This window comes from Jeotgalibacillus campisalis (assembly GCF_000829515.1).
Lineage (GTDB): Bacteria > Bacillota > Bacilli > Bacillales > Jeotgalibacillaceae > Jeotgalibacillus > Jeotgalibacillus campisalis.
In genome coordinates, this window is sequence record NZ_JXRR01000001.1 from 403,354 (window position 1) to 518,696 (window position 115,343).

The following is a 115,343-nucleotide window of genomic DNA, read 5'->3' on the forward strand; positions in this document are numbered from 1 at the left end:
TTAAATATAAAAGAATATAGATAAGGAAGTGCAAGGCAGACCGAGAGTAAGAGAATGTAATTTATTAACGCTATTTTAATGTGAACTAAATTGGTTTCGATCACCCAGAGCAGCAATATATAAAATCCGTTCTCAAGTCTTCAATTCTGTGAGACTGATCTAGTGCCGAGCAGTTAACGCTCATGCGCAGGTGTGAAGAATCTAGTAAAAGGGAAACAGTACCATAAGACACTAAACTACTTCATGGAATAAAAACATATCCTGGTATTCGTTCAGCAGTGTATCAAGTTCCTGGCTGCACTGTACAACATGGTCATTAGTAAAACCAAATTTGGCCGCTTTATTATACATATCAACTCTCTTTTGGTTTATTTGTTTTAGCAGTATATATTGTTGATATACATTTCGTGTCCTAGTCATTTCTACCACCTCCACTTAACTATTAAGTAATTCTATCGTCAAATAATTTTTTTAGATCAACATAAAAATGATTATAGGTTATTTATTTTACTAAACTTGTCGAACTGCGGCTTATTTTAAAAATTTCACAAATTTGTAACATTCACATGAGCATATATCATAAAAAAGAAGACTATACGCATATTTTAATAGAATTTCTATTACTTTTTTTCTTTTAAAAAATAATCTACTTACAGAATGGAGAGAAAGAGATGAAGAAAACGTGGATGATTTATGGAGCAAGCGGATATACAGGTGAATTAATTGCACGATTGGCTGTTGAAAATGGATATACACCCATCCTAGCGGGAAGGAGCAAGGAAAAATTCAATTCTCTAGCTCAAGAATTGAATCTCGAAACCAGCGTCTATTCACTTGATGACCCAAAAATGATTAAAGAGCATCTTGCCGGGATCGATCTTGTTCTACATTGTGCAGGTCCTTTTCGTTCCACCAGTTCGCCAATGATCGAAGGCTGCCTGCTGTCCAACACTCATTATCTAGACATTACGGGAGAAGTGGACGTTTTTGAACACACTCATGCTAAGAAACAAGCTGGACGCGCAGAAAAAGCTGGCGTGATTCTTTGCTCAGGGGTCGGTTTTGATGTGATTCCTACCGATTGTACTGCTTTGAAATTAAAGGAGTTAGTACCAGACGCGACACATCTTTCGCTTGGCTTTGATTCAGATTCGGGGATCTCTCCAGGTACGTTTAAAACCATGGTCCACGGCCTATCATCTGGAAGTCTGGAAAGGAAAAATACTGAAATCAATGCGTTTCCAATTGGAAAAAAGAAGCGCACGATTGATTTCGGGAGAGGCAAACGAACGGCCACAGCGATTCCTTGGGGTGACGTATCAACCGCTTTTCACACGACAGGAATTCCTAACATCTCCACATGGATTCCTATGCCTGCTTCAACGATACGTGCTGCCCGTTTTATGAGCTTCTTTGGTCCGGTTCTTGGCACCGCACCCATACAAAAAGCACTCCTGCACTTGGTGGACATAAAGGTAAGCGGACCGGATGAATCGTCTCGTGACACCTCTCCTGCCTATATTTGGGGTGAAGCAAGAAACGATGCCGGAGAGCAGTATACTGTCCGAATTCAAACCCCGAATGTCTACAGCCTGACAGCTGCGGGTGCATTAGAAGTCACCGTTCGGATCCTTGATCAAGCCAATCCATCGGGAGGCAGTTTCACACCCGCAGGCATGTTTGGTTCCAAGTTGATTGAAGAACTGCCGGGATGTGGCAGGTTTGAGGTGGAGCATGAGAAACTTTACTAAAATTCTTGCAGTTGATTAACTAATACGGAGAAAAAGCAAAAGAGAATCGCATCATTCGCGATTCTCCTTTATGCCCGTTAGTTTACTTCCACCGTCCAGTTAAAGACGTCTTCTACTTTTCCGGTCTGAATGCCTGTGATGGTATCATATAATTTCTGTGAAAGCTCACCAATTTGATGATTATTAATGACCATTTTTTTGCCGAGCCAGTTTAATTCACCTACTGGGGAAATAACGGCAGCTGTACCGGTGCCAAAAACTTCTTCTACTAACCCGTCCTCATAAGCCTGATACAGCTCGTCGATTGAAATTCTTCTTTCGACAAAGGGGATCTCCCACTCATTCAGCAACTCAATAATAGACATTCTTGTAATTCCTTTCAGAATGCTTCCATTTAATTCAGGCGTAACTACTTCTCCTTTTATCTTAAAAAAGATATTCATGCTGCCTACTTCTTCGATGTATTTTTTATGCACACCATCAAGCCACAGTACGTCAGCATTGCCTTTCTTCTTTGCACTTGCCTGAGCCTGGTAGCCTGAAGAATAATTTCCTGCTGTTTTTGCCATTCCCGTTCCGCCCTTGACCGCTCTTGTAAACTGATCTTCAACATTAATAACAACTGGTTCAATCCCGCCAGGAAAATACGACCCTACAGGAGAAAGAATAATCATCAGCGTATACGATTTGGATGGTCCTACCGCCAGATTTGGTTCAGTAGCAATAATAAATGGACGAATATAAAGCGACGTACCTGTCGTAGAAGGCACCCAGTCCTGTTCCAGTTGAATGAGAATTTGTAAATAGTCCAGTAACACATCTTCTTCAACCGGAGGGATACTGAGACGTTCACTCGATAAATTTAACCGCTGAACATTCTTTTCCGGGCGAAAAAGCAAGATTCGGTTATCCTCTGTTCGATACGCTTTCAGCCCTTCAAATACGGTTTGGCCGTAATGAAAAATCATAGCTGCCGGATCAAGAGTTAACGGTTCATAAGGACCAATTTTCGGCTCATGCCAACCTTTTTGTTCTTCCCAATGCATCGTAAACATATGATCAGTAAAAGTCGTCCCAAATGGTATCTGGTCCTTAGATGGCTTATTTTTTAATGCAGTACTTTTCACAATTTCCAGTTCTTTTGTTTTCATCTTCAGGACTCCTTCTCTTCAATCAAATTGGGTTTGCGTTATTTGAATCATTCTACACACTACCTCTTCTTTTTTAAAGGATTATTTTGAAAAAAACAGAAAATTTAAAATGACGTTGCCAGCAAATAAGTAAATTTTGTTAGAGAATCTTATGAAATCCTTTGTAGAATTTTCTTGGTCACTGCATTTTTCCGATGAAAAGAGGGTAATAAAAGGTAGATCAGATTGTGAAAGGAGAGTAATTATGGGATTTATACTTTATTTAATTGTTGGTGGACTTATCGGATGGCTGGCAGGACTGATCCTGGGTAAAGACGTACCAATGGGCTGTGTTGGAAATATCATCGCAGGTATTATCGGTTCGTGGATAGCAGGAGAGCTTCTGCCTGCATTTGGTCCTACTATCGCCGGAATCAATATTCTATCTGCACTGCTTGGTGCCATTATTTTTGTATTTCTATTAAGTATCATTTTAAAAGCAGCACGAAAAAAATAACAGCAGACGTTCGGGCCTTGTCCCGGACGTTTTTTTATGCGTTGGTTCAGCATTTTCCAAGATCTCTTTGGCTCTCTCATCAATCACTCCGGCCTGCCTGTACATGCGCCTCAATAAAAGGATCCCCAAGTCCATGCTTATTATAGAAGCAATACAAAATAAAACCCGTCACACAAGTATCCTGTGTAACGGGCTTTTGCTACTGATCTTTTTTTAACACTTCTATAAACTCTTTCAGTATCCTCGCAGTCAGACCCCAAATCACTTTTCCATCCACATGATAAAAATATTCATGGTACTGCCGTGTCTGCCATTTATATTCACGTCCATTAGCGATTAAATCGTAGGGAAAGCCTTCCTCCGGCTTGACTTCTACGTTTATGGGGTGATAGGAAGGAGAATTCGTTAAAAAGTATGACAGTGGCACAGTAAACACTTCCTCCACCTCAGCAGGATTCACTTTAACATCCGCCCCCTTTTTTAAAAAGCCGATAAAGGAGTGAACGGTCATGCCAAAGGGTGAAACCAGTGTTCCAAATGGTGAAACATCCGTTATTTCGGTATGGATCACCCCAAGCTCTTCTTCCGCCTCGCGAACAGCTGCTTCAAGCGCCCCGCTGTCTTCTTCATCCACACGTCCTCCAGGGAACATACTTCTCCCGGCTGCCGCCTCATGGATTGAGCACGAACTTCAAAGAGCAGATGGAGCTCCCCATCCTTCTCGGTAAACGGCAGCAGAATGGCATATTTGCGCATACTCTCTTCTCCAATTATTGTTGGTCGATGAGAATCCATTTTCTTCATTATTTTCTTTTGATCCATCCAATCCCCCCGCAGTGTTTTCTTTCACTATACCAAAAGCAGCGTATCTATTTTTGTTTGAACACTTCACCTTTCGCTTATGTGAATACCCGATTTCTGCCGGATTGTTTTGCCTTATATAAATTTTTGTCTGCTTCAACAGTGATCTGTTCTGGATGAATGACGGTGTCAGGATACGTAGCGATTCCGATTGAAACCGTGATTGATATAGGATCCCCTAAGGACAATTCAAAGAGATGACTTTCAACAGCAGACCTGATTGCTTCTGCCATTTCAACTGCACGCTGATTCGAGCAATCAAGTAGAATAACAGAAAATTCTTCCCCTCCATTTCTAGAAACAATATCAAAAGATCTTACGGTTTTCTTTAAGAGCCGGCCAAGCTCTTTTAAGACCTGATCCCCTGCTGGATGACCATAAGTATCATTAACGAACTTAAAAAAATCGATATCGATCATCAAGAGCGATAATTTTTCATTTTTCCGCTCTGCATTTACAACGAGCTTTGACCAACGATTCCAAAATTGGCGGGTGTTGTGAAGCCCCGTCAAAAAATCTGTCCCTGACTCCAATTCATATTTAGTCAATAAATAGTGAGATTTTATTATATATTTAACGAAAAACATGGTTGCAAAACCGCCTATACCTGATAATACCCAATAAAGAGGAATGATCAAATAAATAGATTGCAAATCTTGAATAATAATCATTAACACAACGGAAAACATGATGTTTGCATGGATCACCATCGCTGCTGTTCGCTTGTGAACGGATGAAGTAGACCTTACAATAAGGTAAAATCCTGCAAATATAAATAGAATAAAAAATAATGCGGCAAGAGAAGATAGGTTTATCCCGAAGATAAAACGGCCAAGTATGATTATGATACTGCTGATTACAGAAGGATAGACCCCTAAAAATAAGAAGGATAGCATAATGGGAATATAACGAAGGTCGATCAGCGTTTCGGTGTTCACTGGAATAGAGAAATACATGAGCACATTTCCCATCGCACCTGCGGCGATCCCGTCAAGCCATTTCCACTTTATTGAATATGTATTTTCTGCTTTACACTTCCATCTAATCTGTAAATAAGTGAAAAGCATCGTCATCAATATACAAAGGTTTACAAATAAATCTTCTATCAACTAAAACACCCCATACAAGATAGTTAAAGGCAAAATTGTCCTATTATTGACCGTTTTTAAATCCTCTCTTTATGTATCGTCATAGATAACTATAAATGAAAGAATCTTTATGATCTAAGAGAAAAAATACTCGACAGCCTCAACTATTGATGCCGTGTTAGAATGTAAAGACGTTGGCAAATGCCGGGTAAGCACATAGAAAACACATGAGGGTTGCTTCTATAAAAAAATTTATAAGAATAAACTTTTATAAAAAGCCAGAAATATTATGGTTACCTGCTATAATTTTGATGCTCTATTCGTACACTGATTTCATTTTCTGTTATATGATGATATAGGCAGAAGCATGCCGCAGTTCTCTCCCCGGTTCAGTTTAAAGAAAGGGTGCTCCAAATGGACCTCTACAAGCAATATGCAGATAGCATTGAGTTCACACAGCAATATGGCAAGACCGTCATAACAGCTCATCACACCGATTTGCTAATTAGTGGTGTTGGGAGAAGTGCAGCAGCTTTTCGTATTCGCGGCACCAATCTTGTGATAAAGGTATATTTTCCCGACTTTACATTCATCGCTGCTGAAGAAGCAGCAATCTACAGACTTTTAGCAGGAAGCCGCTATTATCCTTCGCTGCACGACTCCGGAGATCACTACCTAGTGATTGATTTTGTGGATGGGCGTACACTTTTCCAATGTTTAACTGAAGGAAAAAGAATTCAAGAAAAGAATATCGAGGAAGTCGACGCTGCCCTATCAGAAGCAAAAAAAGCAGGGCTTACCCCTTCAGATGTCCATTTACGAAACATTATTGTGACTCCAGATGGCTCCATTAAACTGATTGACCTTGCGAGATTTCGCCAGGTCAAGGAGCAGGACACACAATGGGAAAACTTAAAGGGTGCTTTCCCTCTATATAATCACCTTTTATTCCCCAAGCGTGTGCCTGAAACGATTTTAAATGGAGTAGCCTATTTATATAAAAAAAAGCCAGGTCTTTTTCATTTTTTTATACGCGGCTGAAACTGTTCCACGTGAAACAAAAAACTGCAGAAATGACTAAACCGGTGAAATCTCACTTTTCAAGAGAGATTTCATCGGTTTATTTAGTTCAATAGTAGTGAAAGGGAATTGCTCGTGTTAGATACATTTCCTTTATTCTTGTCCTACCCCATGATCAGGCCAAACCTTTCTACACACATCATCGCCTGATCAAATTCATCTTTTTCCCATATATACATGCGAAAGATATCAGCCACTGCGAGTTCACGCTCTCGTTCAGCCCTCTCATAGGCGTGTACGACCATCAGCAAATCTGTCATGCGCCGGGCAATTTTTCTGGCATGATACGTCTGATAATCCTCACTCAAAGGAGCAAGTGAATCAAGCATAAACTTTAATGCATTCATTTTTTTGCTTATTTCATCTAAAGCACGGGAGTCAGAAATAAAGGCAAGACGGCTATTCAGATCATCAAAAAACAACTGATCTGCACTGAATTTTTTTATCAGCCTCACCACTTCAAGTGCTAATATATTTTCCGTTCCCTCCCAAACTGTCAGAACCTGCGCATCCCGAAGCAGCCGCGGTGTTACAAAGTCCTCAATGTAGCCATTTCCTCCGTGAAGCTCGATGGCTTCATGGGAAAAGCTGATAGCTTCTTGCGCTGTTCTAGCTTTAATCAATGCAATGTATAAACGATTCAAGGCAATTTCATCTAAGGAGATTTCGACATCTCCTCCTGCTACACGATCAAACAGTTCAATCGATTCGAACATCATAGAAAGCTGCACCTCAAACCGGGTCTGGAGCTGAACAATCGTTTCCTGAACCATAGGAAAATCAATTAAGGGCTTGCCAAAGGATTCGCGATGACAAACGTAGTCATACCCTTCCTTTAAAGCCCGTTTCATCATGCCGACTGAGGCGGTTGTGTTGCATACCCGAGACAAATTTAAAGCTTCCATCATGTAATAAAAACCCCGGGAAGGCTCCCCTACTAAATAAGCCTCTGTTCCTTCAAATTCAATTTCACCAGATGGCACTGCGCGGACTCCCAGTTTATCTTTTAACCGGCGAACTGTAATGCCGTTAATTTTCCCGTCTTCTCTCCGCCAGGGTATGATAAATAAACTGAGTCCCTTTGTTCCTTCAGGGGCCCCTTCTATTCTTGCAAGCACTGCCGCAGCTCCTGCCTGACCAACATTCGAAGCAAAATACTTTTCGCCGTATAGACGATAGCCCCCTTCTTCCTTTACGGCCTTTACTAAATTGGCCCCTACATCTGAACCTCCCTGCCGCTCAGTTAAAAAGGTTGCTCCTTCGTATAGTTCAATTTCTCCTGTTGAAAGAACATGAGGTAAAAAGCGCGCCTTGAGGTCCTCATCTCCGAAGTGATCAAGTAAGTACGCAACGGCCATTGTCAATGTAACAGGACAATAAAAGCCTGTTTCAACCTGGGACAACAGATAGCCCTGCGCAAAACTGTAAAGATAATTCCCCTTTTCTCCAATAGCCGGTATTTCTTTATGTATGTAGCCCACTATACCTGTATTGTAGGTGGATTCAACGGTTTTCTTATAGCCCTCATTCACCCATACCATAGAGACTTCTTCTCCATATTTATTGTATCGTGTGAGCCTTGGCTGTCCTTCGCGGTCTGTGTATGCGGCTCTCTCGTCAAATTCGTTATAACATTGTTCATAAAACGTTTCCAGCTCTTTTTTTCCCCATTCATAAAGCGCCGGAGACAGCTTTTTTTGTAAAATAGCCAGCAATACTTTTTCCTGTTGTTCCAATTGAGACATGGTTACGCACCCCTTTTTGTTGTAAAACAGGTTTTCAATCAGCAGTCATTATTTTCCTCTTTCTATTTTATCATGCAGGAGGAATCACGAAAAGAAACTGTCACACTTAGCCACAATGCGGAATCGGCAATCATGGAGGGGGGAATTCCTGGAGTATCTTCTGGAAAGTATTTTCCCTTTGCTGTCTCCTATCAATGCGACAGTCGCCATCTTAACCGCTCTATACGCATGGAATGACTTTTTACTGCCGCTTGTGATTCTGACAGATCCGAGTGATGCAACGCTGCCATTGACGAAGTACATTTTCCAATCTGAGTTCAGTACAAATTACAATCTGGCCTTTGCTTCTTATTTGCTTGCTACGCTGCCGATGATCCTTGTTTTGATTATCGCCCAGCGCTGGATTATTGGAAATGTAACACGCAGAGCCGTTAAATAATTTTAAAAAGAGACTTTGCAGTGTGTCACAGTAAAAACTGACTGCTGTAGAGTCTCTTTTTTCTGTATGCAGAAAAAGATAGCTTATTGCAGTATTTCGTATCTCCTACTAATGAAATGCATAAAAAAGCGCACTCCCATCCTCCCCTGCCCACAAGCAGAGAAATAGGCGTTAGCGCTTGTTCTAATTGAGCTTATGCTCTTCTTTCAAAAGAGAGAACATATAAAGATCATCGAATTTCCCTTGAGTGTATTCATAATGTCTAAGCAAGCCCTCTCGCTTGAAGCCATGTTTTTCTACCAGCTTTTGTGAGGCTATATTTTCAGGTTCGATTAACGCCTGTATCCGCTCAAAACCTAATTGGTCAAAACCATATCCAAGAACGGCCTGCAATGCTTCACCCGCTACCCCTTTTCCCCAGTATTCTTTATGTACTTCAAATCCAATCTCTGCCCGTGAATGGGAATGTGCGATATTCAAAAAACCACAGCTGCCGATTACACGTCCCTCATTTTTTCTTGTAATTCCCCATCTGATCCCTGTGCCATCTTGAAAAATAGATTTATACCAATTAATTTCGTCCAGCGTATCCTCTACTTGTTTAGCTGGAGCCAATCCCATATGGTTAACTACATCTTCGTCAGAAAGGTACACAAACAAATCTTTTGCATCGTTCTTCGTAACTTCTCTTAACCGAAAATTATCTGTTTCAATATCAGGAAATTTTTTTGCTGCATCAGCCATATTTTTTCCTTTCCTCCCGCTTACGAGAGCGCAAAATCTTCAAGTCCCACTGCGCTATTCTCTTACTTCAATCGTGAACGTATTCTTCTTTCTTTTACTGCCTTCTATATGAAGCTTGACCTTTCCTGTCTCTTCAAATAAATAGGGAGATGAGCGATAGATTTCTTTAATACCGCGGTTTCTTTTGGCGGCAGCATAAGAATCGCTTTTAATTTCTTTAAACGCCGGCTCCCACACGACCTCTTTTCCAGATGGATAGGCAATTAAAACCTCGGACTGAGCTAACTGCATGGACTCCCAGGAGACGAGATGCACCTCAGTCTCTTCGTTCTTTCTAATTAATTCATTCGCATAATAGCCTTTATTTCCGATATCGCCAAATACTGTGTAGCTCTTTCCCTCCACCATAATATCGAGAAAAGGCGGCTGGTAGGTAACTTCGAAGTAAATGCCATATGAGAGGAAAGCAATCGCTGCAGCGGAAAGACCCAGCAGTAATTTCTTTAACCCACCTGGCTCAAAGCTGTTCATCATTTCAGAATAAGGAGCAAATTTCGCTGCCGCAGCAAGCGTTGTGATCATGCCAACTAACAATAGTCCTAAAAAGATATACAAAAAGTCTCCCCCTTTTCTATATCCCTTATTTTAACATATATGTTTATTCAAAATTGGATTTAATGGCCAATTTAATACCATTTATTGGTTTTTATTATCCTGAACCACCATTTTAAATGAGATTATTGGAAAGTTTCTAAAAAAAGTGGATCGGTTAGAACGTTGCTTCTGCCCATTTTTTAGTTAAGTACAGCTTTTCGAACTTTGCTGGGTGAACCGGCCTGGAGAACAAATAGCCCTGTCCTATTTTACAGTTATAGTCCACCAGGAGCTGTCGCTGGCTTTCCGTTTCAATTCCTTCTGCAACTACCATCAGGTTTAAATGCTGTCCTAAATCGATGATGGTTTTGACCATAGGGCGCTCATCAGCATATTCCATTTCATCGATAAAGGACTTGTCGATTTTAATCGTATCGACCGGCAGCTTCTGGAGAATATTCAGAGATGAGTAGCCTGTTCCAAAGTCATCAATAGATGTTTGAATACCAAGATTTTTTAGTGATTGAAGGATCTTTAGGCTTTGCTCAATATTTTGCATAATGCTTTCTGTAATTTCAAGCTCTATCAAAGACGGTTCCAGCTTCGTTTCCATTAAGATACTTTGAACTACGAGAAGAAAGTTCTCGTGTTGAAATTGAAGGACAGATACATTTACAGACAATTTTAGAGGCGAAAAACCTGCAACCTGCCACTTTTTATTTTGTATACAGGCCTCTCTTAGCACCCACTCTCCAATAGAGACTATTTGTCCGGTTTCTTCTGCTACAGGAATAAATTCTGCAGGCGAAATCCAGCCAAGATCCGGGTGATTCCATCTTAGTAACGCTTCAACCCCAGTGACTTCTCCCGTAATAAGATGAACCTTAGGCTGATAAACAAGTGATAGCTGATTCTCTGAAATGGCTCGTCTCAATTCATTTTCAATAGCCAGTTTTCTTGCGAGTGACTGATCGAGCTCGCAGTTATAAAACCGAAAGCCGTTTTTACCGTTTTCCTTTGCTACATACATCGCTGCATCAGCGGCCTTCAGAAGATCTTCAGCGTTACAGCCATTTTCGGGATAAAGGCTGATTCCGATGCTTGGTGTTAAATTAATCGTATAATCTTTAACGATAAAGGATTGCTGAAAAGTATCCAGTACTGCTTGAGCCAGGGCAGCACTGGTTTCCTCTGTTGCGTCCGGATAAATGATGACGAATTCATCCCCTCCAAGACGATAAACCTCTCCCGGCTGTTCAATCGTGTACTGAATACGCTTAGCGGTTTGCAGCAATATTTGATCTCCTGTATGGTGCCCCAGCGTATCATTCACCACTTTAAAACGATCAAGATCGATTAACAATATCGCAGGTGACTGCTCGCTGTTTCGAGTGAGCAGATCCTTCAGATTTTCCTGAAAGCTTACACGGTTTCTTAGGCCTGTTAAAGGATCGTGATAAGCCAAATACCGATACTCTATCATTAACTGGTTATTTTTGTTAATTATAATTAACTGCCGTCCGATTGTCATAACAAAGGTGATCCATAACCCTATAGTCAGGGCATTAAAATTCCAATCGTAGCTGTGCATGACAAGAGGGGCAAGAATGAGCATACTTGAATAAGGAAAGATAAACTCCTTTTCTTCAAAAGGATTTTTTATGTTGATCGCAGAGGCTGAAGCAGCGCCGTTTTTATAATAGCCTGCAATCCCAATAAATAGAGTGGCCACCACCCATAGAATATCAATCGGATGCCCTTCGTAATAGGCTCCTGAAGCTGCTAAATAAGCATACAGGGAATCTGCCGAAATTTGCAGAAAAAACCCGATAACAAGCAACAGCAGCAAATCCTTTTCCTCACTTTTTTTCATCAGATAATACAATGTGGTGATAAGAAAAATGATTCCTAAATTTAAAATAGGATAAACGATCATTATGATGGTGATTGACATGGAGTAATCTGCAAGTTGAAGAACAGGCGTAACTAAAAAATGGATACTAATAACTGAGGACGTAATCATGTAGACGATAATATTGAACATATAAGCTTGGGCTGAATAGGATGTGCTCATTTGCTTTGTTTTAATAAGTAATGCCGCCAAAAAGAAAGCATAGGAAACAATCCAAAGATAATCTGATACATTAATAATCAGTGTCTCTTTTCCGGTAATTTGATAGATAAACCAGATCGCATTTGAAACTGCATAAAAAAGCATTCCTGCATTCAACAGGAACCAAAAAGTTCTTGAGGCTTTCTGCGCCAGCCGATAAGCATGATTAAGCCAAATAAAGCTGACCAGTGAGGCGGATAGCTGAAGAAAGCTAGAAGCAGGAAACTTTTCTAACGCAAAGCTTCCCCCAACAAAAATCCCTATATGTATCACAAATATAAGTAAAGGCAGACGCCCAATCTTTAGCATTTAAATCCTCCTGCCTAATTAAAAACTGAACTGTTTTCAAAATTTTTAACAAACGATCTCATTTACGTGAGTTTATTTTCCTATATATTTTAATTAATTAGTTCTATTATACTCTTTTTATGAAATATGAGTAGAGATTATTTCCAACCCAACTTACTAAACGGAACCTTAATACAGACCTATTCACTCCCTTTTTACGTTTGACATACAGTAAGTAAGTATATAAATGATAAGTTAAAAGGAAATCGAGGAGATACTATGGTGAATTTTCAATCATTTCAAGGAATGATCACGATGGTGAGCGAATTTTATACGGGGCAAAATGAGGAAGAAGAGGGCTGCTATACGCTGCTGGAGGTCGTTGACAACACTGGGACAACTGTGAATTTTATTGTGTTGCCAACTACGTATTTTCTTAATCAGGCAGTGGTTTCTACAGGTGATTTTGTCACAGGTTTTTACGACGCCAATGCACCAGTACCACTGATCTACCCCCCGCGATACAGGGCATTAATCGTGGTAAAACACACCTCCTATCAGAAAGTAAAAGCAGATTACTTTGATAATCAGCTGGTGAGCCGTGACGGACAGTTAAAACTTAATTTATCACCCTTTACACCAATTCAGCTTGCAAACGGTCAGCCCTTTTTACGATCACCGGCCAATCGGAACTTATTAGTCGTTTACAACTTCTCAACGAAAAGCATTCCAGCACAGACTACTCCTGAAAAAATTATTGTATGGTGCTCATGAAAAAGCATTATCACTGAAACTAATCTTAAAGATTTCCCTATTGCTTAGTTATCAGCAAGCAGAAGCAGAATCGGGAAGATGCTGGTACCGACAGTAAGACCCCTTCCCGAGTGGAAGCTTGTATAGAAGGTTTTGCTTGCATGGCTAATCCACCTCCTGTTACACTAAACGGAACGTTTTAGGAAGAAGGTGAGAGAATGCTTAGTGCCCTCATCATTTTCGTTGCCCAGCTTATTTTTGTTCCGGTGTTAACTCTCCGAACGATTATGATGGTCAAGGGAATGAAAGAAAAAGCCGCTGCCCTTGGGACCCTCGAAGGCATCATATACGTCATGGCTCTTGGTCTGGTATTCAGCGACTTGGCCAATTATCTTAATATGGCTGCTTATGCATTAGGATTCGGGATCGGTGTCTATATAGGCCAGATTCTTGAACAGAAGCTTGCGATTGGATTTGTTTCAATCGAAGTTAATATAACGAGTAAAAATGAAGAACTGATCACAAACCTCCGTAGTGATGGATTCAGTGTATCTACTTCCGAAGTGGAAGGCATGAATGAAGCCCGCAGATATCGGCTGGATTGTACAGCCAGACGCGATCGGGAGCAGGAATTTATAAGGGTTGTCAGCAAGTATGAACCAAGCGCCTTTATCGTTTCCTATGAACCTCGTAATTTTAAAGGTGGATATATTACAAAAGCAATGAGAAAAAATAAAAAGAATACAGCCGTTTAATCATTCAGAATGTCTGCTCCCTGCTCTGCTGGTGGATCAGGCATTTTTCATTTTTGTAAGAGTTTAAACAATGACGAAATGGGGGTTTAGAAAGATAGTACAAATTTTATCGAAAGGATGAGATGCATGTTTTTCTGGCTCAGCTTGCTATTTGCACTTGGTTTTTCACTGATTCATTATTCCTCAAAATACCTGGATTTTATAAAGGACAAGCCTCAAAGCCGTTTTCTTTCCTTCGCAGGCGGAATTGCTGTTTCTTATGTTTTTATTCACTTACTGCCGGAACTAAACCATTATCAGCACCAACTAGAAGAAACACTGCAAGAAGGGGCATTTAGATTTGTGGAGCACCACATCTATGTGATTGCTATGCTTGGCCTTGCCGCTTTTTATGGTCTTGAGCGTACCGTTAAGACTTCTAAAAAGAAACAATTCCATTCAAATCAATCATCAGCTGGTGTATTTTGGGTACATATTTCATCTTTTTTCATTTATAACGCGGTAATAGGCTATCTTCTTATACGGGAAGAATATTCGGGACCATGGGAAATGTTTTTTTACTTTATTGCCCTCAGTATTCACTTTATTACAAATGACCGTGCTCTGCGGCGGGATCATCAGCAGATTTACGATCAATACGGGCGTATACTGTTATCTTTTGCCACACTGCTTGGCTGGGTAATTGGAGCGCTAGTTGAGGTGCACGAATTCTACATTTCGATTTTAGTAGCTTTTTTAGCAGGAGGAATTGTGCTGAACGTGTTAAAAGAGGAACTGCCTGAAGAAAAAGAAAGCAGCTTTACCGCTTTTAGTCTTGGGCTGGTATTCTATAGTGTACTGCTGTTAATTATTTAAGAGTCAATAAAAAAAGCACCCTGGCTTAAAAGACAGAGTGCTTCCCGAAATTTGCGGCGTCCAAGTCACGCTCCACAACGTGTTCCTATAAGGAGTACTTGTGCGTCTTATGCAAACAAGCTCATCGCGTAGTTAACAATAGTCTATTTTTAAGAAAATGTCAATGCGCTAATTAAATTCGGCCCTCTTCTTTTAAAATTTCTTCAAAAGCTGCTACAACATCCGGATCGTAATAGTCAGGAGTCATTTTTCTTATTTCATCTATTGAAAATTCAGCTGAAAATGCTTTACGGTACGCACGGTCTTCTGTCATGGCATCAAATGTATCACAAACAGCGATAATACGGGCTGCAAGCAGAATTTCATCCCCTTTTAGACCATGAGGATAACCGCTTCCATTTAGCCGTTCGTGATGCTGCTCAATAATGGGAGATAGATGCTGATACTGCGTTTTCTCTACCATTTCCGCACCGTCTCCTGGGTGTTTTTTAATAATATCAAACTCTTCATTCGTTAGTTTCCCTGGCTTATTTAAAATTTCTTCCGGTATATTAATCTTGCCAATATCATGAAGTTCTGCTGCTAAATGGAGATGATAAAGGTCATCTTTTGATAGATTAAGCTTCCTTCCCACCCTTATGGAAAAAAGGGTCACTCTCTCGCTATGCAAAGACGTATAGCGGTCTTTTTTTTCAACTTGTTTAATTATATCGCGCAAGGAATTGGTTTCCTGACTGACCTGATGAAAGACAGGTTCAGTGATGACCCATAAATATGTGACATCGGTTAGCGCTTTAAACAGCACAGGCTCCTTTAACGCTTTTGCAGAAAAATAATCTTCTGCATATAGCGTTTGTTTTTCTATGCCTTCTTCCACACTAATTTCACCAGATAATATATATATAAATTCTAAGACATCTTTATTATCACTTGGATACAAGTAAAATAGCCTATCTTTAAAGATCGTTTCAGTCATGACTTCTATACCACCACCTTGAAGCAAAAGGCTTATGGAAGAGGCATTCATATCTACTTTTTCTATACTTGTACCTTTTTTATAGATCTTAAGACCCTCCATATGTACCACCTCTAATGAATTAGATATAAAAAAAAGAGTTCATACTGAACTCTTCTTTATTCTAACGTATAATAATCATTTTATACAAGAGGAAATTAGTGACCAACGATCCGAATTGGGTCAATCCAAACCATTCGATCGGCAAAACGAACCAGTTTCCAGCTGCATTCTGCTTCAACGCCCATCTTTTTTACTAGTTCAATCGTCTCTGTTGACATTTGAAGTGTTTCATTGAAAACAGCTTCAATCACTTCATCTAGTTCTTGGTTATATTTCTCCTCCAGTGTAATGTAGAGGGCATTAAATTTTTCCTGCTCACGCTGGATTTTTTTATCAAACTTAGCGTTTTCATGTGCCACTTTTTTCTCGTCGGTAAATTTTCCGGCTTTTTCTGCTTTCTCAGCTTCTAGCTCTGCTAGCTTACGCTGTTCTTCTTCTTTCTTACTTTCCAATTCAGAAAGATAACCAGCTTGAAGTGCGTCTGCTTTTTCTACTCCTGCATCAATTTTCTCATCAATTTCGATATTTGTTTTTTCAATCAGTTCAAGGGCTTTTTCATAGTCCTCATTTTCTGCTGCGGAAGCGTCTGTTGCACCAAAGGCAAAAAATACGATTAGAGCTGAGAAAAACATCGCAAATACAAGTTTACAGTTGTTCATTTCGCCATTCCTCCTTCAATTTTAAACGGTCCTTCAAATAAATTTCGGGTCTTTTGAACGTTTTAGCAGTTGGAAGAATAAACCTTTAGACCCCTTCCCTCTCCCTTTAATATGTATATTGCTAGTATACAAGGCTGATTGGAATTTATCTACTTTTATTCTGTAATTATGTGCATTATTTTGTTTAATTTTGTATTATTAGGATACATTAAGGGGGTTTTTGTAACCATTCATAAGTGTATGCTATCTAGATAAATACCATTTGAAGAAGGTTGAAAATGGTATTGAAGTTAGGCTGAACCGTATAATAGAGATACTAACTTCTAGGAGTGTCTTATATGAATGGTAATCAGCTTGGACATCATTTTACGGCTTATCCATCGCTGCAGCTCGTTCCGGCCGGTCGAAAACATCCGGTAATCCGCTCAATTGGCCATAAAGAGGAGCGGGCCGTTTTGTCGCGTCTTCAGCAAATTGTCTCTGCAGCACTCGATCAACTTTTATCAAACGAGCAGCAGCTTCTGAGAGAGTTTCTTAAGCTTTCTTCTCTTCAGCTGCCTGTACCCATATGTAAGCAGCAAACCCTCTGCCCTTACCTGATGAAACCTGAGCTTTTTCTTTGGAAAACCCATTCACCCAATCGCGGACTGCCTATAGAAGAGACCTATTTTTACAAGACACAGTATCATACCCTCTCAACCCGGCAACTAACTGCTCACATCCATCACGTTGTGCGTGACTATGTATTTTGCGCAAGACTTCAACAGCTCGATCGAAACATGTGGCTAGAGCGCATAAATAAGGCTTACACAGAGCATCCTTTTATCCTTCTTTCGCGCTCAAAGCAAACCATTGTTAACGCAGTGGAAAGCATGAATCGTTCCTCTCTCCTTAGTGTACTTAATTATCCTGAGGACATTGCCTACTGGCGTCATCGTGTAGAAATTGTCCTGAGGCCGTATCGCAGCATTCCTCCTGCATGGCAAGATGAGATATGTGTGCATGCTAAGAACATCTCCCTGCAGCCTTCCTCCGAATCGATTCTTGTCACTTGTCCGGAATGCTCTTTTAGCATCACGTATTGGCCGATTACAGATCAGCTAAAGCTTCCATTTGAGGTTAAGATTAAGCAGGCAGTTAAGCGCATTGCGACGATCGAGCGGCAGTTTAATCAAATAGCTTTGCAAAGCTCAAAAATCGTTGCTTCCTTAAACCAGCTGAGAAGGTTAAAAAGCAAGTTCACTCCTTATTATTCACTGGGAGAAGAGCTAATCCAGCTGAGTGAAAGGCTTGGTGAAGAAACGGAACCTCATAGCGCACTGGACTGTTTTAGCACGCTGAAAGAAATTTCACTTCCAGACAAAGAGATTACGCCTGACCTAATCAGTCTTGCGAAGGTGAATATTCCTGATATTGCTGTACTGAGGAGCGTAGAAAAGTGGCAGTCGATTGATTTCCATTCTTTAAAGGATGATTTTAACCGGCTTTACCAGGAGTTACTTGTGAAAGAAGCATTACGGCAGCCAAAGCCAGAGGATATTTTGTTTCAAGTAAAAAATCTAAGCCTTACAAGGGCACAATTAGAGAAAATTAAAACTTTTATTGAAGAAACAGAGCTCACACTCTCTCTGCATTTGCTCGTCCAGACAGTAAAGGGCGAAGCAACGAACAAGATTCGCCGCCTGGGACTTCATGACACTGAAATTTTCGGCATGATGCAGCAGTGGCCTGAAAAACATATTACCCAGGCAATGAAGAAACACGTTAAATAGGCAGATGAAGACCAAAGCAGGCTGCGTGAGATGAAAATGCTTTGACTTCTTTCTAAAAATACTGTAAATTAACACATGTACGAACAATTTTAATTTAAAATACTAATAATATTCGCTTTTAGGAGTGTTGAACTTGGATAATGTATTTGATTATGAAGATATTCAGTTAATTCCCGCTAAATGTGTTGTAGAGAGCCGGTCGGAATGTGATACATCTGTCAAATTCGGTAAACATACATTTAAATTGCCTGTGGTACCTGCGAATATGCAAACCATCATAGATGAAAAGATCGCCACCTACCTTGCTGAAAACCACTATTTCTACATTATGCACCGTTTTGAGCCTGAGACGCGCATAACATTTATAAAGGACATGCAAGCACGAAATCTAATTTCGTCCATCAGTGTAGGGGTTAAAAAAGAAGAATACAGCTTTATTGAGCAGCTGGCTCAGCAAAACCTGACACCTGACTACATTACGATTGATATTGCTCATGGTCATTCCAATGCCGTTATAAATATGATTGGACATATTAAAACGCACCTGCCTGACAGTTTCGTGATCGCTGGAAACGTCGGCACACCTGAAGCAGTCAGAGAATTAGAGCACGCCGGTGCAGACGCAACAAAAGTCGGAATCGGTCCCGGCAAGGTCTGCATTACTAAAATTAAAACCGGCTTCGGCACAGGCGGCTGGCAGCTGGCAGCGCTTCGCTGGTGCGGGAAAGCCGCAAGTAAACCCATAATAGCAGACGGTGGAATCCGGACTCACGGAGACATTGCAAAATCTGTCCGTTTCGGTGCATCTATGGTGATGATAGGCTCTCTTTTTGCCGGACACGAAGAATCACCAGGTGTTACATTCGAGCAAGACGGCAAGCTTTTTAAAGAATACTTTGGCTCTGCCTCTGAGTTTCAAAAAGGAGAAAAGAAAAACGTTGAGGGCAAAAAAATGTTCGTCGAGCATAAAGGTGCACTGCAGGATACCTTAACGGAAATGGAGCAGGATCTTCAATCCTCCATCTCATATGCTGGAGGAGACAAGCTTGAAGCGATCCGCACTGTTGATTATGTAATTGTGAAGAATTCTATTTTTAATGGTGATAAAGTGTATTAAGAATAACGAACTTCTAAGCTGTCCGAGCTAATTATGCTGCGGACAGCTTTTTGTTTACATCAACATGGGTCCATTAATAAAGATTAAACTGTAAAGAAGCTTGCTCTATTGTGATATCGAGTAAAAAAAGCTGCCTGCTCCAAAATGGAGAGTCAGGCAGCCTAATAAATCAAGCTATTTGAGCAGCAAACCTGCGATACTTGTGATCGATTAGACAGAGCTTTGAGCGATTTCACCCTCAAGTTTGAGTGAACGGGCGGTTGCATGCTGAATTTCCCGAATCAGTTCAGGATTTTCAAGCAGCGTTACCCCATAAGATGGAATCATTTCTTTAATTTTAGGCTCCCATTCTTTCATTTGATCCGGGAAGCACCGTTTCAGTACCTCAAGCATAACCGTTACCGAAGTTGATGCACCCGGTGAAGCCCCGAGTAAGGCAGCAATCGAGCCGTCTGCTGAACTGATGACCTCTGTACCGAATTGAAGCGTACCTTTTCCTGTATCTGTATCCTTTATGACCTGTACACGCTGACCAGCTGTAACCAGCTCCCAGTCTTCGCTCTTCGCATTCGGGACAAACTCCCGTAATGCTTCCATTCGTTGTTCTTTCGAAAGCATCACTTCATTGATCAGATACTTGGTCAGGGACATATTTTTCACTCCGGCCGCTGCCATTGTAAACAGGTTATTCGGTTTGACAGACGTAACTAAATCCATGTTCGATCCTGTTTTCAGAAATTTAGGTGAGAATCCGGCATATGGGCCAAAAAATAAAGATGCCTGATTGTCTATGAAACGTGTATCAAGATGCGGAACCGACATTGGCGGTGCGCCTACTGGTGCTTTGCCGTAAACTTTCGCGTGATGCTGTTCCACTATTTCCGGTTTTGTACATACAAGAAATAATCCGCTTACCGGGAATCCCCCGATCGACTTTCCTTCAGGAATGCCTGATTTTTGCAGCAGATGCAGACTTCCTCCGCCTGCTCCAATGAAAACAAATTGGGCTGTATGATATTCTAACCGGTCATTTTCTAAATCTTGGATCTTTAACTCCCATAACCCATTCTCGGTCCGTTTCACTTCATCGACCTGATGCTGATAATGTACGTCCACACCTTCATTTTCCAAATGATTAAATAACTTTCGCGTTAACGCACCGAAGTTCACATCTGTTCCGGAATCGATTTTGGTTGCGGCTATCGGCTCACTCACCGTGCGGCCTTCCATAATTAAAGGAATCCATTCCTTAAGCTTTTGGGGATCATCAGAAAATTCCATTCCTTCAAATAAAGGATTACCTGAAAGCGCTTTATATCGATTGTTTAAAAAAGTGACATTCTTTTTCCCCTGGACCAGACTCATATGAGGCAGTGACCGGATAAACTCGTGGGGATTCTGCAGTCTTTCACGATCAACTAGATAAGACCAGAATTGCTTTGAAACCTGATAGTCTTCATTCACTTTAATCGCTTTGCTAATATCAATAGAGCCATCCGGCTGTTCATTTGTATAATTCAATTCGCACAGAGAAGAATGGCCTGTACCCGCATTGTTCCATTCATTAGAGCTTTCTTCACCAGCCCCTCCGAGCCTTTCAAACACCTTGATATTCCAATCAGGTGCTACCTCTTTCAGCAAAGATGCAAGCGTTGCGCTCATGATGCCCGCGCCAATTAAAATAACGTCTGTTTGATTCTGTCTGTTACTCATATTAACCGTCCTTCTCGTATAAGATATGAAAAAAAATGCGGCAGTTTGTTTTCTCTCACTCGCAGGCCGCTCTGTCTTTATAATCAAAATATTCTATACACTAGTGTATCACTATGATTAAATTTTTTCCAAATTAAATTCAGGGTGTATGGGGTCTCCACTATTATACCTTATCCTTCAAATAGAGTGACTTAGCAGGGATCCTTCAATAATTCATAAAGGGACGGTATTATTAATTTACGTTTTAATCGGTTAACTACGCTATTCTATCCCATAACGAAAAACTGCCCTCTTTTTTGAGGACAGCTTATATCCATACGTTTTAGAACTTGGATCAGACGCTTTTTTCGATAAAAAACATCGAGATCGCACCGAGTCCAACATGAGTACCGACGGAAGTGCCCATCTGCATCAAATGAATGTCCCCTGTAAATTCCGTTTCTTCCTGCACTTTTTCTTTAAGTGTTTCGGCTACTGTCCGATCAGAGGTGTAACCGATAATAATAAACTCTGTTAATTCTTTATCATTTCTCTTGATAAATTCCTGAACATAATGCTTAAGCACCCTTTTTCTTCCTCTTTCTTTTGCAACGATGGCTATTTTTCCATCCTTCATCGTCATAACGGGTTTTAGCATGAGAAATTTCCCTATAACAGCGCTTGCATTTGAGATGCGGCCGCTCTTAATTAAGTGGTTTAAGTCATCAACTGAAAGAAAGTGCTTCACTCTGGTCTTATGGCCTTCAATAAATTTTACAATTTCTTCAAATGTTGCTCCCTGTTCTCTCATTAAGGCACTTTTAATCAGCAGCCAGCCGCTTCCATGACTCATGCATTTTGAATCAACCACATGAATTTTAACTGGTGAATCAGGCGTTTCTTCATAGAAATAATTTTTCCCAAGGACAGCAGACTGATAGGAGCCGCTTGTTCCGCTCGACATACTAATGCACAAAACATGTGTACAACCTTCAGCAACGGCTTCCTTGATGATCTCTACATATTCCGAAGGGCTTGGTGTACCTGTTGTGGGGAATTCTGATAGGTGCTCTAATCGCTCATAGAATTCATTTGGATTAATTTCTACCCGGTCTTTATAGATCTTTCCTTCAATGTTTATGGTTAATGGAGCTAGACTTATGTTGTATTTCTCTAGCACTTCGTTTGATAAATCACATGTTGAATCTGCCATTATTTTTATCATTTTACCCTCCAGGTTGGTTCTGAGTAACATAAGTATATCCTATTTAGTATCCATAAAGATTTCATTATTCGCACTTTTTAATGAATCCTTTTACTGACAAGAAATGCATGTTTCACGTGGAACACTGCTGCTCTCAAGCATTTTTTAAAAAAAGCACTGCAGCGTAACGCAAATCACGTTTTCTGCAGTGCCCTGATTGTTCCGCTTGTTTCAAACTGTGAACGTTTATTTTAATTGACTGATAAACGGTCCGTAATCACGCGGAGTATGCTGAACAGACAGCCATTTTAATGTAGTGAATTCTTCGAGTACCCACTCTCCGTTGAAGCGTCCGAGACCGGAGTCTTTTTCTCCGCCAAACGGCATATGGGCTTCATCATTAACAGATTGATCATTCACATGAATCATTCCTGTATGAATTTTATGGGCAAATGATGTCCCGCGTTCAATATTAGATGAATGAACGGATCCACTTAAACCGTATGGACTCTCATTGACCATTTGAACCGCTTCTTCTTCGCTGTCGAATGGAATCAGTACAGCTACGGGACCAAATATTTCGTTTTCGGCGATTGGCATCTTGTTTGTTACGCCTGTTAAAACCGTTGGCTCCATTACATTTCCATCTGCTTGTCCGCCAAGCTGTATTTTTGCTCCCTGCTCCACACTTGTTTTAACATCTTTCATTATCCGGTCCACCTGGTCTTTATTAATTAATGGCCCGACATTCGTGGTTTTGTCAGCAGGATCACCGTACTTAAGATTTTTAGCAAGCTCTGTGAATCGCTCAGCAAATTTTTCATAAATATCTTTATGAACAAAGATCCGGTTTAAGGACATGCAAATTTGACCCTGGTGATAGAATTTTCCAAAGAGAGCAGATTCAACAGCCTGTTCAATGTCCGCATCATCAAGTACAACAAGTGCATTGTTGCCGCCTAATTCCAGTGCTGTTTTCTTCAGATTCCGGCCGGCAAGTTCTCCGATATGTCTTCCCACTTCTGTAGAACCAGTGAAAGAAATTAAACGAGGGACAGGATGCGTAACAATTTCATCCCCGATTTCAGATCCTCTTCCCACCACTACATTCAACAGTCCTTTGGGCAGACCCGCTGCTTCAAAGATGCTTGCGAAAATAAGTCCGCCTGTAACCGGTGTATCAGTGGCCGGTTTTAAAACGACTGCGTTGCCTGTTGCAATGGCTGGTGCAATAGAACGAATCGCTAAGTGGAACGGGAAATTCCATGGACTGATAATACCAATCACGCCAAGCGGATTACGGTACACACGATTTTCTTTACCCGGCGTTTGGGAAGGCATGATTTTTCCTTCCATATGGTAAGGATAGCCCGTTGCTTCTTTCACAATATTAAGAGAAGCCTGGAATTCAACACTTGCTTTCATTACGGTGCTGCCAGCCTCTTTCACCAGCCAGTCGATAATTAGTTCTTTGTTTTCCTCCATCACCGTAACGAGTTTTTCCAATACTGCCCGTTTGTTCTGAGGAAGCTCCGTTGCCCATTTTTCCTGTGCACGTGCTGCTGCCTCATAAGCCTCATTTAAATCCCCTTTTGCAGCCGATTGAATGGTGACTAGTTCTTCGCCATTAAATGGGTTCTTATTCGTCATTGATTTATCGCTGCTGCCTTTTCTCCATTCTCCATCTATATACATTCTTGAAAAATCTGTTTTTAACATACTTAAAACGCTCCTTTTTATTGAAGTACCGTTCTTGCAGGACTGTTTATTCATCTGCATTAAATATCTTGTATATGATATTGCTCTTTAATCAACCTATTTAACTAAAATACCCTCCTCAAAAAGCCTCAAACGTTTAAGAGAACATTAGAAAATCTATACGTGTCCTGTTTCACACACGTATACGCTTAGACGGTTGTTTGATATAATTTACAGAATATTAATTCATTTCAAAGGAGCTGCCCTCGCCTATGAGGAAATATGCTGTACTCACTGTGATCATAATTGGGGGATTATATTTGATGTTATGACAAGAAGACAGAGAGCGTAGGGATTACAGAATAAAACCAATAGAATATGAATCAACTTAAGGCTGGGACAACAATGTCACAGCCTTCTAAATTTGGTTTACTCAAAATTGTTCAGAATTGAACCCCGTATCTCGAATAGCTCATCGTGAAAGGATTCTGCCATTTTAATATATTTTGCATCGAGTTCTTTTGGGGTTATATTCCAATAAAAATAGCACCCTTATCTACACACAATATCACGTATAAATTAAGGTGCTATCCAGATTTAAATGTCAATATTATAAATTCTTTAATACCATTCTCTCAACCCAACGGACAGTTCCCGCAATAGGGCTGCTCCTGTCCTTCTTTTAATTGATAAAGACGGCAGCAGGTTTCTCTAACCGGTTTCCGCTACTCTTTCTGTAAAAGCAACAGCTAACGGGTCAATTGATACCATCAATATCGACACAAGTGCACTTACCGCAAGAAAGAATAACTTCTGCATGAGTAAGACTTAGCCATTTATTTTCCTCCTTTCGATTAAATTAATTTCAAAACAATACCATCTATTACACGCACTTTAATTAACCCATAAAAACGCTAAACTTAAGACCTGGAAGTAAAGAGAACACCACAGAATAAAAATCTCCCCGTCTCTTCTTATTATCGCTTTTAATCCGCTGCTCCACCAAACTCTTTTCCCGAAACCTTTCTCATGGCTTCACAAAATTCTTCCCATTCAGCAGGAAAAAGATTATGACCGGATTTGGTTATATTTCTTCCTGTTCTAACCACTTCCACAAACCAGCTTGTCCCATCGAGTACATCCATATTATATTTAGCCCGCCAATTCAGTAAATTTATCGGTTTAAGCATTTCCAGCACCTTGCGGCTATCTGTTTCACGAAACGTTTTCTCGAATTCCTCTACCTCACCACACGCCGTACTGCTCCACGTCACTTTATTCGTATCAAAACAAATTTCTATGTTATAGAAACCTTGACGGAATCCTCCTACAGAAGTTTTAATCCCTCTAATCTTTTCATAGGCAGAATCGATTGCTTGTTCTTTGGTCCACTCATGCCCACAGCTTTTGCAATAAAAATGGTAAGCTGTTTGGGGAGCAGTAGATCCTCCGTGTTTGATTAACCCCTCTTTGACCCGCTGAAAAGCGCTCGGCGTGAGGTCACCGTATAAAATAGGAATCGTCGTTTTTGCCTCGCATGAAGGGCATTGTCTTACATTAATCGCGATTATAATCATTCCCTTGATTTTATTTGTGCTAATCCAAATCCTTCAAGTAAGGCATTCCTTCCTGAGCTCCCAGCGTCTTAATCGACATACTCGCAGCTTTTACAGATTTTTCAACCTTGCCAACCATTCTTACGTTACCAACGAGTCTGGCGGCTGCTACAGCTTGATTTGCTCCTTTCCCGCCAAAAACCGTAAACCTGTACCTGAAATGGTTTCTCCCGGAATAGGAAATCTCTTAGCTTCGGTTACCATGTCTATATTTAAACTGCCTGCTACTGTTATCATTTGACCACTCCTGTGCAATAATCGTCCAGCGTTAATTTATATTAAATAGAAGACAATGTGTGTAAGTATATAGTGTGAACACGGGCGCTTGTATACATTGATCAAACGGAGTAATTCACCCAATAATTGTCACTCATTCATTAAATAAATTCTTTCTACGTATCCTCTTATACGTTTCCATAACAAATAGGATCACAAAAATAACCCGGTGGGTTGGTCCTCTTTAGAACTTATACTATTTTTACGCAGATTAATAAAAAAAGAGCCACTGAACCTATGTATTCTTAATATTGCCATAAAACTAATTGGTATGGAGGCTGTATCTTCTTCTGACCATCGATTTACAAGATCTTATTTTTTGTAAGAAGAAGTGTTTGACATCCCCTTCTTACATCCCTTTTCGTCTTTACTGAAGATTACTCGTACTTTTTCTTCAAACCATATTTATATTCGGGTTTTTCATTTCTCTTCCCCTTCTTTTTCTTACAGGTGCACTTACGGGGTTGCGTTTTCTCTTTACAATTACCGTGCACATTCTGGTGACTTTTTTTCTTGTTGTCTACAGAGTCCATATGATGATGGTCCTCTAACTTCTTTAACTCTCTGTAGTCCACAGATATCTCTTCTACAAACTCCTTTTCCTCTTCCTTCCACTCTCTTTTCAGGTTGTCGTGCACTTCTATTTTTTTACAATGATCTTCGTGGTCAGTTATTTTGCAGCATTCGCAAATCCATTTCCCCTCGCATTTCCAGGAATGTTTTTCCTGATAACACTTGCACAATAAGCGAATTTCAATGTTTCTTCTGCTCACCACTATTCACCTCATTCCTCTTAAAAGTGTTTAGGATGTACAGTCGATCTGTAACATTGCTATGCTATTTCCTCTATTCATTCCATACACTATTGCCTGCTAATAGCAGAAATGAGGGCCCTAGATAATGTTTGATAAACCAACTCCTTATATTAGGATATTAAATAAATTGAGAATAGTATGGATAGATGAACTGGATCACCTATCCATTTTTTTAGAATTCAGATTAAATGAATACTCAGCCTAGACGAACTTGCTGAGACTGCAACAAGTTTAGCGTGATATCTATAATCATTTTTTCTGATAAATCGCTGATTACCAAGGGATGTGGTTTTTTATGTTTTTTTTCCTTATCACATTTTTTTTCATATTCCATAATCTCTTCCGTAAGAATCTCTGATAATTCACTAAATGATTTTTCGCTTAAATTATGCAGTTCTATGTCTCTTGCCGATTTCCCGCCATGTCCCTTATCTTGGTCTTCACATTCCAGGCTTTCCTGAAGTACGACTTCCACAGTAAATTCTTTTTTTTCATCGCTTGAACGTTCTTCTTTTAAAACATTCCTTGTTATCAGCTCATCTATTTCAAGAATTTCAGCTTTAACAAGCTCACAATAAGGCAACTCATTAAAATATTCTGTACTGACTTGTTGAATATGCGAGCGATCATTTCCAAGTAGCTGATCTTTCTCAGAAAAACCCTTCTTCTGTTGCTCCAAAGAATAACTAAACTCTTCCTTCGAATTAGTTGAAGGGCCAATAGGAGACACAATAAATCCATCTATTTGTGCGACACATTCAAAAGGTACCTCAGCAGTCAGTGATCTTATTGCAGATCGTACTTCCTTGCACTTTTCCGTTGGGTTTGCAGCATACTGAATATTCTTCCTCACAAAGCCTGCAATAAAGAGATGACCTTCTGAAGCCCCATCCCGGTAAACGAGGCGGCACTGAGTTAAGTAAAGATGTTTATTAATTTCATTAATTTCAAGTACTTCTTCCCCCTTTGGAAATGAAATCTTTGAATGTACCGGAATTTCCACTTTCACCTTCTGCAGAAGCACTGGAATTTTAACAATGACTCCTTTTGATTCAGATGCAGATGGCTGAAGGATTTCTGCCTTGCATTTATGTGCGGATGCTGTTCTTGGATATGGTTCAACAGACATGAAGTTACCCCCCTGCTTTAAATTGTACATTTCATACTATGCAGCATTCGGTTAACTGGCTAGGTTTCTTTTCTGAATAAAAGCAAAAAAAGAGAAGAGCTCCATGCTCTTCTCCTGATGAATAAAGATTATTCACCTTCTTGGTCGTATACACCTAATGAATTAACGCGAACTTGCTGCAATTGAAGTACTTTAAGTCTAAGATCCAATACCATTTTTTCAGACAATCTTGTAAATGTGCCTTCACCTACAACAAATTCATTGTCATTTGCAAAAGGATTTCGGTTCAAGGACTCATCAAATTCAATAATATCCGCACGGACGAGCTCACAATATGGAAGTTCATTAAAGTACTCTGTGCTTGTTTGGTGGAATTGAGAAAGATCTGTTCCATCTAATCGATCTTTACGGGCAAAATCTCTGCCATTTGGAAGCTGCTGAGAAATTAAATAACCAAACTCATCCCGAAAATCTGTGTAAGGTCCTACAGGCAAGTTCATGAACCCATCTATTTCTGCTACGCAATCGAAAGGCACCTCGACTGTTAGAGATCTAAGTTGAGAAAGAATTTCTCCAGCAGCGTCCACTACAGGATTTGCAGCGTACTGAATGTTTTTTCGAACGAATCCACTAATAAATAACTTTGCTTTGTAGTCACTTGGACATTGTCCTTTATGAACAGCTCTGTTAAGAAGACGGCATTGAGTAAGGTATGTGCGTTTTTTGATAGTCTTAATTTCAAGAACTGCTTCACCTTCTGGAAATTCAATTTCAGCGTGCATCGGAATTTGAATAGACACTTCTTGCAGTAACACCGGGACTTTAATAATTGGATCCGCATACTTTGAGATGGAATGCGGTGTAACGTTTTCTGCATCACAATGGTTTGCAGACGTTGTTCTTCTGAATGGGTTTACAGACATTAATTTATTCCTCCTAATAATATTTGAGCTTTAATAATTGGATGGACTGGAAACGTACCACGTTTGTTAAGGTTTTCAACAAAATAGAGTGATCAATGCTGTGGAGTTATTATATTTTAATAACGCTCTTTTTCAGACTCTATCTGAATGAAAACTATGAAATCTCTTTTTCTATTGACTACCCATCCTTTTTTATACACTCTCTATATATAATGAAAAAGCGTTCTAATAGGAGAAGGCTTTTTGTTCATCTTGTGAGCCCTTTTTATAAAAACCTTTCCTTCTTGACTTGCATAGGCTATGTAAGAATTCTTTTCAAATGGGGGGTTAATATGGCTTCAGATCATAGATCCTGTTCACAAGAAAATCATGTATGCAAGTGCCATGACATGTACCAACTGCTGCATCAGGCCCGTGATCTACATCATTATTTATCTCAAGCCATTCCAGAAGAGCTGGCTGTCATAAATAAATTGACTCCTTATATGTCACAGGAATTTTTAATTGATTTAAAAAAAGATTTAAATAACTCATTAAAACTGGCCATGAGCAAAGAAATGTTGAGTAAAATGCTTCGTGAAAAAATAAACGAAACTTGCCCCCTGTATGCTAAGCAAATAGAGAGTGAAGATGAGAATTTTTTGCCAATCAGCCCGGCACCAGAAGAGCAGGAAGAACATAGTACAGAAATTTTCCAGGGTAGTTTTATAGAAGAATTAAAGGATGAGGGTACTCAAAAGGTTGAGACTGTGGTGTCAGAGGACATGAAGGAACCCCGAAAATTAATACAAAAAACATTTAAAAGAAAAAATACCCGAAAACCGAATAAAAAAAAGTCACAGCAGGTCCTTACAGATACCCATATTACCGATCATGAAAAACTTGACAATCATACCTTCTTCAATCAACACAAACCAAGCTCTGAAAAATCAAAGCCAAAAACAGGTAGACGAACATGCAAAAAGAAAATCCCAAAGAATTATCATAAAATGAAAGAACCGAAAGCATGCGACCATTTTTTACAAACACATAGCAACACCAACGATTGTTCTGAAAAATATGTTTACAAAAGCAGTGCTATACAGAATTCAAAACCGTGGGTCGCCCCTTTTTGTTTTAACCCAAAGTAGGGGTAGACTGGTTTGCTGCTCTTTTAAAGGCAGCAGAAACGATAGTAATCAGGACATGATTTCAAGACTCGAAACAAAGCTGTGTTAAAAAGTCCTTACTTAGAAAAACGTTTGAACGACCACCCTTTTCCGGAGTAAGAACTTTCATTTTTTAGACACACTAGTTTGCGCAATCAATGAGATTACATCAAATTTTTATCCCCATTGATGACGCGCTGACAAACATTCTAACTGCAAAAAGATCTGTAAAGTGCTTACAAAAATACACCTCCTATTTAGCACCTAAAATACGTGTACCAAATAAGAAGATGATAGCTAAGTAATGTTGACTTGCAGATCCCTCAATCTAAATCTCGTACCCTTTTTCATCTTACAATAAAAATTAATCATTCCGCTGCTCATCGACCATCCGCAACGATATGAATATCAATATTTGAGGTTTCGCGCATGATCATATTGACGATCGATCCTTTTCTGATTTCTTCCCATCTGGTACGGGCAGACTGACCCAACAGGATCTGTGTTACCTTGAATTTTTTTGCAACATCAACGATCACTTTAGCCGGCTTTCTGCCCTCCCTTTCTTCAACGATCATGGTCGCGTTAAACTGCTGGGCAAGCATGCGCCATTCTTTATTTTTCTTCTCGTTTATAGCGCTCTCTTCCCCGTTATCTGAGGTAACATTCAAAATAAATAATTCCGCCTTCAATCGATGAGCCATTCTCCATCCTCTTCTTATTAACTTTTCTGCAGTTGGCCCATACTGTACACACACAAGTATTTTTTCTTTCACACCAAAAGGGCCGTTTATCATATCCCCGCTGATTTGCTCAATTCGCTCGTCTACATCATTGGCAATTTCTCGTAAAGCAAGTTCTCGAAGAGCAGATAAATTTGCGGCAGTGAAAAAATGCGATAAGCTTTGTTCAATCTTTTCGGGGGCATAAATTTTGCCATCACGTAGTCTTTTTCTCAACGTTTCAGGAGGGATATCAATCAGCTGGATCTCATGCGCTTTCTGAACAAACGTATCTGGAATCCGTTCTCTTACTTTCACTCCTGTGATTTGCCGCACGATGTCATTTACGCTTTCAATGTGCTGAATGTTGACTGCCGACAACACATTTATGCCGGCATCTAGAATACTTGAGATATCCATATATCTCTTTTCATTTTCTGAACCGGAAATATTGGTATGAGCAAGTTCGTCTACAATCACGATATCAGGATTTCTTTTAATCACTTCTTCCACATTCAGTTCTTGAAACTTCTTTCCTTTATAGGTGATGACCTTTAATGGAACCTGCTCCAACTCCTTTATTTGAGCCTCCGTCTCTAAACGTCCATGAGTCTCAATAAATCCAATCACAACGTCGATTCCTTCATGTTTAAGATCTACTGCATCCTGCAGCATTTTATAGGATTTTCCGACTCCCGGGGCTGCACCTACATATAATTTCAGCTTGCCTTTTTTGGATTCTGTCAGTTCATTGAGAATTTCTTCCGGCGTTTTTCTCCTGAAATAAGGATGATCTTTTTCCATGCTTACTCACCTCTTTTACTCGCTGATTCTTTAGATCCTTAAAGATAAAATGGACCCTAACCGTGTAAACAGTTAGGGACATAAAGGTTTATTCTTGAATAAGTTCTTGCAAGTCCAGGTTGAGCATGAGGACATTCACCCGTTCTTCCCCAAAGAGACCCCATTCTTTTCCCTGGGTGTTCTCTTCTATTAATTCTTTCAACCTCTCTCTTGATATTTCTGTCAGTTCTGAGACTCGTTCTACTTGCGCGGCTGCACCTTCTACAGAAATATGCGGATCAAGTCCTGAAGCAGAATCCGTCACTAAATCAATTGGCAGTTGGTCAACAGGGGTTGCTGGATTTTCTTCACTCCATGCGGCTATCGATTCCTCCGTTCGTGTAATCATATCCTGATTAGAAGGGGCATAGTTGTTAGAACCTGAACCGGATGCATCATATTCGATTGCAGATTCCCTGCCATGAAAATACATAGGGTCAGTAAAGTTCTGGCCAATTAATTCAGAACCCACCACTTCACCTTGTTCATTATAGAGTAAACTGCCGTCTGCCTGATCCGGCATGATGGCTTGCGCAATTCCAGTGGATACAAGAGGGTAAATCAACCCAGCCAGTATCATTATAGTGAAGCTGGACCTGATAATAGGTCCAGCCAGTTTTTGTTCATTTTTCATGATCATCTTCCTCACTTTTTAGTAGATTAAATTTTAGATAAACAATGAAACGGCCATATCAATTAATTTAATTCCTATGAAAGGAACCAAGACTCCACCCAGTCCATAGATCGTTAAATTCCGGCTTAACAATGCATTTGAACTCATTGGTTTATAGGCAATCCCTTTCATGGCCAGCGGGATCAACATTGGAATAATGATGGCATTAAAGATCAATGCTGATAAAATCGCTGACAACGGCGTAGACAGCCCCATGATATTCAATGCTGTCATTTCCGGAATCGCAAGCATGAACATGGCAGGAATAATGGCAAAGTATTTAGCAATGTCATTCGCAATACTAAATGTGGTCAGTGCACCTCTTGTCATAAGCAATTGTTTTCCTATCGAAACCACTTCTATGATTTTTGTGGGATTTGAATCTAAATCAACCATATTGGCTGCTTCTTTTGCCGCTGTTGTTCCACTGTTCATGGCAAGCCCTACATCTGCTTGAGCAAGAGCTGGAGCGTCATTCGTTCCATCACCTGTCATGGCCACCAGTTTCCCTTGGGACTGTTCATACTTAATGACTTCAATCTTATCTTCCGGCTTACATTCTGCTATAAACTCATCTACTCCAGCTTCTTTTGCTATTGTCGCAGCAGTCAGAGGATTATCTCCTGTTGCCATGATGGTTTTAATGCCCATTTGGCGCAGTTGATCAAAGCGCTCCTTCATTCCAGGCTTGACGGTATCTTTAAGATAGATGAGTCCAAAGATTCGGGAATCCACTGCGACCGCCAAAGGAGTACCGCCTTCACGCGCGATTTCATTTGCTTCTTCATCAAGGTCTGCAGGAATGGTTCCTCCCTGCGCAATCACCCAATCCTTAACTGAATCGACAGCCCCTTTTCTCACCCGGCGGCCATCTCTAAGATCCATACCGCTCATTCTCGTCTCTGCTTTAAACTCAATAATCTGGCCGCCTGCTGCTTCAGAAGCATTCAGCTTGCTGCCTTTTTCTTTAAGCAATTCTATGGTGGACCGTCCTTCAGGCGTTTCATCATTTAATGAACTAATTCCAGTCCAATAGTGAAGTTCTTCCTGAGAAGCATCGCTTACTGGAATAAAGTTGCTCGCCATACGGTTGCCAAATGTAATCGTTCCTGTCTTATCCAGGATAATTGTATTGATATCCCCTGCTGCTTCAACCGCTTTTCCTGACATCGCAAGAACATTAAACTGCGTAACCCGGTCCATTCCGGCAATTCCTATTGCGGATAAAAGTCCCCCGATCGTTGTGGGAATCAAACAGACGAGCAATGCGATCAAGATCGGGATTTCAAGGGCAAATCCAAGGTAATTCGTGAAAAAAGGAAGCGTTACGACGACAATCATGAAAATTAACGTTAAACTCGTCAGTACCGTGTTCAATGCAATTTCGTTTGGAGTCTTTTGACGTTCAGCTCCCTCAACCAATGAAATCATTCGATCGAGAAAAGATTCCCCGGAATTGCTGGTGATCCTCACTTTAATCTGGTCACTGACCACTCTTGTTCCTCCGGTAACCGAGTTAAAGTCACCCCCTGCCTCTTTAATAACAGGAGCTGATTCTCCCGTAATTGCTGATTCATCTACAGACGCAAGTCCTTCAATGACTTCACCGTCCCCAGGGATCATTTCTCCTTGAGAGACCATAACTACATCACCTTTTTTCAGCGATGTTGAAGAAATCTTTTCTGTTTTCCCATTCCCTTTTAAAAGGTTAGCTGTAATCTCCTGCTTTGATTTTTTTAACGAATCTGCCTGTGCTTTTCCGCGTCCTTCTGCAATTGCTTCAGCGAAATTGGCAAATAACACTGTGAACAACAAAATTAAACTCACGGTATAATTGAACCATGGCTCAACTCCGCTGTTGCCAAATGCATTTGGTGCAAAAGACAAAATCAAGGTAATAATAAAACCAATTTCCACCACAAACATAATCGGATTTTTTACCATTTTTCTTGGATCAAGCTTTATAAAAGAATCCTTAAGCGCCTGAATTACCATTTCTTTATCCATCAATTTTTTTCCATCCTTATGGTCATTATGATTCGGCTGCTGAGGAAGGTTCTTCTGAAATGAACCTCTCCTCTCTTTTTCTGGAAATTCAGCAGCGCGGTTCGTTTCTTTCACTAAAAGATTTGCCATCATTTCCACTCCTATCTACAATGTCAGGTATTCTGCTACAGGTCCCAATACGAGAGTTGGGAAGAAGGTTAACGCTCCCACAATAAAGAAGGTACCAACCAGGATCACTCCAAATAATGGGGTATCCGTGCGGAATGTTCCCACGGTTTCAGGAACAAGCTTTTTAGATGCCAATGAACCGGCAACAGCTAACATTGTAATGAGGCCAAAGAATCGTCCTATATACATCACAATCCCCGTGGTAATATTCCAATACGGTGTTGCATCACCAAGCCCTTCAAATCCTGATCCATTATTGGCAGCTGAGGAGGTGTATTCATAAACCACCTGTGAAACTCCATGAAAACCGCTGTTAGAGATGGCTGCTGTCCCAAGAGGTGTATAAAGCGCTGCTGCAGAGGCCCCTAAAATTAAGAGCGGCTGCATCAGCATCGTGATGGCAATCAGCTTCATTTCTCTGCCCTCTATTTTTTTGCCAAGGAACTCAGGTGTACGCCCGACCATTAACCCTGACAAGAAAACAGCAATCATTGCGTACATCATAACGTTGATGAAGCCTGCACCTACACCGCCAAAAACGGTATTCAATAACATATTGGAAAGGGCAAGCATCCCTCCAATAGGCGTTAACGTATCATGCATGGTGTTAACAGCCCCTGTTTCAGTAGCAGTTGTCACCAGCGCATAAAAGATAGATTGACCTGTTCCAAACCGTACTTCTTTCCCTTCCATACTGCCCTGTTCTGTGTCGATTCCTAACGCATTCAATGCTGGATTTCCTTGATATTCATAGAACAAAGCTGTTGACAGGAACACAATAAAAACCATTAACATAGAGACAAACAGAACGCGCCCCTGCTTAAAGTTACCGACCATCTTTCCATACGTAAACGGTAAAGCAGCAGGAAGCAGAAACATCAATAGAATCTGAATGAAATTACTGATCGCGTTTGGATTCTCAAAAGGATGTGCAGAATTGACTCCAAAGAATCCGCCGCCGTTATTTCCAAGCTCTTTAATCGATAAGAACGTTCCAACAGGACCGCGTGCAATTTCCTGTGCAGTTCCTTCAATTGTTTCCGCTGTTATAGAAGGCTCTAATGTCTGTGGAACACCAAGCGCCACGAAAATCAATCCTGTCACAAGGGCAACGGGCATAAGTACACGTGTGATGGCTCTGAATAAATCCACGAAAAAGTTTCCAATTTCTCTACCAGAAAGACCTCTTACAAATGCGATGGCAACCGCGAGAGCCGTTCCTGGTGCAGCAAACATCATGAACAGGATTCCGATCATCTGCCCCAGATAAGAAAGACCCGACTCACCACTATAATGCTGAAGATTTGTATTAGTCATGAAGCTAATGGCCGTATTGAAGGCCAGTGTCGGTTCCATCCCCGGATTTCCACTGGGGTTCAGCGGTAAAACACCTTGAAGCCTAAAGACTGCAAAAACCAGTATGATCATGAAACCGTTAGTCAGGATTAACGCCAATGCGTATTGCTTCCAACTCTGATTCACTTTCTTAATCCCGCTTAACTTAAAGAGCAGGTTTTCAAGTGGGCCAAACACTTTATCCAGCCCTGTTTTTTTATAATCAAATGCTTTCGCCAAGTAGATTCCTGAAGGCTTAGCAATCAGGACCATCACTGCCAGTGTAATGAAGATCGATAGAATTGTTGTAATCACCTAATATTCCTCCAACTTATTAAAATTTCTCTGGATTAAGCAAGACATAAAATAAGTACAATGTAATAACTGCGGTAACACCGAGTAAAAAGATCATCAGAACTTCTCACTTCCTTGATCCACTAACGCGGAAGACCAATTTGCCAGTCCAAGCATAAGGGATGGCAGGGTAATGAAAAGCCCGATCATGACTACATCCAACATGGTAAAAAACCTCCTGATTTTATTTTAGAAAACATGAGATATATCTGCTTTTTGTGTACACCACATAGGTGGCACCCATTGAGTAATAAAGGCTTACAGGATACCTGTGAGGTGCCGGTGAAGTAATGATAATGACAGGTGCACAGGTGCTGTTTTTTATGATTCTCATCGTCTCGCACGTATTCATAATATGACTCTCAAAAACAATGACCTTACTGAAGTGGTCATCAAGGAGCAAGCACTTATCATCCTGGCAAAACTCGATCACCTCCTGGAATCCTCTCTCCCTCAAACTTTCAGTAATTTGGGAATTCGGGGAAAGAAAACAGCATGACGTCGAATCTGTCAGATAACTCACTATCTCGTTCAGTATTTCACTAGTGGGTATTAAAACTAATGGAGTATCTTTTGGCCGCTCCAATGTGAACATGATGTCCTCCTTTCTTTTGCAGCACCTCCCATATCTGAAGCGATAGATTCATTCATGCCAATAAAAGACCTGGAATAAATGCAGCGTTCATTTTCATCCACCAGGTTTCCTTTGTAAAAAAATCCCAGGTTCAGAAAACAAAAATAGACCAATGCTTACTTTTCCCCCCGACAATTGACAAGAGCACGGATCAATCAGCATTCATGAAGAATGAATTGATCAAAAAACTCTTGTGTATCTGGAGAAAAAGCACACATTGGCCTACTTAACGCCTAGCCGGCTGAAACAGCCTTCTATGCATTCTGTCTTCCATGTTCACTTTTTCAAAATAGGCATAATAAAAAGACCTACTTATTAATCAAGCTGCCCCTTATGCTGTTTTAGAACAGCATAAAAAGCCCCTTGAAAAAGGTGGTCTCTATGACCTCCTTCGCTTTAGCCGACGAAGTTAGCTGACGGGTAGGATGGCGAAAGAGTTTGACTCTCATCCCTTCTACAAATGTAGAATAAACCCCAGGTGATTGGGTCCTCCGTTCTCGTTACCGAGATTTGGCCGAAAATATTTGGGTGTTGCTTACGAGCAATATATTACTCCTGCCTCAAGACATTGTAAATCCCTAAAAACAGCTATAATTGACTGTATTTAATCGTTTTAACTATAAAAATGATATTTATCTACCGATTACTAACCGAGACAATCTTTTTCTTCGAATCTTAAAATTTATATTTTTTATTGACATCTTTTTAACCTCTCAGTAACATAAGCCTTGAAATTGACCATCCGTATTGATTGAGGAGGAAAAAAGATGAAATCTTCCAAAAGAAGATTAGAGGCCGAATTAAGTGAAGCATTTATAAAAATGCAAAGAGAGCTGATCGGCCGGGGTCCACAGGAAACCAGAACCTATATTTTAGAGGACATGGTGATTGTGAGGTTCAAAGGCGTACTGACGGTTGAAGAAAAACACCTGGTAGAACATGATACTGGCAGAAAGCTTGTCAAACAGATGCGCCAGGTTTTAAGAGAAATGTATAGCACAAATATTGAAGAAATCGTTGAAAAGCATACAGGCTGCAAGGTTTTATCAAGTCACAGTGATATCAGTACAAAGACCGGTGAGCGGATGGAAGTGTTTGTAATCGACAAGAATTTGGAAAAAACGATAGAGCAATAAATTTTAATAAAATGGGATTATTTTGATAAATATTGAATTAATCTGTTCTTTCGATGCAGCCTTATGCTTATTAAAACGAGTTCATAATGCAGGATTCTCCACTCTTACGTTGAAATACGTTATGAATAGACTATTTTCATTATAAAAAGGAGAGATCTGCATGCAATTAGGTGCTTTTTCAATCAGTTTAAATGTAAAGGATATCCATGCGTCTAAAGCATTTTACGAAGAGCTTGGTTTTGAGGGTTTGGGAGGCAATATTGAACAGAATTGGCTGATCTTAAAGAATGGACAAACTGTGATTGGGTTATTTCAGGGGATGTTTGAGAAAAACATGCTTACCTTTAATCCTGGATGGGATCAGGATGCTGCGAATATCGATTCGTTTACAGATGTGCGGGAACTGCAGAAAAAGCTTAAGGCAGCCGGCGTACCACTGACAAGTGAGGCAGATGAAAACAGTTCGGGACCTGCGAGTTTTACGCTTGAAGATCCGGACGGCAATCCAATTCTGGTGGACCAGCATAGGTAGTATTGGTTTTGATTAAAGCATAGGAAAAAACATCCCGCCTATGCTTTAATTTTTATATGATGTTCCACATGAAACAATAGCCTTTTTCACTGTCCATTACTCCCCAATAAATACTTCTTTTTAAACTCCTCCACCCACTCCTGATCAAGCGGCCCATTGATCACCTTATACTGATTCTCACCCGCCAGCACAACATCTCTCTCAAATAGTGAAGAATAGGTCGCAAACCCATCAGTATAAATAAAATGCAGATTGAGCTGCTCTTCCGGGTAGCGGGATTCAAAATCTCTCAACCCGGTTTTCTTCACTTTATATTGACTGAGGAATCCAAGGAGTTCTTTCAATGCCTGCGGATTCCCAAGCTCTGTATTTTCAAACTGGTCACTGCCCTGTGGGACGTACGTATACGAGACATCAATGATTTCTTCCGCATGTAACACATCAGTCAGTTCTTTTTCCCTGTAGTCCACCCATCTGTACATAAGTAAAAACAAAATGATGCCACTTACCAGGATAAAAAAAGAGATCCGTTTCATTCCATCCCTCCTCTGATCGATGAACGCTTCATCGGATTTGTACTTGTGCAGCGTTCATCTATGCAAGTAAATTTTCTATCTTTCAACTTTGTTTTAATGTAAGCCTGTCTCTCATCTCATTTGTTAATTGGTGCAGCGCGGTTCCTTCAAGGTAGAGCGGATGCCACTCGCCAATTGCGGCTTCTGCCTGATCAAGAGCAGCAAGCGTCTTGTCATTTTGATCTCTTACAATCGCTAAATACGCATCACGCAGATACCGGGATACAGGCTCGCGATCTGAGATGAGCTGAAGTTTTTCTTCGATATTGTCTTCGTCCTTTAACTTGCCGGCAAAATAGAGGCCAGCAGCGGCAGCCACATCCTTCATATCCTGCAGAATAGCCGCTTGTTTTGAGCGGGGCTGAAAGACTTTCCCTTCGGTTAGTTCAAGAAAGCGTTCCGGATTGGATGTATAGAAATAAGGTCCAATCGTTGAAAGAAGCGAAGAGGCGAGCGGCCAGTCTCTATATTGCTCAATGACGCGCACGGTCTTTTCGATGGTTTCGTCGCTCCATCGCCCCATCGCCTGAGGATCCTCCTGCAGAAGCTGATAGCTTACCAAAATCACTTCTGCACCAGGCTCTTTTCCTTTCAGCATCGCAATCACTCTTCCATCGCTTTGAGCACCCGCTGCCGTTTCAACATTGGCCAGATTTGTCAGTCCGAAGAATAGGCTGATTACACCAAAAATCAGCAAAGCGCCAGACGGCCAAATCAAATATGCAGCAGCAACAGCAGGGATACCAGTCACCAGATTTGAAATTGGGCCTGCATAAATAAATCGAAGCATCTTCTTGCGCAGGATTTCTTCCGGGATCGGCTCAGGAAAACGCATCATGGCACGTCCCAAATACCCAAGTGCCGGAAGCCGAAAGAAAAAACGCTTCCTTCCGTTTACTTTTGCATAGACGAACGGGCCGTAGGAAAGATTCATCACTTCCATGCCGCCCATCTTCCCGCCGATCGCATGACCTGTCTCATGAATCATGACACTGAGAATAATACTGAATAACATGATGAATAAAAGATAGACCACACCATTAAGGCTGAATGCCACATCTTCTCGTATAATATAAGAGGCAATTAAAACACCGACTAAAGCGCCTCCTGCGAGCTGTCCAGCTTTTGCCGCCAGTTTAGGCCATAATTTAGCGGGTTTTTTCTGATTATGTTGTTCCATTTTCAACACCCTTTTGAGGAAATGGCTTTATAATAGTTTAATGTTGTTTTTCAATATGATAAAAGAGGCCGTGTCTCAGCCTCCTTAACCGGTTCGCTGCGCTTCAGGCTGACGCTTTCCGCTCCCCTCTTACTATTTATCATTACGGTTGCTTTTTTTTAACTTTTCGAGTTTTGCCAACCTATTTTTGTTGTTTTTAATGATTTCTTTAACTTAATCACTCTGTAGTTTACATGAACTTATTCACAAACGTACCATTCAATCGTTACATCTATACTTTTTCAATCGCCATACGCAAGTTCGAGATAACTCCAATAAGCAATATTAACGAACAAACCATTACTTCAAAAGGTGTTCCAAACAATTGTTGTATAAATCCGAAAGACCAAAGTACAACCAAAAACCAACATATAACGGGTATTACTCTCCATTTATATGGTTTAATTCTACCAACAATAATCGTAAAAACTACTCCAATAATAGAAATAACGATACTTATAATAGATATTGGCAGCTGTTCAGCGAATGATTCAGACCTCCCACCATTAACCCATGTGAATGGAATACGTTTACTTATAATCAGAAAGTGGATTAAGATCGTCAAAGAGTAAAAAATAATTCCCATAAATACCGCAGTTTTCATATTAATTTTCCTGAGTTTCACTAAAATAAAATCACCCCTTTTTCTTCCTGTTAAAATTTTATTAATAGGGTAATCGATTATTCCTAAATCTCTTACCATCTGACAAGTAACTGAAAGTAAGATTCCGAAGAGTAATTATCAATTACCATTATTTTAAAACAGAGCAAAAAATATGGGCTAGGTATTCTTGTTGAGTTAACCTGCTATATTCGACAATTGGGATTAAATCACTTTTATTATCATCGTGTTCTGGTGGTTCAAGTATCATCAACAAACTTTAACATAGTTAATGAAATAAAAACTTATGATCCTCTACATACGAACGTACGGCCCAGATAGATTCAATTGAACTCAATGAATCATGAATGATCAATAAATTCTTTTTAACAAGAAGCAGTGTGATAGGATAAGAGTAAACAAAAAGGACTGAAGCGGATGACTCAATTAGAAGATCTGATGCACGCAATCAATGAATTTCGTGAGGAGAGGAACTGGAATAAATCGCACAATCCAAAAGATCTCGCCATTTCCATTTCAATCGAAGCAGCAGAGTTGTTAGAGGATTTTCAGTGGAAAAGCACCGAGCAAGCTATTGAGCAGAACATGGAAAACATAAAAGAAGAAATTGCTGATGTTCTGATTTACTCATTGACTCTCTGCAGTGAGCTCAACTTGGACGTGGAGCAAATCGTGAGGGAAAAAATCAAGAAAAACGGATTGAAGTATCCAGTTAAAAACAGTAAGCAGGCCGAAAGATCCCGTTAAGCAGAACCAAGTACATAGTAAATTTTATTGATCAGGAGCTGTCTTTATGAAGAAAACGGTAAAAGTAGTTGCAGCAGTTATTGAAAACGAGAAGGACGAAATCCTGTGTGCACTGCGTTCTCATGACATGCTGATCCCAAATATGTGGGAATTCCCGGGCGGCAAAGTGGAGAGCGGTGAACAGTTGCAGGAGGCACTGGAAAGAGAAATTGAAGAGGAACTCCTATGCACCATAAAAGCGCATGACATCATTAATGAGAATGTACACGAGTACGATACGTTCATTATCCATCTGATCTCAATCAAAGCTGAACTCATAAGCGGCACACCCGTGGCAACCGAGCATTCAAAACTTATCTGGATGCCGCGCCGAAACCTTGAATCTCTCGTTTGGGCGCCTGCGGATCTTCCGGCGGTTCGGGATGTAATGAAGCAGGTTCAAGCGTAAAAGGACCTCGTCTAAGGATCTTTGACCGGCTCCCTGCGCTTCAGATGGACACTTTCCGCAGGGACGGCGCTAAGCTCTCCTCTGGCTTTGCCTTGCAGGGTTTTAATTGCCTTCGCATTCTGCAGGGAGTCGCCACCTTCTGTTCCGGTCACTTCATATTTCTAGTCATTGCAGATTGTAATTTCCTTCATCTGACGGGTTCATTTTTTTAGCCAATAGATGATTGAAAGGTTCGCTTGTAACACTCAATAGTAATAAAACTTATGATGTGATTGCGGTAACCCTAAGCATCTTCAGTCACTCTTCTCGTCAATGAACTTGGTCTTTTCCTTTTTGGTCAAGAAGCACGGACTCACGCTCTCTTAAAATTGCATCGAAATAGTTTGTGAATAAGGATTCACCCGAGTAAGACAGGCATAAATAATCCTTTGCCCTTGTCATGCCAATGTACAACAGTGATGCTTCCCTTTCGATATCATCTTGGAGAACAAAAGGCATGCTATCGACATTCAAGATAAAGACAGCTTGAAAATCCAGGCCCTTGCTGCTCTCAATTGTACTAATTTTGACCCTGCCATCATCTTTATGAAAATTTCGCTTAGACTCACTATTTTCAGTAATCCAATAAAAATCGAGGCCTTCTGCTTTTAATTCACGTTTTAGAATGTCTATGTAACTCATGTTGTATGTCTTCTTCACACGATAAAGAAGCAGCATTTCTGCGTAAGGAACTTTCTTCTGCAGATGCAACTTCTTAAGTTGTCTTGAAACAATTTTTGCTTCTTTCAAAAATGAATCTGTCTTTAAAATTGCCGGTTCAAATCCTTTGCGTTTCGTGCTTTGAGGAGCAATAATTTCTCCCTCAAGTTCTTTTGCAACCACTTTGTTTTTAAGTGCTGACTGTGATTGATAAAAATCCCATGCAAACGAAACAATTTGAGCAGTATTCCGATAATTTATAGTTAAAATTTTTGAACGTCCCCGAAAGTCCAATCCGGTATCCTGAACATAGCTCCGTTTTCGTTTATAGATAGACTGTGCCCGGTCTTCCACTAGTAGCAGTGATTTGGTATCAGGATTCAAGAGCTCACTGACTAGTTCAAACCATACTGATTCAAAATCCTGTCCTTCGTCTATTAAAATCGCATCATATTTAGGTAAAATTGCCTCTCCTTTCCTCAGCTTATTGATGAGCAACGGAATATCCTCTTCTTTACACTTTAAATCCTGCTTCAACCAGGCGTGAAAATTCCGCACCTCAATTTGGTGTTTAGTGGAATCTGCCTGTTCGTCAAAATCAAAAAGGTTATCAGGCTCTGTCATCATTTGATTAATCATCTGTTCAATAAAGCGAGATAATGAAATATTGTAGCATAGGATCAGAACCTTCCAATCAGGATGTTCCTTGGTCAGCAGCTTTGCACGACTCGCTAATACCAATGTTTTTCCGCTTCCTGCCACACCACGAATCAGACGGTTTTGGTCACCAATTTGCTTGGCCATATTTTCCTGATGAAGGTCCATTGCCTTAATATTATGTAGAGACAGCAGCAACTGATCCTGGTAGGGAGATGCTGGCTTAAATTCTGCACTGATCCGCACCTCAGGAAACAAATGATAGCGAATCGCATCTATATCGCTTTTTGAAAGAGGCTCTCTTAAACGGTAAGGAACGGTAAACATATTTAAAATCTTCTCAACAAGCACTTCTTCTGAAAAAGATTCATCATCAGGATTAATCTCATCGCGCGTAAGAGATAGTGTTGGATCCACTACTCGATACAAGTCATGAGAAATAAAATCCTTCTGGGTCAAACGTGTAAACACCGCTCCAGAGCCATAGGGAAACTTTAAATAAGAAGCAAACTTTCCTTCAAGCTGTAAGAGATTTTTGTCTTTTTTCAACGCATTGACTAAATGAAACATATTTTCCCGGGCCTGAAGCATTGGGCTTTTCGTTTTTACCTGCTCCCCTGAAGAAGATACAATAATCCATTCATCCTGATTTAATTGAAACAAGGTCCCTTTTGTATAATCCTTAACCTCAAGCACCACCAGACCCAAATCTGGTCCGACGATCACGAAATCCGGCCTGCGGCCAAGGATATTTGGCTCATAATAAACAATATAGTCGTCAGGTAAATACTCCTTTAACGTTCTAAATAATAGCCGTTCACCTGCCGTCGCTGTCGTTCTGATTGTTTCTGGAATTGTATATGCCATTAGCCACGCCCCGTTTTTAGATATTTATACCTATTATACTATATTATTATAGCTATTTTACATATTTTTGATTTTATTGTATCTATTTCATTCTTCAATTGACTTATTCTCGAGTAGAATGTAATATATAAATTGCATATGCAAACTATATATTACATTGCGCAGGTGACAAAGTGAAAAATAACGTTAGACTCAACAGATTAAAAGCTTCTATTACACAAGAGCAATTGGCCAAAAAAACAGGGGTAACGAGGCAAACGATCGGACTCATTGAAAAAGGGCAATACAATCCAAGCCTTCAGTTGTGCGTGTCAATTGCCAAAGAACTGAATAAAACGTTGGATGATTTATTTTGGGAGGTCGAAAACGAATGAAAACCTGGGTCAGTTTATTACTGCCAAATGACGAATATAAAGAGAAAAAAATTCTGGCCTTCTTGGCTGAAGGAGGCAGCATACTTTTTCTTGCACTGATTTTCCTAACCATTATAAAACGGTACACTAAGTTTGATGCTGAGACTGTTTTATTAATCGCGGTGGGGGTTTTTATCCTTTATATTTCGGGCAGGTACATCTTATCCGGAATAGAGTATACAGAGGTAGCAACAGAAAAAGCGTATGTAAAAGAACGCTATGTAATCCTTGTAAAGTCTCTCTCTTTTATTCTGATTTTTTGCTGTATGTACTTTATTTTTATTCAATTTCCTGCAACCTGGAGTGACTGGGCGGAAATTCTCGGATTCTTATTAACGGTTTTTCTACTCATGTTTTTATCGAGCTATATTTCTCTTAAGCGCTCATATAAGAAGAATAAGGAGCTAATCTAAAAAACCATCTTTGATCAATCCAAAGATGGTCCCTCTCCTTACTTTGCCTGCTCATCCGGCTGATGAATGCCAAAAATATTGCCTTCTGTATCTTTAAAATATCCCTGCCAGGCCATTCCCGGGAGCGCGTGCTTGGCTATCGCCACGATGCCGCCATTTGCAAGTATGACCTCTTCAGTCTGATCAAAGTCATCGACCATCATGGTGCATGCGTATCCATTTACAGCCTGATTTCCTTCTGGTGGAGGACCCTGTCGCTGCATAAGTGCCCCGTTTACCCCCATTTCACTGTCATCGCCTGTGACAGCTCCAAAATAAGGCATCCCCGTATATTCACTGTAGTCCTCATACGTCCAGCCAAAAACCTCACCATAGAACTTTTTCGCTCTTTCCATATCCTGTACATGAATTTCAAAATGAACAAGTCTCCCCATTTTATTACCTCCTTTTAAATTATGTGATTATTTAGTTAATTTTTCGTTTTTATTATAACCTATAGTTGTTAAAGTGAAAAGAAGCAAAAAGAGCCCCTGGTTAGTTATCAGTACAAATGTTTAATCGTTCAATTTTTATTTATTCATTAAAAAAACTTCCGGCAAAGTGCCGAAAGTTTTGATCCCCGTTCCCTCCCTCACGATAAGAAAATCAGTACCAGGTTGTGAAGTGTTATTGCTCATTTGTTATCATGTAACTGTAATGGGCATCAGTGTTAGACAGGACTCGAACCATTAGGGCTGCCCCTAAGCCCGTACCATAAAGTTACCTTCCAATTTCCCCATTGGTGGGTTGGTACTCGCCTTTTCCATCGCTACCTGCAGGCTGTCCTACTCAATTAAGCTGGTCAGCCAGTTTAATTCCTGAATTCTTGTATCAAGCTGACGATATTCCTGTGACAGATCACCCACCCGTTTTTGTGTTTTCTTTACATCAACCGTAGACACAGATTTGATTTCCGTCCGGGAATATCGGTCGTGACGAACAGAAGCCTGTTCCGCAAGCTCACTGAAAATCCTTCTTTCCTGACCAATCAGCTCCCGCTCTGTTAATGCATCTGCAAGCGATCTCTCTTCATCAAAAGGGGTTGTCAAATTTGTCCGGTTGATTCCCTGAATAAGCTCCTTTAGCTGCTTTAAAATCTGAAGCAGCTCTTTTTGGAGATCTTTTGGGTCTTCATTCGGCTCTTCCCCATCCTGAACTCTCGCATTCTGAATAAGGCGATGCCTCAATTGTTCTATTCGTTTTTGATAATCCGCTCGTAAAATCAACGCTTCTGCCAGTTTCACCGAACCCCTCCTTGACCATTGCTGTTTATTTGCATATTTTAACACTGAATAGTTAGAATTTACAGTTATTATTTGAGCGTCGATGACCCCTGGGGTTTGCTCGTCATTTATTTTAAATCTTGCTGTCCTTTCAGCTGATATGGAATCGGTTTTTTCTACTTCCTTCCAAATAGAAAAAACACCAGCATGATTATTGGTGTTTTTGCAGTGAATTATCTAATTATTGAAGATTGATAAGACCTGTTTCAGTTCCGAAAAAACCTGTTTGAACTTGAACTTGAGCATTAGATATATCCAGACCAGGCGGGGCATCAAATGGCACCGATCCTGTTAATGATAAGCCTGGATTTACACTTTCTAAAAAGAAAGATGTATCTTGGTTAGCGTATATCGCTGCTCCTCCGTCTGCTTTATATTCTACACCATCAATAAGCAGCTTAAAGAATGAAGAATCAACTGATATTGATTCATTCCTATTGTTTTCAACTGTCACATCTATAATTAAATATTCTCCTTTGGCATTTTCACCAAATTCACCACCCACATTTGTAGCGGTAGAAGTTGAATTGATTGTGAATATGACACCCTCAACATCTAAAGGGCTTCCAATCCCAGTGATTTCTTCTTCAGGTTCTACAAGTACTTCATCCTCAGGTTCTTCTTGTGGAGTTTGAGTAATTGAAACAGGTTCAGTGTCATCGCTCCCTAGGAAGACAGCAAGAATAATAAAAATACCTATTAAGATAGCAATAACGGCGATAAGTCCACCGCATCCCATCAAGGAAAATTTTAATACCTTATTCATTTACGTGTGCCCCCCACATTACTCATTTATAGACCTATCTTATGCAAGCAATTGGAGGCTTATTTCACCTATTTCGGTACCGAAGAAACCAGTCTTTGGCTGCTGATAAGTCATGTCCATGTGAAGCATTAAATACAGTTACACCGTCATACTCGTTTGCTATTCTAGAAGAAAGCCGAATCGAAAATAAATGATAATTCTTATAGCAGCTAAATGTAAATCATTACCTATACGAGGACATAGGAAGAGGGCTGGTTCTCTTTTCTCAACACAAAAACCCGGAGACAATAAGCATCTCCGGGTTTCATCTGTTTTTAAATTAAGCTGTACGAACCGTAAAATTAACATCCATGTTACCGCGAGTTGCATTTGAGTAAGGGCAAACCTGGTGGCCTTCTTCTACTAATTGGCGCGCCACGTCTTCTTCTACTCCTTTAATTAGTACATCCATTTCAACTGAAAGGATGTAGCCTGCATCTCCTTTGTTAAGAGATACATGCGCTGTGATTTCAGAGCCTTCGTGCTGAATATTTTTTTGTTGCGCAACGATGTTCATCGCAGAATCAAAACATGCTGCGTATCCTGCTGCGAATAGCTCTTCCGGGTTACTTGAACCTTTTGTATCTTGGCCAGGCATTGGCATAGCAAGAGGCAGGTCGAATGATCCGCTTTCTGATGTTACGCGTCCTTGACGTCCGCCTACTGCTGTTGCGGTTGAAGTAAATAGTTTTTTCATAAATGATTCCTCCTGTAAAGTGTGTTATATTTAAGTTGTGTGCAATTTAATTTTACACAACTTAAATTCATTTGCAAATGATATGATTCTCTAAGGAGGAGATTTTTATGAATCCATTATCTTTATCCAATCAATTATGCTTTCCGTTTTATGCGATTTCCAAGGAAATAAGTAAGCGATACCGCCCTCTGCTGGCTCCGCTTAACCTGACCTATCCTCAATATCTGGTCATGCTGGTGCTATGGGAACAGGATTTCATTCCTTTAAAAACAATTGGGGAGCGCCTGCAGCTTGATTCCGGAACGCTGACACCTTTGATAAATAAATTAATTGAGCTTGGTTATGTGAAGAAAACCCGCAACCCTGATGATGAACGACAGCTTGTGATTACGCTGACAGAAAAAGGTGGAACGATCAAAGAGGATGCAATGGAGATACCTGCGAAAATTAATGAAGTACTGGGACTGGATGAAGAGGAATTTATCCGTTACAGGCAACTGCTGGATGAATTAGCTTGCCGTCTCAACCTTTCTGCCGGCGATGACTGTTAATGATACAAATAAAGGCGGGGTGAAATAGAGCATCCTTAAACTTGCTCTCTGCATGTCACAAAAATCCATGAAATGCTCCAAGCAATGACTAGATGATCAAATGATCCTCTACTGCATTACCAAAGTTGTTTTATGATCAATTCAAACAGGGAATTTTAAATAAACAAGTACGATGATGACTCTAATAATCAAGTCAATAAAAGCGCGAATCGCCATGAAATAGTTAAATCGGAGGGTATTCTGAAGACGTGCGGGGATCATTGAATTTAACTTTGAAAGTGCTTTTTCAAACGGTATATTTCTTTGTCATGCTCTTGATTTTTGTGCAGCAAATAATCATTATTTTGATTATTCACGTCTTGCTTTTGCGAAATGTGTTTAAGCATAGACATAATTTCTGCCTGACGCTCATTTTCCATACGGTCAAGCTGTGTATGGACCCCGGTAAATTTATCTTTAAGCTCGGTGAGAATTCCGGTAAACTGCTCATCATGTTCCTTCAACTGCGTGCGGATCCCGGTAAACTGCTCATCGTGTTCTTTCAACTGTGTGCGGATTCCGATAAATTGCTCATCATGCTTTTGCAAACGCTCATCGATTCCATCAAAGCGATGATCTACTTTTTCAAAGCGGCTTTCCATATTCTTTTGAAGCTCTGCAATCGCTTTTAAAATATCGTGTTCCATATTTACTCCTCCTTTCTTTACTATTAGTATAAAATGCCGGAACGTGAAAGTATAGTATGCTATGAGAAATCTCATTCCGCTAAACGTCCTATCGAAAGTTTATCCTAACCGAATACACGTCAACAATATTAAATCCATTTGCATACAGAATGCGTTCCATTACTTTTGGAAAGACATACCTTAAACTGATTCTCGTCCGCTTTTCATCCTCTATTTCTCCGTGACTGTTTTTATACCTGCGTATCGTGGTATAGTGTTGAATTTGATTTAGAGCGTCATAGTGACTAATGGTCGAAACATCCACTTTACAGTTATGATCCGTATACGTTCTCCAATTCTCCGTACTTGGCTGAAGCAGCTCCTCTGCACTTGGAAACATTGTGCCGAAAATAAAAATGCCACCCGTTTCCAAATGCTGATTTACAGAAGAAAGCACGCCGTCCTGCGCTTCGTTTTAAAATAGCTTATTACGGACGTCTCCCTAGCTTTTCTGCATAGAATCCCCCATTGATGATCAGATCATTAATACTCAGGAAACTCCAGTCGGGCACCCTTATGGATGTCTTCTGTACCAGCTTCGAGTGCTGTTTGATAGTACCGGCATTTGTGCTCAATCATTTCAATCGTCTTTTTCATTTCTTCTAACTGTGCCTCTACACAGGCCTTTCTTTCAAGAAACATATCATAGCGCTGCTGTAATGTGGCATCCCCTTCTAAACACCAGTCGATAAAATGCTTGATTTCTTTTATCGGCATTCCTGTTGATTTGAGGCATTCAATCATTCTCAATGCGTCAAGGTCTTTTTCTTTAAACCGCCTTGTGCCGCTTTCGGTTCGCTCCACAAAGGGAATCAATCCTTCTTTATCATAATAGCGCAAGGTGTAGGCGGTTAAATCCAGGTATTTTGCTGCTTCACTGATGGAATAGGTTTTCATGCATTTTCTCCTTTTATACAATAGATTTCGAGTTAACTATAAGTAATGAAATGATTCTATCAGCCCCCTTTTCTCTCTGTCAAAATTCTCAGCATGTTCATTCTTGACCTAGAGTTAACTGTAGGGTTTAGACTGAGGGCAAGAGTCCGGGATCTAGGAGATTGCTCCAGGTCCGTTTCTCTTAAAATAAGGAGTGGAGGTTTTATTATGGTAACTGCAAAAGCTAGAGCGGTAAACGGTCCTGATCAAAATTTTCGTGAAACTGAAGTTACGCGGCGTGAATTGGACACGACGGATGTACTGATTGAAATTAAATTTGCTGGAATTTGTCACTCTGATATTCATACTGCACATGGCGAATGGGGGGAAGTGAACTACCCTCTTATTCCAGGACATGAAATTGCGGGGATTGTCTCAGATATAGGAGAAAATGTGACGAAATACAAAGTGGGAGACCGCGTAGGCGTAGGCTGCATGGTGGATTCCTGCGGGGAGTGCGAGAATTGCCGTGAAGGGGAAGAACAATATTGCTTAAAAGGAAATATCCCGACGTATGCCGGCACCGATAAATATGGTGAACCTACTCAGGGAGGCTACTCCACACATATCGTGGTGACAGAAGAATTTGTTCTCAGCATCCCTGACAGCATCGGATTGGATGAGGCGGCTCCATTACTATGCGCGGGAATTACCACCTTCTCCCCTCTCAACCACTGGAATGCGGGACCTGGTAAAAAAGTGGCGGTAGTAGGAATGGGCGGACTTGGTCATATGGCCGTGAAAATTGCTCATGCAATGGGAGCAGAAGTAACCGTTCTTTCCCGTACGCTCAATAAAAAAGAAGATGGTCTGCAATTCGGCGCAAAAAGCTACTTCGCGACAAGTGACGAAGATACCTTTACCGAGCTTGCCGGCACCTTTGACCTGATTATTAACACGGTCAGTGCAAAGATTGATCTGAATGCCTATCTTTCCCTGCTGGCATTGAATGGTTCTCTTGTAAACGTCGGAGCACCTGCAGAGCCGCTGGAAGTCAATGCCTTTTCATTGATTCCTCACCGCCGCTCCTTCGCCGGTTCGCTGATAGGCGGCATCCGTGAAACCCAGGACATGCTCAACTTCTGCGCAGAGCACAACATTGCGCCGAACATTGAGATCATCTCGGCTGATGACATCGATCATGCGTATAAACGCGTGCTTGACTCTGACGTTAAATATCGCTTCGTTATTGATATCAGCACAATGTAATCGAGGTGACCTAATGAATGAATAACCCACAGTCTGAGGAATGACTTACCCTCTGCATTGGGGTGTGGCAAAAGGTCTGCTGTCCCATTTGTGGCAGCAGACTCTTTTTAAATAGACCGTACTTTTCTACACACATAAACCATTTCCATGCTGTCATCTGTCACAGGTGTATCATTCCAGTCCTCATACACGGCAACAATATCAAATCCATTTGCGTAAAGAATGCGTTCCATTTCTTTCGGAAAGACGTATCGTAAACTGATTTTTGTGCGCTTCTCATCCACCATTTCACCATGACTGTTTTTAAACTTTCGTATCGTGGTGTAATGCTGAATTTGATTTAGAGCGTCATAGTCACTGAGGGTCGAAACATCCACTTTACAGTCATGATCCGTATACGTTCTCCAATATTCCTCCGTACTTGGCTGAAGCAGTTCCTCTGCGTTTGGAAACCTTGTCCCGAAAATAAAGATGCCGTCCGTTTCCAAATGCTGATTTACAGAAGAAAGCAATCCGTCCTGCGCTTCGTTAGTTAAAAAGTGCTGAAAGGAATTGCCAACCGAATAAACCAAATGACTTCTAAAGCTTAGATCAAGCTTCGTACAGTCCTGCTCGATCCAATCAATGTTCAAGTCCGAGCCAGCTGATTTTCTTTTAGCTTCTTTGAGCATCCCACTATGGATATCCACCCCTGCAAGATGGTACCCTTTTTGAGCTAGAGGAATGGTCACTCTCCCTGTGCCGCAGGCTAAATCGAGAATCGTTCCCTGCGTTTTAGAAGCCCATTTTAGTAGAAAGGGCAGTTCAGAAAGGTATTGCGCATTTTCTTTATCGTATAAAGCCGGGTCATCGTATTCCTCAAAATTATCACGTGTCATGTAGTGGCTCCTTATTATTTCGTCTTAGCACCGTCAATTCTACCATATTAACTGACTTTTCTTACTTTTAACATAAAAAATCCTGTTCTCTCAAAACGAGACCCGTTAGTTAAATAAGAAACAGGCTTATCTCGTGAACGTAGACAAACTATTTATATCCTGTGTTTCGATAACCGGTATTAAATTACCTTTATTATCATCGTGTATTGGTCATTCAAATATCAACAACGACCTTTAACATAGCAAAAATAAATACAACAAAAAAATGCATACGCACTTACTGCCCATGCATCGTAGCTTGAATCAGTTTCTCTTCAACCTTCAGTGTATATATATGCTGCTGTTTTCTTAAAAATCTAGCTTAGTCAATGTTCAATCAATAATAATATGCTGAAAATCAATCATTCTTTTATCTTTGCGAAAGCTGTCAGGTGACATTCCAATCATCTTTCTGAAAACCTTACTGAAATAGTTAGCATTTGTATATCCGGTTTCTACTGCAATTTCTTGAATGGGTTTATTGGTCGTAATTAAAAGATCCATTGCTTTTTTTATACGTGTTTTCGTCAAATATTGAATGGGAGTTGTTTTTAAATATTTTTGAAATTTGTTGGTGAAGTAATATTTAGAGAGGGCTGCCCGTTCTGTAATATCTTCAAGGGACAGGGGCTGGTCATAATGCGTTTCTATAAAGTGGACAGTTTCACGAATATCATCTGGCAAGTTAATGTTTGTACTGCCCATCCCCCGTGAATAACGGTATCTATTATCCTGAAAGCAGAACGGTTTCAAAAACTGTCCTTTGATTCACTTCAAAAAGAGGAGAACAGCCGGGAACAGTATGATGTATTTTATGCAGACGATGTTCATTTCCAAATCAGCACGAAAGATGCGTCTGAACTAAACTACAATTCTGAGGAGCAGCCGGAACCACTTGGTATGTATACAGCCAATCCGGTCAGCAACCGCGTCCACGACCGCCCTGAAATACTTGGCCGTCTTTTAAACTTTCATGATATTACATCCCTTGATTTTCTTAATGACCAGGAGAACATGCTGTCAAGTGTGCGTGTACCATGGAGCGAAAAAAATGAAATGATAAATGAATATATGGAGATTCAAATCGAGCCGGGGTATGTGGACGTGAAAATCCGTAAAAAAACAGCGTGACCAGTGAATCGCTGGTCATGCTGTTTTTTGCATCCATATCAAAGGGTGTTTACTCTAACTACTTATCCTTCAACGCCTCACTGCCAATGCCGCCTGCTCCCACTAATACAACAATGATTATTCGTCTTTGTATTGATTTATATGGCCAAGGGAATCATTGCCACGAATGCTTGTCCCCTTGCACTTTTAACGAGATCCCAGTAAAGTAGATACTGATTGAAGTTTTGTGTTTTTACTCGTCATTCTAATGAAGGCAAATCATATATTATATTCGGGAACATGTTTCCCTTTAAAGAAAGGGTTCAGATAGAGTATGAAAGAAAATTTTTGGCTTGAGCTGCCGCGTCCGTTTTTTGTACTGGCGCCCATGGAAGCCGTGACGGATGTTGTGTTTCGTCATGTAGTAAGTGGAGCAGCAAGGCCTGATGTGTTTTTTACAGAGTTTACGAATTCAGAAAGCTACTGTCATCCAAAAGGAAAAGACAGCGTGAAAGGCCGCCTGACGTTCACAGAAGATGAGCAGCCAATCGTTGCGCACATTTGGGGTGATAAGCCTGAATATTTCCGCCAGATGAGCATTGGAATGGCGGAAATGGGCTATCGCGGCGTGGATATCAATATGGGCTGTCCTGTACAGAACGTGGCGGCGAATGGAAAAGGCTCCGGCCTGATCCGTCATCCGGAAGTGGCCGCAGAAATCATCCAGGCGGCTAAAGCAGGCGGACTGCCCGTTAGCGTGAAGACCCGTCTCGGCTATACGGAAGTGGACGAATGGCGTCACTGGCTGAAGCATATTCTAGAGCAGGATATCGCCAATCTTTCTATTCATCTCCGCACGAAAAAGGAGATGAGCAATGTCGACGCGCACTGGGAGCTGATCCCTGAGATCAAAAAACTTCGTGATGAAGTAGCACCTCAAACGCTTTTGACGATTAACGGTGATATTGCTGACCGTCAGATGGGTCTTGAACTCGCTGACAAATACGGCATAGACGGTGTCATGATCGGACGCGGGATTTTCCAAAATCCGTTCGCATTTGAAAAAGAAAAGAAAGAGCACACCAGCGAGGAGCTTCTTGACCTCCTGCGTCTTCAGCTCGATCTTCACGATAAGTATTCAAAAGAGCTTGAACCCCGTCCTTTCAAACCCCTTCGACGCTTTTTCAAAATCTATGTACGCGGATTCCGCGGCGCAGGTGAACTGAGAAACCGTTTAATGGAGACAGAAACAACCGACGAGGTCCGTGATTTGCTGAACGAATTTATGGCGAAGAATGGCATGAAGGAAGAAGAAGGATTTTCAATTTCTTAAGCTTATGAGAAAAGCCCATTCGGCTTTTCTCTTTTTTTGTACCTATTTATTTTTACACCTTCCCCTTTTTCTTCTATTACAAAATATTTTTATTGGGATATAGTTTGATTTTTCCTTTCTACCCTGCTTTTTTGTTCTTATTTCACCCTATTCAATATGCTTCTTTCTAAATATTTTGTTGACAATGGTTGAGGAAGCCTTTACATTAATGATAATGATAATTGTTATCAATTAAAAAAAGATAGAGGAAGTGTAGAGGCAATGAGTAGAAAAAGAAAGTCTTCATTAATTACCGTATCTATGTCAGCGATGCTGATGCTTGCGTTGGCTGCTTGTTCTGATGATACAGCAACGGAAGAAACAGAAGCTTCGGGAGATTCCAATACAGAAACGTCAACTGAAGAATCATCAGCCGAGTACCCTATTACGATCGAGCACGCACTTGGTAAAACGGTTATCGAAGAAAAACCGGAACGTGTAGCAACCATTGCCTGGTCCAATCATGATGTGGCGCTTGCACTTGATGTCGTGCCTGTTGGTTTTTCTGCTGCAAACTATGGTGTGCAGGACGACAGCGGCATGCTGCCTTGGACAGCTGAGAAGCTTGAAGAGCTGGGCGGAGAAACGCCGACGATTTTCCAGGACACAGATGGCCTTGACTTTGAAGCCGTTGCAGATACAAACCCGGATGTGATCCTTGCTGCATACTCAGGTATTACGCAGGAGGAATATGATACATTAAGCGAAATTGCACCGGTTGTCGCTTATCAGGAAGGTCCTTGGGTTGCGTCATGGCGCGAACAGGTTACATATAACTCAATGGCTATGGGACTCGCTGAAGAAGGTGAACAACTGATTGCCGAAACCGAACAGCTGATTGAAGGAAAGGTGAAAGAACATCCTGAGATGGAAGGGAAAACCGCTGCTTTCCTTAGTTTGAACGCTGCTGACCTCTCTTCATTCTTTATCTACTCACCGGTAGATCCGCGCGGAGAATTCCTGACGGAGCTTGGGATGGAATACCCGGAAAGCATTACAAGCGAAATGACGGATCCAAACAGCTTCTATATTGAAGTAAGTGCCGAAAATGCGGATATGCTGAACGATGCAGACATTCTGGTTTCTTACGGAGATGAGAACACGCTTGAAGCTCTGCAAAACGATCCGATCTTTGGTAAGGTGCCGGCAATTGAAAGAGGCTCTGTCGTAATCATTGGAGATAACACACCGCTTGCTGCATCGGGAACACCAAGCACACTTTCTATTGAATACTCTATTGATGAGTACTTAACGCTCATGTCAGAAGCTGTAAGCAAACTCGAGTAGGATGAACGATCTTTCCGTAACAGAACAAAAGCCGTGGCATGCACCAAAGAATTTTTTCAAACTGCTGATTCTCTCCCTTGTGTTATTTGGAATCTGTGTTGTTGCCTCGCTTGCTTTTGGGTCGCGAATCGTCGGATGGGATGAAATCATGAATGGTTTATTCCATTCGGAAGTCGAGACTCACGGGTCAAATGTGGTTCGTCAGCGAATTGCCAGAACCATTTTTGGCTTTATGTGCGGCGCAGCACTTGGCGTATCGGGGGCTTTACTTCAATCCGTCACCCGCAACCCCATTGCTGACCCGAGCATACTAGGTGTAAACACGGGAGCAGCCCTGTTTGTCGTATGCGGCATTTCCTTCTTTAACATCGGCAGTGCCAGTCAATACATCTGGTTTGCCCTCGCAGGAGCCATCATAACGGCCATTTTTGTATACGGAATCGGTTCTATGGGTCGTGGCGGTGCCACGCCCCTTAAACTGGTTTTAGCGGGGGCTGCAACAAGTGCAGCCCTGTCCTCGCTTGTGATGGCGATTATGATCCCCCGTTCAAGTGTCATGGATCAATTCAGATTTTGGCAGGTAGGGAGTGTCGGTGCAGGAAACTGGGATTCTATTTCTCTCTTTATCCCTTTTCTGGTAATCGGTCTGTTGATTGCGGTCTTTACTGCTCCAGCTTTAAATGCACTGGCTTTAGGTGACGAAGCTGCGAAAGGATTAGGGGTTTCAACTGGCACACTGAGACTGATAGCGGCATTTGGCGGTGTTGTGCTCTGTGGTGTCACTACAGCGCTCGCCGGTCCAATCGGGTTTATCGGGTTACTGGCGACACATGTCATTCGACTGATTATTGGACCTGATCTGCGGTTTGTTATTCCGCTGTCCGCCATATCCGGCGCGATTATTTTAAGTATGTCTGACGTGACCGGACGGATTCTTGGAAGTCCAGGCGAGCTTGAAGTTGGCGTTGTGACGGCGTTTATCGGGGCGCCGATCTTAATTTTTATTACCATGAAAGCGAAGATGCGTTCATTATGATAAAGCCATCGATTTATCCCATATTATCAGGAAGAACGAAACGAAAAAGACGATTTTTATTCGTCACTACCCTTTTGTCTGTTATTGCCTTTGCTCTTTGCTCAACAATGCTGATGCTTGGCAATACTATCTACCCCGTCTCAGATGTGGTACGCGTACTGATGGGTGAGCAGGTTAGCGGAGCCTCCTTTGCGGTGGGAACGATCCGGCTGCCGAGAATGCTCGCAGGATTGTTTGCCGGATTTGCCTTTGGCGTGGCAGGACATGTCTTTCAAACCATGCTCAGAAATCCGCTTGCGAATCCAAATGTGATTGGGATTACCGCCGGATCAAGTGCAGCTGCTGTCTTCAGCATCATCGTGCTGCAGGCAAGCAATACGTTTACATCCATTGCGTCTATTGCAGGCGGACTCGTCACAGTGACCGTCATTTTTCTTTTATCAAGAAGCACTTCTTTTTCCGTCGGCCGGTTAATACTAATCGGAATTGGGATTCAGGCGATGCTAAATGCGGTTGTCTCCTATTTGCTGCTGATTGGCCAGCAGCATGATATCCCAACGGCCATGAGGTGGCTGACCGGCAGTTTGAACGGAGCGAAAATGGAAGGTCTTTATCCACTTATCCTTACCGTGCTGATCTTTGCACCGATCATTATTGCACTTGGAAAACGACTCGATATGCTCGAGCTTGGCGAACAGGCAGCCACCTCTCTTGGCATTGATACAGATAGAACGCGATTATTCCTTGTTGTCAGCTCTGTCCTGATTATTGCGCTCGCTACTGCTGTGACAGGACCGATCGCCTTCATTGCCTTCCTTTCCGGCCCGATTGCAAAACGACTCGTGGGTGCCGGCTTTTCAGGCATCGTCCCGGCAGGCCTGGTTGGCATTATATTAGTCCTGGCGTCCGATCTTGTCGGGCAATTCGCCTTTACAGCGAGATATCCAGTCGGGGTGATAACTGGAATTATTGGCGCACCATACCTGATCTACTTGCTTATCAGAATGAATCAAAAAGGAGACTTATAATGAAATCGACACATGCTTTCAAAGCGGACCATATCACTGCCGGATACGACCAGACGACGATTCTTCATGATGTAAATGTTTCCATTCCAAGCAACAAAATCAGTATTATCATCGGTGCAAATGGCTGCGGGAAATCCACCCTGCTTAAAACAATGGCGAGACTGATCAAGCCTGTTTCCGGACAAGTGACGATCGGAGGAAAACCGATTCACAAAATCCCGTCTAAACAGTTAGCGCGGGTATTGGGGCTTCTGCCGCAAACCCCGATCGTGCCAGAAGGCATCACCGTTGCAGATCTCGTTGGCCGGGGAAGATATCCGCATCAGAAATTTTTAAAAGGCTGGTCTAAGGAAGATTACGAAGCGGTAAGCGAAGCCATGGAAATCATGAACATCACTGAATTTGCCGACCGTCATATCGACGAACTATCAGGCGGCCAAAGACAGCGTGTCTGGATCGCTATGGCACTGGCCCAGCAGACAGATATTCTATTCCTTGACGAACCAACCACGTATCTCGACATCACCTATCAGGTTGAAATACTGGATCTTTTAACGGACTTGAACCGGAAATACGGCACCACGATCGTTATGGTGCTTCACGATATCAACCTGTCTGCGCGCTATGCTGATCATATCTTTGCACTCCATGAAGGACAGCTCGTTGCAGAAGGACAGCCTTCCAAGATTGTGACCAGCTCATTAATTGAAAGCATCTTTGGTCTGCACTGCACTGTCATCAACGACCCGATCTCCGGATCACCTTACGTCATCCCGATTGGACGGCACCACTCCTCCAAGCTGAGAAAGCATTCCTAAGAAAAGAAAATCCCGCCACAGATCGTGAAAAGGCACACTCCTTTTTACGATCTGCAGCGGGATTTTTTTAAGAAAAGCTCGAAATTACAGATACTCTTTTTGAGACCAGGCAAATATGAAAGCAACAAAAAGGCTCCCTTTGAAAAGATATAAAGATTATTGTTTAATAAGTAATTTTCAATTTTAATTTCTACTATTCAAAAATATGTTAAGTTTGGTAGTGAGGTGATTTAGTTTTGTGGTCTATTTTTCTATTTGGTCTATCCTTACTTATTGCAATCTGTGTTGTAATTCTCCTGACTGTACCTGCTATTTTTGTATATAAGTTTTTATTGAAAAAAATCCATCCTCTTTACTCTTTATTACTTTTAGTATATCCAGTTATACTATACGTTTTTGGTAATAGGCTTGTGGATTATGGAGAAAAGTTAAATCTACAAGATTTAACGTCTCGAATGGAACAAGGTGAAGACACGCATATCTTTTCTATAGACGCGGGTACTTCGTCAGTTTTTTGGGGTTATAGTTTTCTAATTGGTGCAGTGACGGTTGTATTTGTGGTTTTAGTGATTATTATTTTAAGATTTATTAAAAAATAAGTTAGTAGAAGTTGTGTAAAAAAGGCTTTAAATTTTCTAGAAGGTGCTGAAGAATTTGTAGCCTGATTCATTTTATCAACTAATGCTGAACGCTCTTCTTCACTCAGGTTATCCCCCCGACAGGGCAGCTGCGAAAGCATCAAAAGGGCTCATCTCCCACCACGAAAGAAAGCCTCCGCCTGCAGCGGAAATGAACCGGTCCCTCTTTACTAAAAACCTAAAAAAAGAAAACTTTACTAGTGCAAGTATCTTTTTACGATCATCTTAAACAGAATAGGTTCGTTGGAGCAGAAGGCGGGGACAGCAAGCTTGTACTCAAAATATTCAGCGCTGATATACGAAGCTTGGGATCAAATTGATCCCGTTTCAGTATCCTCATGAGGCTTCTATTTCAACAGCAGCTTATTTATATAATGCATACTTTTTTCTAATCTTTCTTGATAATTTCCTTGAATACTATGATAGGAAATATGATGTTCTTCAAGTAAGCTCTTTAAAAGCGTATTGTTTTCTTCTCGAACTTGTTGTTCACCGAAAGAACGTGTGCCATCGTCTACCCATTCTACATCAGGCTCAAGGAACAGCCATAAATCATACTGTTGAAGTTTGGCGACTTCATCTAACACAGGCTGTCTGACCCCTAAATAGGCCAGGGAGAAAAACTGCGTGACAATCGCTTCTGTATCAATAAAAAGGACCTTATTTGCTTTTTTAAGCTGCTCTTTTTCATAATACTTATGTTCAAAAGCTATTTCCGGAAAATCCTGAGCCATTGTGATCCCTTCACACCCGCCAATTTTTTCATAGTACGTGCGGCCCCATTCTTCTACGTAAGCTGTATTATAAACGTTTGCTAAATTGCGAACTAATGTTGATTTACCACAGCTCTCCGTTCCGACAATTACAACCTTTTTAGTGAAATACGGTTTTATAACCGCAGGGATCATATCCCAATGAGGCATTATGCCTTCCATCCTTATTCGTGTTGCTGAAATAGAGTACGTTTGCCGAGCGGCATCAAGAATCACATGCTTAGCTTCAGGATACAGTTTTTCAAAATAGGAAGTGTAAGCATCTTCAGAGCTGAAAACTGTATCTATTTCCTTCCCCACTGCGGCCCTGATTTCCTTTGCACCAAATTCCCAATCGGAAAATTGACCTGTCTGCTTTTCTTCGATCGCATGAACATGCACATGAGGAAGATCTTTAGTCAGCTGAGTCCACCAGCGTAACCGAGTATAATGGGGAACATGAGGAATCTTTGCATTCTTTAAAAGAACATTTCTTTCATGTTCATCATCATAAGAAACGATTATACGTAATTCGTCCACCATGGTACTTGCACGAGTCATTGAATATACATGACCCATATGAATAGGGTAGAATTTGCCGCCGTACATCCCTACTTTTCCAAGTGTCATCAGAGTACCTCCTGTTTCTTCGCCATCTTAACCCAATTGATATAACCATAGATACTGTTAATCAGAAATGCAGTCCACATTACAAGGATGGTATAGTCATTTCCTCCAGTCGAGATAAGAACAGTAAGCCACATTATAATAGACAGGACATTAACTGCAATCCACATCAGCCATTGCTCTGCAAAACGATAGAGCATTAAGATTTGAGCGGTAATAGACAAGACATTCGTTGCTGAATCAAGTTCCACGCTGCGTCCACCGATTGTTTTTAGCAAAATAGCATACAATACTGTGGCTGCGATCATAGCAGTAAGCGTCACACCCCATGCTTTTGCAGTCATTCGCTTCACAACAACATCTTCTCCGACCACACTGTCTTTGCTCCTGATTTTGTTTCTTTTCCACATATAAATTCCAATAAATTGAACAGGAAAATAAAACAATGCATTCAACATTGCCTCTCCATACAAACCATAGGTATAGGAAATATAAGCATATGTAGAAGCTTGAATCATTCCAAAGTAATAATTGCTGATCTTTCCTTTAGCAACTAAAACAACACAAAACATCCCTGCAATCGAACTGATTAGTCCAAGGAGTGTGTCATCCCAGGCAAAAAATAGTGACAAATTGACTGCTGTGAACACTGCAAGCCATAGCTTTTCAAACAAAGTCCAGTCTTTGAACAATACAATCGCCTTCTATTCCTATGATTTTACTGTGAAACAGACCTTTTCAGACAATAAAAAAGGCATTACTGCAGCCAGTAATACCCCCTGCTATTAATCTCTTTGTCTCGCAACCTGGGTATCGCGAATATTTTTCTGAATCGTAATGGCCGCAAATAAGCTCAGAACAAAAGCCATGCCGTAAAATCCTTTTTCGCTTAAGATAATACTTCCGGCATTAAAAAGTCCGATCGCCATTAAAGAAATGGCTACAATGACAGCAAACCAGCTGAGTCCGTAATAAATGCCGGAAACCGGGATATCTTCTTCCCTGTCCCTTACCGCTTTCTGCAAGGATACCGCTGCATACAGTCCGAAGATTAATACAGCAAAATAATAACCCTTCTCATTCAGCTCCATCGCAGCATTAAACAACCCGATCAAATAAGCAGATGCCCCTACGACAAGCGCAGCCCAGCTTGCTCCTTTAAATGCGGCAGTCGGCTCCCCTTCTTTTCTTTCCACCTTGTTCTTTGGCTTTTTTTCTTCATCGCTCGTCAAAAACGCATTTTCATTAACCTCAGCCATTTCCCGCTCCCCTTTTCTGTCTTTATACAGTTGCCATACAAACACATTATAGCAATTATTGACAGACCTGTGACATTTGAATGACACTTTATTTTTTTACTCCTACTGTTTTATCATTAGCGATACCATTCTATGGTTGTTTTCAAGGAAATAAAAGGAATCCATAAATTCCACTCCAAAGGTTATTTATTATTACCTGTATCGATACGAGACCTTAAAATCCCTGATGGCTAATTCTTTATTGAATGAAAGTATCAATCTCTCCGGGTGTTAGCAAAGTTTTTATAACACTTTTAATTATCCATCATAGAATAAGATAATAAAGGATTTGCAAACAATAAAACGAGTGATATAATACTATTGATTAAGTAATAATTATTATAAATAATACATTTTTGCTGCTTTTCCCACGGGAGAGGCAACTTTCCTTGTTTTAGGAGGGAAACGAGGTTGATTATTATTCTCAATTAAAGATTATAATTGAAACTACAAAGGAGTGAATCACGATGCAATCAGAATTAATGAACTTTTCATCTCAAAAGCGACTCTTGTTCCTTCTGCCGCATATCGAGTTACTGGCAGCTTTATTAAGCGGGGCTTTAATCTTAACTGCCTGGTATGTAAGTCAACAAAATGAGACAGTATCAATTGTGCTTTACCTCCTGGCTTTTGTCATTGGCGGCTTTGCTAAAGCGAAAGAAGGAATCAAAGCTACCATCGAAGACAAAGAGTTAAATGTGGAAATGCTGATGATTTTTGCTGCTATTGGGTCAGCTATTATCGGCTATTGGACAGAAGGTGCCATTTTAATTTTTATTTTTGCAGTAAGCGGTGCCTTAGAGACATATACAATGAATAAAACACAAAAAGAAATTTCATCTTTGATGGCCCTTCAACCGGATGAAGCATGGAGACTGAACGGGAATGTTGAAGAACGAGTAGCTGTTTCTTCTCTTCGTGTTGGTGATCTGCTGGCGGTAAAACCAGGGGAAAGAATGCCAGCAGACGGTACAATTGTTAGAGGAATTACAACAATAGATGAAGCAGCATTTACTGGAGAAGCCGTACCCGTTTCTAAAAAAAGCGAGGATGATGTTTTAGCTGGTACGGTTAACTTAACCGGTGCCATTACAATAAAAATGACAAAACAGACGAACGAAACGATGTTCCAAAAAATCATTGAACTCGTTCAGAATGCCCAAGCTGAAAGATCTCCCTCTCAATTATTTATTGAAACCTTTGAAGGAAAATATGTAAAGGGTGTGCTTATCGCTGTTGCCCTTATGATGCTTTTACCACATTACTTACTTGGATGGGGCTGGCAGGAGACATTTTATCGCGCCATGGTGTTATTGGTTGTCTCTTCTCCTTGTGCGCTAGTTGCATCCATCACGCCTGCTACCCTATCTGCAATCTCCAATGGAGCTAAGAAAGGAATTTTATTTAAAGGTGGTGTACACCTCGAAAACTTGTACCATGTAAAAGCGATTGCATTTGATAAAACCGGTACGCTGACAAAGGGAAAACCGGAAGTGACAAACTGGTTTATCCACTCTGATCAATCATACTATGAAACAATTTCAACCATTGCCATGATTGAAAATCAATCAAATCATCCGCTTGCTCAGTCCGTTGTTCGTTACGCAACAGAGCAAGGAGCAACCATCACAAATATGCCGGAAAAGCTCGAGGACATTGCGGGGTTCGGTGTAATGGCCTACGTTGATGCTGTCAAATGGCGCATTGGTAAGCCTTCTTGGTTTAACAATGTACCTGAATCCATCCAAACAGATTACAAGGCCCTTGCTCAAGAAGGAAAAACAATTGTCATGATTGAACGAAATAATGAGATCATCGGCTATATTGCATTAAAAGACACATTACGCCAGGAAACAGTTGATGCAATCATTCAATTAAAAAAAGCTGGCATTGTAACGATTATGCTCACAGGTGATAGTGAAGAAACAGCAGCAGCAATAGCCAAAGAAGCAACTTTAGACGACTATGCTGCGCAATGTCTTCCAAAAGATAAAGTAGAGAAAATCAAACAATTTAAAAAACAATATCGGACAGTTGCCATGGTTGGTGATGGCATTAATGACGCTCCAGCACTAGCAACTGCTTCAATCGGAATCGCAATGGGAGAAGGAACCGATGTCGCCTTAGAAACAGCGGATATTATATTAATGAAAAATGACCTGCCCCGTATTGCGGAAGCGATCCGTTTGTCCCGTAAAATGCAGCGGGTTGTAAAACAGAATGTTGTATTCAGTCTTAGTGTAATTATTTTACTCGTCGTATCAAATTTTTTACAAGTTGTTGATTTGCCTTTAGGTGTTATTGGGCACGAGGGCAGTACGATCTTAGTGATATTAAACGGTCTGCGCTTATTAAAAGCTTAATTGAAAAAGAGCAGGCGTTACTCCTAAAGATTTAAACATTTGACGTTTATCAAGTTTTTTGCTTTGTGATTACGCTCTAGTTTTTAACTTATTTTCCTTTCAATCTCTCAGTTTTATTTAATTTACATGAAATAGAACTAAGGTGATTAAAATTCTTTGACATGGTCAGCTCATACATCTGAGGGGTTATATAGGCAGAATGACAATAAATGAAAACATTTCGAGAAAGCGGTGTATTGCACGTCATTCATTTATCTTCCGGGGATATTGAATTATAAATCCCTGATATATATATTAAAAATCTTGCAACTGTATATACACCTACAGATTATAAATGAACCTGAACACCATTACTTTGAATCAACTTAAGCTGAATGCCACTAGAGCTCCCCGAATCAGTAGGGTTGGGAATATCAGATACATCCAGCAGCTCCGTCATGTGAATGGACCTTTTTTCATTCGCTTCCATGGTGAACTTATATGGACCAGCAAGATTCATTAGCGATACCATTCTATGGTTGTTTTCAAGGAAATAAAAGGAATCCATAAATTCCACCTCAAACGTCACTTCTTCATTGCTTCGGTTATGCAAAACGAACGAGCATTCACCTTTTAGCACGTCTTCTTCAACCGTTTCAAAATAACATTCGCCCTCTTGATCATAGGAAACCGCCTTCACACCCGAAGCAAAGGTTTCCTGATAAGCAGTCATGAGCATACCCGGTAAAAAAGCGAACACAACCATCACCCCAATGACGGATCGCACACGATATTTTTCCAAACCGCTAGCGAGTAGAATTAGACAGCCAATGAATACCACAGCTCCAATCGAACCCAATATAAAAGTTCCATTGTGGTCTTGCACAGGAAAATTCATCACAGTAGTAGATGGCTGCAGTTTTCTTTCGTTTGGAATGATGAAATAGATAACGACGGAAAGACAAAACAGGATAGCTGAACTGATTAGGAAGAACCTGTTTTTTATCATTGGATTCCTGCTTTCTGGGGCCTTTATCTCTTTCACAAAATTGTTGTTGGTGAATTCTAAAAAAATCATATAATAATATAGTCATCATTCTTTAATTGCATAATAATCTTCTGTAAGTATCTTTCTCTATCATTAGGAATTCTAGGGTACGGATGATAATACAAATGAGGATCTTTTGCTTTTATACCATAAACTTTTATATTACTTTCTTGAATATAAGAAAGCCATTGCTCTTTTAACTTTTTTAGTGAGTCACTTTTCTCAGTACTCCAAGCAAGTAACACCCACGGATGCTGTTCATCTCGAAACTTATTGATGACTTCTACATTACTAATTAAGGCTTCTTGTATCCAATTCTCTAATTTCACTGCGGCTTTTGAAGATGTATTTTGTAAAGAAAAAAGGTTATATATGTGGAAGCGACCATCTAAGGGGTTTTGATTGGATTGAGATAAAATCTCCACTATGCGTATCATTGTTTTATCAAGGGTTATTTCCCCGGAAACCTCCGTGACCCCTATTTTTATAGTTTCATCTATTAACTTTGCTTTTCCCGGATTTAACATAATTATAGACCCAATTGAGTCACTAGAATTACTAAATTGAAGGTATGCTGACTTTCTACATATTTTACCATTACTTGTATGGTAGGTCCCAAAAGCTTTTACACTACTCACTGTTTAGCCCCCCTGACTGTTTTAGTTTTTCTATAACTAAAATTACAATGGTAAAAACTTAAAAGCATAAAATTCCTGTGTCTAGGATTTAAGGGAATTTGCCTCGATCTGCAATCTTCTGAATAAATTAAGAACCTCATCTAAAGTCAGTTCCATGCTAAGTACACGATTGATTTTCTCAAGCGTAATTGGAAATATTCAACAGTTAGTGAATGGAATTGCAATAGATTTTAAATAATAACTTAAAAGACATTATACAGTATAATATAATCATAATTACATATTATTGGATTATTTTTTAAAAGAGGTGACCCACATGATCATATACGAAGCAAGCAAAACTGAATTCATCTCCGACGTTACAAACGAGCTTCTCGTTGAGCGCTTATATGAGTCATATCAGCAAAAAATTGGCCGCACTTCTAAAAGTGAAATTAATTCCTGGGAAAACTCTCTTTATAGAATGGCCAATGTGATGCAGGACCAGGAGATTCCGGATGATTCTGCTGTAGCCATTGAGTTTAAAATTCCGAATACATCAAAGCGGGTAGATTTTCTAGTTGCCGGCCATGATGGGAAGCAGGATCATGTAGTGGTAGTAGAACTGAAGCAGTGGTCTGAAGCCGAGAAAGTGACAGGCAAAGATGCATTGATTTCTACATATCTTGGAGGCGGGAAGCGCACAGTGACTCATCCTTCTTACCAAGCGTGGTCTTATGCGGCGCTGATTGAAGACTTTAATCAGAATGTGCAGGATCAGCATATTTTACTGAACCCGTGTGCTTATCTGCATAATTACCGGAAAACTGAAAATGATCCATTAACCGATCCTCATTATGCTGACCATATAGCGAAAGCTCCTGTTTTTATGAAAGGCGAGATTCAGAAACTGCGTGATTTCATTAAGAAATTTGTTCGTTTTGGAGACCGAAACAAGCTCATATACCAAATTGAACACGGTAAAATCCGTCCTTCAAAATCACTTCAAGACTCACTTTCCAGTCTGCTGAAAGGTAATCAGGAATTTGTGCTGATAGATGAGCAGAAGGTATTTTATGAAGAGGCGCTCAGTCTTGCCTTAGACAGTATTAAAACGGGTCGGAAACGAGTCATGGTAATTGAAGGTGGACCGGGAACTGGAAAATCTGTAATGGCTGTCAATCTGCTTGTAAATCTCATTAACGAAGAGTTGACTGCACTTTACGTATCCAAAAACTCTGCGCCACGTAATGTTTATGCTTCAAAACTAAAAGGAACATTGAAGAAAACACAGATTGATAATCTCTTTAAGGGCTCTGGAAGCTTTACGGAATCTGAAAAAGATGAATTTGATGTATTGATTATTGATGAAGCTCACCGGCTGAACGAAAAATCCGGTCTGTTTGCGAACCTTGGAGAGAATCAGGTAAAAGAAGCCATCCGTGCCTCTAAATTCACGATTTTCTTTATTGACGAAAATCAAAAAGTGACGCTAAAGGATATAGGTAGTATAGATTTAATTAAGTCATATACGGAAGAAATGAACGCAGAACTGATTGAAGGAAAATTGACATCCCAGTTTCGATGCGACGGGTCAGATGCCTATATTGCCTGGCTCGATGATGTTCTGCAGATCCGAGAAACCGCTAATGCAAATGAACGCAGCGTTGACTATGACTTTAGAGTATATGAGGATCCAAATCATATGCTGACGGATATAGAAGAGTTAAACAAGAAAAATAACAAATCACGCATGCTCGCAGGCTACTGCTGGGAATGGCCAAAAAACGGCCGTAACAATACACTGCATAAAGACATAGAAATCCCTGAACACAATTTCAAAATCAGCTGGAATCTCTCAGATAGCATTTGGGCCATAGAACAAGATTCAGTAGCAGAAGCAGGCTGCATCCACACTTCCCAAGGACTTGAATTTGATTATGTTGGAGTGATCATTGGACCGGATATTAGGTTTGAAGATGGTGAAGTCATCACTGATTTTACGAAGCGTGCAAAGACCGATCAGTCCTTAAAAGGAGTTAAAACTATTGCAAAAAAAGACCCAGAAAAGGCACAGGCGATTGCGGACCAGATCATTCGCAATACATATCGGACTCTAATGACGCGTGGACAAAAAGGCTGTTTTATTTTTTGTACCGATCCTGAGTTAAATACTTATTTTAGGGAGAGATTAAATAAGGCGGTAGATTATGAGGATTTGTCGCCAAGTAGAATGGATATCGTTGCGGATCCTAAACCATAAATATAGAAAATTAAAACGGCCCTCACAAAATGAGGACCGTTTTTTCATTAATTCATACAATCTCAGTCAATTCCCGATACAATAAAAGCGGGACTGGCTGCTCTAATTTCATTCTAAATGCTACTGGCAGATCCCCCGTTGCTCGTTCGACGTTTACTTTTCCCATGTAGATGAATGGCTGAGTCTGTCTTTCCATTTCTCGGTACTTACGAACAAATAAGTGGAGCCGATATCCTCTTGTTTTGTGATGGATCATGTTTTGACCCCGAGTGGAGGACTGTCGCATATTGTTTGGACTTTCCCATAAGAATGTATATTGATCCTCAAAGGCATCCTGATAGTTTAAACGTTCATCAATGTCTGCGTCTTTATTCAAATCAACGAATAGAAAATAATCTTTTCCATTTGCCAATAATCCAGAACCACGAAATGAGGAATGGCTCTTTTCAAAGTTAGATAGTAACGCAGCATCACGCATTTGGTATTGAGTTCCGACATGCAGGAATGGCAGTTGGTCTGATGTGGCACCAAACCCTTTTTCAAATCGATGCAGTCCGTACTCCAAGACGTCCTTCATCCAGTCAGTGTGGGTTTCAGATGAAACAAACCTTTCCATAACTGCAGTACGTACCAGCTTTCCTTCCTGCCACTCAACAAGCGCTGGTTGGCGTTTCTTTTCACTATCATCTGAATATTTCTGTGTGAGCGTATTCATCGCATGGACAACTGAATCCTCGCGTACCCCCTCAATCCAGTGTTCGACCGCTCGAATAGCTTCCTCTACTTCAATCTCTCTTTTATTTAAAAACATAACAAGGATGGCAGCTTCATGAGGACGCTTTAGAGGAAGCATGGCTGACAACACTTTATAAGCTTTTACCCATATTTCATCAGCAATCAACTCTGCTAGAAATGAATCCTTTTCAACTTTATATAAAAATTGCAGATACGTACCCGCTTTGTTGATAAACGTTATAGGATCGGGTGCTCCGTCATATGTGTGATAATCCATTAGCCGATATGGCGGTTTGCCGTGACGGACTTTTTTAAATTCCATATATGCTTCTTTTAAATGAGCCATGCTGAAAAATGACTCCTGTTCCAATTGATTCAAGATCTGCTCTTTTGAAATTTCGTCCATTTGAATATGAACTGGTCCCGGGATATGCGCAAAACCTGTCGCGACCGCTACCTTCAAACTTTCTTTGTCATAATAACGCTGACCATTGAGCGCTAGTGCCACAAGGTAAGCACGGCTATAGTTCCCAATAAAATCAAGGACAGTTAAAAATTCTTTTTCAGGGTGCTTACGCAATCCACGCCCAAGCTGTTGAATAAAAACAATAGGAGATTCTGTAGGACGGAGCATCAGGACAAGGTTCACACTTGGAATATCCACCCCTTCATTGAAAATATCCACACTAAACAGACACTCAAGCGGATCATTAGGATCTTCCAGGCGGGCAATGGCATACTCGCGCGCCTCGGGCTTATCGTCTCCTGATAATGCCAAGCTCGGCACCCCACGCGCTGTAAACTCATTTGCCATATAACGAGCATGTTCTACTGTCACACAGAATCCAAGTGCTTTTCGTTTCCTACCTTGGTAGCCGTAAAACCCCATATAATGCATGATATGCTCCACCCTGGAATGGATCTGCAAGCGCCTCGCGATCTCCTGTTGGTCTCTAGAAGTCAGATCACTTAAATCAATGCCATCCACATCTGTGATACCAAAGTAATGAAATGGCACAACTAGATTATCTTCAAGCGCCTCATGCAGCCTCACCTCAATTGCCACATTATGATCAAACAACTCAAAAACAGAAAGCTGGTCGCTTCGTTCTGGTGTTGCCGTCATTCCAAGAGTAAAGGCTGGTGTAAAATGCCTCATGACCTCCTGATACTGATTTGCTGCTGCGTGGTGTGCCTCATCATAAACAATATAGTCAAACGTATCAGGCTTGAACTGCTTAAACACGTTTGCCATAGATTTAATATTGGCAAATATGTAGTCTGCACCTATCTCTTTTCTCGTACCTGTCAGCATTCCGAATGTAACAGGTTTGTTTTGTAACAAAAACTCGAACGTTTCCTTCGCTTTTATCAAAATATCTTCTCTATGTACTAAAAACAGCATGCGTTTCGGCTTTACTCGTTGCACATCAAACGCTGCCATAAATGTTTTTCCCGTACCTGTCGCCGCTATAACAAGACTTTTTGTCTCACCTAGTCTTCTCAACCGCTCTAGGTTAACCATTGCCCGTTGCTGCATTCGATTTGGGGTAATGTACGCCCCGCTTTGCCTTAATAGATGTACAGAAGATGCCGCCCGTTTCACCGCTTGGTACTGTTTTTCATAATCAGAGATAAACGATTCTGTCAGCGGCGTGCTATCCTCCCAAAGTAGACCGTACTCTTTTAATACCCTGTCTGTAAATGGCATGTCCTTCTTTGACACAAGCTCAACATTCCACTCGACATTTGATTTCAACGCTGAATGTGTCACATTTGAAGAACCAATAATAATCTTATACTCATCAGCATATTCAAATATGTATGTCTTGGTATGGAACCCTCTATGTTCATCCGTCACAAAAACTTTTACATCTAGATCGCTAAACTCATGCAAACGCCTTAATGCCACAGGATCTGTGAAATTTAAATAAGTCGATGTCATGATCTGTCCCTGCTTACCATTTTCTATCGCCTTCTGAAGCGCATCCAGCAGCAGCTGAACTCCGCTAAAATTCACAAAAGCCACCCCAAAATAAAATTTTTCACACGTCTCCAGTGAATTCGTCAACTCTTTCAAAAGCGTTTCCGTTCCACTATTCACAAGCAATCGTTCAGACAAATTTACCCCTCCTATTTACCTATTAATTATCATACATTATTTTGGAAAATAATGCTGCATGATAGAAGAGGCGAAAGAGAGATTGGTAACATAATTAAAATAAATTGTGCGGAAATTACCCCTAAAATAATAAACTTTTAAAGAACCAACAGCTTTCAAAAAAGTATATATGTGGATTTTTTAAGATGATATACTAAGAATAACAAATACTCTGTGTATTTAATTTTTCAATAAATTAACATTTACATACATACAATTAAAGTGCTCTTAATAAAAACCACCTAAATAGTCTACTTAAAAATGAGAGGTAGAGGTGAAAGGATGAAAATCTCCATTCTTGAATCTAAAGTTAAAGCACCTGCGACATATCCTCATTATTTGAGGCGGGCAGCTGTTAGTGCTAAGTTGAAACAGCTTTTTCGTTCACCGTTAACGATCATTCACAGCGGAGCCGGGTACGGGAAAACATCCCTGCTGTCCCATGTCCTTCAGGATGAAAAGAGACGTTATAGCTGGTATACCGCTCAGGAGGAAGATGATGATATTCAGCCATTTTTGCTTTATTTGATGGCTAGTGTTGAACGGGTTTTCCCGGGTGTCGACAATCAATTTAAAGAAAAACGTACGCTTCCTCATTATCCTAAACCTTCAGAACTGCAGGTTTTGGTGACATTGTTCATTGAGACTTTATCATCAATTGATGAGGAGTTTACGATTGTAATTGATGATTACCATACGATTGACCATGTTTTTAGTATCAACTTTTTTATGGAAAAAGTGATTACACTGCTGCCCGAGACGATCCACATTGTCCTGTGCAGCCGTCAAAAGCCAAGATGGTCCAACCTGTTAAAACTTCGAAGTTCCGGCCAGCTGGTAGAAATCACTTCTGATGACCTGCAGTTTCAAGCGGATGAAATCCGTTATTTTTATGAGGATACCTACGAGCTTCAGCTGACAGACGAGACTATTCATGAAATTAATGAAGTAACAGAAGGCTGGGCGATTGCTGTACAGCTTATTGGCAGTTATCTGGCAAGCTTCAGGGAACCGTCCTTTTCATTACCTGATCTGCCAACCGACGAACTTTTTCAATTTCTCGCACAAGAGGTTGTCGGTAAGCGATCCTTTGAAGAACAGCAGATGCTTTATCATCTCAGTCTGATGGAGTCATTTGATCTTCAGGCAATCAACCATTTTTATGGAGAAAAAGGTAAGCGCTTACTTACAGAACTTCTTCACTCTCACATGTTCGTCCACCAGATAGGCGCTTCTCATTATCGCTTTCATGCCCTTTTTCATCAATTTCTGCAGGATACATTCCGCATGAGGTTTCCAGAGGAGTGGCTGTCTCACCATCAGGAGCTGGCCGCCTATTATACCAGTCAGCAAAACATTGTACAGGCCATGAAACACTTCCGTCTGATTAATGATCCTCCGCAACTGGCTGAACGTGTAAAAGAGTTCGGTCCACAACTCATTGCAAGCGGCCAGTTTGACTACCTTGAGGAACTGTTGAATCTGATACCGGCTGAGCTGAAAACCATTCATTATCTTCTTTACCACCTTGAAGGTGAAGTGCATCGATACAAAGCGTATTACGCAAAAGCCAAATCCTCTTATCTTGATTGCACCAAACATTCGCAAAATGAAACGGACATTCATACAGAAGCGAAATGCATGATTGGCATCGCCTCTATTTACATTGATACGATTCAGCCGCTCTATGCGGAACCTTATCTTGATCGTGCCCTCACGCTTGCCCATTCTATTACAGACTTTGATCCGGACATGCTCAAGCAGTGGAAATGTCTGCGTATTGAGAACTTAGTCAATCTTGGCCAGGCAGTTGAAGCGGAAAAGCTGATGGGGCAATTCGGTATGCAAATTGAGGACTTACCCACTCATAATATTGATGTAAGACTGCATCTTAGAAGAGGTCGGCTGACAGATGCCCGGGAGATTGTTCTGCGCAAGAAGCAGCAGCCTGCTGCCCTGCCTGAGATGTTTCGTGAAGTGACACTTCTTGGTTCCTTCATTAGTTCAATGATTGGCGAAGCTGATGAGGCGCTGACATTAGCGGAACGGGGTGTCGGTCACGGACGGGATGAAAAATCCATCTATATCGAAGCGGTGGGCTATGTTAGAAAAGGCCATGCGCATCTGATAGCACCTCTTCGTGAGCTCGATGAAGCGCATAGCTGTTATCGAAAAGCCATTGACCTGCTGACGATGTATGATCTACACCGTGCAAAAGCAGAACCGCTCATGGGCCTTGCAGGTGTTTTAGCTATGCAGGGATTAACTGATCAGTCCACAGAAGCTTATGACGCAGCCATCCGGGAAACTGAAAAGGTACAGGACAGCTGGCTGTCAGCTTATCTGCTGGTTGGAAGAGCTCAGCTGAAGGTTCAACAAAATCGTTTGGAAGATGCATCGCAGGACTTTAGCCACGCCTTGGACAGCTTTCTTCAATGCGGTGACCAGTTTGGGGAATTTGTTACACGTTATCATTTAGCAGCTTTACAGTGGGCGAAAAAATTGCCGTTTCGTAAAGAAGAACTGTCCAAACTTACACACCTGCTTCTGACACACCCATTTGAGTTTTTGTTCAAACACAACTCTTTGTTCGGACTTGCTGATCCGGCCAGTGCGCTTCCTTTTTGGTATGATGCCACGATCCAGCTTCCTGAAGAGAAGCGGCATTTCATCCTGAAAAAACTTGGTCTCACAAAGGATATCCGCCCCCCTTCTTATACGCTCCACGTCAAAATGTTCGGGGCTTTTCAGGTTTCAAGAGGCGTGATGGCTGTCCCGGAAAAAGAATGGCAGCGGGAAAAAGCGAAAGAGCTATTTGCTTTATTTGTGCTGAATGGAACCCGCTATCTTCATAAGCAGGAAATTTATGATGAATTGTGGCCGGGTGTAGACCTTGACCAAGCAGAACGGGACTTTAAAGTAACCTATAATGCGTTATTAAAAGCAATTGAACCCCAGCGCCAGGTGCGTAAGGAATCTTACTTCATTGAACGCAAAGGGGTGCTTTACAGAATCCGTCCGGAAGCAGTTATACAACCTGATACAGCGCATTGGCAGCTTGAAATTCAAAAATCCCTTGAGCTTAGGAGTCCAAAAGCGCAGTTACGCCATTTGAAAAAGGCAATTCGTTTATATCATGGAGAACTTTACGGCGACCGTACACCCGATAGCAAAGCGATCCGTCGGGAACAGGAGCTATTCCGTACCAGTTACTTAGAAGCGATGGAGCGCATTGCCCAGCTCTATACCCGACTTCAGGATTACAATAAAGTGATCTACTGGGCAGATAAAATTCTGGTTGAAGATGCGACTTGGGAAGAAGCTTACCGTTTATTAATGTTCGCGTATTATCAAAAAAGAAACCGCAAACGCGCACTTGATATGTACGCATCCTGTGAACGCATTCTTCGTGAAGAACTTGGGGTGGGACCCATGGAAACAACTATAAATATGTACGACCTGATCCGGCTCTAGCTTTCATGTTAGAGCCGGATTTTAAGTTGTAACTCATTTGTAACTACTGGGGAATAGACTTAGGAGGAATAAAGAAAGCGCTTTCAAATTTACTTATGAGAGGGGTAAAGAAATGATCAAAAAATGGGGGTCTGTTCTGCTGCTGTCTTCTGCTTTAGTGCTGAGTGCCTGTGGGAATGAATCAGAAGAAACAACAGGCACTGCAGGTACAGATATTAAAGATGAGCCAATTAAAGTTGGGGTCCTTGCTTCCCTGACTGGTGCACTTGAATCATATGGGAAACAAACACAGCGCGGTTTTGAATTGGGTCTGGACTATGCAACGGACGGCACCATGGAAGTAGCCGGCAGAAAAATCGAAGTCGTGTTTGAAGACACTGAAACTAAGCCGGAAGTCGCTGTACAGAAAGCAACAAAGCTTTTGGAGGAAGATGGCGTGGATTTCTTGGTCGGTTCATCGAGTTCAGGAGATACATTGGCGGTTTTACCACTTGCTGAAGAATATGAAAAAATCATGATCGTTGAACCTGCCGTTGCAGACAGTATCACCGGCTCTGAATTCAATAAATATCTGTTCCGCACATCGCGTAATTCATCACAGGATGCTGAAGCCGGCGCAGCTGCAATTGCCGGCGAAGGTGTAAAAATCGCTACATTTGCCCCTGATTATTCCTTTGGATGGGACGGTGTAGCAGCATTTAAGACTGCGGCAGAGGACTTAGGCGCTGACATTGTGCTCGAGGAATTTGCTGATCCGGCTGCAACAGATTTTACTTCAAATTTACAAAAGGTCATTGAAGCGGATCCGGACTATCTGTTTGTCGTTTGGGCAGGTGCAAACTCACCATGGAATCAAATTGCTGATATGAAGCTGCAGGATAAAGGCATCAAAATTTCGACAGGTGCACCGGATATTCCGGCACTTAGCATCATGGAGCCGTTGGTTGGAATGGAAGGATTCAGTGTCTATTACCACACCCTTCCTGACAATGAGGTTAACGACTGGTTAGTGGAAGAACATAAAGCACGATACGATGACGAAGTGCCGGATCTCTTTACGCCTGGTGGTATGACTGCGGCCATCTCGATTGTTGAAGCACTGAAAAAATCAGAAGGCTCTGCAGATGCTGAAGAATTAATCGGAATTATGGAAGGCATGTCATTTGAGACACCTAAAGGCACCATGACGTTCCGTCCGGAAGACCATCAGGCACTGCAATCCATGTATTCAATCAAGCTAGAAGAACAGGAAGGCGTCCCTTATCCAGTGCCGGTTCTGATCGAGGAATTGTCTCCTGAAGACACAGAACCGCCGATCCTTAACAACCAATAAGCCATAAGGACAGACGCTTAATCACGTCTGTCCGTGTGCCTGAAGAATGGGGTTCCGTTCTTCAGGCACACGGGCAGAAAAGGAGGACACTAGATGACGTTCATGCAAACAAAGGATCTGACGATTCAGTTCGGCGGACATACAGCAGTTGATCATGTTTCATTTACATTGCCTGAAAAGCAGTTCAAATCCGTTATTGGTCCGAACGGGGCTGGAAAAACGACCTTTTTCAATCTGCTCAGCGGCGAACTGAAGCCGACAAAAGGGGAAATTTTTTATAAAGGGGAATCTCTGCGGGGAGTCAGCGCTGTGGACCGGACTCGCCTGGGAATTGGCCGTTCATATCAAATTACGAATGTCTTTCCAAACCTCACAGTATTTGAAAATGTGCGGCTGGCCGTACAATCAAAGTCGAAAATCCGTTACCCATTCTGGAAAAGTGCTCATTCTTATCATGAGCTGGCTGAAGAAACACATGAGCTGCTGAAACAGGTGCTGCTTGATAATAAGGCCCAGTTGTTTGCTTCCCAACTTTCGCACGGAGAAAAAAGAAAGCTTGAAATTGCCATGCTGCTGGCTCTTGATACGGAAGTCCTGCTGCTGGATGAACCGACAGCTGGTATGTCTCTTGAGGAAGTACCTGCCATTCTCAATGTCATCCATTCCATTAAAGAGCAGGGTACTAAAACCATCCTGTTGATTGAACACAAAATGGATATGATTCTTGATCTCTCTGACTCTATTATGGTGCTGTTCAACGGCAAGTTACTGGCAGATGGCACGCCTGGGGAGATTATGGAGAACGAGACTGTACAACAGGCTTATCTGGGAGGTTATTAAAATGGCAAACCTGTTAGAGATGCGCAATGTCCACACCTATATAGGTGAATACCACATCCTCCAGGGCGTAGACTTTACCGCTTCCGCCGGGCAGGTCAGTGTACTGCTTGGACGGAATGGTGCCGGCAAAACAACTACGCTCAAAACCATCATGGGCCTGCACCCGGCCAAAAGCGGAACCATCCTGTTTGAAGGCAAGCCGATCGAAAAGTTATCAACGCACAAAATTGCACGAAGCGGCCTCGGCTATGTTCCGGAAGACCAGGGGATCTTCTCCACGCTGACGGTTGAAGAAAACATCCGTGTTGCCATGAGGGATCAGTCAGATGCTACAGCTAAAAGAATTAATTACGTTCTTGAACTATTTCCTGATCTGAAGAAATTCTGGAAAAAAAACGGGGGCAATCTGTCAGGCGGTCAGAAGCAGATGCTGTCTATGGCCAGAGCATTTATACAGGACAGCCGTCTTTTGCTCATTGATGAACCATCAAAAGGACTGGCACCGGTTGTGATTGGAAAAGTCATTGAAGCCATTCACGAGCTAAAAAAACAATCGACCATTGTTCTGGTGGAACAAAATTTCCGAATGGCGTCAAAGGTTGGAGACACGTTTACGCTGATTGATGATGGCCGCACTGTCCACACCGGGGAGATGGGCTATCTAATCGAAAATGAAGAAATGAAACGTAAATATCTTGGAATCGGCTAAAGGAGGTACGTGATGGAACTGCTCATTAATATATTTGTAAACGGACTTGCTACAGGTATGCTGATCTTCCTTTTGGCTGCCGGGCTGACGCTGATCTTTGGTTTAATGGATGTGTTGAACTTCGCACACGGAGGACTTTTTGTCTGGGGTGCATTTGCTGCGGTCTGGACCTATACTGCCACTGACAGTTTTATGCTGGCAATTCTTGGGGCTCTCCTGACAGGCGTTGTCCTCGGGTTTGTTACGGAAAAACTGATTATTGCGCCAGTATACGGCAATCATGTCCAGCAGATCTTGATTACACTTGGCTTCATGCTCGTCCTGACTGAAATGATTAAAGTTGTTTTCGGACCTAATCAGCTGGCAGCAGGCGTCCCTTCCTATTTAGCAGGAAGCTTTGAAATAGGTGATGTCATTTTAATTAAATACCGCCTGTTTATTATTGTAACTGGTTTTGTTGTTTTCGCACTGATCCAGTTTATCTTGAAACGCACAAAGATTGGCCTGATCGTGCGGGCTGGCGTCTTGAACAAGGATATGGTGCAGGCGCTTGGGATTCATATAAAAAAGGTCTTTTTATATACCTTCATTGCAGGAGCAGCACTTGCTGCATTTGGCGGAGCACTGATGGCACCTTATTCAGGTGTTGTATATGCCGAGATGGGACTTGAGTTCGGGATTCTCGCCTTTATCGTCGTTGTAATAGGCGGAATGGGGTCGCTTCCGGGATCGCTTTTTGCTGCCATACTTGTAGGTCTTGCCGGAAGCTTTATGGCCTACTATGTTCCTGATTTATCACTGGCAGTCAACATGATTCTGATGGCAATTGTATTAATTTTCAGACCGCAGGGTTTGTTTGCGGCAAGGGGGTGAAAGGATGGCAAAAGCATTATCACTTCACAATGGTGTTTACCTGATCATTGCACTGGCACTCATTATCTTTCCGTTCGTGACGGAATCCCGTACATGGACCATTCTGCTGACTCAGATTTTTATTTTCGCCATATTGGCGATGAGCTATGATTTGCTGCTGGGTTATACAGGCATTGTTTCTTTTGGCCACGCGATGTTTTTCGGGATCGGTGCTTACAGTACAGGTATTTTTCTAAAATCATTTGAACCAACGCTTCTATATTTTATTCTTTCAATCGCGTGCGGAATGGTGCTGGCAGCAATCGTAAGCTTTTTTGTCGGGATCCTGACCCTTCGGTTAAAAAGCCATTATTTCGCAATGCTGACTTTGGCTTTATCAGGTTTGTTTCTGGTAGCAGCTGAAAAATGGCGTACGCTGACTTACGGAAATGACGGGTTTACCTTTCGTGCACCGGAAATTTTTCAGGACCGCTTAGTATTTTATCTCGTTGCCCTTGGCTGCCTGCTTGCCTCTTTTGTTTTTTTGAAACGCTTTGTGTCCTCACCGATGGGACGCGTTCTAATCTCACTGAGAGAAAATGAAAGCCGTACAGCTTCTCTTGGTTTTAAAACATTGCACTATAAGGTGATAGCATCCGTGGCAGCTGGAGTCATCGCCTCACTTGCAGGCTCCCTTTATGCGATTTCACTGCGCTTTGTAAATACCAGTGTCATGACGATGGACATTACGCTCGATGCCCTGCTGATGACCATTATTGGCGGAGTCGGTACGCTGATCGGGCCTATACTTGGTGCCGGCGTCATTGAACTTGCACAGCATTACTTGTCCGGCCTTGCTAGAGAGAATCCAATTTTTGAACGCTGGATTATCTTATTCGGCATTCTCTACATCCTCGCTGTGATCTTCTTTCCACGCGGTATTGCCGGTGGTATTCAAAGCCTCTATTTGAAGCTCCGCGGGAAAAAGGTCGGTGTCCACCGCTCATTGAAAAAAAGGGTGGTGAAATCATGACAGGCATTGCAGGAGTTGGAAGCTATATCCCGAACAACTATATGACTGCTGACCAGCTGGCTGAGATCTCGGGGGTGCCAGAAGCAGTCATCCGCGAAAAAATGGGGATTACAAAAAAACCTGTAGCTGGCCCTGAAGATCATACTGCTGAAATGGGCATTCAAGCTGCTGTTCGCGCGCTTGAACAAGCCGGTATCAGTGCGAAACAGCTGGATTTGATCATCTATATCGGCGAAGAGCACAAAGAATACCCGCTCTGGACAGCAGGCATCTATATACAGAACCGGCTTGGGGCAACACGCGCATGGGCTTTTGATGCGGCACTCCGCTGTGGAACAACAATGATGGCGATGAAGCTGGCAAATGATCTGATGGCAGCAGACTGCGCTATCCGCTATGTGTTGCTTGCCGGCGGTTACCGCAATGAAGATTTCATTGACTACCAAAACCAGCGCACCCGGTTCATGTTTAATCTCGCTTCAGGCGGTGGAGCACTTGTGCTATCAAGAGAGCTTGTTGACAATGAACTGCTCGGAAATTCCATCGTAACAGATGGGTCGTTTTCAGAAGATGTTGTGGTACCTGTTGGGGGAACAAAAAGCCCGCTGACTCAGGAACATCTTAAGACCAACCGGTACAAACTTGATGTCATGGATCCCGAGGGAATGAAAGCACGCCTTGAAGCAAAGTCAATGCAGAATTTCCTGTTCGTGATTCGTGACGCACTTGAAAAAAGCGGCTATACACAAGCGGATATTGACTATCTCGGTATTCTTCATATGAAACGTTCAGCACATGATTATGTCTTACAGCAGCTCGGACTGACAGATGATCAGTCTATTTATCTATCAGATTATGGCCATATTGGTCAGTTTGATCAAATTATTTCTTTAGAACTTGCGCTTGCCCGCAATAAAATTAAGCCAGGCACCCTCGTGGTTCTGGTCAGTGCCGGCATCGGCTACGCCTGGGCAGCGCAAGTCATTAAATGGAGGGAAAAAGAATGACACTGGAGACCATTCAACTGAAAAATGGAGAAGACATCGCCTATCGCATGCGTGCCGGCAGCGAAAAAGTAATTGTACTCGTTCACGGCAACATGACTTCTTCGGCACACTGGGATCTTCTCATTGAAAAACTGCCGGCAACTTATACCGTTTACGCACCGGACCTTCGGGGATTTGGCGGTTCAAGCTACCGAAAGCCCATCACATCCATTCGCGACTTTTCGGAGGATCTTGCACAATGGGTAAAACAAATTGGGCTCACAAACTTTCATCTCGTCGGCTGGTCACTCGGCGGTGCTGTTGCTATGCAGTATACGATTGACTACCCTGAAACCGTGGAAAAGCTGATCCTGCTTGCATCTGCTTCTTCCCAAGGCTATCCTTTCCTGCAGTACATGGACCCAACTGATTTGACAAAGGTAAAACGTCTCACAACAAGAGAAGAAATTGAGCAGGATCCCCTTCGCACTAAGCATATACAGGGATTGTATGACGCGAAAGACCGTGAAGGATTGAAAGCTGTCTGGAATGCAGGGATTTATACGCATGTAAAGCCGGATAACAACCGGTATGAAGCCTATGTGGATGATATGCTGACGCAGCGCAACCTCGCAGACGTCTATCATGCACTTAATACATTTAACATTAGTACGATCCCAAATGAGGCCGCGATCGGAACCGGCGAAATTGATTCGATTCAGGTCCCAATTCTTGTTATCAGCGGAGATCGAGACCTGATCGTCACTCAGCAGATGACCGACGAACTTTTGAGTGACCTGAAAGACCGGGCGAAACATGTGCAGCTCACCCATTCAGGTCATTCACCTCTTGTAGATCAGCTGAATGAACTGGTTCGCATTATGGATGAATTTATAAAGGAGGATGCAGCATGCGGCTCCAAGACAAAGTAGCATTGATCACAGGCGGTGCAAGCGGTATAGGGAAAGCGGCCACAGAACTTTTTCTAGAACAAGGAGCCCGTGTAGTCATAGCAGATTATAATCAGGAACAGGGTGAACAGCTGATCAGTGCACTTGAACATCATCAGGCGAATGTTGTCTTTTGCCGGACAGATGTTTCAAAGGCAGATCAGGCGAAAGCGGCCGTGGCCTTCACCATTGAACAGTATGGCAGACTGGATATTTTGATCAACAACGCAGGCATTACACGTGATGCCATGTTCACCAAAATGACAGAAGAACAGTTTGATGAAGTGCTTGATATTAATGTTAAAGGGCTTTTTCATATGACTCAGGCTGCCCTCCCTTACCTGATTAAACAAGGCGCAGGCAAGATTATCAACACCTCATCTGTTAGCGGTGTCTACGGTAACGTCGGGCAGACAAACTATGCAGCTTCCAAAGCCGCAGTGATCGGAATGACTAAGTCATGGGCAAAGGAACTAGGCAGAAAAGGCATCCAGGTGAATGCTGTTGCACCAGGGTTTACCGCCACGCCAATGGTTGCCAAAATGCCTGACAACATTCTTGATCAGATGAAATCAATCGTATCGCTCAAGCGGCTGGCAGAGCCGCGGGATATTGCGAACGCTTATTTATTTCTTGCTTCAGATGAGGCTGATTATGTTCACGGCCACGTGCTGCATGTGGACGGCGGGATTATGATGTAGAAAGGATGATAGCATGAGCGCAACTTCTCATTGGCTTCAAAAGCGCATTCGCATGACACCCGATGCTCTAGCGCTCACTGATGCAGAAACGCAGGAGACCTGGACATATGAAGCCCTCGAAAATAGAATCAGCCGGTGGAAGTCTTATTTTCTCTCCCGCAAACTGAAAAAGGGAGCGCGCGTTGCATTTCTCAGCGCTAATTCGATTGAAACCTTTGCATTACTCTTTGCCTGCAGCTGCACAGGACTCATCTTCACTCCACTAAATACTCGTCTTCACCCATCGGAAATACAAACGATCTTACAGGATGCCGAGCCCGCGATCGTTTTAGTGGATGAAGAAATGAACCATCTTGTACAGAACACCCATTGGTCAGTGGTGCGGCTCAGCGATCTACTGCAGAACCTGCCGCATGAGGAAGCTTCCCAGCTCACAGCCCAACCCGAAGAAACGTCGCTTATGATCTATACTGGCGGCACAACGGGCACACCAAAAGGCGTCATGCTATCAAACCGTGCAATCGAATGGAATGCAATTAATACCATCGTATCCTGGGGACTGACAGATGAAGACAGGACACTGACCTATATGCCACTTTTTCATACAGGCGGACTCAATGCGCTCGCGATTCCGATTCTAATGGCCGGCGGACATGTCATTGTCGGCAAAAAATTTAACCCTGAAGACGTCATTCGCGAGCTGAATGAGTACCGTATTACAATTGCACTATTCGTCCCGACCATGTACCAAATGATGATCCACACTGGAAAGCTGACAGACCATCCTTTTTCAACTATGAAGACGTTCCTTTCCGGCGGAGCACCATGTCCACTCTCCATTTACGAATTTTTTGAGAAACAACAGCTCCCCTTTAAGCAGGGCTATGGATTATCCGAGGCTGGGCCAAACAATTTTATGATGCCGCTCGACCACGCCCAGCGCTATAAGTGTTCAGTAGGAAAACCCATGGTGTATGCAGAAATCGGGTTATTTGAGGAAGATGGAACAGAAATTCATACCCCTGATACAGCAGGAGAAATCTGGATTCGGGGCCCTCATCTGTTTTCAGGCTACTGGAGGCGCCAGGATGAAACAGCAGCAGCCTTTCAAGGGGGGTGGTTCAAAACCGGGGACCTTGCAGAACGTGACGCAGCCGGCAACTATCTCATCAGAGGTCGAAAGAAAGAAATGATTATATCTGGCGGAGAAAATATCTTTCCTCAGGAGATAGAATCCGTGTTAAACCAAATGCCTGGCATCCGGGAACAGGCAGTCATCGGACAACCTGACGATCAATGGGGAGAGGTGCCGGTCGCATTCGTTGCCTTATCCAATCCTCACTTACGCACAGATCAGATCTACGAACACTGCAAGGCTCACTTATCTGGTTACAAGTGCCCGGCAAGGATTCACATCGTCCCCGACCTGCCAAAAACCGCAGTCGGCAAGCTCGATAAACGCCAACTCCAGAAATGGTCAGACACCTATACGATTGCTGATTAGCTTAGGGGTTAAGAACAGGCTACATGAAGATCTGATGAGGCTGGTAACCCAGCCTTTTTTTAGATAGGGTTTTATTTTGATACTTTGTTTATTTGTGGTACGGCTCCCCCCGATTAATCCGAAACCCCCGATAAATCTGCTCCAGCAGAACAAGCTTCATCAATTGATGCGGAAACGTCATCTTGGAAAAAGAAAGCGCAAAGTCACTTCTTTTCGTAACGTCCTCACTTAAGCCCAGCGATCCTCCAATGATAAAGGCAATTTTGCTTTTGCCGTAGGTTGCGAGCTGGTCCATTTGTTTGGCGAGTTCTTCTGAGGTGAGCTGTTTTCCTTTGATCTCCAGGGTGATGACGTGCGTGTCCGGAGTGATTTTGCTGAGGATGCGTTCGCCTTCTTTTTGTTTGACGATTTGCATGTCTGCCTCGCTCAGGTTTTCGGGTGCTTTTTCGTCCGGCACTTCGATGAGGTCAATGGTGGCATATGCTCCGAGGCGTTTTGTGTATTCTGCAATGCCCTGTTTAAGGTATTTTTCCTTAAGTTTTCCTACGGTGATAATTGAAATTTTCATGTGGTTCCTCCGATTAACTTGATGATCTTATTGTATCACTTTTCCTCTTCTATCATTGAAGATAGCATTTTCTCATGGCATCTCTACAAATCCCCCTAAAAGCCACCTCTTGAGGGGGAATACGATAAGCGATGAAGGGGTTTTTATATTATAATGAATCTTAAAAAGGGGTAAATATTAATGAAAAAAGGCGAAGAAATTAGATATGTTGAAGATGATGAATATGAGCAGAAAACAAAAGAAACAAAGCTAGTTTATCTCTTACTGGATATTGAGTTTATTGAAGGCAACACAAACGGGGTAATATCATACTTTATAAACATTCGTTATCACAATTCAAGTGAGGCTAACATTGAAGTTCATCCTGAAGCATGGAAGCAGGCTTTAATATTAATTGAAGATTGGGATACGGATGATACCGAGTTATGGAACCTGTTACATAGCTGGGGTATCTATAGAGGTTAATAGTAGACACCCATAATCATTATGATCCCCAAAAACGTGTATAAACCCTTAATTACAGGCTTATACACGTTTTTCTGGCATGGTTAACAAAGTGAGTGGCCTTTTCGCCATCGATCTTATAATCAGAAAGAACAGGCTCTTGCTCTTCTACAAAAGGATAATCATGATCTCCGTGATTCTTTGTCCACACCCCTAAATCTAGAAGCTTGGTAAATCCTCGTTCACGGCCACTTCTGCTGCCAGTCGGAAAGGTGTTGTGTCTGAAGCAAGATCTTCTCCACAGCTTTCGTTTCTTCAGGATGCATTCTCTCCAGAACAATCTAATTTTTCCTACTAATTCAACTGCCACTTTCACATGATCCAGACTTTTTTCCCGTCAACACTCCGCTTCATGATTCCCCCACCGATAATAGGGAAACCATAAGATAAAGAGATTCAGGAGGGATACGGATGGAGAAGGCTGCTGTGGTTTGGTTTCGGAAGGATTTGCGTGTGCACGATCATGAGCCTCTTGTGCAGGCGGCAAAAAGCGGTCTGCCGGTGATTGGGCTTTATGTGTTTGATCCAAAAGAATATGAGGAAACACGCTATGGTTTTAAGAAAACGGATCGGCATAGGGCAAGGTTTGTCCAGGATAGTGTGGAGGATTTGCGCCGCAATTTAGAGACGATTGGAGTTCCGCTTTTGATTCGTCATGAGAATCCGGCTGACGCGTTTTCTGTGCTTTCTCAACAGGTATCGATTCAATCGGTTTATCTGCACGAGGATATCGCGAGTGAGGAATTGGCGGTTGAAGATTCGGTGCGCAAGGTGCTGCCGGATGCTGCATTTACCGTTTCACATGGACGCAATCTGATTCATCCGGACGATCTTCCGTTTGCGATTGAAGAACTTCCGCAGACTTTTTCTCAGTACCGAAAAAAGCTGGAGAAGGCAGGAACCCCGATACGAACGGCGATCCCTGCGCCTTTAAACGTAACCGGACTTACCATGCGAGGTTCGCTTCCGCTTGGCGACTGTCCGACTCTGTCAGACCTTGGGTTAGAAGAATTAACCCGTACGCCCCGCTATACAGGCGGTTCTTCTCAGGCAAAGGAACGGCTGACGGATTATTTTTTCACGAAAGACCGTCTGAAGGTGTACAAGGAGACGCGGAATGGCATGCTTGCTGAGGATGATTCCTCGAAGTTTTCTCCCTGGCTTGCGCATGGCTGCCTGTCGCCTAGAGTTGTGTATGAGCAGATCAAACGCTATGAAAAGGAACGGGTGGAAAATGGCTCGACGTACTGGCTTTATGTGGAGCTGTTATGGAGAGATTATTTTCACCTCGTTCACCGTAAATTTGGCAACCGGCTGTTTTTCGCTTCCGGCCTGCGGGACTTTTCCGTTCCCTGGGAGCAGGATGAGACACTCACGCAGGCCTGGATCCAGGGGAAAACCGGGTACCCGCTTGTGGACGCTGCGATGCGGGAGTTAAAAGAGACCGGATTTATGTCGAACCGCGCCCGGCAGAATGCTGCGAGCTTTTTTACGAAAAACCTCGGGCTGGATTGGCGGATTGGCGCTGCCTGGTTTGAATCGCAGCTTGTGGATTTTGATGTAGCAAGCAATTACGGCAACTGGCTGTATAGCGCAGGGGTTGGAAACGATCCGATTCAGTTCCGGACCTTTAATGTAGAAAAGCAGGCGGCAGATTACGACCCGGAAGGCGATTATCTGAAGCACTGGCTGCCCGAGCTTCGCCGCGTGCCGGTCCCGTGGATTCATGCTACCCGTGAGATGGGGCTGATTGAGCAGAAGGAGTACGGGGTGACGCTTGGTGAGGACTACCCCCTGCCGATCATTGACCTTCAGGAAGCCATGCGGGAAAGGAGAGAACGGATGAAGCAGGCGATGGGAAAAACATAAATGAAATAAGCACATTATATGATGCTAAAGTCCCTATTCTGTGATATGCTTTTTTTACCATATGAGAAGAAGGGCGGTGCTTTCATGCGCGAAGTTTTTATTCCACTTGCTGTGTATATGCTGCCGGCATTTATTTTGTTTTACATGGCTATTGATGTGTTTTGGCGCAACCCGAAAAAAGTGGAGCACCGCCTGGTCAGTCTCTCGATTCTTTGCTACGGCATGCTGTTTTTATCTGAATATGTCAGGCATCTTTTGCCGATTGAATACAGCCCGGCTCTTGTTACCTACTGGTTTGGCAATGCGGGCATTATGATTTTATCGCTGTTTACTCACTTTATCTTTAAGGCTTCTCTGCTTTACAAAAAATTACCTGCTTTTTTGTATCCTTCTGTTTTTTACCTGCCGCTGATCCCGATCCTTCTCACGTATATATTTCAGGAAAACTTCATGAACAGCCAGGAATTTATTCAGGTGGGCATGTGGAAATACCCTGAATTCAACACAGCTTATCTTGTGACGCTGACAGTCTCGAACTTGTTTCATTTATTTGTGATTGGTTTGCTTTATTACGCCAGAACCAAAGCCCGTGTAACGATCCAGCAAAAGGTGCTTTCTCTTTTGATCTACGCTGCTTCCTTTGTTCTCGTATGGGATGTCATTTTTGGCTACGCTTCATTTAAAGGGGCCATCCCTCCCTATCCATACATTTACGGCGCGTTTGCCTGGGCGGTTGCGTTAAGCTACGCACTGCGGAAGTTCGATATACTTACTTCCTCCCATAAACGGTTTGAAACACTGTATAACCTTAATCCTGCTGCGATTGTGCTGATTGACCGGTATGGATTAATCGAAAGTGCCAACCCCGCTGCCCGCCTTCTGCTTGAAGAGGGTCAAGTGAACCAGCTTTTTTTCCAGCACTTTATTCCGGTTAAACGACAAAAAGAATGGATTCACCATTTACTGGATTCTTTTTCAAAGGAAGAGAAATTTACAAATTTTGAAACAAAAATCATTACAGCGTCTGGAACTGAAAAGTATGTGGTCATGGACGGGGATTTTATTTTCATCGACCAGCATCTTCACAGCATGCTGATCATACGTGATATTGATTCCACAAAGGAAGACGAAAAAACCATACGATTCCTTGCGTATCACGATTCTCTAACTCATTTAGCCAACCGCCGCTCCTTTTACGATCAAGGCGCAAAAGCTATTCAGCAATACCAGCAGCTCGCTGTCGTGCTGATTGATTTAGATGGATTTAAAAATGTTAATGACACGTACGGCCATCAGGTTGGGGATGCCTTCCTCATTCATGTTGCTCAGCTTTTAAAGCATTCCATGAAAAAATCAGGGCTCGCTTCACGCGTTGGAGGAGATGAATTCTTCTTATACCTGCCGATCGGCTATGAAAATGAAACACAGGTCTACCTGGACAATCTGCTTGCAGCGTTTCAGCATGAGCCTTTCCTGGCAGAAAACATTGAAATTCCGATTTCCGTTTCTATTGGCGTCAGCCTCTCTCCCATGCACGGAAACCAACTTGAAGCCCTCATTCATAAGGCTGATCTTGCGATGTATGAGATTAAGCACAACGGGAAAAATGGCTACCGGATTTATAACGAAACAATAGAGGCCAAGACCTTGGTACTTTAATCAACTAGCTGTGTTAAATCATATTATTAATACATGACCCAAAAAAAGGACCCAATCGAGTCCTTTTTTTACGTTAATTTTTCACATCTGTTAGTCGTTAACAGAAAAGTTAAGAAACGGAACAGCATGCTAAAACTACCTCTGGACGATTAAATGACCCTGTAAATTCTTAACTCACTAAGTCATTCAAACGAATGATCTCACATCCCTTACTCTCATAATAGTCGATCATGCCATCAATTTTCTTTTTATCATAACTGGTAATGCAATCTGATAGTACACTCACCCCGTAGCCTGATTTGCGTAAGTTATAGCAGGTTGACTTAACACAAGCAATCGCATCTGCTCCAGTAATGTAGAAGTCGTCTATTTCATTTATTCTAATAAAGTCTGCGAATTCTTCACTTGTTAATGCATTTCCTTTATATTTTGTAAAAACATTTGGGGATACCAGCTTCAAATCTGGAGCTAATTCGGCACCTCGTGTATCTGTTTTAAACGTTCTCGTACCAGGTGATAAATTCTCATGTCTTATATAAACCACATGAAGATTATTTTCGACCGCCCAATCAATTGATTTGTTGATATTATCAATAACCTCTTTGTAATTCTTTGTTATATCATTTTGAATATCAATGACTACTAAAGCTTTTTTCTGCATCATACTTCCTCCTACTAAACTAATGTTTCGCTTGGATGAGGGAACGCTTGCAACGGAAATCTAATAAATGAAAGTAATCAAGTGCCAGCGCTCTGGGGCTTTGTTCATTTAACAGAATTAAAATAGATTAATATTTTTCCTTTTAATTCAATATACTTAATTTAATACAGCCTGTTCAACAATTTTCATACACTCCCCGACAATGGATTCAGGCTGAGGTACGCCTGGATCCTGATTGACCATCACGACAGTTCCCGTCTGTCTCTCCGGATTGAATCTGACCTGGCACTGAAACCCGACTCCCCAGCCATTGGATACGATCTGTACTCCATTTTCGCTATCGGAACGAAACACCCCTAGACCTGCTGCAGGTTCGCAGCCAAATGCGTTAAGCATCTTTCTTGCTGATCTTTCAGAGAAAACTTCAGATGAACCATTCCATGCTTTTATTAGTTGGATACATAATTTACCTAAATCTTCAGATGAAGTCCACACGCCAGCGCCTGATTCATTTGGATAGACAGCTCTTTTCCCCGTCACGATCTCTCCTGTTTTGTGATGCCCGGAAGCCATGGGCAGTCCCTTAGGCATGGCAGACCACAGAAAGGTATTCTCCATCCCGACCGGCTCCAAAACAAGCGAGGTTAGGGCAGACGAGATGTTTAGCCCTGTAACTTCTGTGATCATCTGTTCTACGATAGAGTAGCCTGTGTCTGAATAAGAGAACTGTGTTTCAGGCTCGTACGAAACCGCAGCGGGTTTTGCATGATAGGCCGTTTTTCCGGAAAGCAGATCGAGATTAACGGGAATTTGTTCTCCGCTTTGAATCGGTTCATAGCTCCCCGGTGGATCAATAAAGCCTCCCTGGTGGGCAAGAAGATTTTGAAGCGTCACCTTTTGACCGGCAGTCCATTCATTATCCGGAACCTTAAACGATACTAAATAATCATTTACAGGCCGCTCCAGCTGAACCACTCCCTGGTCAACAAGATGCATCACAAGGGCTGCCGTAATGAACTTGCTTATGGAGCACACATGAAAGAGATCCTGTGCCTCTACTGGATCGCCGCCAACTTCCCTCACGCCCAGCTGAGCCTGCCAGAAGTCATTTTCAGTAAAAGCACTGATCGATAAACCTGGCACCTTCCACTCTTTCATTTTTTCTTCAATTTCCTCCAAGACTTTTTCTCTATTACTCATGCATTTTCCTCCACTCTGTTTTTTTCAGTAGATAGTGATGATGCGGTTCGTCATCAATCGTCTGAACCCCCTCAAAAGTAAACCCGCATCTTTTGATCACGTTCGATGAGGAAACATTACGTGGAAGCGCTATGGCATTCAGAATTTCCGTATTGGTTTCGTTAAATAAATAATTGATGAGGCCTTGCACCGCTTTTGTCGCATAGCCTTTTCCCTGAAAACGCTCAGAAAGCGCATACACAATTTCCCTGTTTGGCTCAGGAAGCTCTTCTTTTATCCCCGAACAGCACCAGCCAATGCATTCGTCTGTCGCCTTGATGAAGACGCCAAGCTTTAAAAAGTGCTCTCCTATGTTCCCTTGACTTGCAGCTTCAAGAAACGCTTTATTTGCCGGTATTTCATAGTGAGTCAGCCATTCCTCTCTTTGTTCTGTCGTGGAGGACCAATCCGGCAGAAACTCTCGGATTGCCGGCTGGTTGGCTATGGTGGAAATGATTTCAGCCTCTTCAAGTGAAAATTCCTGAAGATATAGTGCTCCGCAATCTATTTTAAATAACTGCTTTTCAGTCTTATCCTTCATTTATTTTCCACCTTGCTATATAGTTTTAAAGTAAATACATGATATACTTAGGTTACCAAACTTTACTAAATATTCCTAATCTTCTTTCGTTTTATTTTCTTTTTCCTTGCAAGGCAAATTCATCTGTATAGGAGGAAAATACATGGCATTACTGGCCGCAATTCTCACTGCATTTGGGATCTGGATTTATTTTCGTTTTAATGTGAAATCAATGAATTTGCTTAGTCTATTAATGGCAAAAGGATGGGAAGGCGTGGCCCAGGAGGAATCACGATCCATTCGCTGCTCCTATTGTAACAATGTGATTAGAAGAGGACAGACAACGCCTTATTGTACGAAGTGTAAACAGTTTATGTAATTCCAAAGCGTGCGTTATGTACTTAAATAGTGTAAGCATTATAAAATAGGTTCTGTTAATGGTAAATAAGGTATCGTTGAAATTGACGAGACCTTTTTTTTATACTCTTGTATCACATTCAAACGTCAACGAAGAAAGGACAACAACAATGGATTGGAATGACGATAGCGTAGAACAAGAAAAAACTAAATTCTCAACTAAAATGGGCTGTCTGTTTATCCCAGTCGCTTTAGGTATTTCAGTTATTTCAATAGCAGCCTGGTATATTTTATCCTCTCAAGAAACACAGTTAAAGATCAGTCATTCTCCAAATCAACTAAACTCAATCGAGATTGTTAAGAAACACGATTTTCCTGACCCAACTATTAGAATCTACTACGATGATAAAAACGTAATGAAAACACAGATACCGGACAAAACAACTGTCGAATGGAAAAATGATTATCAAGCGATCGTCACTCTGACTAAACAAGGACAAGAACCAGATATTGTCGATATAGAGTTTGATGCAAATCCAGACACAGAGAGATAAGTCGATAAGAAAAGATAATTGTTAGGAACAGTAAAAAATTATGACTCCTTAAAATTGTTTTATTATCAGCAATTAAATTTAACAGAGCCAAATAAAGCAGTATCTATTATTTGTATGAGGTGAGCGCAGCGGAAGGTGGCGACTCCAGCAGGAGATGACGGCAAGCTGAGACCCCGCAAGGCGAAGCCTGAGGAGGGCTCAGCGCCGTCCCTGCGTCCACCTGAAGCGAACCGGTCAAAGAGCTGAGACATATCTGTCTCGAGCTCTTTTTTTATTTAGAATTTAAATGGAAAGCTAGCTTGACATCTTTTCATTTGTAGGATACATTTCAATTATGGAAAGTTAACTTTCCGTAAGGAGGGTGAATGGGTGAACAATCGTTTAGAAGAAATCCGCAAAAAACATGGAATTAAACAGGAAGAATTAGCACGAGCGCTTGAAGTGTCCAGGCAGACGATCGGTTCGCTGGAGAATGGACGTTATAATCCATCGATCCTTTTAGCCTTCAAGATTGCCCGTTACTTTGAATTGAATATAGAAGAAATTTTTATTTATGAGGAGGAGGAAAAAGAATGAAGAAAATTTATACGGCTTATTTACTTGCCGCTGTTGGCATAGGTTTGCTGGCAGTGGGTGTGTATTTCATTAAAACCATTGACGATTTGCAAGGTTTGCTGGCAGTATTGCCTTATCTTTCTGTCGGAATTGGCTGTGTTATTTTCGGTCACGGGATGGGAGAAATCGTGCTTCAACACGCGAGTAACAGAGATCCCGCTGCTGCAAAGGACCTGGAGATTGAAAAGAAAGATGAGCGCAACATCGCTATTTCAAATCGGGCAAAAGCCAAATCCTATGACATGATGATCTTTTTAATTAGCGCCTTATTATTTGCCGTTGCCATCATGGGGATCGATCTGCTGCTATTATTGCTGTTTGCTTTCACCTATTTTTTCATCATTATGTATACGACTTATTACCGGTATAAGTACTACAAAGAAATGTAATGGCTTAAAAGAGTGGCAGAAAATCTATGTATTAAAAAGATTTACTTACGAAAAGAAGCATCTGACGATTATAGAAAGAGGCTGAACGTAGGATTGATTTCTTCTTAGATACAATTGCTCGACAGCTATCGGAAATAAAAAGAATGAATTCATGGCTGATCATCATGAATTCATTCTTTTTATGTTATAGGAGCTACGAACCAACTTTGAACGCCTTTTTCAGTACGTCCAGTGCATCCGTTATAATGGCTTCTATATAATTTAAGTTAATGGAGATGAGTTCTTCTGCTTCGTTTACTGTATACAGACGTATGGCGATCCCTTCCTGAACCGCTTTTTCTGCTTCTTCTGTTTTCATGAATGACAGCTGGCAGTGAAGGTCTGATTTCAGCGATAGCGCCTTGGTCACGGCTTCTTCTGTTTGGTCGCTGATTAAATAGGCAAGCTTCACGGAATCATCAAGGTCTCTTACTCGTTTTAGCGTTTCTATATTAAAGGAGGATAGTACGATGCGGTCCCGCAAAGCGTATTCATTGATCAAATCTAGTACTGCCTGCTCGATGCCGGGGTAGGGCTCTTCATCGGTTTTTAGCTCGATGTTTAACTCCAGTTCCGTTGTTTTGATCCATATCAGCACTTCTTCAAGAGTCGGAATTTTTTCATCTATGCAGGCTTCATTGTACCAGCTGCCTGCATCCAAGCTTCGGAGCTGCTGGAAGGTCAGACCTGCTACTGTTCCTCTTCCGTTGGTCGTGCGGGTAACGGTGCGATCGTGAATCACAACCACATACCCGTCCTTGCTCAGTTGAACGTCCAGCTCTATTCCATCTGCCCCTTCACGCTGGGCCTGGCGAAAAGCAGCCATCGTATTTTCAGGGCACATGGTACACGAGCCGCGATGGGCAAACAGCTTCACATTTGTCATCTTGATCCTCCTCAAAGGTAGTACGTGCGCGAATGAAGTAAAACAGGCCATAATAGCGGAATTGAGAGTCGTTTTATCCTTTCTCAGTCGTTTTAATGGCCTTCCTGGTCACCTTAGTTTTGGGGTTCAACGCAAATTGCGTCCTGTCTTAACCTTACTGAACCAGTGTTAAGATAGCATAAAGATAATGTAAAGGATTGATAAGTTTGCCCACAAAAAAAAACCTTACAGACAGTATGCTGTAAAGGTTCGATTCGTTTATTTTTGAAATGAAACTGCTAAATTACCGATCTTTTTTACCAGATTGTATGGCAAGCTCTAATATAGCCTGGTCTAAATACGCCCTGTAGAAAGGAAGCGCTTCTTCCTCCACCTGAGAGGATACGGTAAGTACTTCTTTGATCACCTCAAAATGATCAATTAATTGCTGGTCATTCATTCCGTGTTTGGCTAAAATTCCGTTCAGCCAAAGAGCGTAATCGATAAAAAAAGACGTTTGCTTTAATTCATAAGCTGAGTGAAGCTGTTTAAGATGATGCACATTTTCTTCATAGCATTTCGTTTTCCCCTGTTCGCCGAACTGGTCCATCAGAGAAGGCTCCCGCTCAAAGATGATGACTGCAGCCTGTTTCGCCAACGGGTGGATGGCTCTCATCCTCCCACCGCCTTACAGTGAAGAGTGGTCCTCGGATCGACTTCCTTTCCGTTGGGATCCGAAATCCTTTTCTCCACCTCATGAATTCTCCTAAAATTATTGCCTCTGTCCGAATGTAGATTGTCTTTTTTTATATCGCAGAAAAAATGGGTTTTAATCTTTTTAAACAGAAGGAAGTCTTTAATTCCAGGGGCTTGATCTGCTGACCGTGACAAGTTTTTATTACTATCAATGACCAGGTTTCCATTTCCTTTTGGTGCATGATACGTTGTAAAAACAGTGTACATGACCAGACCCCTTTCAAATAAGTCTTTATTTATTTCTAATTTCTACTATTTTATAAGCAGATGAATAGAAACGCAATAAAAATAGACTAGAGTCCTGCATTTAAATAGAAGTAAAAAAAAAATTCTATTTACAAAATCAGTTAAATTACATGAATAGATAGAATTGTGGATAACTAAATGACAAAAACCTGTACGTTCTTTTATTGTCCAACTATTCATATAAGCGCGCCGTTATAGGTTTTCGACGCTCATTAAGATCGTAACCGTTTTCTTTTTTCTTAAAAAGATTTGTTGATAAAAAGTTATTCTTTTATTATGAACAGGTTATCCACAAAAGTTATGCACATATCCACAATTACTATCCACATGTCGTATGAGATCAAATGTTCTCCACAAGATATGCTGCTTGCTTTCGACAATATTCACAGTTTGTGGACAACCCTTCAGAGTTATCCACTGTGCGTAATTCCGGAAATGTTTCCTGTTCATCCACGAATACATCGAGCGCCAATTCGACATGTTCTTCACAGCTGTAGATCTTCATTTTAAAAACTCCTTCATTTTTTCTTCATTTATTTTAGCATATCTTAAAATTGTCTACTTTTATATAAAAAAGCAGGAATCCAAAGGATCCCTGCTCCCGACTTTTATTCGGCTTAGAAATAAGAGTCGTTATTTATGTGAACTCACCTCTTACAGCTGCGCATCATCTGTAAGGGTAAGAGTAACTTCCTGCATTTCTCCATCTCGATAAACTTTTACTTGCATCTCATCTCCAACAGACTTCTCTGTATAAAGATGCTGGCGGAGTTCAATCGTATTCGTAATTTTCTCTCCGTCCATTTCAACGATTACATCACGATCCTGAAGACCTGCTTCTGAAGCAGCAGAGTTTGGGATCACGCGTTCAATGACCACGGCCGTTTTCACTTCTTCTGGCAGGTTCAGGTCATCCTGCTGATAAACAGAAGGCACATTGGCCAGGTCAATTAGTGTAACACCCATTGTTGGACGCTTCACTTCACCTATTGTTTCAAGGTCTTCAATGACTGGTACAGCCATTTCAATTGGAATCGCAAGACCGATTCCTTCTACAGATGATTGGGCAATTTTCATGGAATTAATGCCAATCACTTGTCCCTGGATGTTAACCAGAGCGCCGCCGCTGTTACCTGGGTTAATGGCGGCATCCGTTTGCAGAACCTCAGCCTGCCAGTCTGGCGCACCGTCTTGATTTACATCCACCGGAATCGTCCGTTCAAGTCCTGAGATAACACCGGTTGTAACAGAACCAGAAAACTGCAGACCAAGCGGGTTTCCAATCGCAATCACAGGCTCACCCGGTTTAAGTGCAGCAGAGTCGCCAAATTCTGCAACGGTTTCAATTTGTGCGCCTTCTACTTCAAGCACAGCAAGGTCTGTCCAGACATCTCCACCCCGGACTTCTGCAGCAAGCTTCGTGCCGTCTGCAAGTGTCACTTCAACCTGCTCCGCTCCTTCAATCACGTGGTAGTTCGTGACGATGTAAGCACTGTCGCCTTCTTTTTTATAAATAACACCAGAGCCGGTACCTGCTTCATCGGAGTCTTCTGTTGTTTGTCCGAACATACCGCCGCCGCCTGATTGAATATTGGTTACCCCGACTACTGCATCTCCTGCTCGGTCCACAGCTTCCGTTACGTCAGAAGTCACGTCATAGGAAATTGACTCTGATTGAATGGATTCGTTTGATTCATTTGCATTTAATAAGCTGCTGCCTGAAGGTTCAGATCCATAATCGCCAAGCATCGGCAGCGCCAGCACAACGAGAAGCGCCCCAACGATTAAACCGGCAAGACTTGATAAAAAGTACCCTGCCTTGCTTCCGCGCTTTGCTTTGGATCGAGTTTCCTGATGATCATCGTAATAGCCCATCTGCACCACCCTTTCTTTTCTATATGGTCTACTATAAAGCCCGAAAATGAAAATCAGATGAAAAACAGATAAAAAATAAAAAAATTTCATTTAATCCATTTACACCGTCCGTGTTACCTTTAGTCTATCTACCGAAAAAAGGAGCCGATCAAAATGAAAATTACGCAAACATTCGATCCCTTACTGATCGCACGATTAAATGAAACCGTTCAGACGCTGCACGCTGAACAACTGCCTGAGGTATTTAAGGAATATCACTTTGATGAGGTGGCACTCGAGCTCAAACACATACTTTCAAATGGAGTTCATGAAATCTATGTAGCAGAAGAACATGGCAAGATCATTGGGTACGTGTGGGTAGAAGTGATTCACAAGCAGGGAAATGCGTTTAAAAAACCATCCCGTTCCTTATATGTTCACCAATTAGCAGTCCTTCATGCTAACCAAAGATCCGGCTGTGGCACTTATTTAATGGAAAAAGTGGTAGAACGCGCAAACGCACTAGGCATTCATGCGATTGAACTGGACTATTGGAGCATGAATTCAGGGGCAAAAATATTTTACGAAAAACAAGGGTTTGTCCTTCAGCGGGAATATGTAAAGAAAATGATCTGATTTTATAAAAGCGCGATCTTTGACAAACGGTCTGAAAAAAAGCCATGATAGTGTCAGAAAAGATCGTAGAATTGGGGGACTTACTATGCGAATGGAAGAAGTATATGAACAATTACAGCTCTGGGTAGAGGAAAACCGTTCTCATACTATGCTCGGAGCTACGGCACAATACATTCCTGCTCTGGCTGAACAGGAACCGAACCAGCTTGGGATCTGCATCATGGATTATGATGGAGATACTTATCTTGCAGGAGAAACCGATGTGAACTTTACTTTGCAAAGCGTATCCAAAATCATCAGCTTTGTTGCGCTGTGCCATTTTAAAGGAATGGATTTTGTTTTAGACAAAGTGGATGTTGAGCCCACTGGTGAGGCATTTAACTCCATTATTCCTTTTGAAATTCACCGGCCTGGTAAACCGTTCAATCCATTAATTAATGCAGGTGCGATTACCGTTGCGTCTATGCTTCCGGGAGATACGCCGGATGAAAAATTTGAGCGTTTTATTCTATTTGTGGAAGGCATGATTGGCAGACGGCTCGAGCTTAATGAAGAGGTTTATCAGTCTGAATGGAAAACAGCTCACAGAAACCGGGCGCTTGCCTATTACCTGAAAGAGTCGAATTTACTTGAACTCGACGTGGAAGAAGCACTTGAAATCTATATCCGCCTCTGTTCGATCTCTATTGGTTTAAAAGATCTGTCGAAAATCGGATTGGTTATCGCGCATGACGGCTATGACCCTGTTGAAAAACAGCAGATCTTCAGCAGTGATGTTGCGCGGATTGCGAAAGTGCTGATGGTGACATGCGGAATGTATAATTCCTCCGGGAAATTTGCGGCACATGTAGGGCTGCCGGCAAAAAGCGGCGTTTCAGGCGGTATTTTGGCTTCGGTTCCGCCAAAATGGCATTCAGAAGAAAAAGCATTTCGTAAAGGATGCGGGATTGCCGTATTCGGTCCTGCGATTGATGCTCATGGCAACAGTGCAGCCGGCACCATGCTGCTGCGTCAACTATCAGCGGAATGGGATTTAAGCATTTTTTAGCAAGTACACATTTAATCGGGACAGACTGTTTAACAACGGTCTGTCCCCTTTTTTATTATTCTCTCATTAAGTCCTTCATCATTTCCTGATCCATCGGCCCCATCAGCTTTTTAGTGACAATCCCTTCTTCATCTAGCAGATAGGTGGTCGGAATCGTGAAGGCATAATACGTTTCACCGAGCTGGCCGGATTCATCCAGCAGCACGGGAAATGTCAGCCCGTAATCCTTCACAAAACTTTCTACACGGCGATTTCCATTGTCCCGTGTCGTTAAATTTACGGCGAGGATTTCGACGTTTTGATCTTCTGCATTTTCTTCATAATACTTTTGCATATGCGGCATTTCCTCGATGCACGGCGGGCACCACGTGGTCCAGAAGTTCAATATTACTTTTTTTCCCTGATAGTCATCTAGTGAGATATTTTCACCTTCTACGGTTACCGTATCAAAATCCGGTGCTTTCTGTCCTTCTTCGAGCAACCCTTCTGAAGGGGCAACTTGGGCTTCTTCATTTTGAGAAGGCTGAACTTCATAGCTTTGCTGAATCGCCTGCTCCTGTTCTCTTATCTTTTGATCTTCCATGACATTCAGTAGAAAGATTGTGACAAGCGCTCCGATTAAAAGGAGCGCAAGAATCCGCTTAATCATAGGGGACCCCCCTTTCTATTTATTCTGTTCTCTCCATCATACCCTTTTTACTCTTTGCGCTACGTGTGGATTCGCGATGATTCACAAAGGTGTCGAAAATGGCAGCAAAAAAAGTCACAGCCGGATTTTTAGGCTGTGACGTTTAGCCATTTAAATGGCATATAATTCAGTTGGTTTTTTTGCGTCTGTATCGTATAAATCGAATGTTTCCCCTATTACATGTCCGCAGCCTTCAAGCGTCTGACTGACACTCATTCTCGCAAGATCTTTCATGTTGTTATCTTTTGATAAATGCGCAAGGTAAATTCGTTTCGTATTGTCCTTTACGACATCGTTCATGGCAAGTGCCGCGTCTTCATTGGAAACATGTCCTACGTCGCTTAAAATTCGGCGTTTGATGTTCCAAGGATATCGGCACATACGGAGCATGCCGACATCATGGTTGCTTTCAAATACGTATACATCGGCTCCCTCGATGATTTTCTTCATTCGATCGCTCACATAGCCGGTATCTGTCATGAGTACAAGTTTTTTGCCGTTTTGGTGAAATACATAGAACATTGGCTCGGCGGCATCATGTGATACACCAAAGGATTCAATATCCAGACTGCCAAAGGATTTAATCGTCTCCATCGGAAAATCGAACTTTTGCTCAGCGTCAACTTTTCCGATTAGAGGCTCCATGGCTGCCCAGGTTTTTTCATTGGCATACACAGGAAGCTTATATTTTCTTGCTACAATGCCAAGCCCTTTTATGTGATCGCTGTGTTCATGTGTGACCAGCAAGCCGCTCAAATTCTTCATCGAACGTCCCACCTGCTGAAACAGCAAATCCATTTGCTTGCCGCTTAATCCGGCATCCACCAGAAACGAATGATCCTCTGTTTCCACATATATGGCATTTCCTGTACTTCCGCTAGCGAGCACACTCATGTGCATCGTCATCCTGCTTCACTCCACTGTATCTTCGATTTCTTCTAATCTCTCAAATTCCAAACCTTCAAAGTCAATCTCTATTATACTAAAATTCACCGCATTAAGATAATGTTCTTCCAGGTCTCCGTCTTCCTGCTCAATCGTCATTTTCCAGGCAGGTGTCAGTACTTGTGTCTCAGAGGCTGCATCAATCAACTGAATGATCGAATAATAGCCAAGTTCAGCTTCAATCACTTCTGAATTCGGTTCTACAGCATTTAGTTTATAATACTCCAAAAAAGCTTCTCGTGGACTAATCAGATCTTGTTCATCTGGAAACTTTTCGATTGAGCTCATCATCGTTTGTTCATAGGAAACCGCCTGATTCTGATCATTTAAATGAATGACCAGCCGGCCTGTAATATTATGAAAAATTGGCATCCCCTCGAACTGCTGATAGTAGATTAAACGCTGCTCATCTTGCTCATAGGTCCAAAACTCGTAGTTTTCTCCGCCTATCACGAATTCATTGAGCAGTGCTTCGAGTTCCTCAGGTGACGAAGGATTTGCCACATTAACCGGCTGTGCCAGCTGAGAATCTAATAGGATATTATTTCGTACGGCTCCTGTCTGCTGCTCTAACCCATTTACATCAATTTCGGTAAATTCGTACGCCTTCGCATTTAAGTAAGGCTGCGGATCTGCTTCATTAGAAAGGCTGTTAAAGGTAATATTATCTTCTACCAGCCGCTCATCCGGTGACAGAGGAGACCTCAAGGACAGCTGACTGTTTTCGTACTTATCCATAAACAAAATAAATAGAAATACATTTAATACTAAGAATACGATAATAAAAATCGACTTCGTTTTACTCCAATCCAACTGGGTCCCCCCCGTCTAACGGGACTCGCTGCCAGCTCCCATTGTATAAATAAAACCACATCGGTTCGAGCGTATAAAGATCTTCTTCTCTTGTATCCTCGGACATAAAGTAGCCAACCACAACATCCTGAAGCAATGCAGGATCATAGTCTTCCCGTTCTTCAATGGCTTCAATTACATCGTATCCGGAAGCAATAGAAGCAGTTTGAGTATTAGAAGGCACTTGGACCTGCATCTCCATGAAGGACCGGTCGTATTTGTAGATGCGATTTTCTCCCCATTGCATATCGATCTGGGCGATATTTGATTTGCCTTTGTCATTAAAGACCGGCAGACCCTGGACATGCATCCGGTAGGTAACGCGGTGAGACACTATGTCAAGATTGTATAAATAATACGTATCAGTCCAGCCTTTATGCTCATTTATAAAACGCTGGCTTTTCTGAAGCAAATCAGCGGGACCTGCCGGGATGGTCGACCTGCCGACTGAAGGATTCACATAATTGATGACTTTTGCCCCGTCGTCTACTTCCATTAAACTTGACTGATCGAAGTACTGTTTCTTATTCGAACTGATGGAATTCACATCTACATCATTTACGTCCTGAAATAAGGCATTTCGGAACTGCAGCTCACTTATCTCATCCATCACATAATTGTATTGCAATACTTCGTTCGATGCCTGCGGAAGATAAAGCAGCCTATTGTCCGCACGGTATTCAAAATGTGCCGGGTATTTCTCCTCTGCATTTTCGACAGTCGCTTCATTAAACGATTCAAATTCCTCCCGCTCAACTTTTGCTTCAAATACTCGTCTATCATCATATGAAACGAAGTAGACTGTAAAAGTAGTGTTCTCCCGCTCCGGCATCTTGACGACCATCCGGTCAAATGTGGCATCCGGGAGCTGAGAAACTTCAAAGTTAAGAACATCCTGATACATAGTGAATGGAACTTGTGCTGGAAATATAATTTCGATCCGATTTGATCCGTGAACAACTTCTTCAAACTCTTCTTCATTCAGCGACGTGTTTTCCCTTAAGTTAAAAAGGCTCCACTCCTGCATCAATGTACCGATTTCATTCATTTCATTCCCGCTTGAGGTGCCGCGGATCGTTTCATCGCCGTGGACTAAAAAACGGCTCGGTTTGATTAACTCTTTATTGGTTCGTTCGTCTGCAATGGCTATATCCACTGTAGATGCTGGCTGCTCGATTGCGTCAAGCGGAGGCTGATACGACCAGATATTCCATGTCAAAAGACCGCTAAGAATCACGAGAAGAGTCAGCAATATGGATTTGAACAATTCAATATTCATGACCACTCATCCTCATTTGTGGGATCGTATGGAAGCGTAAAGTAAATGGTCGTGCCTCTTCCTTCCACACTTGATGCCCAGATTCTGCCGCCGTGTGCTGTAATCATCTCTTTGGCAATCGCAAGTCCCAGACCGGTGCCGCCCAGCTGCCTTGTCCGTGCTTTATCAACCCTGTAAAAGCGCTCGAAAATATTTTTAACGTTTTCCCTTGGGATCCCCATCCCCTGGTCGGCCACACTGACAACGATTTCTTTTTCTCTTTCCTTTTTCTCCACTTTAAATCGGAGCTGTCCGCCGTCAGGAGAGTACTTCAGGGCATTTGAAATAATATTATCGAGCACCTGCGTCATTTTATCTGTATCGATTTCCACATACAGCAATTCATTTGGCAGCTTTGTTTTAAACGTTACATTTTGAGATCTTCCCATTTCAAAACGGTCAATAATCCGCTGAAAGAAATCAATAAAGTTAACCCAGTCTTTATTTAAGCGATAATCCCTGCTGTCCATCTTCGACAATTGAAGAAGATCATTGACGAGCCGGATCATGCGTTCTGTTTCCGTTTGTGTAACATTTAAAAATTGGGGCGCTATCTCTTTATCCTCCCATGCCCCTTCTGCAAGGGCTTCGAGGTAGCTTCTCATGGTTGTCAGCGGTGTTCTTAATTCATGCGAAACATTGGCAACAAATTCCCGTCGTTCCGCATCAATTTTTTCCTGCTCCGTGATATCGTGCAGCACAGCAATCAGGCCGTTCACAAAGCCTGTTTCCTTTTGGATAATGGAGAAATTAGCACGAAGTACATAAGGACGGCCCGGTGTACTGAAATTTAAAATCACCGAATCCTTTTGATTAAGAAGGTCATCAAACGTAAATTCCTCCTCCACTCCAAGCAGATCTGTAATGGATTGAGAGAGCACTGTTTCACGTGAAACATTCAACAGTCCGGCTGCCGGGTCATTGATTAATATGACACGGCCTCTCCGATCTGTCGCAATTACGCCGTCTGTCATGAAGGAAAGAACAGACGAAAGCTTTCTTCTTTCTCCTTCTGTCGTTGCCTGTGCTTCCTGAAGCCTTTTCGTCAGGTTATTGAAGGTGATCGCCAGCTGGCCAATTTCATCGTAGCCATACACTTTTACTTTCCTTGAAAAATTTCCTTTTGACATAGCCAGTGCCTGTTTTCTCATTTCTGAGATAGGACGGGTGATCGTCTGGGCAAGCAGAACACCGAGAATCGCTGTGATCACAAGAGAGATCGCTGTACCCCCAGCCAAAATACTATTGATATCATTCATTTGTGTATAGACTTTCTCCACCTTGGATTCAATATAGACGGATCCAATTACTTCCCCGTTGACATTGGAGATTAAAGGAGACGTCACCACCCATATGCGGCCGAGATCCGGGTCATCCTGATCAACGAATGTCTGATTGGGTTTTATCTCCGTGCCTGCTCCAACGCCGTCGAGTGCTTCCTGCACAAGAGAATCCGTCATTCTCTGACCAATAACCGGTTCATTATTTTCGTCAGAAGACCAGGCACCGATGATTCTGCTGCGTGCATCCACTACTCTTACTTCATTAATATCATCCGAATCCAGCCCTCTCAGCAGCACTTCAATGGTACTGGCAAGCGGCCCGTCTTCTTCTGTCCGGTTCCCCTGAATATCTGCATCCAATTCTTCAATCACGCTGTATTCGAGTGGGCCGAGCCGGTCAATAATTGATTCAGTAAAATTAGTAACCAGTGTTTCTTCCAGTTCACGGACGAAATATACCCCTATTATCTGCATCGCAAGTGCGATCAGCAACACATAAATTAACACAAACTTCAGGTGAATTGAGCGAAAAAATCCAACCTTTCTCATTCACACTACTCCTGATCCGGGTTTCTCAAATAATATCCAACGCCGCGCCGCGTAACGATCCAGGCAGGATGACTTGGATTATCTTCAATTTTCTCGCGCAGACGTCGAACCGTCACATCGACCGTTCGCACATCGCCGTAATAATCATAGCCCCATACGGTTTGCAATAAATGCTCACGCGTCATCACTTGGCCAATATGCTTGGACAAATAATGAAGCAGCTCAAATTCCCGGTGCGTTAACTCGATCGTATCTCCTCGCTTTGAAACGATATAAGCATCCGGATGGATCGTAAGTGCACCTACTTCAATTTCATTGGTCTCGTTTTCTTCAAGCTGGCCTTTCAGCGCCTGGTGGCGGCGCAGATTCGCCTTTACCCGTGCAACTAACTCTCTAGTACTAAACGGTTTTGTCACGTAGTCATCTGCGCCTAATTCAAGACCCAGCACTTTATCAATTTCCGAATCTTTAGCCGTCAGCATAATAATTGGCATTTCAAACGTTTTACGCACTTCCCGGCATACTTCCATTCCATCTCGGCTTGGCAGCATAATATCAAGCAGAATCAAATCCGGTTTAATTTCATTTACCTTCGCTATCGCTTCATCCCCATCATAAGCGCAATGAACCTCGTATCCTTCTTTTTTCAAATTAAATTGAAGAATATCTGCAATTGGCTTTTCATCATCGACTACTAATATCTTTTTATCCATATTATCGAGCTCCTTTAACTATCGTCTCTATTACCACTATTGATTCATTTAACATTCAGATAAAAAACAAACGCGTGTATAGTTAATGTATCATGTTACTCTATATAATTCACTCTATTAGAGAAACCGTTTCAGTAAATGTGACGATTAAGACGCTCGATTGTTTCATAATGTACATCATTTTTCATACATAGACAGGCTCGTATACTATCTCGCTAGTAAGTTTTGAAACGAGCCGAGAGGTTCTTCAAAAACTATTTCCTTGGAAATAGTCAGCAAATAATCTTCTTCCTATAAGAAAAACCCCTGACCTTATGAGTCAGAGGATTCAACTAAAATCACTCTAAATAATCCATTGGGTTTTGCAGTTCTCCATTCGAATACACTTCAAAATGAAGATGGATCCCTGTAGAAAAACCAGTGTTTCCCATCAATCCGAGAGATTCTCCCTGCTTAACGATTTGTCCCTTCTTCACATCCACTTTATCTAAATGAGCATAGATCGTTCGCAGTCCGTTATTGTGATCAACCACAACTTTATTTCCATAGTCACCTTCATATCCGGCTGAAATAACGGTGCCATTATCAACGGTCTTAATCGTATAATCATCCGGCTGTGCGATATCGATTCCTTTGTGATGCTTGCCCCAGCGAGGTCCCTGGTGGCTGGAAATATATCCTCCATTTGTGGGCCAAATAAGCGACCCGGTCCCTTTAGAAGGTATTTCCTTCGATCCTTCTGCGACGATTTCCGGCAAAGGTTCATCAATCACATCTTCATCCTTGACGGTTTGTGACTTCTGCTTCCCATCTTCTTCATGGGTATGAAGAGTATACTCTTTTTCACCATCGCTGCCTTTTTGCTTCACTCGTGTTTCTCCTACCAATAAATCCTTATCCTTCACCACTTTTTTTTCATAAGGAATTTGCTCAGTAACCCGTTCTTCTGTTTTGACACTCACGGTTATTCCTTCTATAGACTTATTCACATTCACGTCTGTTCCGGGCTTTAACGCGGTCATTTGCTCAAGATCGGGATTCAGCTCAGCCAACTCTTCCTCTGTCATGTCAAATTTTTCAGCAATTTTCTCCGATGTATCTCCCTTTTCTGTTTTATAGGAAATTTCTTTTTTAGTTCCTTTTTTTAATTTTTCTGCTGCCTTTTCTGCAGAAAGGATTTTCTCAGGTGCCACCTCAGCTTCAATCGCCTTATCAAATCCTTTTAGTCGAATATCTGTAATTCTTGCCTCTCCTGTATCTAATTCACTCGCAGACTCAGACTGGTCTTGTAAGGAAGATAACTCTTCTTCCGAGACTACCGTCTTTTTTACAAGCTTAAGTGCTTTTTCTGCAACTTTTTCATCCGCAACATACGCGATCGTTTCTCCGTCAACCTGCAATGCTTTTGCATCTGCTTTAAAAACGGCTGTATCCTCTAGTTGATTAAGAACCTTCTCATTTTCTTCACGTGCTTCAAATACGCGTTCAGGGATTAAAGCAAGTTCTTCTTGCATGATCACGTCTGCAGACAAAGCATATTCATCTTTTAATTCTATCTTTTTGCTCTTGACCCATTTCAATATAGGGTCCTTTTCTGATACAGCTCCAATATACGAATCTCCTGAGTAAACATGATACAGCTTCTCAAGCCCCTGCTCATCATGATCCTTTGCCACAGCGCCATGTATTGTAAAAACACTAAATAAAATGATAGACATCATGCTTCCTATCATCCTGTTCTTTGAAATACTATATAAAGAAAAGATTTTTACCTGTGATTTATTCGTGCTCATTTGGTGCTCCTTCCGCTTTTCATGAAAGTAAGATTAGAACCAGTAATTATTACCAATTTACTAGTTCTTTGTTTTTACACCAACTCAATGTATCACATAAAAAAAAGAAAAAAAGGACTGCAGAAGAACTGTAAAGGAAATGTAGTATTCAATAGAAATGTTGGAAAGAGAGGGAACTAAATTCAAGGAAAGAGTTGTCTGTGCAGGGGCTGACAGGGGAGAATGGCGGGACATTCCAGAAAGCATCGCATAAAAAAAGATACGCTATGATGATAGCGTATCTTGATGGCTTTGGACGGAATCGAACCGCCGACACATGGATTTTCAGTCCATTGCTCTACCGACTGAGCTACAAAGCCTTAAAAATATGAAATGTTCTGCTTTCGATCTGATATCTGAGCAGCGATCAAATCAAAAATGGCGGTCCCGACCGGGATCGAACCGGCGATCTCCTGCGTGACAGGCAGGCATGTTAACCGCTACACCACGGGACCTTGATAATTGCGGGGGCAGGATTTGAACCTGCGACCTTCGGGTTATGAGCCCGACGAGCTACCGAACTGCTCCACCCCGCGTCAATATCGGCTTAGATTAAGCCTGTGTAAATAATATGGTGACCCGTACGGGATTCGAACCCGTGTTACCGCCGTGAAAGGGCGGTGTCTTAACCGCTTGACCAACGGGCCATTTGTTACAATTCCTTAACAACGAATCTAAATATACCATAACCGTTTTTATAAAGACAATGTTTTTTTAAAAAACTTTTTTATTTTTAGCTTTATCATGGCCCCTGCTCTTTGAAGTATACGAAATTTCTTCAAACTAATTGACAGAAATTTGAGTATTTCAATCCATTTCCCTCTGCAATCCTATATACTTAAAAAATGAATTTGTTTAGAACTGGAGGGATCTGCATGTCTATTCTTTTCCGGCTATGGAAACAGCTATCGGAAATGGATTTTCGGGTTATTTCGATTTTGTCTGCTTTTATTATCCTATTTGGCACATTTTCAGTACATATGATTGAACCCGAAACGTTTCCGACATTGTTTGATAGCTTTTGGTGGACGATGACGACCGTAACGACTGTAGGATATGGAGATTTTTTCCCTGTGACAGTCCCCGGCCGCTTAGTCGGAATTTTTCTTTTTATCTTTGGTATTGGATTGATCGGGGTGCTTATCGGGAAAATTGTCGAAGCAGCAAGCACCTATCAACGTTTGAAAAAGGAGGGACGCCTTATGTATAAGAAGTCCGGGCATTTTGTTTACATTGGCTGGTCGAAAAAAACCGAACAGGCGATAAAAGAAATTTTCAACCATGATCCAAAAGCTGCGATCGTACTCATTGATCACTTACCTGAGACACCCATTTCTCATGATCACATTCATTTTATAAGCGGAGACCCTACAGATGAAGAAACACTGCTTAAAAGTAATGTTTTAGAAGCTAAACGAGTTGCGATTTTTTCTGATCCTGCGATCGATGAATCGGTTTTACAGGATGGTAAAAGTCTGCTTATTGCTTCCGCTGTCGAAGCATTATCTCTTCAGCACAACCAGGATATTCAAACCGTTGTGGAAATCAGTGAAGAAAGACATATCTCCAAATTCAACCATATTCGTGTGGATGATTTTATATTATCAGATGACTCGGTTTCTCTTCTTATGGCAAAAGCCACGCTTCAGCCGGGAACCACGACCATTTTCAGACAGCTATTGAGCAAGAAATTCGGAAATAATATTCACATCTTAAAATCCAAGTCAACATGGAAAACCTACCGGGATGCTTCACAGCGACTGCTCGATGATGGCGCGGTCTTAATTGCAGTAAATGAAGACATGGATTTCAGACAGGCGATTCAGAAAAAGCTGACAGAAGAGGATACTCTATACGTTATCTGTCATGATTCTACATTTGAAAAACTTAAGGCGATTTACAAGACGGAGTAAAACAGCTCCGTCTTTTATATTGCTTAAAAAAACAGTACAATTCTTCTATCTTTTTCATTTTCCTATATACTAATAGATACTCATTACTATAAAGGGGGAATGTCCATTGGTAAGAAAACATTTATTCAAAAAGCTTCCCGCTCCTTCTCCTCGTCGCAGCCAGCATAAGACTCTTTCCTATCAGTCTATTTTAAGGCGATCCACTTTTATTATTCTCGGTGCCCTGTTGATGGCGGTCGGCCTGGAGCTGTTTCTTGTTCCAAATCAGGTGTTAGATGGCGGCATCGTCGGTATTTCCATTATTCTCTCCTATTTAACTGGATGGAAATTAGGCGTGTTTATTTTTGTGCTAAACATTCCATTTTTCTTTATTGGCTACAAACAGATTGGAAAAACGTTTGCCTTGTCTACTCTGCTTGGCATCAGTGTTTTGTCAGTAGGTACGTTTCTTTTGCATTCGATTCCCGTTTTTACAGATGACCTTTTACTCGCCACAGTTTTTGGCGGCATTATATTGGGGATGGGCGTTGGAATTGTCATCCGGTATGGAGGTTCTCTTGATGGGACGGAAATATTAGCTATATTATTTAACAAGAACAGTCCCTTTTCTGTTGGAGAAATTATCATGTTCTTTAACTTCTTTATCTTCATATTAGCAGGCTTTGTTTTTGAATGGGATCGCGCAATGTATTCGGCTATGACCTATTTTATCGCTTTTAAAACGATTGATATCGTCATACAAGGAATCGATGAATCAAAGTCCGCATGGATTATCAGTGATAATTTTGAGGAAATCGGTCAGGCAATCATTGATCGTCTCGGGCGGGGAGTCACCTACTTAAATGGAGAAGGGGCTTATACCGGAGATGACAAAAAGGTCATATTTTGTGTGATTACCCGATTAGAAGAAGCAAAACTGAAGGGTATTGTAGAAGATATCGATCCTTCTGCATTTCTCGCAGTTGGCAGTATCGCGGAAGTGCGCGGGGGACGCTTTAAAAAGAAAGCGATTCATTAGTTTTTCCCTATTATGTTAATTTATTTAAATAATAAATATTTTAATAAATTAACATAATAACGCTTCATTTTTTATATGGCTTATTCTAATCATTTACAGGTATACTATAGAGTATATGTATACGCTATACTGCAGAGGAGATACACTAAATGAGTAAGCTCACCAACATGGCAAGCTATTTAGCTGATCATGCAGCCGTTCTTGCTGATGAACTAGTCGAGTTTAGCTTGAAACAAATCACCATTGAAATTCCTGAGGCAATGATTGAGCGTTCCAGAGAAGTGCATCAATCCTTCTTTCTATTCTTCGGAGAAGCGATTTTAGAAAAAAATGAAACCCTCATGCTGGAAAAGTTCAAGAAATGGAACCAAACGTACAGCGAAAATGAACAAATGCTATATGATCAAGTGTCCAGCTTAGTTAAGCCTTTTGCTGAAAACCGATTATATTTTAATAGAAAAGTAACCTCTATTTCCTTTATTCATGAGCTTTCAACTGAAGAAACAGTTGAAGTAAATAATCGCCTTAACTACCTTCTTGATACACGACTGTCCTTGTCCATTTTGGCGTACGAACGGTATAAGAATGAAATAAATCGGCAAAATAGAAAAGAAATTATCGAGCTGGCCGCTCCAGTCGTTCCGCTTCAGCACGATATTGCGATTCTTCCCTTAGTAGGGTCTATTGATCATGAACGTGCAGAGCATATTATGACCATAGCCGTCCCTAAGATCAGTTCGCTGGATATCGATTGTTTGATTATTGATTTCTCGGGCATCCATAAAATTGATACAGAGGTTGCCAGTCATATCTTTACGATTACAAGCGTCCTTGATTTGCTTGGCATAAACGTAAATATAACCGGCCTGAGACCGGAAATAGCCCAGAGCATTGTATTAAGCGATATTAAATTTTCCGGTTTAAAAACTTACTCTACGGTGAAACAAGCAATCGACACATGGACTAAAGCAGTTAGATTATAAAAAAAGATCAGTGTCCCATTTTGCAGACACTGATCTTTTTTATATTATTGCAAGCGCCAAACGCTTTTGATTACGTTCGTTTGCGTGCGGTCAGGTCCCACTGAAAAGATGGATAGCGGAATGCCTGTCAATTGAGAGACACGCTCTAAATAGTGGCGTGCATTTTCTGGAAGCTCATCCAATGAACGGACGCCTGTGATGTCTTCTTCCCAGCCTGGCAGTTCTTCATAGATCGGCTCACATTTGGCCAATGTACGAAGGTTGGCAGGATACTCTGTAATAATCTCGTCGCCTAAACGGTAGGCTGTACATATTTTCAAAGTTGGGATTCCCGTTAGTACATCAATGGAATTAATCGATAGATCCGTTAATCCGCTAACTCGGCGGGCGTGGCGCACCACAACACTGTCAAACCAGCCAACGCGGCGCGGGCGACCCGTAGTTGTACCGTATTCGCGGCCGACTTCACGGATTTTGTTGCCGATGTCATCGTTCAGCTCAGTTGGAAACGGTCCATCTCCTACACGAGTTGTATAGGCTTTTGAAACGCCCACAACATGACTGATTTTAGTCGGACCTACTCCAGAACCGATCGTTACTCCGCCTGCAACAGGATTTGATGAGGTTACATACGGATATGTACCCTGGTCAATATCAAGCATAACGCCTTGCGCTCCTTCAAAAAGGACACGTCTTGCTTCGTCTAATGCATCATTTAATACAACTGATGTATCGCAGACGTATTTAGCCACTTGCTGGCCGTATTCATAATATTCCTCAAAGATATCTTCAAGCTTGAAGCCTTCTACTTCGTAAAAACGTTCAAGCATACGGTTTTTTTCTTCAAGATTATGAGTCAATTTTTCTTCAAATGCTTCACGGTCTAACAGATCCGCAATTCGGATTCCCATGCGTGCTGCTTTATCCATGTAAGCCGGGCCAATCCCTTTTTTAGTCGTGCCGATTTTATTCGCACCCTTACGCTCTTCTTCTACTTCATCCTGCTTTAAATGATAAGGTAAAATGACGTGCGCACGGTTGCTGATGCGAAGATTGTCCGTTGACACACCGCGGTCGTGTAAATATTTCAACTCTTCTACAAGTGCTTTAGGATCCACAACCATTCCATTGCCGATCACGGAAATTTTATCTTTGTAGAAAATACCTGATGGAATTAAATGAAGCTTATACGTTTCTCCACCAAATTTAATCGTATGTCCTGCATTGTTACCGCCCTGGTAACGTGCTATTACTTCTGCATGTTCTGAGAGAAAGTCTGTAATCTTTCCTTTCCCTTCATCTCCCCATTGTGTACCAACTACGACGACTGAAGACATGAAATGCACCTCCGACAGGCTGCTTGCACCCTTTTTTTCAAACAAGATTAGTGTACCAATCTCTCATCATCACGTCAACAAAAAGACGAACAATAATGAAAGAATGGTTCAATATATTCGTATAATCGAAAAATTTTTACGCTTTACATCATTAAAGGAGTTTGTCCACCTTTATGCCGGCATTCCGGAGTCGTCCAGTCTCCGTTCAAGGTTAACGAATTTATTGTATTCTTTTATAAATGCGAGAGAAACCGTGCCAACAGGTCCATTACGCTGTTTTGCAATAATGATTTCGATTGTGTTTTGATTTTCACTTTCTTTGTCATAGTAATCATCGCGGTAAAGGAAGGCAACAATATCCGCATCCTGCTCAATACTTCCGGATTCACGAAGATCGGACATCATGGGACGTTTATCCTGACGTGTTTCGACTCCACGGGAGAGCTGAGACAGAGCAATAACCGGCACTTCAAGTTCCCTTGCTAATCCTTTTAAGGAACGGGAAATTTCAGAAACCTCCTGCTGACGGTTTTCTCCCGGTTTTCCGTTCCCGTGAATCAATTGCATATAGTCAATTAAAATCATGCCCAGCCCGTGTTCTTGTTTTAGGCGGCGGCATTTTGCACGGATATCCTGTACCCGCACACCAGGTGTGTCATCAATGTAAATCCCGGCGTTCGACAAAGAACCCATTGCCATCGTGAGCTTACGCCAGTCTTCGTCTGTAAGCGCGCCTGTCCGCAGGTTTTGCGCGTTAATATTTCCTTCTGCACAAAGCATACGCATAACAAGCTGTTCAGCACCCATTTCCAGACTGAAGATCGCCACGTTTTCACCTGTTTTCGTGGCAACATTTTGTGCAATATTCAGTGCAAAAGCTGTCTTACCAACTGAAGGACGAGCCGCTACAATAATTAAATCATTTCGCTGAAACCCGGCTGTCATGCGGTCAAGCTCGTTAAAGCCCGTCGCGATTCCGGTTACATCTCCTTTTTGACTGTTGAGGATCTCAATATTATCATAGGTTCTGACCAGTACGTCCTTCATCGAGTGGAACGCACTTGTATTTTTCCGGTTGGCTACTTCCATTATGCTGCGTTCAGCTTCACCAAGAAGATTTTCCACTTCATCTTCTCTTGCGTACCCATCCTGCGCGATGGTTGTAGCCGTTCGAATTAAACGTCTCAGGAGCGACTTTTCTTCTACGATTCGAGCATAATACTCAAGATTCGCCGCTGTCGGGACAGAAGCTGCCACATCGCTTAAGTACGATACGCCGCCGACATCTTCAAGCTCTTTTGCAGCAGAAAGCTCTTCTGTTACGGTGATTAAATCGATGGCTTTTCCCTTATCACTTAAACTCATCATCACTTCAAAGATTTTTTGATGAGAGCTTCTGTAAAAATCCTCTGGCATTAATATTTCTGCAGCAGGAATAAGCACTTGAGGCTCAAGAAAAATAGCTCCAATGACAGCTTGTTCTGCTTCTATATTTTGAGGCGGAATGCGATCCGCATATTGTTCACTCATCTTTTACTTCCCCTCCCTATTTTTAAAAGGGTTATGATCGAAAAAAAATGTGATCAGACCTGATCACATTTTTTTCTTAGTATAGCATGAATTCGACCTTTTTCGTTAGGTCTCCTTATTTTTCCTCAGCTACGTGAACTTTAAGTGTCGCTGTTACATCGTTGTGTACTTTAACCGGCACATTCGTAAAGCCGAGTGCACGGATTGCATCGTTCATTTCTATTTTTCGTTTATCAATCTTAATTTTATGACGCTTTTTAAGCTCTTCAGCAATTTGTTTAGACGTAATAGAACCAAACAAACGACCGCCTTCACCAGATTTAGCCGTCAATTCAACAGTGAGATTTTCAAGTGTTTTTTTCAGTTCTTCTGCTTGCTGAAGCTCGTCTTCCTGCGCTTTTTCCTGCTTTTTTTTCTGAGCATCCAGGTGATTCACATTTCCTGCATTTGCTTCTACAGCAAGTTTGTTTTTAAGCAGGTAGTTATGTGCATATCCATCCGCCACATTTTTCACTTCGCCTTTTTTCCCTTTTCCTTTAACGTCCTTTAAGAAAATCACTTTCATTCTTCAGAACTCCCTTCAACATGTTCATTAATTGCCGTTTTTAATCGCTCAACGGCTTCGTCTATCGTGATATCATACAGCTGGGTTGCGGCATTGGTCAAATGTCCTCCGCCGTCTAATCGTTCCATGATCAGCTGAACGTTTACCGTTCCGAGTGAACGGGCGGAAATTCCTACAACATGTTCTTCCCGCATGGCGACCACAAAGGATGCGGCTACATCTTCCATTGACAGGAGTGTATCTGCAGCTTGAGCGATGATGACAGAGTCGTGGACACGATCTTCTTCTCCTGCTGCGATCGCCATTCCGTGTTTAAAGAATTCCACGGTTTCAACTAACCTTGCCCGCTCCACATACGTTGTAACATCTTCTCGTAGAAATTGCTGTACGAGTACGGTATCAGCGCCGAGCGTCCGCAGGTAGGAGGCAGCATCAAACGTTCTTGAGCCTGTGCGCAGTGTAAAGCTTTTTGTATCTACAATAATGCCTGCAAGAAGGGCCGTTGCCTCAAGCATGGTGATTTTCTCATGCTTCGGCTGGTAATCGAGCAGCTCTGTGACAAGTTCTGCCGTAGAAGAAGCATAAGGCTCCATATAAACCAGCAGAGGGTTTTCAATAAACTCTTCCCCGCGCCTGTGATGATCGATCACCACCACTTTTTCTACTTTATTGAGCAGCCGTTCTTCAATCACAAGACTTGGTTTATGCGTATCCACGATCACAAGCAGTGTATCCTCTGTTGCCATTTCAAGCGCTTCTTCCGGCGTGATCATATGTTTAAAGAGATCAGGTTTTCCTTTAATCTCATCCATTAGCCGTTTTACTCCACTGTCAATTTGTGAAAAATCGACAGCGACATACCCTTCTCTATTGTTCATCTGGGCAATTTTCCGAATGCCGATAGACGCACCGATCGCATCCATGTCAGGTCTCTTATGACCCATTACAATCACCTGATCACTCCCAAGAATAAGCTCGCGAAGCGCATGGGAAATGACACGCGCTCTCACTCTGGTGCGCTTTTCCATTGGATTTGTTTTGCCGCCGAAGAATTTAACCTTGCCATTTTGCTGCTTAATGGCCACCTGGTCGCCTCCTCTGCCTAAAGCAAGGTCAAGACTTGATTGTGCCTGAAGTCCAAGCTCAGGTAAGCTCTCAGCACCGGAACCAATCCCAATACTTAATGTTAACGGCACGTTTAACTTTGACGTCATTTCCCGAATGGCATCGAGGATCGTGAATTTTTGCTGTTCAAGTTCACGCAGTATACTCTCATTCATGACAGCTATGAATCGGTCAGAGGAAACTCGCTTTACAAAAATATGATGTTCATTGGCCCAGGTATTCAGTAATGTGGTAACAGAGTTGTTGATATTGCTGCGTGCAGAATCATCCATTCCCTGAGTAAGTTCGTCATAGTTATCTAAAAAAATCACCGCAAGAACCGTCCGATCTGCTTCAAACTGCTCTGCCACCTGCGATTGTTCTGTTACATCAAAAAAGTACAGAAGCTTTTCATCCTGCTTATGAACCACACGAAAAATACGACCGCTCCAGGAGATGGTTTCTTCTGTATTTCCTTCTCTTTTAATGACAGGAATCAACACATCCGCCACATCGTACAAGGACCGTCCGATCATGGGTCCATCCTCTATAAAAGAAGAAAGATAGGGATTTGCCCACTCAACATAAAAATCATCGTTAAATAAGAGAATTCCCACAGGCATTTCCATCAGGGCTTCTTCTCCAACCCGCTTAATCCGGTAAGAAAGAGTTGAAATATATTGCTCAGTATCTTCAAAAAAGCGTTTCTCATAAGAAAATGAGAACCACAGTAAAGGAGCGATCACGAGAAGCC

At 41.8% G+C, this 115,343-nt stretch carries 109 protein-coding genes, 4 tRNA genes, 3 pseudogenes and 1 riboswitch (1 of these 117 running past the window's edge); of the genes and pseudogenes, 49 read left to right on the forward strand and 67 right to left on the reverse strand.

Annotated features, from left to right (window positions below; translation table 11 throughout):
• Positions 1-231 precede the first annotated feature (231 nt).
• Entirely contained in the window at positions 232-420 is a 189-nt protein-coding gene (locus KR50_RS01820) for an aspartyl-phosphate phosphatase Spo0E family protein (protein ID WP_041054071.1), read from the reverse strand.
• A gap of 251 nt (positions 421-671) precedes the next feature.
• On the opposite strand from KR50_RS01820, the gene KR50_RS01825 reads away from it, so the two are divergent.
• A complete protein-coding gene (locus KR50_RS01825; protein WP_041054075.1) occupies positions 672-1,751 on the forward strand; it encodes a saccharopine dehydrogenase family protein in 1,080 nt (359 codons plus the stop codon).
• A 77-nt stretch (positions 1,752-1,828) separates the two neighbouring features.
• On the opposite strand, the gene KR50_RS01830 is transcribed toward KR50_RS01825, so the two are convergent.
• Positions 1,829-2,902: a branched-chain amino acid aminotransferase gene (locus KR50_RS01830; RefSeq protein WP_041054078.1), complete on the reverse strand. Its 1,074-nt coding sequence runs from the start codon at positions 2,900-2,902 to the stop codon at positions 1,829-1,831.
• 244 nt (positions 2,903-3,146) lie between these two features.
• Between KR50_RS01830 and KR50_RS01835 the strand changes: the two genes are divergently transcribed.
• Positions 3,147-3,398: a GlsB/YeaQ/YmgE family stress response membrane protein gene (locus KR50_RS01835; RefSeq protein ID WP_041054081.1), complete on the forward strand. Its 252-nt coding sequence runs from the start codon at positions 3,147-3,149 to the stop codon at positions 3,396-3,398.
• A 199-nt stretch (positions 3,399-3,597) separates the two neighbouring features.
• On the opposite strand, the gene KR50_RS01840 is transcribed toward KR50_RS01835, so the two are convergent.
• Positions 3,598-4,032 (reverse strand): NUDIX hydrolase, encoded by a 435-nt coding sequence (locus KR50_RS01840; protein ID WP_232304225.1) that lies wholly within the window; start codon positions 4,030-4,032, stop codon positions 3,598-3,600.
• 265 nt (positions 4,033-4,297) lie between these two features.
• Entirely contained in the window at positions 4,298-5,368 is a 1,071-nt protein-coding gene (locus KR50_RS01845; RefSeq protein ID WP_041054084.1) for a diguanylate cyclase, read from the reverse strand.
• Between the two features lie 393 nt (positions 5,369-5,761).
• On the opposite strand from KR50_RS01845, the gene KR50_RS01850 reads away from it, so the two are divergent.
• Complete coding sequence (locus KR50_RS01850; RefSeq protein ID WP_041054087.1) at positions 5,762-6,388, forward strand: serine/threonine protein kinase; 627 nt, start codon at positions 5,762-5,764, stop codon at positions 6,386-6,388.
• A gap of 143 nt (positions 6,389-6,531) precedes the next feature.
• On the opposite strand, the gene KR50_RS01855 is transcribed toward KR50_RS01850, so the two are convergent.
• Positions 6,532-8,172, reverse strand: a complete 1,641-nt coding sequence (locus KR50_RS01855; protein WP_041054088.1) for an acyl-CoA dehydrogenase family protein — start codon at positions 8,170-8,172, stop codon at positions 6,532-6,534.
• Between the two features lie 149 nt (positions 8,173-8,321).
• On the opposite strand from KR50_RS01855, the pseudogene KR50_RS01860 reads away from it, so the two are divergent.
• Positions 8,322-8,611: pseudogene (locus KR50_RS01860) on the forward strand (ABC transporter permease subunit); the annotation flags it as partial.
• Positions 8,612-8,794: 183 nt separating this feature from the next.
• Here the strand turns inward: KR50_RS01860 and KR50_RS01865 are convergent.
• From KR50_RS01865 to KR50_RS01875, 3 genes are all read right to left on the reverse strand, one after another.
• Positions 8,795-9,355 carry a GNAT family N-acetyltransferase gene (locus KR50_RS01865; RefSeq protein WP_041054092.1) on the reverse strand — a complete coding sequence of 187 codons (561 nt, stop codon included), beginning with the start codon at positions 9,353-9,355 and terminating at the stop codon, positions 8,795-8,797.
• A gap of 54 nt (positions 9,356-9,409) precedes the next feature.
• Positions 9,410-9,970 carry a hypothetical protein gene (locus KR50_RS01870; RefSeq protein WP_041054095.1) on the reverse strand — a complete coding sequence of 187 codons (561 nt, stop codon included), beginning with the start codon at positions 9,968-9,970 and terminating at the stop codon, positions 9,410-9,412.
• Positions 9,971-10,124: 154 nt separating this feature from the next.
• A complete protein-coding gene (locus tag KR50_RS01875) occupies positions 10,125-12,371 on the reverse strand; it encodes a putative bifunctional diguanylate cyclase/phosphodiesterase (RefSeq protein WP_084215454.1) in 2,247 nt (748 codons plus the stop codon).
• A gap of 258 nt (positions 12,372-12,629) precedes the next feature.
• On the opposite strand from KR50_RS01875, the gene KR50_RS01880 reads away from it, so the two are divergent.
• The 3 genes from KR50_RS01880 to KR50_RS01890 all read left to right on the forward strand — a co-directional run bounded on the left by KR50_RS01880 (position 12,630) and on the right by KR50_RS01890 (position 14,713).
• A complete protein-coding gene (locus tag KR50_RS01880) occupies positions 12,630-13,124 on the forward strand; it encodes a hypothetical protein (protein ID WP_041054097.1) in 495 nt (164 codons plus the stop codon).
• Between the two features lie 197 nt (positions 13,125-13,321).
• Entirely contained in the window at positions 13,322-13,858 is a 537-nt protein-coding gene (locus KR50_RS01885) for a DUF2179 domain-containing protein (protein ID WP_041054099.1), read from the forward strand.
• A 126-nt stretch (positions 13,859-13,984) separates the two neighbouring features.
• On the forward strand, positions 13,985-14,713 hold the full coding sequence (locus KR50_RS01890; protein WP_041054102.1) for a membrane protein: 729 nt from the start codon (positions 13,985-13,987) through the stop codon (positions 14,711-14,713).
• Positions 14,714-14,885: 172 nt separating this feature from the next.
• Here the strand turns inward: KR50_RS01890 and KR50_RS01895 are convergent, their stop codons facing one another.
• Positions 14,886-15,791, reverse strand: a complete 906-nt coding sequence (locus KR50_RS01895) for an HD-GYP domain-containing protein (protein ID WP_041054103.1) — start codon at positions 15,789-15,791, stop codon at positions 14,886-14,888.
• A gap of 95 nt (positions 15,792-15,886) precedes the next feature.
• Positions 15,887-16,450, reverse strand: coding sequence for a hypothetical protein (locus KR50_RS01900; protein WP_041054106.1), 564 nt, complete (start codon positions 16,448-16,450; stop codon positions 15,887-15,889).
• Between the two features lie 338 nt (positions 16,451-16,788).
• Here KR50_RS01900 and KR50_RS01905 point away from each other — a divergent pair, with 338 nt between their 5' ends.
• Together KR50_RS01905 and guaC are read left to right on the forward strand one after the other, a co-directional pair.
• Entirely contained in the window at positions 16,789-18,222 is a 1,434-nt protein-coding gene (locus KR50_RS01905; protein ID WP_041054109.1) for an RQC-minor-2 family DNA-binding protein, read from the forward strand.
• A 133-nt stretch (positions 18,223-18,355) separates the two neighbouring features.
• Positions 18,356-19,339: a GMP reductase gene (gene guaC, locus KR50_RS01910; protein ID WP_041054112.1), complete on the forward strand. Its 984-nt coding sequence runs from the start codon at positions 18,356-18,358 to the stop codon at positions 19,337-19,339.
• A 210-nt stretch (positions 19,340-19,549) separates the two neighbouring features.
• Here the strand turns inward: guaC and KR50_RS01915 are convergent, their stop codons facing one another.
• The 8 genes and pseudogenes from KR50_RS01915 to KR50_RS01945 form a co-directional block, all read right to left on the reverse strand.
• Entirely contained in the window at positions 19,550-21,139 is a 1,590-nt protein-coding gene (locus KR50_RS01915; RefSeq protein ID WP_269746039.1) for a malate:quinone oxidoreductase, read from the reverse strand.
• A 247-nt stretch (positions 21,140-21,386) separates the two neighbouring features.
• On the reverse strand, positions 21,387-22,256 hold the full coding sequence (locus KR50_RS01920; protein ID WP_041054117.1) for a DegV family protein: 870 nt from the start codon (positions 22,254-22,256) through the stop codon (positions 21,387-21,389).
• Positions 22,257-22,481: 225 nt separating this feature from the next.
• Complete coding sequence (locus tag KR50_RS01925; RefSeq protein ID WP_041054119.1) at positions 22,482-23,954, reverse strand: aldehyde dehydrogenase family protein; 1,473 nt, start codon at positions 23,952-23,954, stop codon at positions 22,482-22,484.
• Between the two features lie 614 nt (positions 23,955-24,568).
• Positions 24,569-24,643 (reverse strand): annotated as a pseudogene (locus KR50_RS18860) ((2Fe-2S)-binding protein); the annotation flags it as partial.
• A 276-nt stretch (positions 24,644-24,919) separates the two neighbouring features.
• Positions 24,920-25,510: a hypothetical protein gene (locus KR50_RS01930; RefSeq protein WP_041054122.1), complete on the reverse strand. Its 591-nt coding sequence runs from the start codon at positions 25,508-25,510 to the stop codon at positions 24,920-24,922.
• A gap of 103 nt (positions 25,511-25,613) precedes the next feature.
• A pseudogene (locus tag KR50_RS18680) lies at positions 25,614-25,786 on the reverse strand (PfkB family carbohydrate kinase); the annotation flags it as partial.
• A gap of 1,050 nt (positions 25,787-26,836) precedes the next feature.
• On the reverse strand, positions 26,837-27,799 hold the full coding sequence (locus tag KR50_RS01940) for a CsxC family protein (protein ID WP_156969435.1): 963 nt from the start codon (positions 27,797-27,799) through the stop codon (positions 26,837-26,839).
• Between the two features lie 98 nt (positions 27,800-27,897).
• Positions 27,898-28,692, reverse strand: coding sequence for a CsxC family protein (locus KR50_RS01945; RefSeq protein ID WP_041054127.1), 795 nt, complete (start codon positions 28,690-28,692; stop codon positions 27,898-27,900).
• 332 nt (positions 28,693-29,024) lie between these two features.
• Here KR50_RS01945 and KR50_RS01950 point away from each other — a divergent pair, with 332 nt between their 5' ends.
• Positions 29,025-29,822: a hypothetical protein gene (locus tag KR50_RS01950; RefSeq protein WP_041054129.1), complete on the forward strand. Its 798-nt coding sequence runs from the start codon at positions 29,025-29,027 to the stop codon at positions 29,820-29,822.
• A gap of 398 nt (positions 29,823-30,220) precedes the next feature.
• On the opposite strand, the gene kdpDN is transcribed toward KR50_RS01950, so the two are convergent.
• The 6 genes from kdpDN to KR50_RS01975 form a co-directional block, all read right to left on the reverse strand.
• Positions 30,221-31,366, reverse strand: coding sequence for a KdpD-like non-kinase potassium sensor (kdpDN, locus tag KR50_RS01955; RefSeq protein ID WP_041054130.1), 1,146 nt, complete (start codon positions 31,364-31,366; stop codon positions 30,221-30,223).
• An 88-nt stretch (positions 31,367-31,454) separates the two neighbouring features.
• Entirely contained in the window at positions 31,455-32,039 is a 585-nt protein-coding gene (kdpC, locus tag KR50_RS01960; protein ID WP_041054132.1) for a potassium-transporting ATPase subunit KdpC, read from the reverse strand.
• 33 nt (positions 32,040-32,072) lie between these two features.
• On the reverse strand, positions 32,073-34,214 hold the full coding sequence (kdpB, locus tag KR50_RS01965; RefSeq protein ID WP_041054134.1) for a potassium-transporting ATPase subunit KdpB: 2,142 nt from the start codon (positions 34,212-34,214) through the stop codon (positions 32,073-32,075).
• A 15-nt stretch (positions 34,215-34,229) separates the two neighbouring features.
• Positions 34,230-35,891, reverse strand: a complete 1,662-nt coding sequence (gene kdpA / locus KR50_RS01970; RefSeq protein WP_041054479.1) for a potassium-transporting ATPase subunit KdpA — start codon at positions 35,889-35,891, stop codon at positions 34,230-34,232.
• A gap of 31 nt (positions 35,892-35,922) precedes the next feature.
• Positions 35,923-36,000, reverse strand: a complete 78-nt coding sequence (locus tag KR50_RS18865; protein WP_084215467.1) for a potassium-transporting ATPase subunit F — start codon at positions 35,998-36,000, stop codon at positions 35,923-35,925.
• Complete coding sequence (locus KR50_RS01975) at positions 36,000-36,107, reverse strand: hypothetical protein (protein WP_041054136.1); 108 nt, start codon at positions 36,105-36,107, stop codon at positions 36,000-36,002. The genes KR50_RS18865 and KR50_RS01975 overlap by 1 nt, the downstream gene beginning before the upstream one ends.
• A gap of 852 nt (positions 36,108-36,959) precedes the next feature.
• A riboswitch (cyclic di-AMP (ydaO/yuaA leader) is annotated at positions 36,960-37,102 on the reverse strand.
• Between the two features lie 241 nt (positions 37,103-37,343).
• On the opposite strand from KR50_RS01975, the gene KR50_RS01985 reads away from it, so the two are divergent.
• Both KR50_RS01985 and KR50_RS01990 read left to right on the forward strand, forming a co-directional pair.
• Positions 37,344-37,712 carry a DUF2294 domain-containing protein gene (locus tag KR50_RS01985; protein ID WP_041054142.1) on the forward strand — a complete coding sequence of 123 codons (369 nt, stop codon included), beginning with the start codon at positions 37,344-37,346 and terminating at the stop codon, positions 37,710-37,712.
• A gap of 160 nt (positions 37,713-37,872) precedes the next feature.
• Positions 37,873-38,244: a VOC family protein gene (locus tag KR50_RS01990; protein ID WP_041054145.1), complete on the forward strand. Its 372-nt coding sequence runs from the start codon at positions 37,873-37,875 to the stop codon at positions 38,242-38,244.
• An 86-nt stretch (positions 38,245-38,330) separates the two neighbouring features.
• Here the strand turns inward: KR50_RS01990 and KR50_RS01995 are convergent, their stop codons facing one another.
• The 3 genes from KR50_RS01995 to KR50_RS02005 form a co-directional block, all read right to left on the reverse strand.
• Entirely contained in the window at positions 38,331-38,780 is a 450-nt protein-coding gene (locus KR50_RS01995) for a hypothetical protein (protein WP_041054148.1), read from the reverse strand.
• Positions 38,781-38,862: 82 nt separating this feature from the next.
• Positions 38,863-39,999, reverse strand: a complete 1,137-nt coding sequence (locus tag KR50_RS02000; protein WP_041054149.1) for a M50 family metallopeptidase — start codon at positions 39,997-39,999, stop codon at positions 38,863-38,865.
• Positions 40,000-40,270: 271 nt separating this feature from the next.
• The gene (locus KR50_RS02005; protein WP_156969437.1) at positions 40,271-40,741 is read right to left on the reverse strand and encodes a hypothetical protein; all 471 of its coding nucleotides are present in this window, start codon (positions 40,739-40,741) and stop codon (positions 40,271-40,273) included.
• 336 nt (positions 40,742-41,077) lie between these two features.
• On the opposite strand from KR50_RS02005, the gene KR50_RS02010 reads away from it, so the two are divergent.
• Positions 41,078-41,407, forward strand: a complete 330-nt coding sequence (locus KR50_RS02010) for a nucleotide pyrophosphohydrolase (RefSeq protein ID WP_041054153.1) — start codon at positions 41,078-41,080, stop codon at positions 41,405-41,407.
• 46 nt (positions 41,408-41,453) lie between these two features.
• Positions 41,454-41,855: an NUDIX domain-containing protein gene (locus KR50_RS02015; protein ID WP_041054156.1), complete on the forward strand. Its 402-nt coding sequence runs from the start codon at positions 41,454-41,456 to the stop codon at positions 41,853-41,855.
• 309 nt (positions 41,856-42,164) lie between these two features.
• On the opposite strand, the gene KR50_RS02020 is transcribed toward KR50_RS02015, so the two are convergent.
• Complete coding sequence (locus KR50_RS02020; protein ID WP_041054159.1) at positions 42,165-44,078, reverse strand: 3'-5' exonuclease; 1,914 nt, start codon at positions 44,076-44,078, stop codon at positions 42,165-42,167.
• A gap of 173 nt (positions 44,079-44,251) precedes the next feature.
• Here KR50_RS02020 and KR50_RS02025 point away from each other — a divergent pair, with 173 nt between their 5' ends.
• Entirely contained in the window at positions 44,252-44,452 is a 201-nt protein-coding gene (locus tag KR50_RS02025; RefSeq protein WP_041054162.1) for a helix-turn-helix transcriptional regulator, read from the forward strand.
• The gene (locus tag KR50_RS02030; RefSeq protein ID WP_041054163.1) at positions 44,449-44,904 is read left to right on the forward strand and encodes a hypothetical protein; all 456 of its coding nucleotides are present in this window, start codon (positions 44,449-44,451) and stop codon (positions 44,902-44,904) included. The genes KR50_RS02025 and KR50_RS02030 overlap by 4 nt, the downstream gene beginning before the upstream one ends.
• Before the next feature lie 38 nt (positions 44,905-44,942).
• Here the strand turns inward: KR50_RS02030 and KR50_RS02035 are convergent, their stop codons facing one another.
• The 4 genes from KR50_RS02035 to KR50_RS02050 all read right to left on the reverse strand — a co-directional run bounded on the left by KR50_RS02035 (position 44,943) and on the right by KR50_RS02050 (position 47,728).
• Positions 44,943-45,338 (reverse strand): VOC family protein, encoded by a 396-nt coding sequence (locus KR50_RS02035; protein WP_041054166.1) that lies wholly within the window; start codon positions 45,336-45,338, stop codon positions 44,943-44,945.
• 390 nt (positions 45,339-45,728) lie between these two features.
• Entirely contained in the window at positions 45,729-46,187 is a 459-nt protein-coding gene (locus KR50_RS02040) for a DIP1984 family protein (protein WP_041054170.1), read from the reverse strand.
• A gap of 220 nt (positions 46,188-46,407) precedes the next feature.
• Positions 46,408-46,992: a DUF4352 domain-containing protein gene (locus KR50_RS02045; protein WP_041054174.1), complete on the reverse strand. Its 585-nt coding sequence runs from the start codon at positions 46,990-46,992 to the stop codon at positions 46,408-46,410.
• A 319-nt stretch (positions 46,993-47,311) separates the two neighbouring features.
• Positions 47,312-47,728: an organic hydroperoxide resistance protein gene (locus KR50_RS02050; RefSeq protein ID WP_041054178.1), complete on the reverse strand. Its 417-nt coding sequence runs from the start codon at positions 47,726-47,728 to the stop codon at positions 47,312-47,314.
• A 107-nt stretch (positions 47,729-47,835) separates the two neighbouring features.
• On the opposite strand from KR50_RS02050, the gene KR50_RS02055 reads away from it, so the two are divergent.
• On the forward strand, positions 47,836-48,279 hold the full coding sequence (locus KR50_RS02055) for a MarR family winged helix-turn-helix transcriptional regulator (protein ID WP_041054181.1): 444 nt from the start codon (positions 47,836-47,838) through the stop codon (positions 48,277-48,279).
• Positions 48,280-48,545: 266 nt separating this feature from the next.
• Here KR50_RS02055 and KR50_RS02060 read toward each other — a convergent pair whose 3' ends face one another.
• The 3 genes from KR50_RS02060 to KR50_RS02070 all read right to left on the reverse strand — a co-directional run bounded on the left by KR50_RS02060 (position 48,546) and on the right by KR50_RS02070 (position 49,901).
• A complete protein-coding gene (locus tag KR50_RS02060) occupies positions 48,546-48,965 on the reverse strand; it encodes a hypothetical protein (RefSeq protein ID WP_041054185.1) in 420 nt (139 codons plus the stop codon).
• 88 nt (positions 48,966-49,053) lie between these two features.
• On the reverse strand, positions 49,054-49,401 hold the full coding sequence (locus KR50_RS02065) for a hypothetical protein (RefSeq protein WP_052476677.1): 348 nt from the start codon (positions 49,399-49,401) through the stop codon (positions 49,054-49,056).
• An 86-nt stretch (positions 49,402-49,487) separates the two neighbouring features.
• Complete coding sequence (locus KR50_RS02070; protein ID WP_041054188.1) at positions 49,488-49,901, reverse strand: MerR family transcriptional regulator; 414 nt, start codon at positions 49,899-49,901, stop codon at positions 49,488-49,490.
• A 207-nt stretch (positions 49,902-50,108) separates the two neighbouring features.
• Here KR50_RS02070 and KR50_RS02075 point away from each other — a divergent pair, with 207 nt between their 5' ends.
• Positions 50,109-51,149 carry an NAD(P)-dependent alcohol dehydrogenase gene (locus KR50_RS02075; RefSeq protein WP_041054190.1) on the forward strand — a complete coding sequence of 347 codons (1,041 nt, stop codon included), beginning with the start codon at positions 50,109-50,111 and terminating at the stop codon, positions 51,147-51,149.
• 107 nt (positions 51,150-51,256) lie between these two features.
• On the opposite strand, the gene KR50_RS02080 is transcribed toward KR50_RS02075, so the two are convergent.
• On the reverse strand, positions 51,257-52,027 hold the full coding sequence (locus tag KR50_RS02080) for a class I SAM-dependent methyltransferase (RefSeq protein ID WP_041054193.1): 771 nt from the start codon (positions 52,025-52,027) through the stop codon (positions 51,257-51,259).
• Between the two features lie 372 nt (positions 52,028-52,399).
• Complete coding sequence (locus KR50_RS02085) at positions 52,400-52,771, reverse strand: helix-turn-helix domain-containing protein (RefSeq protein WP_052476680.1); 372 nt, start codon at positions 52,769-52,771, stop codon at positions 52,400-52,402.
• Positions 52,772-52,966: 195 nt separating this feature from the next.
• Between KR50_RS02085 and KR50_RS02090 the strand changes: the two genes are divergently transcribed.
• The 7 genes from KR50_RS02090 (at position 52,967) to KR50_RS02120 (ending at position 59,316) form a co-directional block, all read left to right on the forward strand.
• Positions 52,967-53,197: a hypothetical protein gene (locus KR50_RS02090; protein WP_041054196.1), complete on the forward strand. Its 231-nt coding sequence runs from the start codon at positions 52,967-52,969 to the stop codon at positions 53,195-53,197.
• A 313-nt stretch (positions 53,198-53,510) separates the two neighbouring features.
• Positions 53,511-54,509 carry a tRNA dihydrouridine synthase gene (locus KR50_RS02095; protein WP_041054198.1) on the forward strand — a complete coding sequence of 333 codons (999 nt, stop codon included), beginning with the start codon at positions 53,511-53,513 and terminating at the stop codon, positions 54,507-54,509.
• Between the two features lie 261 nt (positions 54,510-54,770).
• Complete coding sequence (locus KR50_RS02100; protein ID WP_041054200.1) at positions 54,771-55,835, forward strand: iron-siderophore ABC transporter substrate-binding protein; 1,065 nt, start codon at positions 54,771-54,773, stop codon at positions 55,833-55,835.
• A 1-nt stretch (position 55,836) separates the two neighbouring features.
• Positions 55,837-56,871, forward strand: a complete 1,035-nt coding sequence (locus KR50_RS02105; RefSeq protein ID WP_041054202.1) for a FecCD family ABC transporter permease — start codon at positions 55,837-55,839, stop codon at positions 56,869-56,871.
• On the forward strand, positions 56,868-57,899 hold the full coding sequence (locus tag KR50_RS02110; protein ID WP_041054204.1) for a FecCD family ABC transporter permease: 1,032 nt from the start codon (positions 56,868-56,870) through the stop codon (positions 57,897-57,899). The genes KR50_RS02105 and KR50_RS02110 overlap by 4 nt, the downstream gene beginning before the upstream one ends.
• Entirely contained in the window at positions 57,899-58,717 is an 819-nt protein-coding gene (locus tag KR50_RS02115; protein WP_041054206.1) for an ABC transporter ATP-binding protein, read from the forward strand. Before KR50_RS02110 ends, KR50_RS02115 begins: the two co-directional genes overlap by 1 nt.
• Before the next feature lie 236 nt (positions 58,718-58,953).
• Entirely contained in the window at positions 58,954-59,316 is a 363-nt protein-coding gene (locus tag KR50_RS02120) for a hypothetical protein (RefSeq protein ID WP_041054208.1), read from the forward strand.
• Positions 59,317-59,702: 386 nt separating this feature from the next.
• On the opposite strand, the gene nadR is transcribed toward KR50_RS02120, so the two are convergent.
• From nadR to yiaA, 3 genes are all read right to left on the reverse strand, one after another.
• Positions 59,703-60,737, reverse strand: a complete 1,035-nt coding sequence (gene nadR / locus KR50_RS02125; RefSeq protein WP_041054210.1) for a multifunctional transcriptional regulator/nicotinamide-nucleotide adenylyltransferase/ribosylnicotinamide kinase NadR — start codon at positions 60,735-60,737, stop codon at positions 59,703-59,705.
• Positions 60,737-61,426: a nicotinamide riboside transporter PnuC gene (gene pnuC / locus KR50_RS02130; protein ID WP_232304226.1), complete on the reverse strand. Its 690-nt coding sequence runs from the start codon at positions 61,424-61,426 to the stop codon at positions 60,737-60,739. Before pnuC ends, nadR begins: the two co-directional genes overlap by 1 nt.
• A gap of 93 nt (positions 61,427-61,519) precedes the next feature.
• Positions 61,520-61,993 carry an inner membrane protein YiaA gene (yiaA, locus tag KR50_RS02135; protein WP_041054214.1) on the reverse strand — a complete coding sequence of 158 codons (474 nt, stop codon included), beginning with the start codon at positions 61,991-61,993 and terminating at the stop codon, positions 61,520-61,522.
• 506 nt (positions 61,994-62,499) lie between these two features.
• On the opposite strand from yiaA, the gene KR50_RS02140 reads away from it, so the two are divergent.
• Positions 62,500-64,395, forward strand: a complete 1,896-nt coding sequence (locus tag KR50_RS02140; RefSeq protein ID WP_084215455.1) for a heavy metal translocating P-type ATPase — start codon at positions 62,500-62,502, stop codon at positions 64,393-64,395.
• Between the two features lie 328 nt (positions 64,396-64,723).
• Here the strand turns inward: KR50_RS02140 and KR50_RS02145 are convergent, their stop codons facing one another.
• Positions 64,724-65,383: a hypothetical protein gene (locus KR50_RS02145; protein WP_041054219.1), complete on the reverse strand. Its 660-nt coding sequence runs from the start codon at positions 65,381-65,383 to the stop codon at positions 64,724-64,726.
• A gap of 65 nt (positions 65,384-65,448) precedes the next feature.
• Positions 65,449-66,060, reverse strand: a complete 612-nt coding sequence (locus KR50_RS02150) for a DUF1643 domain-containing protein (protein ID WP_041054222.1) — start codon at positions 66,058-66,060, stop codon at positions 65,449-65,451.
• 316 nt (positions 66,061-66,376) lie between these two features.
• On the opposite strand from KR50_RS02150, the gene KR50_RS02155 reads away from it, so the two are divergent.
• Positions 66,377-68,302, forward strand: coding sequence for a DUF2075 domain-containing protein (locus KR50_RS02155; RefSeq protein ID WP_041054224.1), 1,926 nt, complete (start codon positions 66,377-66,379; stop codon positions 68,300-68,302).
• A 52-nt stretch (positions 68,303-68,354) separates the two neighbouring features.
• Here the strand turns inward: KR50_RS02155 and KR50_RS02160 are convergent, their stop codons facing one another.
• The gene (locus tag KR50_RS02160) at positions 68,355-71,159 is read right to left on the reverse strand and encodes a DUF3427 domain-containing protein (RefSeq protein ID WP_041054227.1); all 2,805 of its coding nucleotides are present in this window, start codon (positions 71,157-71,159) and stop codon (positions 68,355-68,357) included.
• 321 nt (positions 71,160-71,480) lie between these two features.
• Here KR50_RS02160 and KR50_RS02165 point away from each other — a divergent pair, with 321 nt between their 5' ends.
• The 10 genes from KR50_RS02165 to KR50_RS02210 all read left to right on the forward strand — a co-directional run bounded on the left by KR50_RS02165 (position 71,481) and on the right by KR50_RS02210 (position 83,580).
• Complete coding sequence (locus tag KR50_RS02165; RefSeq protein ID WP_041054230.1) at positions 71,481-74,672, forward strand: BTAD domain-containing putative transcriptional regulator; 3,192 nt, start codon at positions 71,481-71,483, stop codon at positions 74,670-74,672.
• Positions 74,673-74,784: 112 nt separating this feature from the next.
• Positions 74,785-76,005: a substrate-binding domain-containing protein gene (locus KR50_RS02170; RefSeq protein ID WP_041054232.1), complete on the forward strand. Its 1,221-nt coding sequence runs from the start codon at positions 74,785-74,787 to the stop codon at positions 76,003-76,005.
• Positions 76,006-76,098: 93 nt separating this feature from the next.
• Positions 76,099-76,845 carry an ABC transporter ATP-binding protein gene (locus tag KR50_RS02175; protein WP_041054234.1) on the forward strand — a complete coding sequence of 249 codons (747 nt, stop codon included), beginning with the start codon at positions 76,099-76,101 and terminating at the stop codon, positions 76,843-76,845.
• A 1-nt stretch (position 76,846) separates the two neighbouring features.
• On the forward strand, positions 76,847-77,554 hold the full coding sequence (locus tag KR50_RS02180; protein WP_041054237.1) for an ABC transporter ATP-binding protein: 708 nt from the start codon (positions 76,847-76,849) through the stop codon (positions 77,552-77,554).
• Positions 77,555-77,566: 12 nt separating this feature from the next.
• The gene (locus tag KR50_RS02185; protein WP_041054240.1) at positions 77,567-78,427 is read left to right on the forward strand and encodes a branched-chain amino acid ABC transporter permease; all 861 of its coding nucleotides are present in this window, start codon (positions 77,567-77,569) and stop codon (positions 78,425-78,427) included.
• A gap of 4 nt (positions 78,428-78,431) precedes the next feature.
• Entirely contained in the window at positions 78,432-79,439 is a 1,008-nt protein-coding gene (locus tag KR50_RS02190) for a branched-chain amino acid ABC transporter permease (protein ID WP_041054243.1), read from the forward strand.
• The gene (locus tag KR50_RS02195) at positions 79,433-80,446 is read left to right on the forward strand and encodes a 3-oxoacyl-ACP synthase (protein WP_408606138.1); all 1,014 of its coding nucleotides are present in this window, start codon (positions 79,433-79,435) and stop codon (positions 80,444-80,446) included. Before KR50_RS02190 ends, KR50_RS02195 begins: the two co-directional genes overlap by 7 nt.
• Positions 80,443-81,357, forward strand: coding sequence for an intracellular short-chain-length polyhydroxyalkanoate depolymerase (gene phaZ, locus KR50_RS02200; protein WP_041054246.1), 915 nt, complete (start codon positions 80,443-80,445; stop codon positions 81,355-81,357). The genes KR50_RS02195 and phaZ overlap by 4 nt, the downstream gene beginning before the upstream one ends.
• The gene (fabG, locus tag KR50_RS02205) at positions 81,336-82,076 is read left to right on the forward strand and encodes a 3-oxoacyl-ACP reductase FabG (protein ID WP_041054248.1); all 741 of its coding nucleotides are present in this window, start codon (positions 81,336-81,338) and stop codon (positions 82,074-82,076) included. The genes phaZ and fabG overlap by 22 nt, the downstream gene beginning before the upstream one ends.
• A 13-nt stretch (positions 82,077-82,089) precedes the next feature.
• The gene (locus tag KR50_RS02210; RefSeq protein ID WP_041054250.1) at positions 82,090-83,580 is read left to right on the forward strand and encodes an AMP-binding protein; all 1,491 of its coding nucleotides are present in this window, start codon (positions 82,090-82,092) and stop codon (positions 83,578-83,580) included.
• Between the two features lie 88 nt (positions 83,581-83,668).
• Here the strand turns inward: KR50_RS02210 and rlmH are convergent, their stop codons facing one another.
• Entirely contained in the window at positions 83,669-84,148 is a 480-nt protein-coding gene (gene rlmH / locus KR50_RS02215; RefSeq protein ID WP_041054252.1) for a 23S rRNA (pseudouridine(1915)-N(3))-methyltransferase RlmH, read from the reverse strand.
• 180 nt (positions 84,149-84,328) lie between these two features.
• Here rlmH and KR50_RS02220 point away from each other — a divergent pair, with 180 nt between their 5' ends.
• Complete coding sequence (locus tag KR50_RS02220) at positions 84,329-84,613, forward strand: hypothetical protein (RefSeq protein WP_041054255.1); 285 nt, start codon at positions 84,329-84,331, stop codon at positions 84,611-84,613.
• 52 nt (positions 84,614-84,665) lie between these two features.
• Here KR50_RS02220 and KR50_RS02225 read toward each other — a convergent pair whose 3' ends face one another.
• Positions 84,666-84,962, reverse strand: coding sequence for a hypothetical protein (locus tag KR50_RS02225; protein WP_156969439.1), 297 nt, complete (start codon positions 84,960-84,962; stop codon positions 84,666-84,668).
• A gap of 101 nt (positions 84,963-85,063) precedes the next feature.
• Between KR50_RS02225 and KR50_RS02230 the strand changes: the two genes are divergently transcribed.
• Together KR50_RS02230 and KR50_RS02235 are read left to right on the forward strand one after the other, a co-directional pair.
• Entirely contained in the window at positions 85,064-86,521 is a 1,458-nt protein-coding gene (locus KR50_RS02230; protein ID WP_041054259.1) for a DASH family cryptochrome, read from the forward strand.
• Positions 86,522-86,605: 84 nt separating this feature from the next.
• Positions 86,606-88,180, forward strand: a complete 1,575-nt coding sequence (locus KR50_RS02235) for a sensor domain-containing diguanylate cyclase (RefSeq protein ID WP_041054260.1) — start codon at positions 86,606-86,608, stop codon at positions 88,178-88,180.
• 169 nt (positions 88,181-88,349) lie between these two features.
• Here KR50_RS02235 and KR50_RS02240 read toward each other — a convergent pair whose 3' ends face one another.
• From KR50_RS02240 to KR50_RS02250, 3 genes are all read right to left on the reverse strand, one after another.
• Entirely contained in the window at positions 88,350-88,841 is a 492-nt protein-coding gene (locus KR50_RS02240) for a cysteine hydrolase family protein (protein WP_041054262.1), read from the reverse strand.
• 156 nt (positions 88,842-88,997) lie between these two features.
• On the reverse strand, positions 88,998-90,041 hold the full coding sequence (locus KR50_RS02245) for a serine hydrolase domain-containing protein (RefSeq protein WP_041054263.1): 1,044 nt from the start codon (positions 90,039-90,041) through the stop codon (positions 88,998-89,000).
• Positions 90,034-90,621, reverse strand: coding sequence for a GNAT family N-acetyltransferase (locus KR50_RS02250; RefSeq protein WP_041054264.1), 588 nt, complete (start codon positions 90,619-90,621; stop codon positions 90,034-90,036). Before KR50_RS02250 ends, KR50_RS02245 begins: the two co-directional genes overlap by 8 nt.
• A 142-nt stretch (positions 90,622-90,763) precedes the next feature.
• Here KR50_RS02250 and KR50_RS02255 point away from each other — a divergent pair, with 142 nt between their 5' ends.
• From KR50_RS02255 to KR50_RS02270, 4 genes are all read left to right on the forward strand, one after another.
• Complete coding sequence (locus KR50_RS02255) at positions 90,764-90,979, forward strand: hypothetical protein (RefSeq protein WP_041054265.1); 216 nt, start codon at positions 90,764-90,766, stop codon at positions 90,977-90,979.
• A gap of 148 nt (positions 90,980-91,127) precedes the next feature.
• Positions 91,128-91,511 carry a hypothetical protein gene (locus KR50_RS02260; RefSeq protein ID WP_041054268.1) on the forward strand — a complete coding sequence of 128 codons (384 nt, stop codon included), beginning with the start codon at positions 91,128-91,130 and terminating at the stop codon, positions 91,509-91,511.
• Between the two features lie 369 nt (positions 91,512-91,880).
• Entirely contained in the window at positions 91,881-92,087 is a 207-nt protein-coding gene (locus tag KR50_RS02265) for a helix-turn-helix transcriptional regulator (protein ID WP_041054271.1), read from the forward strand.
• Positions 92,084-92,515, forward strand: a complete 432-nt coding sequence (locus tag KR50_RS02270; RefSeq protein ID WP_041054273.1) for a hypothetical protein — start codon at positions 92,084-92,086, stop codon at positions 92,513-92,515. Before KR50_RS02265 ends, KR50_RS02270 begins: the two co-directional genes overlap by 4 nt.
• A 193-nt stretch (positions 92,516-92,708) precedes the next feature.
• Here the strand turns inward: KR50_RS02270 and KR50_RS02275 are convergent, their stop codons facing one another.
• From KR50_RS02275 to KR50_RS02290, 4 genes are all read right to left on the reverse strand, one after another.
• Positions 92,709-93,440: a glycerophosphodiester phosphodiesterase gene (locus tag KR50_RS02275; RefSeq protein ID WP_041054275.1), complete on the reverse strand. Its 732-nt coding sequence runs from the start codon at positions 93,438-93,440 to the stop codon at positions 92,709-92,711.
• 283 nt (positions 93,441-93,723) lie between these two features.
• Complete coding sequence (locus tag KR50_RS02280; protein WP_052476684.1) at positions 93,724-94,095, reverse strand: hypothetical protein; 372 nt, start codon at positions 94,093-94,095, stop codon at positions 93,724-93,726.
• Between the two features lie 666 nt (positions 94,096-94,761).
• Positions 94,762-94,926 carry a CxxH/CxxC protein gene (locus KR50_RS18155; protein ID WP_084215457.1) on the reverse strand — a complete coding sequence of 55 codons (165 nt, stop codon included), beginning with the start codon at positions 94,924-94,926 and terminating at the stop codon, positions 94,762-94,764.
• Between the two features lie 149 nt (positions 94,927-95,075).
• The gene (locus KR50_RS02290) at positions 95,076-96,296 is read right to left on the reverse strand and encodes a S1C family serine protease (RefSeq protein WP_041054277.1); all 1,221 of its coding nucleotides are present in this window, start codon (positions 96,294-96,296) and stop codon (positions 95,076-95,078) included.
• A gap of 153 nt (positions 96,297-96,449) precedes the next feature.
• Between KR50_RS02290 and KR50_RS02295 the strand changes: the two genes are divergently transcribed.
• Both KR50_RS02295 and KR50_RS02300 read left to right on the forward strand, forming a co-directional pair.
• Positions 96,450-96,911, forward strand: coding sequence for a GNAT family N-acetyltransferase (locus tag KR50_RS02295; protein ID WP_041054280.1), 462 nt, complete (start codon positions 96,450-96,452; stop codon positions 96,909-96,911).
• 85 nt (positions 96,912-96,996) lie between these two features.
• Positions 96,997-97,959, forward strand: a complete 963-nt coding sequence (locus KR50_RS02300) for a glutaminase (protein WP_156969440.1) — start codon at positions 96,997-96,999, stop codon at positions 97,957-97,959.
• Positions 97,960-98,014: 55 nt separating this feature from the next.
• Here KR50_RS02300 and KR50_RS02305 read toward each other — a convergent pair whose 3' ends face one another.
• From KR50_RS02305 to KR50_RS02355, 11 genes are all read right to left on the reverse strand, one after another.
• Positions 98,015-98,608, reverse strand: a complete 594-nt coding sequence (locus KR50_RS02305) for a peroxiredoxin family protein (protein WP_041054283.1) — start codon at positions 98,606-98,608, stop codon at positions 98,015-98,017.
• A gap of 150 nt (positions 98,609-98,758) precedes the next feature.
• On the reverse strand, positions 98,759-99,553 hold the full coding sequence (locus KR50_RS02310) for an MBL fold metallo-hydrolase (RefSeq protein WP_041054285.1): 795 nt from the start codon (positions 99,551-99,553) through the stop codon (positions 98,759-98,761).
• Between the two features lie 6 nt (positions 99,554-99,559).
• A complete protein-coding gene (locus KR50_RS02315) occupies positions 99,560-100,405 on the reverse strand; it encodes a two-component system regulatory protein YycI (RefSeq protein ID WP_041054288.1) in 846 nt (281 codons plus the stop codon).
• Positions 100,392-101,723, reverse strand: a complete 1,332-nt coding sequence (locus tag KR50_RS02320) for a YycH family regulatory protein (RefSeq protein ID WP_041054290.1) — start codon at positions 101,721-101,723, stop codon at positions 100,392-100,394. The genes KR50_RS02315 and KR50_RS02320 overlap by 14 nt, the downstream gene beginning before the upstream one ends.
• Positions 101,720-103,594, reverse strand: coding sequence for a cell wall metabolism sensor histidine kinase WalK (gene walK / locus KR50_RS02325; RefSeq protein ID WP_041054293.1), 1,875 nt, complete (start codon positions 103,592-103,594; stop codon positions 101,720-101,722). The genes KR50_RS02320 and walK overlap by 4 nt, the downstream gene beginning before the upstream one ends.
• Before the next feature lie 5 nt (positions 103,595-103,599).
• Positions 103,600-104,307: a response regulator YycF gene (gene yycF / locus KR50_RS02330; protein ID WP_041054296.1), complete on the reverse strand. Its 708-nt coding sequence runs from the start codon at positions 104,305-104,307 to the stop codon at positions 103,600-103,602.
• 338 nt (positions 104,308-104,645) lie between these two features.
• A complete protein-coding gene (locus tag KR50_RS02335) occupies positions 104,646-106,028 on the reverse strand; it encodes a peptidoglycan DD-metalloendopeptidase family protein (protein WP_198134218.1) in 1,383 nt (460 codons plus the stop codon).
• A 358-nt stretch (positions 106,029-106,386) separates the two neighbouring features.
• Positions 106,387-106,459: transfer RNA gene (locus tag KR50_RS02340), tRNA-Phe, on the reverse strand.
• A gap of 59 nt (positions 106,460-106,518) precedes the next feature.
• Positions 106,519-106,594, reverse strand: a tRNA-Asp gene (locus KR50_RS02345).
• A 7-nt stretch (positions 106,595-106,601) separates the two neighbouring features.
• Positions 106,602-106,675, reverse strand: a tRNA-Met gene (locus tag KR50_RS02350).
• A 36-nt stretch (positions 106,676-106,711) separates the two neighbouring features.
• A tRNA-Glu gene (locus tag KR50_RS02355) sits at positions 106,712-106,786 on the reverse strand.
• A 228-nt stretch (positions 106,787-107,014) separates the two neighbouring features.
• Between KR50_RS02355 and KR50_RS02360 the strand changes: the two genes are divergently transcribed.
• The 3 genes from KR50_RS02360 to KR50_RS02370 all read left to right on the forward strand — a co-directional run bounded on the left by KR50_RS02360 (position 107,015) and on the right by KR50_RS02370 (position 110,053).
• Positions 107,015-108,052: a potassium channel family protein gene (locus tag KR50_RS02360; RefSeq protein ID WP_041054302.1), complete on the forward strand. Its 1,038-nt coding sequence runs from the start codon at positions 107,015-107,017 to the stop codon at positions 108,050-108,052.
• A 187-nt stretch (positions 108,053-108,239) separates the two neighbouring features.
• A complete protein-coding gene (locus KR50_RS02365) occupies positions 108,240-109,070 on the forward strand; it encodes a YitT family protein (RefSeq protein WP_232304230.1) in 831 nt (276 codons plus the stop codon).
• A 149-nt stretch (positions 109,071-109,219) separates the two neighbouring features.
• A complete protein-coding gene (locus KR50_RS02370) occupies positions 109,220-110,053 on the forward strand; it encodes an STAS domain-containing protein (protein WP_041054308.1) in 834 nt (277 codons plus the stop codon).
• 44 nt (positions 110,054-110,097) lie between these two features.
• On the opposite strand, the gene KR50_RS02375 is transcribed toward KR50_RS02370, so the two are convergent.
• From KR50_RS02375 to KR50_RS02390, 4 genes are all read right to left on the reverse strand, one after another.
• Positions 110,098-111,390 (reverse strand): adenylosuccinate synthase, encoded by a 1,293-nt coding sequence (locus KR50_RS02375; protein WP_041054311.1) that lies wholly within the window; start codon positions 111,388-111,390, stop codon positions 110,098-110,100.
• Positions 111,391-111,561: 171 nt separating this feature from the next.
• Positions 111,562-112,920: a replicative DNA helicase gene (dnaB, locus tag KR50_RS02380; protein WP_041054314.1), complete on the reverse strand. Its 1,359-nt coding sequence runs from the start codon at positions 112,918-112,920 to the stop codon at positions 111,562-111,564.
• Positions 112,921-113,035: 115 nt separating this feature from the next.
• Positions 113,036-113,485 (reverse strand): 50S ribosomal protein L9, encoded by a 450-nt coding sequence (rplI, locus tag KR50_RS02385; RefSeq protein WP_041054317.1) that lies wholly within the window; start codon positions 113,483-113,485, stop codon positions 113,036-113,038.
• Positions 113,482-115,343, reverse strand: partial view of a DHH family phosphoesterase gene (locus KR50_RS02390; RefSeq protein ID WP_041054319.1) — the 3' portion only. It continues 115 nt past the right edge of the window; only the last 1,862 of its 1,977 coding nucleotides appear in the window; the start codon falls outside the window, past its right edge; the stop codon is at positions 113,482-113,484. Before KR50_RS02390 ends, rplI begins: the two co-directional genes overlap by 4 nt.

Excerpts from the sequence above, each read along its gene's own strand:
- KR50_RS02190 (WP_041054243.1), top strand. The coding sequence starts at position 78,432 with ATGGCAAAAGCATTATCACTTCACAATGGTGTTTACCTGATCATTGCA.
- KR50_RS02045 (WP_041054174.1), bottom strand. The coding sequence starts at position 46,992 with ATGAATAAGGTATTAAAATTTTCCTTGATGGGATGCGGTGGACTTATC.
- KR50_RS02360 (WP_041054302.1), top strand. The coding sequence starts at position 107,015 with ATGTCTATTCTTTTCCGGCTATGGAAACAGCTATCGGAAATGGATTTT.
- KR50_RS01885 (WP_041054099.1), top strand. The coding sequence starts at position 13,322 with ATGCTTAGTGCCCTCATCATTTTCGTTGCCCAGCTTATTTTTGTTCCG.
- KR50_RS18155 (WP_084215457.1), bottom strand. The coding sequence starts at position 94,926 with ATGAAGATCTACAGCTGTGAAGAACATGTCGAATTGGCGCTCGATGTA.
- KR50_RS02170 (WP_041054232.1), top strand. The coding sequence starts at position 74,785 with ATGATCAAAAAATGGGGGTCTGTTCTGCTGCTGTCTTCTGCTTTAGTG.
- KR50_RS02100 (WP_041054200.1), top strand. The coding sequence starts at position 54,771 with ATGAGTAGAAAAAGAAAGTCTTCATTAATTACCGTATCTATGTCAGCG.
- KR50_RS02055 (WP_041054181.1), top strand. The coding sequence starts at position 47,836 with ATGAATCCATTATCTTTATCCAATCAATTATGCTTTCCGTTTTATGCG.
- KR50_RS02260 (WP_041054268.1), top strand. The coding sequence starts at position 91,128 with ATGGATTGGAATGACGATAGCGTAGAACAAGAAAAAACTAAATTCTCA.
- yiaA (WP_041054214.1), bottom strand. The coding sequence starts at position 61,993 with ATGGCTGAGGTTAATGAAAATGCGTTTTTGACGAGCGATGAAGAAAAA.
- KR50_RS02145 (WP_041054219.1), bottom strand. The coding sequence starts at position 65,383 with ATGATAAAAAACAGGTTCTTCCTAATCAGTTCAGCTATCCTGTTTTGT.
- KR50_RS02050 (WP_041054178.1), bottom strand. The coding sequence starts at position 47,728 with ATGAAAAAACTATTTACTTCAACCGCAACAGCAGTAGGCGGACGTCAA.
- KR50_RS02370 (WP_041054308.1), top strand. The coding sequence starts at position 109,220 with ATGAGTAAGCTCACCAACATGGCAAGCTATTTAGCTGATCATGCAGCC.
- KR50_RS18865 (WP_084215467.1), bottom strand. The coding sequence starts at position 36,000 with ATGATCTTTTTACTCGGTGTTACCGCAGTTATTACATTGTACTTATTT.
- KR50_RS02375 (WP_041054311.1), bottom strand. The coding sequence starts at position 111,390 with ATGTCTTCAGTCGTCGTAGTTGGTACACAATGGGGAGATGAAGGGAAA.
- KR50_RS02155 (WP_041054224.1), top strand. The coding sequence starts at position 66,377 with ATGATCATATACGAAGCAAGCAAAACTGAATTCATCTCCGACGTTACA.
- KR50_RS02165 (WP_041054230.1), top strand. The coding sequence starts at position 71,481 with ATGAAAATCTCCATTCTTGAATCTAAAGTTAAAGCACCTGCGACATAT.
- KR50_RS02105 (WP_041054202.1), top strand. The coding sequence starts at position 55,837 with ATGAACGATCTTTCCGTAACAGAACAAAAGCCGTGGCATGCACCAAAG.
- KR50_RS02030 (WP_041054163.1), top strand. The coding sequence starts at position 44,449 with ATGAAAACCTGGGTCAGTTTATTACTGCCAAATGACGAATATAAAGAG.
- KR50_RS02060 (WP_041054185.1), bottom strand. The coding sequence starts at position 48,965 with ATGGAACACGATATTTTAAAAGCGATTGCAGAGCTTCAAAAGAATATG.
- KR50_RS01940 (WP_156969435.1), bottom strand. The coding sequence starts at position 27,799 with ATGTACAATTTAAAGCAGGGGGGTAACTTCATGTCTGTTGAACCATAT.
- KR50_RS01850 (WP_041054087.1), top strand. The coding sequence starts at position 5,762 with ATGGACCTCTACAAGCAATATGCAGATAGCATTGAGTTCACACAGCAA.
- KR50_RS02015 (WP_041054156.1), top strand. The coding sequence starts at position 41,454 with ATGAAGAAAACGGTAAAAGTAGTTGCAGCAGTTATTGAAAACGAGAAG.
- KR50_RS02080 (WP_041054193.1), bottom strand. The coding sequence starts at position 52,027 with ATGACACGTGATAATTTTGAGGAATACGATGACCCGGCTTTATACGAT.
- KR50_RS02020 (WP_041054159.1), bottom strand. The coding sequence starts at position 44,078 with ATGGCATATACAATTCCAGAAACAATCAGAACGACAGCGACGGCAGGT.
- rplI (WP_041054317.1), bottom strand. The coding sequence starts at position 113,485 with ATGAAAGTGATTTTCTTAAAGGACGTTAAAGGAAAAGGGAAAAAAGGC.
- KR50_RS01855 (WP_041054088.1), bottom strand. The coding sequence starts at position 8,172 with ATGTCTCAATTGGAACAACAGGAAAAAGTATTGCTGGCTATTTTACAA.
- KR50_RS01865 (WP_041054092.1), bottom strand. The coding sequence starts at position 9,355 with ATGGCTGATGCAGCAAAAAAATTTCCTGATATTGAAACAGATAATTTT.
- KR50_RS02115 (WP_041054206.1), top strand. The coding sequence starts at position 57,899 with ATGAAATCGACACATGCTTTCAAAGCGGACCATATCACTGCCGGATAC.
- KR50_RS01985 (WP_041054142.1), top strand. The coding sequence starts at position 37,344 with ATGAAATCTTCCAAAAGAAGATTAGAGGCCGAATTAAGTGAAGCATTT.
- KR50_RS01950 (WP_041054129.1), top strand. The coding sequence starts at position 29,025 with ATGGCTTCAGATCATAGATCCTGTTCACAAGAAAATCATGTATGCAAG.
- KR50_RS02275 (WP_041054275.1), bottom strand. The coding sequence starts at position 93,440 with ATGACAAATGTGAAGCTGTTTGCCCATCGCGGCTCGTGTACCATGTGC.
- KR50_RS02305 (WP_041054283.1), bottom strand. The coding sequence starts at position 98,608 with ATGATTAAGCGGATTCTTGCGCTCCTTTTAATCGGAGCGCTTGTCACA.
- nadR (WP_041054210.1), bottom strand. The coding sequence starts at position 60,737 with ATGACACTTGGAAAAGTAGGGATGTACGGCGGCAAATTCTACCCTATT.
- KR50_RS02090 (WP_041054196.1), top strand. The coding sequence starts at position 52,967 with ATGTATACAGCCAATCCGGTCAGCAACCGCGTCCACGACCGCCCTGAA.
- KR50_RS02250 (WP_041054264.1), bottom strand. The coding sequence starts at position 90,621 with ATGAAGGATAAGACTGAAAAGCAGTTATTTAAAATAGATTGCGGAGCA.
- KR50_RS02295 (WP_041054280.1), top strand. The coding sequence starts at position 96,450 with ATGAAAATTACGCAAACATTCGATCCCTTACTGATCGCACGATTAAAT.
- KR50_RS01890 (WP_041054102.1), top strand. The coding sequence starts at position 13,985 with ATGTTTTTCTGGCTCAGCTTGCTATTTGCACTTGGTTTTTCACTGATT.
- KR50_RS02335 (WP_198134218.1), bottom strand. The coding sequence starts at position 106,028 with ATGATGTCTATCATTTTATTTAGTGTTTTTACAATACATGGCGCTGTG.
- KR50_RS01825 (WP_041054075.1), top strand. The coding sequence starts at position 672 with ATGAAGAAAACGTGGATGATTTATGGAGCAAGCGGATATACAGGTGAA.
- KR50_RS02300 (WP_156969440.1), top strand. The coding sequence starts at position 96,997 with ATGCGAATGGAAGAAGTATATGAACAATTACAGCTCTGGGTAGAGGAA.
- KR50_RS02320 (WP_041054290.1), bottom strand. The coding sequence starts at position 101,723 with ATGAATATTGAATTGTTCAAATCCATATTGCTGACTCTTCTCGTGATT.
- KR50_RS02075 (WP_041054190.1), top strand. The coding sequence starts at position 50,109 with ATGGTAACTGCAAAAGCTAGAGCGGTAAACGGTCCTGATCAAAATTTT.
- KR50_RS01975 (WP_041054136.1), bottom strand. The coding sequence starts at position 36,107 with ATGTTGGATGTAGTCATGATCGGGCTTTTCATTACCCTGCCATCCCTT.
- KR50_RS02070 (WP_041054188.1), bottom strand. The coding sequence starts at position 49,901 with ATGAAAACCTATTCCATCAGTGAAGCAGCAAAATACCTGGATTTAACC.
- KR50_RS02035 (WP_041054166.1), bottom strand. The coding sequence starts at position 45,338 with ATGGGGAGACTTGTTCATTTTGAAATTCATGTACAGGATATGGAAAGA.
- KR50_RS02220 (WP_041054255.1), top strand. The coding sequence starts at position 84,329 with ATGAAAAAAGGCGAAGAAATTAGATATGTTGAAGATGATGAATATGAG.
- KR50_RS01995 (WP_041054148.1), bottom strand. The coding sequence starts at position 38,780 with ATGAAACGGATCTCTTTTTTTATCCTGGTAAGTGGCATCATTTTGTTT.
- KR50_RS02245 (WP_041054263.1), bottom strand. The coding sequence starts at position 90,041 with ATGAGTAATAGAGAAAAAGTCTTGGAGGAAATTGAAGAAAAAATGAAA.
- kdpDN (WP_041054130.1), bottom strand. The coding sequence starts at position 31,366 with ATGGAAAAAGATCATCCTTATTTCAGGAGAAAAACGCCGGAAGAAATT.
- phaZ (WP_041054246.1), top strand. The coding sequence starts at position 80,443 with ATGACACTGGAGACCATTCAACTGAAAAATGGAGAAGACATCGCCTAT.
- KR50_RS02140 (WP_084215455.1), top strand. The coding sequence starts at position 62,500 with ATGCAATCAGAATTAATGAACTTTTCATCTCAAAAGCGACTCTTGTTC.
- KR50_RS02185 (WP_041054240.1), top strand. The coding sequence starts at position 77,567 with ATGGAACTGCTCATTAATATATTTGTAAACGGACTTGCTACAGGTATG.
- KR50_RS02310 (WP_041054285.1), bottom strand. The coding sequence starts at position 99,553 with ATGACGATGCACATGAGTGTGCTCGCTAGCGGAAGTACAGGAAATGCC.
- KR50_RS01945 (WP_041054127.1), bottom strand. The coding sequence starts at position 28,692 with ATGTCTGTAAACCCATTCAGAAGAACAACGTCTGCAAACCATTGTGAT.
- KR50_RS02210 (WP_041054250.1), top strand. The coding sequence starts at position 82,090 with ATGAGCGCAACTTCTCATTGGCTTCAAAAGCGCATTCGCATGACACCC.
- KR50_RS01920 (WP_041054117.1), bottom strand. The coding sequence starts at position 22,256 with ATGATAAAAATAATGGCAGATTCAACATGTGATTTATCAAACGAAGTG.
- KR50_RS02095 (WP_041054198.1), top strand. The coding sequence starts at position 53,511 with ATGAAAGAAAATTTTTGGCTTGAGCTGCCGCGTCCGTTTTTTGTACTG.
- KR50_RS01895 (WP_041054103.1), bottom strand. The coding sequence starts at position 15,791 with ATGGAGGGTCTTAAGATCTATAAAAAAGGTACAAGTATAGAAAAAGTA.
- kdpC (WP_041054132.1), bottom strand. The coding sequence starts at position 32,039 with ATGAAAAATGAACAAAAACTGGCTGGACCTATTATCAGGTCCAGCTTC.
- KR50_RS01835 (WP_041054081.1), top strand. The coding sequence starts at position 3,147 with ATGGGATTTATACTTTATTTAATTGTTGGTGGACTTATCGGATGGCTG.
- KR50_RS02230 (WP_041054259.1), top strand. The coding sequence starts at position 85,064 with ATGGAGAAGGCTGCTGTGGTTTGGTTTCGGAAGGATTTGCGTGTGCAC.
- KR50_RS02010 (WP_041054153.1), top strand. The coding sequence starts at position 41,078 with ATGACTCAATTAGAAGATCTGATGCACGCAATCAATGAATTTCGTGAG.
- fabG (WP_041054248.1), top strand. The coding sequence starts at position 81,336 with ATGCGGCTCCAAGACAAAGTAGCATTGATCACAGGCGGTGCAAGCGGT.
- KR50_RS01875 (WP_084215454.1), bottom strand. The coding sequence starts at position 12,371 with ATGCTAAAGATTGGGCGTCTGCCTTTACTTATATTTGTGATACATATA.
- KR50_RS01820 (WP_041054071.1), bottom strand. The coding sequence starts at position 420 with ATGACTAGGACACGAAATGTATATCAACAATATATACTGCTAAAACAA.
- KR50_RS02290 (WP_041054277.1), bottom strand. The coding sequence starts at position 96,296 with ATGGGCTATTACGATGATCATCAGGAAACTCGATCCAAAGCAAAGCGC.
- dnaB (WP_041054314.1), bottom strand. The coding sequence starts at position 112,920 with ATGAGTGAACAATATGCGGATCGCATTCCGCCTCAAAATATAGAAGCA.
- KR50_RS02255 (WP_041054265.1), top strand. The coding sequence starts at position 90,764 with ATGGCATTACTGGCCGCAATTCTCACTGCATTTGGGATCTGGATTTAT.
- KR50_RS01930 (WP_041054122.1), bottom strand. The coding sequence starts at position 25,510 with ATGATTATAATCGCGATTAATGTAAGACAATGCCCTTCATGCGAGGCA.
- KR50_RS01925 (WP_041054119.1), bottom strand. The coding sequence starts at position 23,954 with ATGTTAAAAACAGATTTTTCAAGAATGTATATAGATGGAGAATGGAGA.
- KR50_RS02235 (WP_041054260.1), top strand. The coding sequence starts at position 86,606 with ATGCGCGAAGTTTTTATTCCACTTGCTGTGTATATGCTGCCGGCATTT.
- KR50_RS02280 (WP_052476684.1), bottom strand. The coding sequence starts at position 94,095 with ATGAGAGCCATCCACCCGTTGGCGAAACAGGCTGCAGTCATCATCTTT.
- KR50_RS02180 (WP_041054237.1), top strand. The coding sequence starts at position 76,847 with ATGGCAAACCTGTTAGAGATGCGCAATGTCCACACCTATATAGGTGAA.
- KR50_RS01880 (WP_041054097.1), top strand. The coding sequence starts at position 12,630 with ATGGTGAATTTTCAATCATTTCAAGGAATGATCACGATGGTGAGCGAA.
- KR50_RS02085 (WP_052476680.1), bottom strand. The coding sequence starts at position 52,771 with ATGGGCAGTACAAACATTAACTTGCCAGATGATATTCGTGAAACTGTC.
- rlmH (WP_041054252.1), bottom strand. The coding sequence starts at position 84,148 with ATGAAAATTTCAATTATCACCGTAGGAAAACTTAAGGAAAAATACCTT.
- KR50_RS02005 (WP_156969437.1), bottom strand. The coding sequence starts at position 40,741 with ATGGTAAGAGATTTAGGAATAATCGATTACCCTATTAATAAAATTTTA.
- KR50_RS02175 (WP_041054234.1), top strand. The coding sequence starts at position 76,099 with ATGACGTTCATGCAAACAAAGGATCTGACGATTCAGTTCGGCGGACAT.
- kdpB (WP_041054134.1), bottom strand. The coding sequence starts at position 34,214 with ATGGCAAATCTTTTAGTGAAAGAAACGAACCGCGCTGCTGAATTTCCA.
- KR50_RS02240 (WP_041054262.1), bottom strand. The coding sequence starts at position 88,841 with ATGCAGAAAAAAGCTTTAGTAGTCATTGATATTCAAAATGATATAACA.
- KR50_RS01905 (WP_041054109.1), top strand. The coding sequence starts at position 16,789 with ATGAATGGTAATCAGCTTGGACATCATTTTACGGCTTATCCATCGCTG.
- walK (WP_041054293.1), bottom strand. The coding sequence starts at position 103,594 with ATGAGAAAGGTTGGATTTTTTCGCTCAATTCACCTGAAGTTTGTGTTA.
- KR50_RS02110 (WP_041054204.1), top strand. The coding sequence starts at position 56,868 with ATGATAAAGCCATCGATTTATCCCATATTATCAGGAAGAACGAAACGA.
- KR50_RS02270 (WP_041054273.1), top strand. The coding sequence starts at position 92,084 with ATGAAGAAAATTTATACGGCTTATTTACTTGCCGCTGTTGGCATAGGT.
- KR50_RS01900 (WP_041054106.1), bottom strand. The coding sequence starts at position 16,450 with ATGAACAACTGTAAACTTGTATTTGCGATGTTTTTCTCAGCTCTAATC.
- yycF (WP_041054296.1), bottom strand. The coding sequence starts at position 104,307 with ATGGATAAAAAGATATTAGTAGTCGATGATGAAAAGCCAATTGCAGAT.
- KR50_RS01830 (WP_041054078.1), bottom strand. The coding sequence starts at position 2,902 with ATGAAAACAAAAGAACTGGAAATTGTGAAAAGTACTGCATTAAAAAAT.
- KR50_RS02000 (WP_041054149.1), bottom strand. The coding sequence starts at position 39,999 with ATGGAACAACATAATCAGAAAAAACCCGCTAAATTATGGCCTAAACTG.
- KR50_RS01990 (WP_041054145.1), top strand. The coding sequence starts at position 37,873 with ATGCAATTAGGTGCTTTTTCAATCAGTTTAAATGTAAAGGATATCCAT.